Origin of the sequence: Bacillus badius NBRC 15713 (assembly GCF_001591605.1) — a bacterium.
Lineage (GTDB): Bacteria > Bacillota > Bacilli > Bacillales > Domibacillaceae > Pseudobacillus > Pseudobacillus badius.
The window spans coordinates 111,660-218,435 of sequence record NZ_BCVF01000001.1; the positions used below are offsets into that span (position 1 = coordinate 111,660).

At 45.3% G+C, this 106,776-nt stretch carries 112 protein-coding genes, 1 riboswitch and 1 other annotated feature; of the genes, 92 read left to right on the plus strand and 20 right to left on the minus strand.

Annotation, left to right across the window (positions count from 1 at the left end; genetic code table 11):
* Positions 1 to 36: 36 nt before the first annotated feature.
* The 11 genes from xseA to BBA02S_RS00660 all read left to right on the plus strand — a co-directional run bounded on the left by xseA (position 37) and on the right by BBA02S_RS00660 (position 11,901).
* Entirely contained in the window at positions 37 to 1,392 is a 1,356-nt protein-coding gene (gene xseA, locus BBA02S_RS00610; RefSeq protein WP_041098195.1) for an exodeoxyribonuclease VII large subunit, read from the plus strand.
* Positions 1,382 to 1,609 carry an exodeoxyribonuclease VII small subunit gene (gene xseB, locus BBA02S_RS00615; RefSeq protein WP_041097151.1) on the plus strand — a complete coding sequence of 76 codons (228 nt, stop codon included), beginning with the start codon at positions 1,382 to 1,384 and terminating at the stop codon, positions 1,607 to 1,609. Before xseA ends, xseB begins: the two co-directional genes overlap by 11 nt.
* Before the next feature lie 2 nt (positions 1,610 to 1,611).
* Positions 1,612 to 2,496, plus strand: coding sequence for a polyprenyl synthetase family protein (locus BBA02S_RS00620; RefSeq protein WP_041113294.1), 885 nt, complete (start codon positions 1,612 to 1,614; stop codon positions 2,494 to 2,496).
* 228 nt (positions 2,497 to 2,724) lie between these two features.
* Positions 2,725 to 4,617, plus strand: coding sequence for a 1-deoxy-D-xylulose-5-phosphate synthase (dxs, locus tag BBA02S_RS00625; RefSeq protein ID WP_041097147.1), 1,893 nt, complete (start codon positions 2,725 to 2,727; stop codon positions 4,615 to 4,617).
* A gap of 3 nt (positions 4,618 to 4,620) precedes the next feature.
* Positions 4,621 to 5,463, plus strand: a complete 843-nt coding sequence (locus tag BBA02S_RS00630; RefSeq protein WP_041097145.1) for a TlyA family RNA methyltransferase — start codon at positions 4,621 to 4,623, stop codon at positions 5,461 to 5,463.
* A 205-nt stretch (positions 5,464 to 5,668) separates the two neighbouring features.
* On the plus strand, positions 5,669 to 6,118 hold the full coding sequence (gene ahrC / locus BBA02S_RS00635; RefSeq protein ID WP_041097143.1) for a transcriptional regulator AhrC/ArgR: 450 nt from the start codon (positions 5,669 to 5,671) through the stop codon (positions 6,116 to 6,118).
* A gap of 17 nt (positions 6,119 to 6,135) precedes the next feature.
* Positions 6,136 to 7,845 (plus strand): DNA repair protein RecN, encoded by a 1,710-nt coding sequence (gene recN / locus BBA02S_RS00640; RefSeq protein WP_041113295.1) that lies wholly within the window; start codon positions 6,136 to 6,138, stop codon positions 7,843 to 7,845.
* 136 nt (positions 7,846 to 7,981) lie between these two features.
* A complete protein-coding gene (locus tag BBA02S_RS00645; protein ID WP_041097138.1) occupies positions 7,982 to 8,671 on the plus strand; it encodes an MgtC/SapB family protein in 690 nt (229 codons plus the stop codon).
* 195 nt (positions 8,672 to 8,866) lie between these two features.
* Positions 8,867 to 10,072 (plus strand): SpoIVB peptidase, encoded by a 1,206-nt coding sequence (gene spoIVB / locus BBA02S_RS00650; RefSeq protein WP_052475124.1) that lies wholly within the window; start codon positions 8,867 to 8,869, stop codon positions 10,070 to 10,072.
* 214 nt (positions 10,073 to 10,286) lie between these two features.
* Complete coding sequence (gene spo0A, locus BBA02S_RS00655) at positions 10,287 to 11,075, plus strand: sporulation transcription factor Spo0A (RefSeq protein WP_041113296.1); 789 nt, start codon at positions 10,287 to 10,289, stop codon at positions 11,073 to 11,075.
* 91 nt (positions 11,076 to 11,166) lie between these two features.
* On the plus strand, positions 11,167 to 11,901 hold the full coding sequence (locus BBA02S_RS00660) for a glycerophosphodiester phosphodiesterase (protein ID WP_041097134.1): 735 nt from the start codon (positions 11,167 to 11,169) through the stop codon (positions 11,899 to 11,901).
* A 50-nt stretch (positions 11,902 to 11,951) separates the two neighbouring features.
* On the opposite strand, the gene BBA02S_RS00665 is transcribed toward BBA02S_RS00660, so the two are convergent.
* Entirely contained in the window at positions 11,952 to 12,188 is a 237-nt protein-coding gene (locus BBA02S_RS00665; RefSeq protein ID WP_041097132.1) for a DUF2627 domain-containing protein, read from the minus strand.
* Positions 12,189 to 12,320: 132 nt separating this feature from the next.
* Here BBA02S_RS00665 and BBA02S_RS00670 point away from each other — a divergent pair, with 132 nt between their 5' ends.
* The 7 genes from BBA02S_RS00670 to BBA02S_RS00700 all read left to right on the plus strand — a co-directional run bounded on the left by BBA02S_RS00670 (position 12,321) and on the right by BBA02S_RS00700 (position 20,816).
* Positions 12,321 to 14,375 (plus strand): sigma-54 interaction domain-containing protein, encoded by a 2,055-nt coding sequence (locus BBA02S_RS00670; RefSeq protein ID WP_041097130.1) that lies wholly within the window; start codon positions 12,321 to 12,323, stop codon positions 14,373 to 14,375.
* 150 nt (positions 14,376 to 14,525) lie between these two features.
* Positions 14,526 to 15,626 carry a branched-chain amino acid dehydrogenase gene (bcd, locus tag BBA02S_RS00675; protein ID WP_041097128.1) on the plus strand — a complete coding sequence of 367 codons (1,101 nt, stop codon included), beginning with the start codon at positions 14,526 to 14,528 and terminating at the stop codon, positions 15,624 to 15,626.
* Positions 15,627 to 15,647: 21 nt separating this feature from the next.
* Entirely contained in the window at positions 15,648 to 16,043 is a 396-nt protein-coding gene (locus BBA02S_RS00680) for a hypothetical protein (RefSeq protein ID WP_041097126.1), read from the plus strand.
* Positions 16,044 to 16,085: 42 nt separating this feature from the next.
* A complete protein-coding gene (lpdA, locus tag BBA02S_RS00685) occupies positions 16,086 to 17,510 on the plus strand; it encodes a dihydrolipoyl dehydrogenase (protein WP_041097124.1) in 1,425 nt (474 codons plus the stop codon).
* Positions 17,511 to 17,537: 27 nt separating this feature from the next.
* Positions 17,538 to 18,536, plus strand: coding sequence for a thiamine pyrophosphate-dependent dehydrogenase E1 component subunit alpha (locus tag BBA02S_RS00690; RefSeq protein ID WP_041097121.1), 999 nt, complete (start codon positions 17,538 to 17,540; stop codon positions 18,534 to 18,536).
* Positions 18,537 to 18,549: 13 nt separating this feature from the next.
* Positions 18,550 to 19,533 (plus strand): alpha-ketoacid dehydrogenase subunit beta, encoded by a 984-nt coding sequence (locus tag BBA02S_RS00695; protein WP_041097119.1) that lies wholly within the window; start codon positions 18,550 to 18,552, stop codon positions 19,531 to 19,533.
* A gap of 23 nt (positions 19,534 to 19,556) precedes the next feature.
* Positions 19,557 to 20,816 (plus strand): dihydrolipoamide acetyltransferase family protein, encoded by a 1,260-nt coding sequence (locus BBA02S_RS00700; protein WP_041113297.1) that lies wholly within the window; start codon positions 19,557 to 19,559, stop codon positions 20,814 to 20,816.
* Positions 20,817 to 20,869: 53 nt separating this feature from the next.
* On the opposite strand, the gene BBA02S_RS00705 is transcribed toward BBA02S_RS00700, so the two are convergent.
* The 3 genes from BBA02S_RS00705 to BBA02S_RS00715 all read right to left on the minus strand — a co-directional run bounded on the left by BBA02S_RS00705 (position 20,870) and on the right by BBA02S_RS00715 (position 23,006).
* On the minus strand, positions 20,870 to 21,079 hold the full coding sequence (locus tag BBA02S_RS00705) for a hypothetical protein (protein ID WP_041097115.1): 210 nt from the start codon (positions 21,077 to 21,079) through the stop codon (positions 20,870 to 20,872).
* Positions 21,076 to 21,981, minus strand: a complete 906-nt coding sequence (locus tag BBA02S_RS00710; protein WP_041113298.1) for a helix-turn-helix domain-containing protein — start codon at positions 21,979 to 21,981, stop codon at positions 21,076 to 21,078. Before BBA02S_RS00710 ends, BBA02S_RS00705 begins: the two co-directional genes overlap by 4 nt.
* A gap of 164 nt (positions 21,982 to 22,145) precedes the next feature.
* Positions 22,146 to 23,006: a DUF1002 domain-containing protein gene (locus BBA02S_RS00715; RefSeq protein ID WP_041097111.1), complete on the minus strand. Its 861-nt coding sequence runs from the start codon at positions 23,004 to 23,006 to the stop codon at positions 22,146 to 22,148.
* Between the two features lie 275 nt (positions 23,007 to 23,281).
* Between BBA02S_RS00715 and BBA02S_RS00720 the strand changes: the two genes are divergently transcribed.
* The 5 genes from BBA02S_RS00720 (at position 23,282) to BBA02S_RS00740 (ending at position 30,209) form a co-directional block, all read left to right on the plus strand.
* A complete protein-coding gene (locus BBA02S_RS00720) occupies positions 23,282 to 25,201 on the plus strand; it encodes a methylmalonyl-CoA mutase family protein (RefSeq protein WP_041113299.1) in 1,920 nt (639 codons plus the stop codon).
* Positions 25,194 to 27,386 (plus strand): methylmalonyl-CoA mutase, encoded by a 2,193-nt coding sequence (gene scpA, locus BBA02S_RS00725; RefSeq protein WP_041113300.1) that lies wholly within the window; start codon positions 25,194 to 25,196, stop codon positions 27,384 to 27,386. Before BBA02S_RS00720 ends, scpA begins: the two co-directional genes overlap by 8 nt.
* On the plus strand, positions 27,386 to 28,492 hold the full coding sequence (gene meaB / locus BBA02S_RS00730; protein ID WP_041113301.1) for a methylmalonyl Co-A mutase-associated GTPase MeaB: 1,107 nt from the start codon (positions 27,386 to 27,388) through the stop codon (positions 28,490 to 28,492). Before scpA ends, meaB begins: the two co-directional genes overlap by 1 nt.
* Before the next feature lie 202 nt (positions 28,493 to 28,694).
* The gene (locus BBA02S_RS00735; RefSeq protein ID WP_041097104.1) at positions 28,695 to 29,132 is read left to right on the plus strand and encodes a BrxA/BrxB family bacilliredoxin; all 438 of its coding nucleotides are present in this window, start codon (positions 28,695 to 28,697) and stop codon (positions 29,130 to 29,132) included.
* A 78-nt stretch (positions 29,133 to 29,210) separates the two neighbouring features.
* Positions 29,211 to 30,209, plus strand: a complete 999-nt coding sequence (locus tag BBA02S_RS00740) for an aromatic acid exporter family protein (protein WP_041113302.1) — start codon at positions 29,211 to 29,213, stop codon at positions 30,207 to 30,209.
* A 19-nt stretch (positions 30,210 to 30,228) separates the two neighbouring features.
* Here the strand turns inward: BBA02S_RS00740 and prli42 are convergent, their stop codons facing one another.
* Positions 30,229 to 30,324 (minus strand): stressosome-associated protein Prli42, encoded by a 96-nt coding sequence (gene prli42 / locus BBA02S_RS20485; protein WP_156136600.1) that lies wholly within the window; start codon positions 30,322 to 30,324, stop codon positions 30,229 to 30,231.
* A gap of 182 nt (positions 30,325 to 30,506) precedes the next feature.
* Between prli42 and mce the strand changes: the two genes are divergently transcribed.
* The 4 genes from mce to BBA02S_RS00760 all read left to right on the plus strand — a co-directional run bounded on the left by mce (position 30,507) and on the right by BBA02S_RS00760 (position 34,236).
* Positions 30,507 to 30,932 (plus strand): methylmalonyl-CoA epimerase, encoded by a 426-nt coding sequence (mce, locus tag BBA02S_RS00745; protein WP_087903739.1) that lies wholly within the window; start codon positions 30,507 to 30,509, stop codon positions 30,930 to 30,932.
* Entirely contained in the window at positions 30,929 to 32,485 is a 1,557-nt protein-coding gene (locus BBA02S_RS00750) for an acyl-CoA carboxylase subunit beta (protein ID WP_041097100.1), read from the plus strand. Before mce ends, BBA02S_RS00750 begins: the two co-directional genes overlap by 4 nt.
* A 121-nt stretch (positions 32,486 to 32,606) precedes the next feature.
* On the plus strand, positions 32,607 to 33,731 hold the full coding sequence (locus BBA02S_RS00755; RefSeq protein WP_041113408.1) for a M20/M25/M40 family metallo-hydrolase: 1,125 nt from the start codon (positions 32,607 to 32,609) through the stop codon (positions 33,729 to 33,731).
* Between the two features lie 25 nt (positions 33,732 to 33,756).
* Positions 33,757 to 34,236 (plus strand): chemotaxis protein CheW, encoded by a 480-nt coding sequence (locus BBA02S_RS00760; RefSeq protein WP_041097098.1) that lies wholly within the window; start codon positions 33,757 to 33,759, stop codon positions 34,234 to 34,236.
* Positions 34,237 to 34,567: 331 nt separating this feature from the next.
* On the opposite strand, the gene BBA02S_RS00765 is transcribed toward BBA02S_RS00760, so the two are convergent.
* Together BBA02S_RS00765 and BBA02S_RS00770 are read right to left on the minus strand one after the other, a co-directional pair.
* On the minus strand, positions 34,568 to 35,896 hold the full coding sequence (locus tag BBA02S_RS00765; RefSeq protein WP_041113303.1) for an aminotransferase family protein: 1,329 nt from the start codon (positions 35,894 to 35,896) through the stop codon (positions 34,568 to 34,570).
* Entirely contained in the window at positions 35,871 to 37,286 is a 1,416-nt protein-coding gene (locus BBA02S_RS00770; RefSeq protein WP_052475123.1) for an APC family permease, read from the minus strand. Before BBA02S_RS00770 ends, BBA02S_RS00765 begins: the two co-directional genes overlap by 26 nt.
* Before the next feature lie 419 nt (positions 37,287 to 37,705).
* Between BBA02S_RS00770 and BBA02S_RS00775 the strand changes: the two genes are divergently transcribed.
* Entirely contained in the window at positions 37,706 to 38,944 is a 1,239-nt protein-coding gene (locus BBA02S_RS00775; RefSeq protein WP_041113409.1) for a DNA polymerase IV, read from the plus strand.
* A 27-nt stretch (positions 38,945 to 38,971) separates the two neighbouring features.
* Here the strand turns inward: BBA02S_RS00775 and BBA02S_RS20925 are convergent, their stop codons facing one another.
* Positions 38,972 to 39,352 (minus strand): DUF1694 domain-containing protein, encoded by a 381-nt coding sequence (locus BBA02S_RS20925; RefSeq protein WP_169799345.1) that lies wholly within the window; start codon positions 39,350 to 39,352, stop codon positions 38,972 to 38,974.
* A gap of 163 nt (positions 39,353 to 39,515) precedes the next feature.
* Between BBA02S_RS20925 and rnz the strand changes: the two genes are divergently transcribed.
* Positions 39,516 to 40,430: a ribonuclease Z gene (gene rnz, locus BBA02S_RS00785; RefSeq protein ID WP_041113304.1), complete on the plus strand. Its 915-nt coding sequence runs from the start codon at positions 39,516 to 39,518 to the stop codon at positions 40,428 to 40,430.
* Between the two features lie 138 nt (positions 40,431 to 40,568).
* Here the strand turns inward: rnz and namA are convergent, their stop codons facing one another.
* Together namA and proC are read right to left on the minus strand one after the other, a co-directional pair.
* A complete protein-coding gene (namA, locus tag BBA02S_RS00790; RefSeq protein ID WP_041097092.1) occupies positions 40,569 to 41,582 on the minus strand; it encodes an NADPH dehydrogenase NamA in 1,014 nt (337 codons plus the stop codon).
* Positions 41,583 to 41,651: 69 nt separating this feature from the next.
* Positions 41,652 to 42,479: a pyrroline-5-carboxylate reductase gene (gene proC, locus BBA02S_RS00795; protein ID WP_041097090.1), complete on the minus strand. Its 828-nt coding sequence runs from the start codon at positions 42,477 to 42,479 to the stop codon at positions 41,652 to 41,654.
* Positions 42,480 to 42,539: 60 nt separating this feature from the next.
* Positions 42,540 to 42,756: a binding site (T-box leader), on the minus strand.
* Positions 42,757 to 43,042: 286 nt separating this feature from the next.
* Here proC and BBA02S_RS00800 point away from each other — a divergent pair.
* Positions 43,043 to 44,014 (plus strand): MBL fold metallo-hydrolase, encoded by a 972-nt coding sequence (locus BBA02S_RS00800; protein WP_041097088.1) that lies wholly within the window; start codon positions 43,043 to 43,045, stop codon positions 44,012 to 44,014.
* A gap of 14 nt (positions 44,015 to 44,028) precedes the next feature.
* A complete protein-coding gene (locus tag BBA02S_RS00805; protein ID WP_041113305.1) occupies positions 44,029 to 44,820 on the plus strand; it encodes an SDR family NAD(P)-dependent oxidoreductase in 792 nt (263 codons plus the stop codon).
* Between the two features lie 39 nt (positions 44,821 to 44,859).
* Here the strand turns inward: BBA02S_RS00805 and BBA02S_RS00810 are convergent, their stop codons facing one another.
* Together BBA02S_RS00810 and BBA02S_RS00815 are read right to left on the minus strand one after the other, a co-directional pair.
* Positions 44,860 to 45,051: a YqzH family protein gene (locus BBA02S_RS00810; protein WP_125474386.1), complete on the minus strand. Its 192-nt coding sequence runs from the start codon at positions 45,049 to 45,051 to the stop codon at positions 44,860 to 44,862.
* An 86-nt stretch (positions 45,052 to 45,137) separates the two neighbouring features.
* Positions 45,138 to 45,359, minus strand: coding sequence for a CDGSH iron-sulfur domain-containing protein (locus tag BBA02S_RS00815; protein WP_041097081.1), 222 nt, complete (start codon positions 45,357 to 45,359; stop codon positions 45,138 to 45,140).
* A gap of 87 nt (positions 45,360 to 45,446) precedes the next feature.
* On the opposite strand from BBA02S_RS00815, the gene BBA02S_RS00820 reads away from it, so the two are divergent.
* Positions 45,447 to 45,767 carry an iron-sulfur cluster biosynthesis family protein gene (locus BBA02S_RS00820; protein WP_041097079.1) on the plus strand — a complete coding sequence of 107 codons (321 nt, stop codon included), beginning with the start codon at positions 45,447 to 45,449 and terminating at the stop codon, positions 45,765 to 45,767.
* Between the two features lie 73 nt (positions 45,768 to 45,840).
* On the opposite strand, the gene BBA02S_RS00825 is transcribed toward BBA02S_RS00820, so the two are convergent.
* Positions 45,841 to 46,752, minus strand: coding sequence for an alpha/beta hydrolase (locus tag BBA02S_RS00825; RefSeq protein ID WP_041097077.1), 912 nt, complete (start codon positions 46,750 to 46,752; stop codon positions 45,841 to 45,843).
* A gap of 122 nt (positions 46,753 to 46,874) precedes the next feature.
* Here BBA02S_RS00825 and BBA02S_RS00830 point away from each other — a divergent pair, with 122 nt between their 5' ends.
* Positions 46,875 to 47,120, plus strand: coding sequence for a DUF3886 domain-containing protein (locus BBA02S_RS00830; protein ID WP_041097075.1), 246 nt, complete (start codon positions 46,875 to 46,877; stop codon positions 47,118 to 47,120).
* A 201-nt stretch (positions 47,121 to 47,321) separates the two neighbouring features.
* Here the strand turns inward: BBA02S_RS00830 and BBA02S_RS00835 are convergent, their stop codons facing one another.
* Entirely contained in the window at positions 47,322 to 48,242 is a 921-nt protein-coding gene (locus BBA02S_RS00835; RefSeq protein ID WP_041097073.1) for an aldo/keto reductase, read from the minus strand.
* Between the two features lie 166 nt (positions 48,243 to 48,408).
* Here BBA02S_RS00835 and BBA02S_RS00840 point away from each other — a divergent pair, with 166 nt between their 5' ends.
* From BBA02S_RS00840 to BBA02S_RS00920, 17 genes are all read left to right on the plus strand, one after another.
* Positions 48,409 to 48,960 carry an NUDIX hydrolase gene (locus tag BBA02S_RS00840; protein WP_041097071.1) on the plus strand — a complete coding sequence of 184 codons (552 nt, stop codon included), beginning with the start codon at positions 48,409 to 48,411 and terminating at the stop codon, positions 48,958 to 48,960.
* 109 nt (positions 48,961 to 49,069) lie between these two features.
* On the plus strand, positions 49,070 to 49,705 hold the full coding sequence (spoIIM, locus tag BBA02S_RS00845) for a stage II sporulation protein M (protein WP_041097069.1): 636 nt from the start codon (positions 49,070 to 49,072) through the stop codon (positions 49,703 to 49,705).
* A 109-nt stretch (positions 49,706 to 49,814) separates the two neighbouring features.
* Positions 49,815 to 50,306, plus strand: a complete 492-nt coding sequence (gene fur, locus BBA02S_RS00850; protein ID WP_041097067.1) for a ferric iron uptake transcriptional regulator — start codon at positions 49,815 to 49,817, stop codon at positions 50,304 to 50,306.
* A gap of 116 nt (positions 50,307 to 50,422) precedes the next feature.
* On the plus strand, positions 50,423 to 50,653 hold the full coding sequence (locus BBA02S_RS00855) for a YqzK family protein (RefSeq protein WP_223661663.1): 231 nt from the start codon (positions 50,423 to 50,425) through the stop codon (positions 50,651 to 50,653).
* Positions 50,654 to 50,658: 5 nt separating this feature from the next.
* Positions 50,659 to 51,552, plus strand: a complete 894-nt coding sequence (gene xerD / locus BBA02S_RS00860) for a site-specific tyrosine recombinase XerD (RefSeq protein WP_041097064.1) — start codon at positions 50,659 to 50,661, stop codon at positions 51,550 to 51,552.
* A 235-nt stretch (positions 51,553 to 51,787) separates the two neighbouring features.
* Positions 51,788 to 52,972: a phosphopentomutase gene (gene deoB, locus BBA02S_RS00865; protein WP_041113307.1), complete on the plus strand. Its 1,185-nt coding sequence runs from the start codon at positions 51,788 to 51,790 to the stop codon at positions 52,970 to 52,972.
* Positions 52,973 to 52,985: 13 nt separating this feature from the next.
* Positions 52,986 to 53,801: a purine-nucleoside phosphorylase gene (locus BBA02S_RS00870; RefSeq protein ID WP_041113308.1), complete on the plus strand. Its 816-nt coding sequence runs from the start codon at positions 52,986 to 52,988 to the stop codon at positions 53,799 to 53,801.
* An 11-nt stretch (positions 53,802 to 53,812) separates the two neighbouring features.
* A complete protein-coding gene (locus BBA02S_RS00875; protein ID WP_041097058.1) occupies positions 53,813 to 55,117 on the plus strand; it encodes a pyrimidine-nucleoside phosphorylase in 1,305 nt (434 codons plus the stop codon).
* A 193-nt stretch (positions 55,118 to 55,310) separates the two neighbouring features.
* A complete protein-coding gene (locus BBA02S_RS00880; protein ID WP_041113410.1) occupies positions 55,311 to 56,486 on the plus strand; it encodes a D-alanyl-D-alanine carboxypeptidase family protein in 1,176 nt (391 codons plus the stop codon).
* Positions 56,487 to 56,597: 111 nt separating this feature from the next.
* Positions 56,598 to 56,960: an anti-sigma F factor antagonist gene (gene spoIIAA / locus BBA02S_RS00885; RefSeq protein ID WP_041097056.1), complete on the plus strand. Its 363-nt coding sequence runs from the start codon at positions 56,598 to 56,600 to the stop codon at positions 56,958 to 56,960.
* Positions 56,950 to 57,390: an anti-sigma F factor gene (spoIIAB, locus tag BBA02S_RS00890; RefSeq protein ID WP_041097054.1), complete on the plus strand. Its 441-nt coding sequence runs from the start codon at positions 56,950 to 56,952 to the stop codon at positions 57,388 to 57,390. The genes spoIIAA and spoIIAB overlap by 11 nt, the downstream gene beginning before the upstream one ends.
* 11 nt (positions 57,391 to 57,401) lie before the next feature.
* Positions 57,402 to 58,160, plus strand: coding sequence for an RNA polymerase sporulation sigma factor SigF (gene sigF, locus BBA02S_RS00895; RefSeq protein ID WP_041097052.1), 759 nt, complete (start codon positions 57,402 to 57,404; stop codon positions 58,158 to 58,160).
* Between the two features lie 117 nt (positions 58,161 to 58,277).
* A complete protein-coding gene (locus BBA02S_RS00900) occupies positions 58,278 to 58,901 on the plus strand; it encodes a stage V sporulation protein AA (protein WP_041113309.1) in 624 nt (207 codons plus the stop codon).
* Entirely contained in the window at positions 58,885 to 59,319 is a 435-nt protein-coding gene (locus BBA02S_RS00905) for a stage V sporulation protein AB (protein WP_041113411.1), read from the plus strand. Before BBA02S_RS00900 ends, BBA02S_RS00905 begins: the two co-directional genes overlap by 17 nt.
* A 24-nt stretch (positions 59,320 to 59,343) precedes the next feature.
* On the plus strand, positions 59,344 to 60,810 hold the full coding sequence (locus tag BBA02S_RS00910; RefSeq protein ID WP_052475120.1) for a spore germination protein: 1,467 nt from the start codon (positions 59,344 to 59,346) through the stop codon (positions 60,808 to 60,810).
* 161 nt (positions 60,811 to 60,971) lie between these two features.
* Entirely contained in the window at positions 60,972 to 62,291 is a 1,320-nt protein-coding gene (lysA, locus tag BBA02S_RS00915) for a diaminopimelate decarboxylase (RefSeq protein ID WP_041097048.1), read from the plus strand.
* 217 nt (positions 62,292 to 62,508) lie between these two features.
* On the plus strand, positions 62,509 to 62,868 hold the full coding sequence (locus tag BBA02S_RS00920; RefSeq protein ID WP_041097046.1) for a GNAT family N-acetyltransferase: 360 nt from the start codon (positions 62,509 to 62,511) through the stop codon (positions 62,866 to 62,868).
* Between the two features lie 33 nt (positions 62,869 to 62,901).
* Here the strand turns inward: BBA02S_RS00920 and BBA02S_RS00925 are convergent, their stop codons facing one another.
* On the minus strand, positions 62,902 to 63,441 hold the full coding sequence (locus BBA02S_RS00925; protein WP_041097043.1) for a DUF309 domain-containing protein: 540 nt from the start codon (positions 63,439 to 63,441) through the stop codon (positions 62,902 to 62,904).
* A 143-nt stretch (positions 63,442 to 63,584) separates the two neighbouring features.
* On the opposite strand from BBA02S_RS00925, the gene BBA02S_RS00930 reads away from it, so the two are divergent.
* The 14 genes from BBA02S_RS00930 to BBA02S_RS21715 all read left to right on the plus strand — a co-directional run bounded on the left by BBA02S_RS00930 (position 63,585) and on the right by BBA02S_RS21715 (position 77,727).
* On the plus strand, positions 63,585 to 64,334 hold the full coding sequence (locus BBA02S_RS00930; RefSeq protein ID WP_041097041.1) for a segregation/condensation protein A: 750 nt from the start codon (positions 63,585 to 63,587) through the stop codon (positions 64,332 to 64,334).
* Entirely contained in the window at positions 64,321 to 64,911 is a 591-nt protein-coding gene (gene scpB / locus BBA02S_RS00935; RefSeq protein ID WP_041097039.1) for an SMC-Scp complex subunit ScpB, read from the plus strand. The genes BBA02S_RS00930 and scpB overlap by 14 nt, the downstream gene beginning before the upstream one ends.
* 95 nt (positions 64,912 to 65,006) lie before the next feature.
* The gene (locus BBA02S_RS00940; RefSeq protein ID WP_041097037.1) at positions 65,007 to 66,119 is read left to right on the plus strand and encodes a D-alanyl-D-alanine carboxypeptidase family protein; all 1,113 of its coding nucleotides are present in this window, start codon (positions 65,007 to 65,009) and stop codon (positions 66,117 to 66,119) included.
* An 18-nt stretch (positions 66,120 to 66,137) separates the two neighbouring features.
* On the plus strand, positions 66,138 to 66,731 hold the full coding sequence (locus BBA02S_RS00945; RefSeq protein WP_041097035.1) for a nucleoside recognition domain-containing protein: 594 nt from the start codon (positions 66,138 to 66,140) through the stop codon (positions 66,729 to 66,731).
* A complete protein-coding gene (locus tag BBA02S_RS00950; protein WP_087903727.1) occupies positions 66,732 to 67,259 on the plus strand; it encodes a spore maturation protein in 528 nt (175 codons plus the stop codon).
* Positions 67,260 to 67,422: 163 nt separating this feature from the next.
* The gene (locus tag BBA02S_RS00955) at positions 67,423 to 68,154 is read left to right on the plus strand and encodes a pseudouridine synthase (RefSeq protein WP_041097034.1); all 732 of its coding nucleotides are present in this window, start codon (positions 67,423 to 67,425) and stop codon (positions 68,152 to 68,154) included.
* Positions 68,155 to 68,331: 177 nt separating this feature from the next.
* Complete coding sequence (gene resA / locus BBA02S_RS00960) at positions 68,332 to 68,865, plus strand: thiol-disulfide oxidoreductase ResA (protein ID WP_041097031.1); 534 nt, start codon at positions 68,332 to 68,334, stop codon at positions 68,863 to 68,865.
* A 16-nt stretch (positions 68,866 to 68,881) separates the two neighbouring features.
* A complete protein-coding gene (gene resB, locus BBA02S_RS00965; RefSeq protein WP_041097029.1) occupies positions 68,882 to 70,495 on the plus strand; it encodes a cytochrome c biogenesis protein ResB in 1,614 nt (537 codons plus the stop codon).
* A 112-nt stretch (positions 70,496 to 70,607) separates the two neighbouring features.
* The gene (gene ccsB, locus BBA02S_RS00970) at positions 70,608 to 71,795 is read left to right on the plus strand and encodes a c-type cytochrome biogenesis protein CcsB (protein ID WP_041097027.1); all 1,188 of its coding nucleotides are present in this window, start codon (positions 70,608 to 70,610) and stop codon (positions 71,793 to 71,795) included.
* 132 nt (positions 71,796 to 71,927) lie between these two features.
* Complete coding sequence (locus BBA02S_RS00975) at positions 71,928 to 72,644, plus strand: response regulator transcription factor (RefSeq protein ID WP_041097025.1); 717 nt, start codon at positions 71,928 to 71,930, stop codon at positions 72,642 to 72,644.
* The gene (locus BBA02S_RS00980) at positions 72,641 to 74,413 is read left to right on the plus strand and encodes an ATP-binding protein (RefSeq protein ID WP_041113310.1); all 1,773 of its coding nucleotides are present in this window, start codon (positions 72,641 to 72,643) and stop codon (positions 74,411 to 74,413) included. Before BBA02S_RS00975 ends, BBA02S_RS00980 begins: the two co-directional genes overlap by 4 nt.
* A gap of 107 nt (positions 74,414 to 74,520) precedes the next feature.
* A complete protein-coding gene (locus BBA02S_RS00985) occupies positions 74,521 to 74,709 on the plus strand; it encodes a hypothetical protein (protein WP_041097020.1) in 189 nt (62 codons plus the stop codon).
* 310 nt (positions 74,710 to 75,019) lie between these two features.
* Positions 75,020 to 75,150, plus strand: a riboswitch (FMN riboswitch).
* A 151-nt stretch (positions 75,151 to 75,301) separates the two neighbouring features.
* Positions 75,302 to 75,877: an ECF transporter S component gene (locus tag BBA02S_RS00990; RefSeq protein WP_041097018.1), complete on the plus strand. Its 576-nt coding sequence runs from the start codon at positions 75,302 to 75,304 to the stop codon at positions 75,875 to 75,877.
* A gap of 161 nt (positions 75,878 to 76,038) precedes the next feature.
* Positions 76,039 to 77,727 (plus strand): methyl-accepting chemotaxis protein, encoded by a 1,689-nt coding sequence (locus BBA02S_RS21715; protein WP_052475119.1) that lies wholly within the window; start codon positions 76,039 to 76,041, stop codon positions 77,725 to 77,727.
* 53 nt (positions 77,728 to 77,780) lie between these two features.
* Here BBA02S_RS21715 and BBA02S_RS01000 read toward each other — a convergent pair whose 3' ends face one another.
* Positions 77,781 to 78,029 carry a ferredoxin gene (locus BBA02S_RS01000; RefSeq protein ID WP_041097016.1) on the minus strand — a complete coding sequence of 83 codons (249 nt, stop codon included), beginning with the start codon at positions 78,027 to 78,029 and terminating at the stop codon, positions 77,781 to 77,783.
* A 217-nt stretch (positions 78,030 to 78,246) separates the two neighbouring features.
* On the opposite strand from BBA02S_RS01000, the gene BBA02S_RS01005 reads away from it, so the two are divergent.
* The 5 genes from BBA02S_RS01005 to BBA02S_RS01025 all read left to right on the plus strand — a co-directional run bounded on the left by BBA02S_RS01005 (position 78,247) and on the right by BBA02S_RS01025 (position 83,600).
* On the plus strand, positions 78,247 to 79,293 hold the full coding sequence (locus BBA02S_RS01005) for a YpbB family protein (RefSeq protein ID WP_041097014.1): 1,047 nt from the start codon (positions 78,247 to 78,249) through the stop codon (positions 79,291 to 79,293).
* Between the two features lie 6 nt (positions 79,294 to 79,299).
* Positions 79,300 to 80,760: a RecQ family ATP-dependent DNA helicase gene (locus tag BBA02S_RS01010; RefSeq protein ID WP_041097012.1), complete on the plus strand. Its 1,461-nt coding sequence runs from the start codon at positions 79,300 to 79,302 to the stop codon at positions 80,758 to 80,760.
* A 13-nt stretch (positions 80,761 to 80,773) separates the two neighbouring features.
* Positions 80,774 to 81,361 carry a CPBP family intramembrane glutamic endopeptidase gene (locus tag BBA02S_RS01015; RefSeq protein WP_041097010.1) on the plus strand — a complete coding sequence of 196 codons (588 nt, stop codon included), beginning with the start codon at positions 80,774 to 80,776 and terminating at the stop codon, positions 81,359 to 81,361.
* Positions 81,362 to 81,379: 18 nt separating this feature from the next.
* A complete protein-coding gene (locus BBA02S_RS21435) occupies positions 81,380 to 82,087 on the plus strand; it encodes a LysM peptidoglycan-binding domain-containing protein (protein WP_041097008.1) in 708 nt (235 codons plus the stop codon).
* A 148-nt stretch (positions 82,088 to 82,235) separates the two neighbouring features.
* The gene (locus tag BBA02S_RS01025) at positions 82,236 to 83,600 is read left to right on the plus strand and encodes an amino acid permease (RefSeq protein WP_041097006.1); all 1,365 of its coding nucleotides are present in this window, start codon (positions 82,236 to 82,238) and stop codon (positions 83,598 to 83,600) included.
* Positions 83,601 to 83,642: 42 nt separating this feature from the next.
* On the opposite strand, the gene BBA02S_RS01030 is transcribed toward BBA02S_RS01025, so the two are convergent.
* The 3 genes from BBA02S_RS01030 to BBA02S_RS01040 are packed head-to-tail and all read right to left on the minus strand — an operon-like array spanning position 83,643 to position 84,730.
* Positions 83,643 to 84,212: a manganese catalase family protein gene (locus BBA02S_RS01030; RefSeq protein WP_041097004.1), complete on the minus strand. Its 570-nt coding sequence runs from the start codon at positions 84,210 to 84,212 to the stop codon at positions 83,643 to 83,645.
* A 27-nt stretch (positions 84,213 to 84,239) separates the two neighbouring features.
* The gene (locus BBA02S_RS01035) at positions 84,240 to 84,500 is read right to left on the minus strand and encodes a spore coat protein CotJB (protein WP_041097002.1); all 261 of its coding nucleotides are present in this window, start codon (positions 84,498 to 84,500) and stop codon (positions 84,240 to 84,242) included.
* Positions 84,497 to 84,730, minus strand: a complete 234-nt coding sequence (locus BBA02S_RS01040; protein WP_041097000.1) for a spore coat associated protein CotJA — start codon at positions 84,728 to 84,730, stop codon at positions 84,497 to 84,499. Before BBA02S_RS01040 ends, BBA02S_RS01035 begins: the two co-directional genes overlap by 4 nt.
* A gap of 135 nt (positions 84,731 to 84,865) precedes the next feature.
* Between BBA02S_RS01040 and BBA02S_RS01045 the strand changes: the two genes are divergently transcribed.
* From BBA02S_RS01045 to BBA02S_RS01055, 3 genes are all read left to right on the plus strand, one after another.
* Complete coding sequence (locus BBA02S_RS01045) at positions 84,866 to 85,681, plus strand: metallophosphoesterase (RefSeq protein ID WP_052475118.1); 816 nt, start codon at positions 84,866 to 84,868, stop codon at positions 85,679 to 85,681.
* Positions 85,682 to 85,727: 46 nt separating this feature from the next.
* Positions 85,728 to 86,309 carry an adaptor protein MecA gene (locus BBA02S_RS01050; protein ID WP_041096998.1) on the plus strand — a complete coding sequence of 194 codons (582 nt, stop codon included), beginning with the start codon at positions 85,728 to 85,730 and terminating at the stop codon, positions 86,307 to 86,309.
* Positions 86,310 to 86,405: 96 nt separating this feature from the next.
* Positions 86,406 to 87,377, plus strand: a complete 972-nt coding sequence (locus tag BBA02S_RS01055) for a YpdA family putative bacillithiol disulfide reductase (RefSeq protein WP_041096996.1) — start codon at positions 86,406 to 86,408, stop codon at positions 87,375 to 87,377.
* Between the two features lie 33 nt (positions 87,378 to 87,410).
* On the opposite strand, the gene BBA02S_RS01060 is transcribed toward BBA02S_RS01055, so the two are convergent.
* A complete protein-coding gene (locus BBA02S_RS01060) occupies positions 87,411 to 88,382 on the minus strand; it encodes an asparaginase (protein WP_041113311.1) in 972 nt (323 codons plus the stop codon).
* A 98-nt stretch (positions 88,383 to 88,480) separates the two neighbouring features.
* On the opposite strand from BBA02S_RS01060, the gene prsW reads away from it, so the two are divergent.
* The 20 genes from prsW (at position 88,481) to ndk (ending at position 106,102) form a co-directional block, all read left to right on the plus strand.
* A complete protein-coding gene (gene prsW / locus BBA02S_RS01065; RefSeq protein WP_041096991.1) occupies positions 88,481 to 89,164 on the plus strand; it encodes a glutamic-type intramembrane protease PrsW in 684 nt (227 codons plus the stop codon).
* Between the two features lie 381 nt (positions 89,165 to 89,545).
* Positions 89,546 to 90,247, plus strand: a complete 702-nt coding sequence (gene sleB, locus BBA02S_RS01070; protein ID WP_231557156.1) for a spore cortex-lytic enzyme — start codon at positions 89,546 to 89,548, stop codon at positions 90,245 to 90,247.
* 16 nt (positions 90,248 to 90,263) lie between these two features.
* Positions 90,264 to 91,613 (plus strand): germination protein YpeB, encoded by a 1,350-nt coding sequence (gene ypeB, locus BBA02S_RS01075; protein WP_041096989.1) that lies wholly within the window; start codon positions 90,264 to 90,266, stop codon positions 91,611 to 91,613.
* Positions 91,614 to 91,724: 111 nt separating this feature from the next.
* Positions 91,725 to 92,381 (plus strand): flagellar brake protein, encoded by a 657-nt coding sequence (locus BBA02S_RS01080; RefSeq protein ID WP_041096987.1) that lies wholly within the window; start codon positions 91,725 to 91,727, stop codon positions 92,379 to 92,381.
* A gap of 93 nt (positions 92,382 to 92,474) precedes the next feature.
* Complete coding sequence (cmk, locus tag BBA02S_RS01085) at positions 92,475 to 93,155, plus strand: (d)CMP kinase (RefSeq protein WP_041096985.1); 681 nt, start codon at positions 92,475 to 92,477, stop codon at positions 93,153 to 93,155.
* Positions 93,149 to 93,733: a lysophospholipid acyltransferase family protein gene (locus tag BBA02S_RS01090; RefSeq protein WP_041096983.1), complete on the plus strand. Its 585-nt coding sequence runs from the start codon at positions 93,149 to 93,151 to the stop codon at positions 93,731 to 93,733. The genes cmk and BBA02S_RS01090 overlap by 7 nt, the downstream gene beginning before the upstream one ends.
* A 100-nt stretch (positions 93,734 to 93,833) precedes the next feature.
* A complete protein-coding gene (gene rpsA, locus BBA02S_RS01095; protein ID WP_041096981.1) occupies positions 93,834 to 94,982 on the plus strand; it encodes a 30S ribosomal protein S1 in 1,149 nt (382 codons plus the stop codon).
* Between the two features lie 126 nt (positions 94,983 to 95,108).
* Positions 95,109 to 96,158, plus strand: coding sequence for a type 2 isopentenyl-diphosphate Delta-isomerase (gene fni, locus BBA02S_RS01100; protein WP_041096979.1), 1,050 nt, complete (start codon positions 95,109 to 95,111; stop codon positions 96,156 to 96,158).
* Between the two features lie 166 nt (positions 96,159 to 96,324).
* Positions 96,325 to 97,635: a ribosome biogenesis GTPase Der gene (gene der, locus BBA02S_RS01105; protein ID WP_041098166.1), complete on the plus strand. Its 1,311-nt coding sequence runs from the start codon at positions 96,325 to 96,327 to the stop codon at positions 97,633 to 97,635.
* A 20-nt stretch (positions 97,636 to 97,655) separates the two neighbouring features.
* The gene (locus BBA02S_RS01110; RefSeq protein ID WP_041096977.1) at positions 97,656 to 98,705 is read left to right on the plus strand and encodes an NAD(P)H-dependent glycerol-3-phosphate dehydrogenase; all 1,050 of its coding nucleotides are present in this window, start codon (positions 97,656 to 97,658) and stop codon (positions 98,703 to 98,705) included.
* 228 nt (positions 98,706 to 98,933) lie between these two features.
* On the plus strand, positions 98,934 to 99,131 hold the full coding sequence (locus tag BBA02S_RS01115) for a DUF2768 domain-containing protein (RefSeq protein ID WP_041096975.1): 198 nt from the start codon (positions 98,934 to 98,936) through the stop codon (positions 99,129 to 99,131).
* A gap of 23 nt (positions 99,132 to 99,154) precedes the next feature.
* Entirely contained in the window at positions 99,155 to 99,862 is a 708-nt protein-coding gene (locus tag BBA02S_RS01120) for a hypothetical protein (protein ID WP_041096973.1), read from the plus strand.
* 146 nt (positions 99,863 to 100,008) lie between these two features.
* A complete protein-coding gene (spoIVA, locus tag BBA02S_RS01125; RefSeq protein WP_041096971.1) occupies positions 100,009 to 101,487 on the plus strand; it encodes a stage IV sporulation protein A in 1,479 nt (492 codons plus the stop codon).
* 269 nt (positions 101,488 to 101,756) lie between these two features.
* Entirely contained in the window at positions 101,757 to 102,029 is a 273-nt protein-coding gene (locus BBA02S_RS01130; protein WP_041096968.1) for an HU family DNA-binding protein, read from the plus strand.
* Positions 102,030 to 102,236: 207 nt separating this feature from the next.
* The gene (folE, locus tag BBA02S_RS01135) at positions 102,237 to 102,803 is read left to right on the plus strand and encodes a GTP cyclohydrolase I FolE (protein ID WP_041096966.1); all 567 of its coding nucleotides are present in this window, start codon (positions 102,237 to 102,239) and stop codon (positions 102,801 to 102,803) included.
* A 22-nt stretch (positions 102,804 to 102,825) separates the two neighbouring features.
* The gene (mtrB, locus tag BBA02S_RS01140) at positions 102,826 to 103,053 is read left to right on the plus strand and encodes a trp RNA-binding attenuation protein MtrB (protein WP_041096964.1); all 228 of its coding nucleotides are present in this window, start codon (positions 102,826 to 102,828) and stop codon (positions 103,051 to 103,053) included.
* A gap of 12 nt (positions 103,054 to 103,065) precedes the next feature.
* Complete coding sequence (locus BBA02S_RS01145) at positions 103,066 to 103,866, plus strand: heptaprenyl diphosphate synthase component 1 (RefSeq protein WP_041113312.1); 801 nt, start codon at positions 103,066 to 103,068, stop codon at positions 103,864 to 103,866.
* Between the two features lie 3 nt (positions 103,867 to 103,869).
* Positions 103,870 to 104,577 (plus strand): demethylmenaquinone methyltransferase, encoded by a 708-nt coding sequence (locus tag BBA02S_RS01150; RefSeq protein ID WP_041096960.1) that lies wholly within the window; start codon positions 103,870 to 103,872, stop codon positions 104,575 to 104,577.
* Positions 104,578 to 104,595: 18 nt separating this feature from the next.
* Positions 104,596 to 105,558, plus strand: coding sequence for a heptaprenyl diphosphate synthase component II (gene hepT / locus BBA02S_RS01155; protein WP_041096958.1), 963 nt, complete (start codon positions 104,596 to 104,598; stop codon positions 105,556 to 105,558).
* Positions 105,559 to 105,655: 97 nt separating this feature from the next.
* Positions 105,656 to 106,102: a nucleoside-diphosphate kinase gene (gene ndk / locus BBA02S_RS01160; protein WP_041096956.1), complete on the plus strand. Its 447-nt coding sequence runs from the start codon at positions 105,656 to 105,658 to the stop codon at positions 106,100 to 106,102.
* Positions 106,103 to 106,776 lie beyond the last annotated feature (674 nt).

Consider the following 106,776-nt stretch of genomic DNA (forward strand, 5'->3'; position numbering starts at 1 on the left):
CAGCTTTTTAGCTTGACCGGAAAAGGTGGAATGAAAATGGAAGCCGAACGCTATTTAACCGTTAAAGCATTAACTAAATATATAAAAAGAAAATTTGATGCCGATCCCCATTTAACGAATGTATATGTTAGGGGAGAGATTTCCAACTTTAAACGCCACTCCAGCGGGCATATGTATTTCACGTTAAAAGATGAAAAAGCCCGGATTTTGGCTGTTATGTTTTCTTCAGCCAACCGCTCCTTGAAATTTCAGCCGGAAAATGGCATGCAGGTGCTTGTGGCCGGTGAGATCACCGTCTATGAAGCAGGCGGACAATATCAAATTTATGTGAAGTCCATGCAGCCTGATGGCATCGGCAGCTTATATTTGGCTTTTGAACAGCTGAAAACGAAGCTTGCGAAAGAAGGGCTTTTTGACGAAAATAGAAAAAGGCCGCTGCCTGTTTATCCGAAAACGGTCGGTGTCGTGACTTCACCGACGGGAGCAGCCGTCAGAGACATCATTACAACCATTAAACGGCGTTACCCGATAGCGGAAATACTAATTTATCCTGCTCTTGTGCAAGGAGACAACGCGGCTCCGTCCGTTGCAGCTGCAATTCAGCGGGCTAACGGCGACGAACGCGCCGATGTGCTGATTGTCGGCCGCGGAGGAGGATCTATTGAAGAGCTGTGGGCCTTCAATGAAGAAATAGTCGCACGCGCGATCAACCTCTCAGCTATTCCGGTTATTTCAGCTGTCGGACATGAAACCGATGTGACCATTGCCGATTTTGCCGCTGATAAAAGAGCGCCGACGCCGACAGCCGGCGCTGAAATGGCAGTTCCTCATCTTGAAGAGGTGCTGGAGAGGGTAGCTGTCCGCAAAACGAGACTGATCCGGTCGATATCGGAGAAAGTGAGGCGGGAGAGAAAGCGGCTGGAAAGCGCCAGGAACGCTTATATTCTCCGCAATCCGCAGACGCTGTACAGACAGCAGCAAGAACGTCTGGACCGCTTGACAGAGATGCTGGCCAAAGGACAATCCATATATATAAAGAACACAACAGCAAAAATCAGCGACTTGACGGAAAGGCTGCGCCGGAACCACCCGCAACGCAAGATTACTGAAGCCAAGCAGCAAATCAGCCGCCTGGATGCGTCTCTTTCCAGAGAGATCGGCATGCTTTTGCGGAGCAAGAAAGAGGGTTTAGGCCGCAATATTTCCATGCTGGATGCTTTAAGTCCCCTAAAGATTATGGAGCGCGGCTACAGTCTCGCTTATGATGAAGGAGACAATCTCATCAAGTCAAGCACCGGAGTGCAGGCAGGAGACCGGGTGAAGGTGGAACTTATGGATGGCCATCTTATGTGCCAAGTTCAGTCAATTGAGGTGAAAAAGAATGGAAAATAAAGAAGTGACATTTGAGGAAGCAATGGAGGAATTAGAGTCAATTATTGTAAAGCTGGAAGAGGGGGATGTGCCGCTGGAAAAAGCTTTAAGCCTTTATCAAAAAGGAATGGAGCTTTCCGGTTTTTGCCACACCTTGTTAAGTCAGGCAGAGGAGCAGTTGGCAAAGTTAATAACAGATGACGGAGAAAAAGAGTTTTCTATTGACGAGGGGGAGTAAAGATGGCTGGTACATTATCTGCTTTTATGCAGGAATATAAGGATGTTTTAGAGAGAGAAATGAAAGAGTTAATTACCAACTTACAGGCACCGTCCGTATTAAAAAAAGCGATGGATTATTCGCTGCAAGCGGGAGGAAAACGCATCCGCCCAATGTTGCTGTTTGCCACGCTGGCTTCGTTTGGAAAGAATCCAAGGACTGGTCTGGCGGCAGCCGCTGCACTGGAAATGATTCATACATATTCGCTTATCCATGATGATCTGCCAAGTATGGATGACGATGATTTAAGACGGGGACAGCCGACTAATCATAAAGTGTTTGGAGAAGCAGCCGCTATTCTGGCTGGAGACGCCTTGCTGACCTATGCCTTTCAAGTGATTGCCCAATCAAACAGTTATTCAAGCGAGCACAAAGTAACGTTAATTGAATGGCTCGCTGAAGCGGCTGGACCTGAAGGAATGGTAGGCGGCCAAATGGCTGACATCGAAGGAGAAACGAAAAAGTTAACGCTCGATGAATTAGAGTACATTCATAAAAACAAAACAGGATGCTTGCTTGCTTATAGTGTCATGGCAGGTGCTTTGCTAGCCGGCGCGAATGAAGAGCAATTGGCTCATTTCCGTCAGTACGCTTTCCACATCGGCCTTGCTTTCCAAATTCAGGATGATATTTTAGATGTAGAAGGCTCAGAAGAAAAGCTTGGCAAGCGGGTGGGCAGCGACTCGGCCAATCATAAAAGCACTTATCCGGCCTTGCTGACGATGGAAGGTGCCAAAAAACAACTGGCCAAGCATGCAGAGGCAGCACAGGCGGCTCTTCTTCAAACACACACCGATTCCGCCCTGCTGCTTGAACTTGTGGATTTAATTGCTACGCGCGATCAGTAAGAAAATTGACTAAAATTGTTGTGATTTGTTCTATGTGGTATAATGATAGTGCTATTTTCAGTAAATTGCCGTTATCACACTCTGTGTTAGCGGCTATTTTTTCAAAGTCTTTCTCCATAAGGACATAAACAAAGTTGTCGATTTTTTCGGGTAAAAAGTTGTGGAAAATAAGGATCGCGTTATAATAAGGAAAGTGAAATGACACAGTTATGAAAGTGAGTGATCCGATTGGATCTTTTATCTATTGAAAGTCCCGCCTTTTTAAAAGGCCTGACGATTGATGAATTAAATGAATTAAGTAAAGACGTTCGCCAATTTTTGATTGAGAACTTGTCAAGAACAGGAGGGCATATCGGCCCTAACCTTGGCGTTGTTGAATTGACTATTGCCTTGCACCGCTGCTTTAACAGTCCGCAGGATAAGATTTTATGGGATGTTGGCCATCAATCCTACGTTCATAAAATACTGACTGGCCGCGCCGATCAGTTTGAAACACTGCGCCAGTATAAAGGTCTCTGCGGCTTCCCTAAAACGGCTGAGAGCGAACATGATGTATGGGAGACCGGTCATAGCTCCACTTCGTTATCGGCAGCCATGGGCATGGCGATTGCACGGGATTTAAAGAAGGAGCAGTCCTACATCGTCCCGGTTATTGGCGATGGGGCATTAACTGGCGGAATGGCGCTGGAGGCACTGAATCATATCGGCCATGAGAAAAAGAATATGATCGTCATCCTGAATGATAATGAAATGTCTATTGCTCCGAACGTTGGTGCGCTTCACAGTATTCTCGGGCGTCTGCGGACAGCCGGCAAGTACAACTGGGTGAAAGACGAACTCGAGGCTTTATTGAAAAAAATTCCGGCCGTTGGCGGAAAGATGGCACAAACAGCCGAACGCTTAAAAGACAGTTTGAAATACTTGCTCGTCTCCGGCATGTTTTTTGAAGAGCTTGGATTTACTTATTTAGGGCCGATCGATGGTCACAGTTATGAAGAGCTTCTGGAAAATCTGCAGTATGCCAAGAAGACAGAAGGTCCTGTTCTCCTGCATGTGCTAACGAAAAAAGGAAAGGGATTTGGACCGGCCGAACTCGATAAAAAAGGGACTTGGCACGGGACAGGCCCTTATAAAATGGACACAGGCGACTTAATTAAGCCTGTCGGACAGCCTCCCGCATGGAGCGCTCTCGTTAGTGAAACAGTTAGAAAGATCGCCCGGACAGATGACCGAGTTGTGGCGATTACGCCGGCTATGCCGGTGGGATCTAAATTGTTAGGATTTGCGGAAGAATTCCCTGACCGGATGTTTGATGTCGGAATTGCTGAACAGCACGCTGCCACTGTTGCTGCCGGCCTGGCTACACAGGGCATGAAGCCGTTTTTGGCGATCTACTCGACGTTCCTGCAACGAGCCTATGATCAGGTCGTTCACGATATTTGCCGTCCTAATTTAAACGTATTTATCGGCATTGACCGGGCAGGGCTTGTCGGCGCTGATGGAGAGACCCATCAAGGCGTGTTCGATATTGCCTTTTTGCGGCATATACCGAATATGGTTCTAATGATGCCGAAAGATGAAAATGAAGGCCAGCATATGGTCAATACGGCTGTCCAGTATGACAATGGACCGATTGCTATGCGTTTCCCGCGCGGCAACGGACTTGGAGTAGCGATGGATGAAAAGCTGAAAGAAATTCCGATCGGTTCATGGGAAGTGCTGCGGGAAGGTACGGACGTTGCGATTCTAACATTTGGCACAACAATTCCGATGGCCCTGAAAGCAGCAGAGGTAGCGAACAAACAAGGGGTATCAGTGAAAGTGATCAATGCCCGCTTCATCAAACCGCTCGATGAAGCGCTGCTGCTGGATCTGCTTAAAGACAACATGCCGATTTTAACGATTGAAGAAGCTGTTTTGCAGGGCGGCTTTGGCAGTGCTGTGCTTGAATTTGCGCATGATCAGGGCTTTTACGGGCATGCAATCGACCGCATGGGTATCCCAGACTGCTTTATTGAGCATGGAAGCGTCAATGCATTGCTTGAGGAGATCGGCCTGACTGAAGAGACAGCTGTTCGGAAACTGTTGGCAATGACACCAAAAAAACAGAAAAGAGCATAAGTAATGAAAGCGAAGAAAGAACGTATTGATGTACTGCTCGTGGAAAGAGGGCTTATCGAAACGAGGGAAAAGGCGAAACGGGCGGTTATGGCAGGCTTGGTCTATTCTAATGAAGAACGGCTTGACAAGCCTGGCGAAAAAATCCCGTCTGATGCCCCTCTCCAAATAAAAGGGAATGTGCTTCCTTATGTAAGCCGCGGCGGATTGAAATTAGAGAAAGCATTAAAGGTATTTGCCCTGGATATTAAAGACAAAATCATGATCGACATCGGTTCATCGACGGGAGGATTTACAGATTGTGCCCTGCAAAATGGAGTGCGGCTGTCTTACGCTTTGGATGTAGGGTACAATCAACTGGCATGGAAACTGCGCCAAGACGAGCGGGTGGTTGTGATGGAGCGGACAAATTTCCGCTATGTTACTCTAGAGGACTTGAAGGAAGGGGCGCCAGAGTTTGCTACGATTGATGTGTCCTTTATCTCGCTTTCGCTGATCCTTCCTGTTTTAAAAACGCTGCTCGTTCCGGGAAGCGACACAGTAGCCTTGATTAAACCCCAGTTTGAAGCCGGGAAAGAACAGGTTGGCAAAAAAGGCATTGTCAGAGATCCTGCCATTCATATAGAAGTAATTGAAAAAATTATCAATCTTGCCCTCGGTCTGGGTTATGATGTAAAGGATCTTTCTTTTTCCCCAATTACTGGAGGGGACGGCAATATCGAATTTTTGATTCATCTCAACTGGCCCCACGCAGAGTCGGTAACAGGAGAGAATTTGTTTCAAGAAACAGTTGATTCCGTTGTCCGAGCTGCACATTCAGAATTAAAGCAGCTCAAAAAAACAAATTAATCGCAAGACAAAACTGGCCAGGAGCTTCTGGCCAGTTTTCTTGTTTGAAATAGAATGATTTTTCCCTTAGTTCATCAACCTAAGGACAGAGAATCAAAGCAGGTTCGATTGTTTGAAAAAAGTTTCTACGCTATACATTGGAAGTTAAATAAGATAAAATGTTGTATATTCAGGTATATTTATGCGACTTATGAGGTGATGAGCGATGAATAAAGGGCAACGCCATATTAAAATCAGAGAAATTATTGCCAATAATGAAATAGAAACGCAAGACGAGCTAGTGGATTATTTGAAAGAACTTGGCTATAACGTGACACAAGCCACGGTTTCCCGTGATATCAAAGAACTTCATTTAGTGAAGGTGCCTTTAATGGATGGGCGCTACAAGTACAGTTTGCCTGCAGATCAGCGCTTTAACCCGCTGCAAAAACTAAAGCGTTCACTCGTTGATGCGTTTGTGAGCATTGACTCTGCAGGCCACTTTGTTGTTATGAAAACGCTCCCGGGCAATGCTCAGGCAGTTGGCGCCCTAATTGATAATCTGGATTGGGAAGAAATCATGGGCACGATTTGCGGAGATGATACCTGCTTGCTCATTTGCCGGGCGCCTGAACATACATCTACTGTTTCCCAGCGCTTTTTAGAAATGCTTTAATTTGAGGTGAACTGATTTTGCTACAGGAACTGTCCATACGCAACTTTGCGATCATAGAAGAACTCCATGTCTCGCTGGAAAAAGGGCTGACGGTGCTTACCGGTGAAACCGGGGCAGGGAAGTCGATTATTATTGATGCTGTTCATCTGCTTGTCGGCGGCCGCGGATCGTCTGAGTTTGTCCGCCACGGAGAGAAGAAGGCTGAAATTGAAGGGATGTTTCAAATTGACAGCCCGAACCATGCTTGCCTCCAAAAAGCGCAGGAATTCGGCATTGAGGCGGAGGAGGAAACCATTATCATTCGCCGGGAGATTTCCGTCAGCGGCAAGAGCGTCTGCCGCATCAACGGCAAGCTCGTTACTATTGCTATTTTGCGCGAAATTGGCTCTACTCTCGTAGATATTCATGGCCAGCATGAGCATCAAGAGCTAATGGACGCGAGCCAGCATTTGCGTCTGCTTGATCATTTTGGCGGAACAGAAGTATTGGCGGCAAAGGAAAGCTATGCTGACGTTTATAAACGATATGAACAAACGGCTAAAGCGCTCAGCCAGCTAAGCGAAAACGAACAACAAATGGCCCATCGGCTCGATTTGCTGCAGTTTCAGCTGTCTGAAATTCAAAAGGCTGACCTGCAGCTTCACGAAGATGAGGAGCTGATGGAGGAAAAGAGAAAGCTGAGCAACTTTGAGAAGCTGTACGAATCTGTTCAAAATGCGGCCAATGCATTGCAGGGAGAAGGGCGAGGGCTGGATTGGATCGGGCTGGCCATGGCTCAGCTGGAAGCGGCAGCTGAAATTGACGAGTCGTATAAAGCAGCTTATGAAGCTGTATCTGAAAGCTTCTATGTGCTTGAGGATGCAGCCCGCCATGCAGGCTCAGCGTTAGATAGCCTGGAGTTTGATCCGAATCGCCTCAATATCATTGAAGCAAGGTTAAATGAGATTAACCAGCTGAAAAGAAAGTATGGCAGCTCAATTGAAGAGATTTTAGAGTATGGGGCAAAAATTGAAGAAGAAATTGATACATTGACCAATCGGGAAACGCATATCGAGAAATTATCTAATGAACTTTCTGCTTATGAAAAAGATTTGCTGCTTGAAGGCCAGCAGCTCAGCCAGTTAAGACGAAAAACAGCGGAGAAGCTGACAGATGCTATCCATCAAGAGCTCAAGCAGCTTTATATGGATAAAACGGTCTTTCGGATACAGTTTGAAGCCTTCACCGAGAAAGAGGGCTTGCGGTCAAAGCCATTTAAACGGGATGGGCTTGATGAGGTCGAGTTTTATATTTCAACGAACCCCGGCGAGCCCGTTAAACCTCTGTCGAAAGTGGCTTCTGGCGGAGAACTGTCGCGAATCATGCTGGCCATGAAGACCATTTTTTCTGAACATCAAGGCATCACTTCAATCATCTTTGACGAGGTAGACACAGGAGTCAGCGGCCGGGTGGCGCAGGCAATCGGCGAGAAGATTTATGAGGTGGCTGTTCATTCGCAGGTGCTTTGTATCTCCCACTTGCCGCAGGTAGCCGCCATGGCTGATACTCATTTGTACATTTCAAAAATGATGAAGGCCGGCCGGACGAAAACAGTGGTCGAACCGCTGGAAAATCAGGAGAAGATCCGGGAAATTGGCCGGATGATTTCTGGCGTGGAAATGACGGATTTAACGAAGCAGCATGCGAAGGAACTGCTTGATCTCGCTGCTTCGCTAAAGAAAAAATAAAAACAAAGAGAAGCGGCAACATGCAGACATCAAGTGTTTACAATCAGCCCGGTAACTTTTTCTAAATAGATAACTGCCGAATAAGAAGGGAAAGCAGCTGAAGACGTGATGCTGCGGTCAAAGGAGAAGGGGAGATATGCTCATAGAGGTCAGTGATTTTATTTTTAATCTTGGTGTAGCGACCATTTTGTCAATGGTGATGGGGTTAGAACGGGAAATTAAGAAAAAGCCAATCGGCTTAAAAACATGTGTGGTTATTGGAATTACCAGCTGTTTGCTGACGGATGTCTCGATTGAGGCCGCCAATCATTTTGCGATTCCTTATGAAAAGCCAATGGATCCGCTCAGGCTGGCGGCCCAGATTGTATCAGGGATTGGTTTTTTAGGAGCCGGTGTAATTCTAAGGCGAAACAATGATATTATTTCCGGACTGACTACAGCTGCTATCGTATGGGGAGCAGGGGCAATCGGTATTGCTTGCGGGGCCGGTTTTTGGATGGAAGCGATTATTTCTACTTGTTTAATTATTATCAGCGTTGAAATCTTTCCAATTATATTTAAATGGATTGGCCCTAAATCTTTAACAGAAAAGCAGTTGAAAGTGCGGATTATCGTGGATAACGATGAGAAAATGACAGACGTCTTAAAACAAATGAAGCATAAAGGCATGAAAGCAAGCAAAGTCCGTATTAAAGATGTCCAAGAAGGACATCTTCAGCAATTAGACTTAATCATTTTAGTGAACGAAAAGTTATATGCAACAGATGTATATCATGAATTAAAACAAATCACACATGTGACCAGTGTGGAGATGGAAGCCTTGTAAACGAGCTGGTCCGCAAAAATTTGTTGTTGCTTTCCATATTTAACAGCCTGTCCCAGACAGGCTTTTTTTTATTTTCTGCTGTCAGCCCCATCCAACTGTGGGCAGCTTTTTACGTAATAATTGAGCCCCTTCAAGGAGAAAGTATAGATACAGCCGGCAAGAGGGGCTTGACTAGAAGCGAGGAGAGTGAACGGTTTGAACAAGTATCGATCCCATACAATCACTGGTGGAATTCTCCTTGTTTCTTTTGTAGTATGTTTAATTATTTCTTCTTTTATGAATAGCGCCCATGCTGCAGGCATGAGCCATTTGCAAAAAGAAAATGAGCCTTCGGCCGCTAACCTTACGCTGAATGAGAAAACGAAGCTTTTGCAGCTGGCGGGTTTTCCGGAGGACAATGAAAAAGCAGCGGCGATTCGCAAAATCCGTGTTATTCCGGGCGGCCAATCCATAGGGATCAAGCTGAATACATTTGGTGTCCTCGTAGTTGGTCACCATCTTATTGATGCCTCTGGAGGCAAGCTATCCCCGGGAGAGAAAGCAGGCATCAGGGTTGGCGATATGATTGTGGAAATTAACGGGAAGAAAATTGAAAAGATGCAGGATATTAGTCAATTTGTCCAACAGGCAGGCAAGGAAGCCGAGCCGCTTCAGGTGACTATACGCAGAAATGAAAAAATGGTCCGCACAGAGCTACAACCGCTAAAGGATGAAAAGGAGCAATCATATAAGATTGGCCTTTATATCCGGGATTCTGCTTCAGGCATAGGAACGCTGACATTTGTGGAACCTGAGTCAGGAAAATATGGAGCTTTGGGTCATGTGATTGCGGATGCTGATACGAAAAAACCGATTATCGTTCAAGGCGGAGAAATCGTCAAATCGAAGGTTACTTCCATTGAGAAGGGACGGAATGGGAATCCAGGCGAAAAGCTTGCCCAATTTTCAGCCGGCCAGAAAAAACTTGGGGATATAAAGAGGAACAGTCCTTACGGGATATTCGGACAATTGAACGAACCGATTTCTGGCAATATGAAGAAAGAGTCTTATCCGGTTGCCTTGTCTCACGAGGTGAAAGAAGGTCCTGCCAAAATTTTAACCGTGATTGATGGAGAAAAAGTGGAATCGTATGATGTGGAAATTGTCAGTACCATCCCGCAAAAGTATCCGGCTACAAAGGGAATGGTTTTAAAAGTAACAGATAAACGGCTGCTTGATAAAACAGGGGGAATTGTTCAAGGGATGAGCGGCAGCCCGATTATTCAGAACGGAAAAGTCATTGGAGCGGTTACGCATGTATTTGTTAATGACCCGACATCAGGTTATGGCGTTCACATTGAGTGGATGTTAAATGAGGCGGGCGTTTCGTTAACGGAAACAGAGCAAAGGGAAGCAAGTTGAACAAGCGGAGAAATCCGCTTGTTTTTTATATAAACCATTATTAGGAAAAAACTCTCCGTAATGAAAATGGAAGAAATTCGTCGAAAATAAAAGAAAACCAACGAAAAAAATATATATTATTAAAATTTAAAGGAAATCATTTCCCTTTGTCGAAAAAACTATTAGAATAAATGTACAGTTATAAGAGAGCAAACGGATGGGGAGGAATTTAACGATGACTAAAATAAAGGTAGCAATCGTAGATGATAATCGGGATCTGGTAAAAATGCTGGAAGAATATATCTCTTCACAAGAGGACATGGAAGTGACAGGCAGTGCCAACAATGGCCAGGATTGTTTAGACATGCTCCCGGACGCAAAGCCTGATGTGCTTATTCTTGATATTATTATGCCTCACGTTGATGGGCTGGCGGTTCTGGAAAGAATGCGCGAGCTTGATCTTGAAACCTTTCCCAATGTTATTATGCTTACAGCTTTTGGCCAGGAGGATGTCACGAAAAAGGCAGTGGAACTCGGCGCTTCTTATTTCATGTTAAAGCCTTTCGATATGGAAAGCCTTTTCAGCCACATTCGCCAGGTGAGCGGAAAAGAAAATTCCATGATGCGGCGTTCATCGCAGGAAACGTTGAAGCAGCCGGCAAAGAAAACCGTCAATCTCGATGCCAGCATTACAAGCATTATTCATGAGATCGGTGTTCCCGCTCATATTAAAGGATATATGTACTTGCGAGAGGCCATATCGATGGTTTATAACGATATTGAATTGCTCGGTTCCATTACGAAAGTTCTTTATCCAGACATTGCTAAAAAATACAACACTACTGCCAGCCGTGTAGAACGGGCCATTCGTCATGCAATTGAAGTGGCATGGAGCCGCGGCAATATCGACTCTATTTCCAGCTTATTCGGCTACACGGTCTCCATGACAAAAGCCAAGCCAACGAACTCTGAGTTCATTGCGATGGTTGCTGATAAGCTGAGACTTGAACATAAAGCTTCTTGAAAGGGCAAGGATACGGGCAAATAATACCGGCAAATGAAGCTGTCTGCTCTGTTTTTGTACATAACAGCAGGCAGAAAAAGGATGTGTTGCTATGACCGCTATCTTTGCTCATCGCGGTTTTTCTGCCATCGCTCCTGAAAACACAATGGCTGCTTTTCGGGCGGCAGAAACAGCAGGAGCTGACGGCATTGAACTAGACGTTCAGTTGACAAGAGATGGGCGTCTGGCGGTAATTCATGATGAAAAGCTGAATCGGACAACCAATGGCCAGGGGTATGTCAAAGATTGGGACTGGAAGGATTTATCCCGGCTAGAGGCCAAATATAAATTTACAGAAGCTGATCAAGATATTGGCATCCCGCTTTTGGAAGACGTATTTGAGTGGATGCGGGAAAACGAAATTATTTGCAACGTTGAATTAAAAAATAATGAGTTTGCTTATGAAGGCATGGAAGAGAAAGTTATTCGGCTCATTCGGCAATTTAACTATGAAGGCCGCGTCATCCTTTCCTCGTTCAATCATTACTCGTTAACGTATGTATACCGGCTTGCCCCGGATTTAGAGACCGCTGCTCTTTACTCATCTCATCTTTACATGCCGTGGAAATATGCAGAGGCAATTCGGGCTGGAGCGATCCATCCAAATATCCGCACAGTAAAAAGTGAGATCATCCGTTCATCAGTCGAGAATGGCATTCATATTCGCCCATATACGGTAAATAAGGAAAAGCACATTCGCTGGCTTATAGAAGAAGGCTGTACCGGCCTGATTACCGATGATCCTAAAGCGGCTTTGGCCATTCGTGACCAAGTACTGGATACGTAAAAAACTCCTTATGCGCAGTCTGTCAAAAAGCAGAAGCGCATAAGGAGTTTTCATTTGTCTTTAAACTTGTTTTGCACCTTATTATTTTTGCGGTCCCTATGAAAAATGAAGCCGGCGACAAACCCCAGACCCCCGATGAACAAAATGAGACCCACAAGGAACTGCAGCCATAAAAACGGGAAAGGCGACTGCAATATGCCGAATAGCATATCTCTCATTAACTTTATGCCAAGTCCCGCCAGAAAGCCGGGAATAACTAAAACCAATAACGCCAGTAGTCGGATCATTTCAAGTTTACTCCTCCAATTATTACTCACAAAAATCATATCCTACCTGTAAAATTTGTCAAGCGAGATTCACAGGTATACAATAAAAGCATGCAAGAATTTGCAGGCTGAAAGAAAGCGGGGGATGGCTTTATGCAAACAGCTTTAATTATTGGCGGTGGACAAGGCGGCCTTTCAGTTTTAAAAATATTAAAGAATAGTCAAATGATGAAGGTTGCAGCGGTGACAGATGTTGACGAGGGAGCGCCGGCTCTTCAGTTAGCGCGGGAAATGGGGATCCCGACAGGCAAGGACTGGAGAATATTTATGGGGGAACAGCCGGATGTCATTATTGAGGTAACCGGCGACAGCAAGGTGCTGGAAGCGGTTCGCCAATACGCCCCCCGGGCTATCGTTATTCCCGGCAGCGTTGCCTATTTGCTCGCACAACTGCTCAAGCAAAAAGAAGAATTAATTATGCAGCTGAAAAATCAGTCCTACCAATATGATGTTATTTTTGAATCGATTGATGAGGGCATGATCGTCATTGGCGATACAGAAAAAATTATTTTATTTAATAAAAGTGCGGAACGGATATTAGGCATTCGCAAGCAAGAAGCGATAGGGCGCCATATTCAGGACATCGTGCCCAACAGCCGCTTGCCGGAAGTCCTAAAAACGAAACGGGCAGAAATTAATCAGGCGCAGCAGCTCGCCGATAATGAGAAAATCATTACTTCGAGGATTCCCATGATTACTGCCGAGGGGAAAGTGATTGGGGCTTTTTCTATTTTTAAAGATATTACCGAGGTAGTTAACCTGGCTGAGGAAATCACGAATTTGAAGGAAATTCAAACGATGCTTAAAGCCATTATTTTTTCCAGCGATGATGCTATTTCAGTCGTGGACGAAAAAGGGCGGGGGCTGCTCATCAATCCGGCCTATACGAGGTTAACGGGCCTTAGCGAGAAAGAGGTCATCGGAAAGCCGGCAACCATCGATATTTCAGAAGGGGACAGCGTGCACTTGCAGGTGCTGGCGAAGAAACAGCCTGTGCGCGGGGTTAAGATGTATGTCGGTCCTAAAAAGAAGGAAGTCGTTGTGAATGTAGCCCCTATTCTTGTGGATGGCCATTTAAAGGGCAGCGTCGGTGTCATTCATGATTTGACAGAAATTCAATCCTTAACGAAAGAGCTTGACCGCGCAAGGCAAATTATCCGTACGTTAGAAGCCAAGTACACATTCGAGGAAATTATCGGTTGCTCTGAGGAAATGAAAATTGCGGTAGAACAGGCGAAAGCAGGTGCAAACACGCCGGCTACAGTTCTCTTAAGAGGAGAGTCGGGAACCGGAAAAGAGTTGTTTGCCCATGCCATTCATAACGCCAGCGATCGCCGTTATAACAAATTCATCCGTGTCAACTGCGCCGCCTTGACGGAATCACTGCTGGAAAGCGAACTTTTCGGCTATGAAGACGGAGCTTTTTCAGGGGCCCGCCGCGGCGGCAAAAGGGGACTGTTTGAAGAAGCAAATAATGGAAGCATTTTTCTCGACGAAATCGGCGAATTAAGTGCTAATATGCAGGCGAAATTGCTGCGTGTGCTGCAAGAGCAGGAAATTGTCCGCGTCGGCGGGGCAAAAGCGATCGCTGTGAATGTTCGTGTGATTGCTGCTACGAACGTTAATTTGGAAAGGGCCATGGTTGAGGGAACTTTCCGGGAGGACTTATATTACCGCCTGAACCGGATGCCTATACATATTCCGCCGCTTCGCCATCGGAAAGCGGATATTCCGCTTTTGTGTGAACGGCTGATTGCCAAGATTAACCAAGACTATGGAAGAAGCGTGAAAGGCGTGACTTCTCAAGCTATGCAAAAGCTAATGGCCTATTCATGGCCCGGTAATGTGCGCGAATTAGAGAACGTTCTCGGCAGAGCGATGATTTTTCTGAATTACAGTGATTATCTTATTGATGCATCGGCCCTTCCGCCGCTGATAGAAGATAAAGTAGCATCAGCAGAGAAGTCGGCTGAATGGCCAGCCATTGCAAAGGGGCGTTCATTGCAGGAAATGCTTGATCTGTATGAAAAAGAAATTTTGCAATCCCGCCTTGCTGCTAATAAAGGCAATAAAACCGCAGCGGCCAAGGATTTGAACATTTCCATTAGAAATTTATATTACAAGCTGGAAAAGTATCAATTGCATTGAATTGCCTGCAAAAAATTGCGTCCTCTGCAAAAAACTGCAGGGTGAAAAAATGGAAAATAAAGCGTTTTCATGATTCTTGAATTGGCATAGTAATTGCATTATTAAGAGAGACACATAAAAGGTTAACGACCGACATAAGGAGGATCGACAATGGAAATTTTTAAATATATGAAAACCTACGATTACGAGCAGCTGGTCTTTTGTCAGGATGAGGTATCAGGCTTAAAGGCCATTATTGCGATTCATGATACGACGCTGGGACCGGCGCTTGGCGGAACACGGATGTGGACATACGAATCAGAGGAGGCCGCAATTGAGGATGCCCTTCGCCTGGCTCGGGGCATGACTTACAAAAATGCAGCAGCCGGCTTGAATTTAGGCGGAGGAAAAGCTGTTATCATCGGGGATCCCCGCAAGGACAAAAATGAACAGATGTTCCGTGCATTTGGGCGTTATATTCAAGGCTTGAACGGCCGGTACATTACGGCGGAAGATGTAGGAACAACGGTAGAAGATATGGACATTATCCATGAGGAAACGGATTATGTGACAGGAATTTCACCTGCTTTCGGTTCTTCAGGCAATCCGTCACCAGTCACTGCTTATGGCTGTTTTGTCGGCATGAAGGCGGCAGCCAAGGAGGCGTTCGGCACGGATTCTCTTGAAGGGCGTACCGTTTCTGTTCAAGGGGTAGGAAACGTTGCTTACCATTTGTGCCGTCATTTGCATGAAGCAGGAGCCAAATTAATTGTAACGGATATTAACAAAGATGCCGTCAAACGAGCGGTGGATGATTTTGGAGCAATGGCTGTTAATACCGATGAAATTTACGGGGTCGATGCTGACATCTTTGCTCCTTGTGCTCTCGGCGCTGTCATCAATTCACAAACAATCCCGCAGCTAAAAGTTAAAGTAGTTGCCGGCTCTGCAAACAACCAATTGAAAGAGGACAAAGACGGTGACGAGCTTCACGAGCGCGGAATTATTTATGCCCCTGATTATGTCATTAATGCTGGCGGCGTGATTAACGTAGCGGATGAATTGAACGGCTATAATTACGAGCGGGCGATGAAGAAAGTGGAATTGATTTACCATAATATTGAAAGAACGTTCAGCATTTCTAAACGCGATCACATTCCAACGTACCAGGCAGCTGACCGTATGGCTGAGGAGCGAATTCAAAAAATGGGCAAGGCCAGAAACAAGTTTTTGGTGGACGGACACCATATTTTATCAAGACGCAAACATTAATTAAAAAGCGGGGGGATGCTTTTGCAGGCGACAGCATTCCGCATGCTCGTTATATATGTGTCGGGGGAAAAAGTGATAGCGGGCGTGTTCGATAATCAAATGGCCGTATTCGAGCAAATTTTTCTGTGTGAAGAAAAGTCACTGGCGAAACGAAGTATTCATTTGCTTGCTTCACTTGATAAAGAAGGCATCAATCTTTCGAAGCTGCAAGCTGTTTGCGCACCTGAGGGCAAAAATGAGGGGGATGCTGGGGCCGGCATGGCCTGCTATATAGCAGGCCGTCTAAATATTCCTGCCTATTTTGTGTTTTCCGGCTATCTTCCGCAAATGGAACTGGGACATTCCGTTTATCCGGGTGACCGCTATTTGCTGTTTTTAGCCAAACAAGCCCTTTTCATGTTGGCGGGAGAGGATTAATATACTAGGTATGTATTCAGAGAGAAAAGAGGAGGAAAAGAGTTGGCTGAGGAATATGATTTAGTCATTTTAGGCGGAGGAACAGGCGGATACGTTGCTGCGATCCGTGCATCGCAACTCGGTTTAAAAACGGCAATTGTAGAAAAAGGCAAGCTTGGCGGGACATGCCTTCATAAAGGATGCATACCGTCTAAAGCGTTATTAAGAAGCGCAGAGGTATTAAGAACGGCTAAGAACAGTGAGGAGTTTGGCGTAACTGCCGGCGATGTAGCATTTAACTTTGCAAAGGTTCAAAAGCGAAAGCAGGGAATTATAGATACGCTTTACAGCGGCGTGCAAGGGTTAATGAAGAAAAACAAAATTGATATATACGAAGGGTTTGGCCGGATTTTAGGTCCATCTATTTTCTCTCCTATGCCTGGCACAGTGTCTGTTGAAATGAATGATGGCACTGATAACGCTATGTTGATTCCCAAAAATGTAATAATCGCAACTGGCTCCCGTCCTCGTGCTTTACCGGATCTGCCGTTTGACGGAGAGGCTATTCTATCTTCCGATGACGCACTCGAACTGGAAAGCCTCCCTGAATCAATCATTATCGTCGGCGGCGGTGTAATTGGCATTGAATGGGCATCCATGCTAACCGATTTTGGCGTCAGTGTAACGGTTTTAGAATATGCCAGCCGGATTTTGCCGACCGAAGATGAAGAGGTTTCTAAAGAGATGGAACGTCTTCTTAAAAAGCGTGGAGTCAAGATTATAACAGGAGCAAAAGTCCTTGCCGGGACAGCGGAAAAGCAAGATGGCTCTGTTCTGATTCAGGCGGAGGTTAACGGAGGACAAGAGGCTTACAAGGCGGAAAAACTCCTTGTTTCCATCGGCCGCCAGGCAAATGTAGAAGGCATGGGCCTTGAAAATACGGATATCGTTGTTGAAAAAGGAATGATTACCGTAAACGAATTTTATCAAACAAAAGAATCTCATATTTACGCGATTGGAGATGTAATTGGCGGTTTGCAGCTGGCACATGTTGCTTCCCATGAAGGGATCACGGCGGTGAATCATATAGCCGGAGAAGAGGCAGACCCCATCGATTATACGATGGTGCCCAAGTGTATTTATTCCAGTCCGGAAGCCGCAAGCGTCGGCTTGACAGAGCGGGAAGCAAAAGAGCAGGGATATGAAGTGAAAACCGGCAAGTTTTCATTTCGCGCGATCGGCAAAGCTCTCGTTTATGGAGAGAGCGATGGATTTGTTAAAATAGTAGCGGACAAAAAAACAGATGATCTGCTCGGCGTCCATATGATCGGCCCGCATGTGACAGATATGATTTCAGAAGCAGGGCTTGCCCGCGTGCTTGATGCAGCTGCTTGGGAAGTGGGGCACACGATTCATCCGCACCCAACCTTGAGCGAAGCCATCGGGGAAGCGGCACTTGCTGTGGACGGAAAAGCAATTCATTCGTAAGGATAGAAAGAAGGGAGAGGAATATTTATGGCTGAAAATCGTCATTCTGTGCTTGGATTAAGTGATGAAACCGTGCTGAAGATGTATGAAACCATGCTGCTTGCCCGCAGGTTGGATGAACGGATGTGGCTGCTGAACCGATCCGGGAAGATTCCTTTTGTTATTTCGTGCCAGGGACAAGAAGCGGCGCAAGTGGGGGCCGCGTTTGCTCTTGACAAGGAGAAGGATTATGTTCTGCCCTATTACAGGGATATGGGGGTTGTCCTCACGTTTGGAATGACAGCTGCAGACTTAATGCTGTCCGGATTTGCCAAGGCGGAAGACCCAAATTCAGGCGGCCGGCAAATGCCGGGACATTTCGGTCAAAAGAAAAACCGGATTGTTACCGGTTCTTCGCCTGTAACGACACAGGTGCCGCATGCTGTTGGGATTGCTCTGGGCGGCAAAATGGCCAAAGAAGACGTGGTGGCTTTTGTGACCTTTGGAGAAGGCTCATCCAATCAGGGAGACTTTCATGAAGGAGCCAACTTTGCAGGTGTTCATAAGCTGCCTGTTATTTTTATGTGCGAAAATAATAAATATGCGATTTCCGTTCCGGTAGAAAAGCAGCTGGCTTGTGAAAATGTTGCCGATCGGGCGCAAGGCTACGGCATGCCGGGTTTCACTGTTGATGGCAATGATCCAATAGAAGTATACAAGTATGTGAAAGAGGCAGCGGACCGGGCTAGGCGCGGGGAAGGGCCAACATTAATTGAAACAGTTTCCTACCGCCTGACAGCTCATTCGTCTGACGATGATGACCGTACGTACCGTTCACCGGATGAAGTGCAAAAAGCTAAAACTAATGATCCGATTATCACGTTCGGCCAGTACTTAAAAGAGACAGGTGTGCTGAATGATGAACTTGAAAAAGAAATGAATGACCGTGTAATGAAAGAAGTCAATGAAGCAACCGAGTATGCTGAAAATGCGCCATATGCCAAGGCGGAAGACGCGTTGACTTACGTGTATGCAGAGAAGCAGTAAGGAGGAGAAAAAGATGCCGGTAATTTCTTATATAGATGCTGTCACAATGGCCATGCGAGAAGAAATGGAGCGGGATTCGAGAGTATTCGTTCTCGGTGAAGATGTAGGAAAAAAGGGCGGTGTCTTCAAGGCAACCGCCGGCTTATATGACCGATTTGGGGAAGAGCGCGTCATGGATACTCCACTCGCAGAATCAGCCATTGCCGGAGTCGGCATCGGTGCAGCAATGTACGGCATGCGCCCAATTGCTGAAATGCAGTTTGCTGATTTCATCATGCCTGCTGTGAACCAGATTATTTCAGAGGCAGCCCGCATTCGCTATCGTTCAAACAATGACTGGAGCTGTCCGATTGTCATACGGGCCCCATATGGCGGAGGGGTGCATGGAGCTCTGTATCATTCTCAGTCCGTAGAGGCCGTGTTTGCCAATCAGCCGGGCTTAAAAATTGTGATGCCGTCTACTCCATATGATGCAAAAGGATTATTAAAAGCCGCGATTCGCGATGAAGACCCTGTTCTGTTTTTTGAACATAAGCGGGCCTATCGCTTAATTAAAGGAGAAGTGCCTTCTGAAGACTATGTGCTTCCGATCGGCAAAGCTGATACAAAGCGTAAAGGGGAGGACCTTACAGTCATTACATATGGGCTGTGCGTCCATTTTGCTTTGCAAGCAGCAGAACGGCTAGCGAAAGATGGAATTGAAGCGGAAATTCTTGATTTGCGGACTGTTTATCCTCTTGATAAAGAGGCTATTTGTGAAGCAGCTAAGAAAACAGGGAAGGTTCTTCTTGTCACAGAGGATAACAAGGAGGGCAGCATTATGAGTGAAGTGGCAGCCATCATTGCTGAAAATTGTTTGTTTGATCTCGATGCTCCCATTCAAAGACTGGCAGGTCCGGATGTGCCGGCTATGCCTTATGCGCCGACAATGGAGAAGTTTTTTATGATTAATCCGGATAAAGTAGAAAAAGCCATGCGTGAATTAGCAGAGTTTTAAGGCAGATAGAGAGGAGGGTCTTTATGGCAACAAAACAAGTAACAATGCCCCAGTTAGGAGAAAGTGTCACTGAAGGGACGATTAGCAAATGGCTGATCCAGGCGGGAGATCATGTGAATAAATATGATCCGATCGCTGAAGTGATGACGGATAAGGTCAATGCAGAAGTGCCTTCTTCTTTTACAGGAACGATTAAAGAGCTTGTAGCGGCCGAAGGAGATACGCTGGAGGTCGGAGCAGTGATGTGTTTGATGGAGGTAGAAGAGGCAGGCGGGGAGAAAGAAACGGTTCCGGCAGAGGAAACTGACTCTGCTGCCGTAGAGACAGTCCAGGCATCGGGAGAGAAAAACGAAAGCAAGGCCCGTTATTCACCGGCCGTATTAAAGCTTTCCCAAGAGCATAATATCGATTTGACACAAGTAAGCGGATCTGGCAAAGGCGGAAGAATTACACGCAAGGATTTGCTAAAGCTCATTGAGTCCGGTGAAACCCTGCAGCCTCAGCCGCCGAAAGACGAACCGCGCACTGAAGTTCAAGAAAAGCCGATGAGGCAGGCGCCGCCAGTACCGGCAGCTTCTATGCCAGGCGATATCAGCATTCCGGTAAGCGGCGTCAGAAAGGCGATCGCTGCTAACATGGTGCGCTCTAAACAGGAAGTTCCGCATGCCTGGACCATGATGGAAGTAGATGTAACAAATTTAGTAGCCCGCCGCGATGCTTTAAAGGAGGAATTTAAGAAAAGGGAAGGATTTAACTTAACTTACTTCGCCTTCTTTGTGAAAGCCGTCGCCCAAGCGTTAAAAGAGTTTCCGCAAGTCAACTCCATGTGGGCCGGGGATGCGATCGTTCAAAAGAAAGAGATTAATCTTTCCATTGCTGTTGCGACAGACGATGCTTTGTTTGTACCCGTAATCAAACAGGCTGATGAGAAAACGATTAAAGGTATTGCCCGGGAAATTCATGAGCTCGCCGGCAAAGTCCGTTCTGGCACACTGAAAGCGGAGGATATGCAAGGCGGAACATTCACGGTGAATAACACCGGTTCCTTTGGCTCTGTTCAATCCATGGGAATCATTAATTATCCGCAGGCGGCGATTTTGCAGGTAGAGTCTATTGTGAAGCGTCCGGTTGTTATGCCAGGCGGCATGATTGCTGTGCGCGACATGGTAAACCTTTGTTTGTCATTGGATCACCGTGTGCTTGACGGGCTTATTTGCGGCCGCTTCTTGCAGCGGGTAAAAGAAATTTTAGAGAGCATTTCTGAGGATACATCTGTATATTAAGCAAGCGAATAAAACGGGTCTGCTTCGGTTATATACCGAGGCAGACCCGTTTGTTATTTGTAACTTTTTTCAATAAAAAAAGTAAAGCTGAACAAGAAAGCAATAATGAAAGTCATCCCTGTCCCGATAGAAAACAGCTGGCGGCTTTCTGCTCCGGTTAATAGATGGGCGCCTTGATTAATCAGTATATTAATAGCTGAAATCACAGCTGCAATGATGGCGCTGCTCATGCCCGCTTTCATGCAGAAAAGAAAATGTTTCATGCCTCCTCCTTTGTAAATAAGCCATCTTCAAAAGATAAGTTAACAGGCTCTTCTAACAGCTGGGCTGTTACCTCTAAGTTTGTGGTCGGTACATTGCGATCGACTTCTGCAAATTTAAAGCTGTCCATCCATACATGTCCTGTATTGGAGAGAATGACTCCAAAAGAAATGACTGAGCTTGTTTCCGGCACATCGAGCACAATGGAGTATAAATTCCAATTTGTGTTCCCGGTAATCGGCCGGTTGCTCATATTATCAAATTGCAGCACATCCCCTGCGGCATTATCTATCCTCATCCAAAGCCCGGCAAAGTGCTCGACCCTTTCTGTTTTCATATAGGCGGATAGCTTCACACGCTTCCCGAGGAATTTATCAGCTTTAAATTGCTGCATCATCGTAGCGAATTCCTCTCCGCTTTGAACAGTTGTTGATTTTAAATAGCCAGAGCGGTTTCCTTGGTGAACAACGTTTGTATCTACCCCAATTTTATAATTAAAAGGATGGCTGCCGCTTAAAAACCAACCTTTCACCTCTTGCTGATTCTCCATTTGTTCTCCTCCCTTTTCAGTTAAAATGGTGCCTATCAATTTGCGGTATTGTCCTGGAGGCAGCTGATACTGTTTCTTAAAAGCCCTCGTAAACGATTCTTGCGTGCCAAATTGGAAGTCAAGCGCAATATTGATGATTGGCTCGTCTGTACAGCGCAGCATGGCTGCCGCCCGGGCAAGCCTTCGATTCCGGATATATTCAGCAGCAGTCATCCCGGTTCCTGTTTGAAACACGCGATGAAAATGATAAAGGGAAAACCCGGCATAATCGGCGATCTGGGCGGCTGTTAGTTCATCTGTTAAGTGATCTTCAATAAAACGAATGGTTTCCTGCAGAACAGGCTGATAATTCATTGGGCTGTCCTCCTTTCATCAAAAGCATAACTAACTTTAGGGAAGGATTCTTGACTTTTTTTGCTGTTTTTGGAGAAGTGAGGCCATATTTTGGATTTTTTGGCCGTATATGAGTCCATATAAAAAGCCGCCGGCATGCACCGGCAGCTTTCGTGCGGAATAGTTTATTTAAACAATCCGGCAATCCAGTCAACGATCGATTGTAAAAAATCGAGAATAGACTGCAGAATGCCTTTTCCTTCTTCGGAGTTTTTAAATTCATTCCATTTTTCTTTTGCTTTGTCGATTTGTTGATTCACTTGATCCCAATTAATATCAAGGTTTTTCATTTTATCGAACAGAGCAGCCAGCTGGTTGATTTGATCTTGTGTCAGCTGGATGTTGAGTTCATTTGAGACATTGTTAATGATAACTTTAATTTCTTGAATCGTCTGCGGATTTTCTTTAGCCACTTCTTCTTTAATGCGCTGAATTAATTCTGTTGCCTGCTGTTCTCCAATTTTATCGCCCAGCTTGGCTGTCGTCACCATTTCCTCATTCGCTACTTGTTTTTGTTCTTCCGGGATTTTTTCTCCGGTGGACGTTTCATACGCTTTAATCAGACCAGTCAATGCTGCTGTACCAGAGACTTCAAATGGTGCCGTAATGTAAATATCTGCGTCTTTGATGCCTGCTGTCGATAGCGCATTCGCATACATTTCTTTAGATACCCAAGAAATGTTGTTCGTTTGAACATTGATTCCGTATCCTTTTTCTTTCATTGTAATTTTGCTGGATGAAATCGCTTTTGAACCAATTTGTGCTTTCGGTATATACTCACCTAAATATTTATGTTCTTCTGCATTTGAGACGGTGACCGTTGTCACATCATTCGGAACGTCCATCTCTGCTAAAAGCTGCTCTTTTTGAGCCGGTGATAAATTTTCGCCGAGAGTTACGATTACATCGCCGACAGCGCTGTCAGCTTGAGCCATCGTAGCAAAGCTTAAGAACAATACTCCCAACCACGCGAAGATTTTTCTCATTTTTTTCTCTCCTAATCCAATTTCCTTCTAAATGATGAAGGTAAGGATAGCATAGCACGTTATAAAAAAAATTTCACGGCTTAACCGTAAGAAAAGGAAGAAGAAGGAAAATATCTGGCTTTCACAGGCACAATTCTTTTGGGGAATCTTTCTGTTTTTCTTTTTAGCTGCTCCTCATTGATTGCTTAGGGGGGTTCCGATAAAATAATACTAGAGAAAGATTTAGAATTTTTTAAGAAGTGCAATTTGAAACGAGACGAAGGGGAGGAAATTGCATGGACATTCAAGAAATGAAAGCCCAACGTTTTCCAAAAGTAACAGAACAGGATTGGGAAAAGGCGGCTGAAGCTTCATTGAAGGGAAAACCGCTGGCTGCTCTTTATACTGGCACGTATGAAGAGATTACGTTAAAGCCTTTATACGGGCCCGCGGACAGGAGTCCGAATGTAGAGCAATATCCAGGCCTGTCCTTGTATACACGGGGTTTTTATAGCGGGGGATATATGGAAGTGCCATGGAAAAATGCCAACGTCATCAGGGCTGAAAACGGTGCAGACTTAAAGGGGAAATTGACGGCTGCTCTCCATGCAGGCCAAGATGCCATAGCATTTGAGGCAGAAGAAGCGGCTGCGCTGTCCTTTGCGGAATTTTCATCTCTGCCTTTAGAAGAGCATCCATTGTACATAGACGCTAAAGACCACTTTCTGGCGATCGCTTCCTTCTTGTTAAAGCAAAAACCAGACAAGCTGACTGGCGCAGTAGGAACAGATCTAATTTCCTTCTATGCGAAGCAAGGGCTGGTTCTGACTGAGCAAACGCTCGCTCTGCAAGCGGAAACAATGACAGAGCTGAAGAAAGCGTTCCCCGAATTAAAGACCATCCGCATTGATACGGTTCCTTATCATGAAGCTGGAGCTAATGCTTTTCAAGAAATCTCACTCGCGTTAGCTGAAGCGGTGTTTTATATTGAATGGCTCAAGGAAGAAGGGTGGTCCCCGGAGGAAATAGCAGAGAGGATATGCGTACATTTCGCAATGGGTTCGCAGTTTTTTATGGAAACGGCGAAGCTGCGGGCCTTTCGTCAATGCTGGGCAACCTTGTGCGAAGCGTACGGCATCACAGGCAGCGCTGTGAAAGTGTCTATTGGCGCAGAAACATCTTCTTTCACGTTGTCGAAGCTGGATAGTCATGTGAATATTCTGCGCACAGGAAGTGAAGCGTTTTCAGCTGTGCTTGGAGGAGTGGAGTATTTACAAGTAAGACCATTCGATGAGTTAAGCGGGATGCCCTCTTCTCTCGGACAGCGAGTGGCCAAAAATATTCCGCTGATTTTAAAAAGTGAAGCCCATCTTGGAAAAGTGACGGACCCGGCAGGAGGGTCGTATTATTTAGAATCTTTAACCGCCGAACTGAGCCGTTTGGCCTGGGAGCACTTCACAGCCCTGGAAGAAGCGGGTGGAGTTATGTCATGCTTGAGATCCGGAAAGATTCAAAAAGAGCTGGCTGCTCTGCTGGAAAAGAGAAGCAGCGACTTGGCTGTCCGAAAAAAATCAATGGTTGGCACGAATATTTATGCCGACCTTACTGAACAAAAGCTAATTGAAAAGCCGGCGTTCTCCTTGCTCCCGGCTGAAAATGAAGCTGATGTATTACAAGATCGAATCAGCAAGATCAGCGAGACAGCAACAATTGCTGAATTGCATGTCAAGAAGAGCGGCGACGGAATTATTCCGGTTAAATCCCAAAGACTGGCCGAGCCTTTCGAAAGATTAAGAGAAAAAGCAGAAAGAATCGGGGCAAAGGCAGGGATTATTTGTTTAGGAACGTTAAAAGAGTTTAAGCAACGGGCTGATTTTGTGACTGGCATGTTAGCTGCCGGCGGTCTTGCCGTCCAGTGGAGTGAAGGCTGCAAGACAGTTGAAGAAGCAGTTGAATTTGTGAAGGAAAGCGGCCTGTCCTATTATTGCATTTGCGGAAGAGATGAATCATACAATCAATTTGGCCCGCAGCTTGTCTCAACAATCAAGCAGAGTCATCCTAGCGTTCGACTAGACTTGGCAGGAAGGCTTCCAGAAGAAGAGAAGACACAATGGCAGCAGGCCGGGCTGGATGGCTGGATTTACAGCGGCCAGAATCTGATTGAAAAAGCAATAGAACTGCTCGATCATTTGGAAGGAGTGTCAGCACATGAGTAAACCCGATTTTCAGCGATTTAGTCCAGCGGGCAAAGAGGCGTCCTTATCGTTTGCAGAATGGAAGGCGGCTTTCGAGCGCGAAATAAAGCAATCTTTTGATGAGCTGGCATTTGAAACAAATGAGCATATTCAGCTTCAGCTGCTTTATACGCAAGAGGAGCTCGCTAATATGGAGCATTTAGAGGATTTGCCCGGCGTGGCTCCTTACACACGAGGTCCTTACCCGACGATGTATGTCAACCGGCCATGGACGATCCGGCAATATGCCGGCTTTTCTACAGCTGAGGAAAGCAATGCTTTTTACCGCCGCAACTTGGCGATGGGACAAAAAGGGCTGTCTGTCGCTTTTGACTTGCCGACTCATAGAGGGTATGATTCCGATCACCCGCGGGTAGTTGGAGATGTAGGCAAGGCGGGGGTCGCTATTGATTCCGTTGAAGATATGAACATCTTATTTGATGGTATCCCGCTCGATCAGATGTCTGTATCGATGACAATGAACGGGGCTGTACTTCCGGTCATGGCATTCTACATTGTCGCTGCAGAAGAGCAGGGCGTTCCTTGTGAAAAGCTGTCAGGGACCATTCAAAATGATATTTTAAAAGAATATATGGTGAGAAATACTTATATTTACCCGCCGGAAGTTTCCATGCGGATCATTGCTGATATCTTCAAGTACACATCTGAACACATGCCGAAATTTAACAGCATCAGCATCTCCGGTTACCATATGCAGGAGGCGGGAGCGCCGGCAGATATTGAACTGGCTTACACGCTTGCTGACGGGCTTGAGTACGTCCGGACAGGACTGCAAGCCGGGATTGACATTGACTCTTTTGCTCCGCGCCTGTCGTTTTTTTGGGCGATTGGCATGAATTACTTTATGGAAGTGGCTAAAATGCGGGCTGCCCGCCGGATGTGGGCACAGCTCATGAAACCGTTTGACCCGAAAAACACTAAGTCCATGGCCTTGCGCACTCATTCGCAAACCTCCGGGTGGAGCTTGACGGAGCAGGATCCGTTTAATAATGTGACGCGTACACTAATTGAAGCGCATGCCGCGGCTATGGGGCACACGCAATCGCTGCATACAAATGCTCTTGATGAAGCCATCGCCTTGCCGACAGATTTTTCTGCCCGTATTGCCCGCAATACCCAGTTGTATTTGCAGGAAGAAACGGGAATAACGAACGTAATCGATCCGTGGGCAGGGTCTTACTACGTAGAAGCGCTGACTCATGAGTTGATGGAACGAGCGTGGCAGCATATAGAAGAAGTGGAAGAACTCGGGGGCATGACGAAAGCGATTGAAACAGGCTTGCCGAAGATGCGGATTGAGGAAGCGGCTGCGAGAAGGCAAGCGCAAATCGATTCTGGCAAAGAGACGATCATCGGGGTTAATCGCCACCGGCTGGTGAAAGAAGAGCCGATTGATATTCTTGACATTGATAATACGGCCGTTCGCCTCAAGCAAATTGAGCGATTGGAGCGTGTAAAAGCAGAGCGCGACAATGGTCAGGTGGAGGAAGCGTTAAAGGCGCTTACGCGAGCAGCTGAGACAGGAGAAGGGAATTTGCTGGCGCTCGCCGTAGCTGCTGCCAGAGCCAGGGCGACACTTGGAGAAATTTCAGATGCTATTGAACAAGTAAGCGGAAGGCATCAGGCCATTATCCGGTCGGTAAGCGGCATTTACAGCTCCCATTTCTCAGATGAAGAACAGATTGCTGAAGTAAAGCAAATGACGGAAGAGTTCAGTGAACAGGAGGGACGCCGTCCGCGTCTTTTGATTGCGAAAATGGGACAAGACGGCCATGATCGGGGAGCGAAAGTTGTTGCGACTGCTTATGCCGACTTAGGGTTTGATGTTGATATTGGCCCGCTGTTCCAAACGCCGGAGGAGACCGCCTTGCAAGCAGTAGAAAACGATGTTCATGCGATTGGGGTCAGTTCGCTGGCAGCCGGGCATAAAACCCTGCTTCCCGCTTTAATTGCTGAGCTGAAGAAGCTGGGCCGGGAGGATATTATCGTTTTTATCGGCGGAGTTATTCCTGCCCAGGATTATGAATTTCTCCGCGCCAACGGAGCAGCTGGCATTTTCGGGCCTGGAACGGTGATTCCGGTTTCTGCTAAAAAGATTCTGGAGGAAATTTACCGCCGGCTCGGTTATGAGGAAGTGGAAGATTGATGGGAAAAGACGAGCAGCTGCCGAACAACGAGTCTTCTCTTCATGTGAGAAAAGGAGTGGCTTCTTCCCATGACGGCTTCGCTTCTGCAAGGAAAAAAAAGTTTCGGAAAAAAGAGGAACAGCTGCCAGCTGCTAAAGAACTTGCTGAGAAGGTAAGGGCGGGCGAGCGAAAAGACCTGGCTAGAGCCATTACATTTATCGAAAGCAATTCGAAAAGCCATTATACTTATGGCCAGGAGCTTCTCCAGCAGCTGCTGCCTCATACGGGCCGAGCCATTCGTATTGGCATTACTGGTGTTCCAGGGGCTGGCAAGAGTACATTTATTGAAGCGTTTGGCCATATGCTGTGCGAGAGTGGGCTGAAAACAGCTGTTCTTGCTATTGACCCCAGCTCCTCCATCTCCGGCGGAAGCATTCTCGGCGACAAGACAAGGATGGAATCGTTGGCGAAGCATCCGAATGGATTTATTCGCCCGTCTCCTTCCGGCGGCACGCTCGGAGGAGTGCATCGAAAAACGAGAGAAACGATGCTGCTCTGCGAGGCAGCCGGCTTCGAGGTGATTCTAGTTGAAACGGTCGGCGTCGGCCAAAGTGAATTCATTGTACGCAGCATGGTTGATTTTTTTCTGCTGATTGTACTGACCGGAGCGGGCGATGAACTGCAGGGAATGAAGAAGGGAATCATGGAGCTGGCTGATGCTATCGCTGTCAACAAAGCGGATGGCAATAACAAACCGTTGGCGGAAAAAACAAAACGGGAATTTAATCAGATTCTCCATATGCTGCAGCCGGCCACAAAAGGCTGGGAATCAAAGGCTTATACATGCTCGGCAATCAGGCGTGAAGGGATCAGTGAATTGTGGACAGTCATTCAGGAGTTCGAGAAAAAAACGAAAGCGGCGGGAATATTTGAAGAACGGCGCCGGCTGCAAACGAAAGAATGGCTCCATGCCCTTATAGTGGAACAGCTGAAAGCGGATTTCTATCAGCATCCTTATGTGGCCAGCCATCTGGCGAAAGCAGAAAAACAAGCAATGACCGGCGATATAACGCCAGCTCAAGCGGTGGCTGATTTATTCTCCCACGTTTATGCGCATGATCAGTAAGCTAAATTAAAAAAAGGCTGATACTCTAAGAGTATCAGCTTCAAGGTAGGGAGTTTAGGGGTATGGATCTAGTTGCTTTATTCATTTTCCCCGGCTGAGCATTTTTAAACCACTATAGGAAAAAATTGAATAGATTATTTGAAAACCTTGCGCTATTAGCTTATCATAAGGATACACGAAAGTGGATAAAGGAGTGGTATAAATGAATATGGACTTTAATTTTCTAATGAATGATGTCGTTCGCCAAGCACGTGAGGAAATCACGGCGGCTGGATATACACAGCTTCAAACACCCGAAGAAGTGGAAGAAGCATTTGCCAAAAAGGGAACAACGCTCGTCATGATTAACTCTGTGTGCGGCTGTGCCGGCGGCATTGCCCGTCCAGCGGCTGCCCATTCAATTCACAACGATAAGCGGCCGGATCATCTTGTCACCGTTTTTGCCGGCCAGGATAAAGAAGCCACAGCTAAAGCACGCAGCTATTTTGTTGGCTACCCGCCATCTTCCCCATCTTTTGCGCTTCTCAAAGATGGAGAGCTATGTACAATGGTAGAACGCCATGAAATTGAAGGGCATGATCCAATGTCTGTTGTGCAAAAACTGCAAGAGGCTTTTGACAAATACTGCGAAGAAGTGTAAATATATAATGAAACCTTGTCATTGAGATGGCAAGGTTTTCTTTCACTACAAATTGATTTTTCAATTCAGGAGACTCGTATGTTCAAAATAGGATATCGGACAGCAAAAACAGCTGTCGGCACAACTGCGGCTATTATCATTTCCCAATGGATCGGCCTTGAAAATTTTGTATCCGCCGGTATTATTACGATCCTATGCATTCAAAACACGAAGAAAAAGTCCTTGCATGCGGCACGGAGCCGTTTTTTGGCATGTGCCGTGGCGATGATTTTTTCCTTTGTCTTTTTTGAGGGCATCGGCTATTATGCACCAGTCGTGGGGCTGTTGCTTTTATTTTTCATCCCGACACTTGTGGCTATTCAGCTGAAGGAAGGCGTCGTTACGAGCAGTGTCATCATCCTCCATATTTTTTCGGCCGGCCAAGTAACGAAAGAGCTGATTCTCAATGAATTTTATATTATTACGATCGGTATTGGCGTGGCCTTGCTGATGAACCTTTATATGCCCAGTGTAGAGAAGAGACTCTATACCCTGCAAGAAGAAATTGAGAAGAACTTTACAGCCATTTTTCATGAAATAGCCTTGTATTTGCGAAACAAGGACCATATGTGGGATGGAAAAGAGATTGTTCAGACGGAAAAGCTGCTTAAAGAAGGAAAAATGTTGGCTTTCCAAAATGTAGAAAACCACCTGCTAAGGGATGATAAAGTATTTTACAGTTATTTCGTCATGAGAGAAAAGCAATTTAATATCATTGAGCGGATTTTAGGGATTGTGACATCGATTTCCCATCAAGTAAAGGCCGCGCTGGTGCTTGCTGATTTTATGGATATCTTAAGCACTCGCATTCACCCGGGCAATACGGCGCTGGTTCATTTAAAAAAGCTATATGATTTAAAGGCGGAAATTGATCAGATGGGCTTGCCCGATACACGGGAAGAGTTTGAAGCAAGAGCGGCCCTTTTTCAATTTATTAAGGAAATGGAAGAGTATTTGCTGATTAAAAGCTCTTTTAAAGGCTTGAAAAAAGAGAAGACGGCCGGACAAAAAAAGCAGCCAGCACACGGCATAGAGTGAGCTGGCTGCTTTTTTGATGCTACAAAAACATAGATAACCCGAAAAATAAGGTGGAAACGAGCATTGTTAGCAACATAATGTAAATGATTGTCTTCTGAAATGCTTTATTTCTCATAAAGGCGTATACGCTCCTTTTGCTATTCCGAACAGGACACTTTATTTATATCTATCATAGCGGTTTTTTCTTTAAATCTCAAGTTGAATGGCCGGGACAAAAGCAGTGAAAAAGAAGGGATTTTCGAACTTTTAGCGAATTTTACACATGATTTAGTTCTTTTCGAAAAGGAGGCCATTACAGTGAACAGTGTGGATCATATTGGCATTGCAGTCCGTTCACTTGAGGAAACGCTGCCTTTTTATACCGAGCAGCTGGGACTTGCATTCATCAAGATGGAAGAAGTAGCTTCAGAGCAGGTGAAAGTCGCATTTATTGATGGAGGAAATGTAAAGTTTGAATTACTTGAACCGATGAGCAATGAAAGCGCTATAGCGAAGTTTATTGAAAAACGAGGACAAGGGATTCATCACGTGGCCTTTAAAGTAACAGACATTAACAAGCGCATCCAGGAGATCAAGGAGAACGGCATCCGCATGATCAATGAAACACCAAAGCTAGGTGCCGGGGGAGCAGAAGTTGCTTTTATGCATCCTAAATCAGCGCATGGCGTACTATTTGAGCTTTGTGACAAGAGCAAGACGGAAGGGGACAAGCATTCACTATGACAACTCCAGATATCTTCACAAGTATTAATGAATTATATGACAGACGCAGAGAGGTTGAGCTTGGCGGCGGTGATGAACGAATCGAAAAGCAGCATGAAAAGGGAAAGCTGACCGCCCGGGAGCGGATTAACCTGCTGTTGGACTCGGACACTTTTGTGGAAATCAATCCGTTTATTGAGCACCGCAGTACATATTTTGGGTTAGAGGATGTAAAAGGACCGGGTGATGGCGTAGTAACAGGCTACGGGAAGGTAAACGGCCGGCCTGTTTATTTATTCTCCCAGGACTTTACCGTTTTTGGCGGCGCATTAGGGGAAATGCATGCCAAAAAAATAGCCAACGTCATGGATCTTGCTGCTAAAAATGGCGCACCATTTATCGGACTGAACGATTCCGGAGGAGCCCGCATTCAAGAAGGTGTGGTTTCACTTGATGGCTACGGACATATCTTTTATCGCAATGCTATTTATTCAGGGGTAATCCCGCAAATTTCCGTCATTATGGGGCCATGTGCCGGCGGCGCCGTTTATTCGCCGGCGATTACCGATTTTGTGTTCATGGTGGATCAGACGAGCCAAATGTTTATTACTGGGCCGAAAGTGATTGAAACAGTCACAGGAGAAAAAATTTCTTCTGAAGACCTCGGCGGATCGAAAGTGCATAATGCCATTAGCGGAAATGCGCATTTTCGCGGCAGTTCTGAAGAAGAAGTGCTGAAAATGGTTCGTGATTTACTTGCTTATTTGCCCCAAAACAATGAAGAAAAGCCGCCGGCAGCCACTTATTCTACAGAAGACGATTACCGCAAGGACATAACCGACATTGTTCCTTTTGACGGGCTTCGTCCTTATGATGTAAGAAAGGTGATCGAACAGGTAGTAGATGAGAATTCATTTATGGAAGTGCAAGCGGAGTTTGCCAAAAATATCGTCGTTGGCTTTGCCCGTTTAAAAGGGGAGACGGTAGGCCTTGTCTGCAACCAGCCAAAGTTTATGGCTGGAGGGCTTGATATTGATTCATCCGATAAAGCTGCCCGGTTTATCCGTTTTTGCGATTCTTTTAATATCCCTTTAATCACCTTTGAAGATGTATCCGGCTTTTTTCCAGGCATCAAGCAGGAGCATGGGGGAATCATCCGTCATGGGGCGAAAATTTTATACGCTTATTCCGAAGCAACCGTTCCGAAGATGACAGTGATTTTGCGGAAAGCCTACGGAGGGGCCTATGTCGCGTTAAATAGCAAGTCGATTGGCGCAGACCTGGTGTTTTCTTGGCCGAACGCGGAAATTGCTGTTATGGGTCCGCAGGGAGCGGCCAATATTATTTTCGCCAAAGAGATTGCCAACAGCGAGAATCCGGAAGAAACAAGAGCGAAGAAAATTGAAGAATACCGAGAGAAATTTGCTAATCCTTATGTAGCGGCCGCACACGGTATGGTGGATGATGTCATTGATCCGCGGGAAACAAGAATCAAGCTCATCCAGGCACTGGAAATGATGAGGACGAAAAAAGAAGAGCGGCCAAAGAAAAAACACGGCAACATCCCGCTTTGATTGGATTCCCCATCTGGAAGCTTTTAGCACCAGGTGGGGATTTTGCCATGTGAAAGATTTGGAATTGGCCGGTGGAAGGAGTATACTGAAAATGGATAAAAGCAGGGAGGTACATAATGAAATGATTAATAAAGAACGATTGTTAAATGAATTTCTTGAGCTTGTTCAAATTGATTCAGAAACGAAAAATGAAGCAGCCATCGCTAAAGTGCTGACGAGTAAGTTTGAAGCGCTAGGTGTACAGGTGTATGAAGACGATTCTGCCGCTGTTACCGGTCACGGAGCGGGAAATTTAATTTGCACGCTAGAAGCAACAAAAGACGGAGTAGATCCTATTTATTTCACTTCGCATATGGATACAGTCGTACCTGGTGCAGGCGTAAAACCAAGCATTGAAAACGGCTATGTGGTTACTGATGGAACGACGATTCTTGGGGCAGACGACAAAGCAGGGCTTGCTGTCATACTTGAGCTGGTGAAAGTATTAAAAGAGCAAAAGTACAAACATGGCATGATTCAATTTATTATCACAGCAGGAGAAGAATCAGGGCTTGTCGGGGCAAAAGCGATGGACCCTTCTCTCGTAAAAGCAAAATTCGGCTATGCGCTAGACAGTGATGGCACAGTGGGCAATATTATTGTAGCCGCGCCGACACAAGCAAAAATCAAAGCAGAAATTTTTGGGAAAACCGCCCATGCCGGCGTTGCTCCTGAAAAGGGAGTGTCTGCTATTACTATGGCAGCCAAAGCGATTGCCAAAATGCCGCTTGGCCGGATTGATGAAGAAACGACAGCCAATATCGGCCGTTTCGAGGGCGGACAGGCAACAAATATCGTCTGTGATTACGCCTCTGTTTTAGCGGAAGCGCGCTCACTGGTTCCAGAGAAAATGGAAGTGCAAGTAAACAAAATGAAGGAAGCATTTGAACAGACTGCAGCAGAAATGAACGGACGGGCAGAAGTGCAAGTACAAGTGATGTATCCGGGATTTAAATTTGGCGAGGGAGACCACGTGGTGGAAGTGGCCAAAAAAGCAGCCGAGCGAATTGGCCGTCCAAGCCAATTATTAACAAGCGGCGGAGGAAGCGATGCCAATGTGATTGCCGGCTTCGGCATTCCAACAGTGAATTTGGCTGTTGGCTATGAGGAGATACACACCAAAAATGAAAGAATGCCAATTGAAGAGCTGATTAAGCTGGCTGAAATGGCTACTGCCATTGTAGCGATTGCTGCAGAAGAAGAATGAGAGAAGAGCAAAAGAAGGTGTTTGTATGCAGCTAATAGATAAAGTGGTCATCTTTGAAAGCGGCCGGGAAGAATATGCTATTTCGATACAATCTATTATTTCTATAGAAAAGGTGGAATTTGTCAATCCAATTCCTCTTATGCCTGCTTATATGAGAGGAGTAACTAAAGCGAGGGGAGAGCTTATTCCAGTCATTGATTTTGAAGCGGTTCTCTACCGCCGGCCTCTTAAGGAATCAGAGAATGCGCGCCTGCTTGTCGTCCAAACAGAAGCGATGCCGCTCGGCTTTTTAGTAAAGGAAGCCAAGGAAATTATCGATATTCCGCCGGATTCCCTGAAGCAGCTCGGAATTGCCGCTTATGAGAAAACAAGGTACTTCACAGGAATTGCGGCTTTTTCCGAACGGCTGATAACAATGATTGACCCGGATATCCTCGTCTCCTCGCTTGAAGGAATGAAAGATATTCAGGAATATATGAAAAGCAACCGGGCTCCCTCTGCTTAACTAGCATGCTCAGGTAATAATTTTCTTTATTTGTACAGGTTATGCCGCGCCTTTTCACATGCAGATGATGGATTTGCAGAAAGCATGCCGGTGAATGCAAGGCAAATAAGGGGCCGTCCAATCAGTCTCTAAAATCAAAAAAGGCGGAGAAAAAACCTCATTTTTCTCCGCCTTTTTTGATTGATAAGTTCTTTGATATGGCCGAATGCACTTTCTTCTTTGCTTGCAGATAGTGGTCTAGACTCCTTCCGGTCCGTCTGTTTTTGAGAAGAAAAAAGAGGCTGTTCCAAAAAGTCATTGTTCATGACCTTGTGGGACAGCCCTTTGTTTGTTAATTCATTGTTTTTTCAACTTCTAAAATGGCTTCTTTCAAGATGCCTACAAGTTCATTCACTTCTTGCTCATTAATGACGAGCGGCGGAGCAAATACAATTGTATCTGACTCACCGAAAGTGACTGTGCGCAAAATGAGTCCGCGCTTTCTTGCTTCAGTAATAATATAAGGAGCAAGCTTTTCTGAAAAACGTTCGTTTGTTTCCTGATCTTTAACAATTTCCAAGGCGCCGATTAAGCCGAGAAAGCGAACTTCGCCGACAATCTTCGTTTCTGATTGAAGGGCTTTCAACTTTTCGTGAAGCAGTGCCCCCATCTCCTTGGAATTTTGGACAAGATTTTCTCTTTCCATGATTTCAATGTTCTTTAAGCCGACCGCACAAGCCGTTGGATGGCCGCTATACGTAAATCCATGCAAGAGGGTGCCCTCAGAGAATTTGATAAAATCCTGATGGATATGATCGCGGACAACGACGGCGCCGAGCGGAATATAGCCGCTGGAAATGCCTTTTGCAAGCAGCATCACATCAGGAACGATTCCCCAATGCTCACAAGCAAACATTTTTCCCGTCCGGCCAAATCCGGTAATTACTTCATCGGCAATTAATAAAATGTTGTACTCATCACAAATTTGACGAATCTCCTGGAAGTAACCGTCCGGCGGAATATTTACCCCTCCGGCTCCTTGAACAGGTTCAGCGATAAAGGCGGCGATAGTATCGGCTCCTTCTGCTTCAATCGTTTTTCGTAGCGCCTCCGGCGAGAACGATTCTGTATGAACAAATCCAGCAGCGAGAGACGTAGTCATATGGTGAAAGTCTTTAATGCCGGTGGCGCTTGTAGAACCGACCGCCACACCATGATAAGCACGTTCGCGCGAGATAATTTTTGTTTTGTTCGGCTGGCCTTTGATTTTCCAGTAATGACGCACAAGCTTGTAGGATGTATCGTTTGATTCAGAGCCGCCGGAAGTAAAGAAGACAGCATTTAAATCACCCGGTGTCATTTCTGCTACTTTTGCAGCTAAGCGGATCGCCGGCTCATTGCTGAAAGTGGCGAAGCTTGAAGCAAATGCAAGGGTTTCCAATTGTTCTTTTGCTGCTTCCGCCAGTTCTGTCCGTCCGTAACCAACGTTTACGTTCCAAAGGGAAGCCATGCCTTCAATATATTTTTTGCCGTTAATGTCTGTTAAGTAAACACCTTTTCCTTCTTTAAAGATAATCGCCGGGCCATTTTCCTGCTGCTCTTTAATAGAAGACGTCGGATGGATAAAGTGTTTTTTATCAAGCTCTGCTAATTCATTAGTTAACGTTTCGTGCACCGACATTTTCATTCACCCCACTGTTTGATAATTCCGGTTTTGCCGGAGAAGTCTTTTTAAACAAGAAATAAAAGCCGACCGCCCACCAAGCAAGTGTAATGATCCATTCGTAAGGCCAGATGAGTGCCGATGGCATGCCAGGCATGTACAAGATGATAAAGCCAATCGTTAAAACAAAGGAAGACCAGCCGATGACATTGCTTTTTCCTGCCCGGAATGGACGCTCTAACTCCGGTTTATTCTTGCGAAGCCATAAGAAGGAAACAGATACCATAAAGTAAGCAAGTACGATAGCCAGGCCTCCAGCATCAACAAACCAGACAAGTGCCGGACGTCCAAGCAATGGGCTAAGCGTAGATAGAAGCCCGATAACTAAGATAGCGTTTGAAGGTGTTTTGTATTTTGGATGGATTTTGCCAAACCATGCCGGAAGTGCCCCATCTTGTGCCATCGCATACATGATCCGGCTCCCGCCAATAATAAACGCATTCCAGCTTGTAAGAATACCAGCGATTCCGCCAAGGATTAAGATTTTGGCAAACAGCGGAGAGCCAAAAGCCGCGCCCATTGCATCTGCTGTCGCAAGAGATGAAACCTTCAATTCATTTGGTCCAAGACTTAGAGAGACACCGTAAATAATTAATACATACCATAAAACAGCGAAACTGACAGATAGGATAATAATTTTGCCAATCGCTTTCATCGGAATGTTCATCTCTTCGGCCACTTGCGGGATAACGTCAAATCCGACAAAAAGGAAAGGAGTCATAATCATAACGCCCATGACACCCGCCATGCCGCCAACGAACAGCGGATCCATGTTTTGAATTTCGCCGCCTCCGAATGTAGAGCCGAATACTAGCATTAAGCCGATGGCTGTCAAAAGCAACGTCAATACAATTTGCAAAAAGGCAGCTTGTTTGACGCCAATCCAGTTGATAATTGTGACAATAATAGAGCCGGCCATTCCGATGGCTGCCCAAGAAAAGTAAACGTCCCAGCCGCCGAGTGTCCATAAGTAACCGGCTTGGTAATTAGGAAATATATATTCCACTACTGTAGGCAAAGCAACTGCTTCAAATGCTACAACCGAAATATATCCAAGCAGAAGCGCCCAAGCAACAATAAAGGCGGCTTTCATGCCGAGCGTTTCTTTAAGAAAGTGATAAGCACCGCCTGTCTTCGGGAAAACCGTTGTCATTTCTGCATAAGTCAAACCTACACAAATAACGAGAATTCCCCCGAGAAGAAAGGCGATAATCGAGCCGATTGACCCAGCTTTCAAGATCCAGTCGCCTGATAAGACGACCCAGCCCCAGCCGATCATCGCGCCAAAAGCCAGCACGAGTACATCGACCCTGGACAATACTTTGTTAAAATCTTGTTGTTTTTCCATTGCGAACAACCTCCTGTTGAATACCTAAACCTCCCCAATCCCCATTTGTTGCTGTTTAATTTAGAATTTTTAGTTTTTTTAGTATAATAAAAGCCAGCAGTAATCAGCCTGACAAAATACAGACTGGTACGCACTGGCTTCTTGACTGCTGGAACAATTCTGGCAGGAAAAGTGAGCAGACTAAACAGTTTTTTCATGGAATTGACTAAAAATTATTTATAAGGAGAGGCTTGTTTAATGACAGTTTATAATATTGAAAAAAATTTGTAAATAAATTTTCGAAATTATTTAATGAATAATAATTTTTAATCAAATGTCTTGACAACACTTTCGGGAGAATACATGTTCTTTTTTTTGTTTCGTTGTATAATAAAAAAGAAGAATCAGAGATCGAAACTAAAAGCAGGAAGTGGATCAACTTGGAAAGCTTTTATCCGAAAAACGGCCGTGTTGTCCTGCACGTTGACATGAATAGTTTTTATGCTTCAGTGGAGATAGCTCATAACCCTTCTTTACGGGGCCGGCCGCTTGCTATCGCCGGAAAACCAGAGGAGCGGAAAGGGATTATCGTTACTTGCAGCTATGAAGCAAGAACCTTTGGCGTAAAAACAACTATGACTGTTTGGGAGGCAAAAAAGCTTTGTCCGAACTTAATTATTTTGCCCCCGAACTTTGAGCGTTATCGGGGGGCTTCGCGAGAAATATTCCATATTCTCCGCCGGTATACTCCGCTTGTGGAGCCTGTATCGATAGATGAAGGTTATTTAGATATAACGAGCAGTTATGCGCTTGGCACACCGCTTGCTATTTCCGAACTGATTCAGCAAGAGCTTCTTGAGCGGCTGATGCTGCCGTGCAGTATAGGAATAGCTCCAAATAAGTTTTTGGCTAAAATGGCTTCAAATATGAAAAAGCCGCTCGGGATTACCGTGCTGAGAAAGCGGGAGGTGCCAGCTGTTTTATGGCCGCTTCCCGCAGTTGCCATGCATGGTGTCGGTGAGAAAACAGCCGATAAACTCGCCGGCTTGGGGATTATGACGATTGGGGATTTGGCGCAGGCGAGTGATCATGTGCTCAAAAACCGGTTAGGGGTCAGGGGAATCCAGTTAAAAGAACGTGCCAACGGCATAGACAGACGCAAAGTTGATCCTGAAGCTGCTAACGATTTTAAAAGCGTTGGCCAGTCGATTACCTTGCCAAAGGACGAGACGAAGCAGCAGGAACTTCTGCGGGTGCTCCTCCAGCTTTCTGAGAGGGTCGCTGTCCGTTTGCAAAGAAAAAAAGTGCTTGGCGAATCGCTCAGTGTTATGATTCGCTATAAAGACTGGAAGACGATTACGCGCAGCAAAAAGCTGTCTGGACCAATAGAAAAGGCAGAGGACATTTTTGCGGAAGCGAAACAGCTATTTTTGAAGAACTGGAGTGGAAACGGCATTCGTCTGCTTGGTGTCACCTTATCGGACCTTACCGAAAAGGAACAGGCTGATGTGCAGCTTGATTTATTTTCGTATGAGCAGGAAGCTAACAAAGCTTCATTAGCGGAAGCGTTGGACAAATTGGATAAAAAGTACGGAGAGGGCGTTATTCAGCCGGCAAGCAAAAAGAAACCGGCTGGCAAAGAAGCCGCGCCGGATATGGATGGCAAAAAGAGCGAATAGTTGCCGGTGAAGCGGAGCAACGGTTCATCAAGGCTGCTCGCCTTCAAGCGTGAAGATCTGCTTAATTTGCCGTTTAAGGGTCAAGAGAGGGCTGTCCTTCTCCATTCGCTCTTCATCTTTCAGCCAAATGCCGTCTTTATCAATTGCAGATGAATGGGCGATCACTAGGCCGATGTTTGTTTCGGAGTCATTGCTTTCGACAACAACATAGGGAATTTTGTATTGAATGGCCAGTTGAATATAGGGGACTAAGTACAGGTAGTCGAGGTCGCTGTTTAAGCGCATTTCTCCTTCGCGAATAAGCGAGACCCACTTCTCCACTTCTTCTTTTCCCTGCCTTTTATAAATCTGTTTGGCTGTAAGTGCTCCTTCAATCCGCCCTCTTTCTGTCCCTAAGTACTTTTTCATTCCGTCAGAAAGGGGATGTGCCGATGTTGTGAAAGCGGATGTTAGTTTTTTCAGAATCCCAACCTCCCTTTTGTATAGACAGCATGTTACTTTTAATACCCTTAAATGCTGCAGGATAACGTTTTTTTGATGGGTTGCTAATTTTTTTAAGGAAGTGAATTGCATGGATATTTTATTTTTAGGAACCGGGGCAGGAGTGCCAGGAAAGTTGAGAAATGTCAGCTCGCTGGCGCTTCGGATGCTAAATGAAAGAGGGGCCATCTGGCTGTTCGACTGTGGGGAAGCGACACAGCATCAAATTTTACATACATCTTTAAAGCCGAGGCGAATTGAAAAGATCTTTATCACCCATTTGCATGGGGACCATATCTTTGGCTTGCCGGGCCTTTTGGGCAGCCGGTCGTTTCAGGGAGGGGAACTGCCGCTTACAGTATACGGCCCTAAAGGAATAGAAGAATTCTTGCGTACTGCACTCCGTGTCAGCGGCACGAGGCTGCGATATGAGCTTAATATAGTAGAAATGGATGAAGGACTTGTTTTTGAAGACCATCACATGGCAGTGGAAGCCCGCCGGCTCGATCATGGGATAGATTCATACGGGTATCGCCTTCAGGAAAAAGATAAGCCAGGCATTCTGCTCGTTGATGAGCTGAAAAAAGATGGAGTGCCCCCAGGCCCTTTATACAAGGAGATTAAAGAAGGGCGTCCGGTCACTTTAGAGGACGGCCGCTTGATTGATCCGAAGAAGTACACTGGAGCGCCGCAAAAAGGGAAGACTATTGCGATTCTTGGCGACACAAGACCTTGTGAGGCTGCTGTGGCACTTGCAAAGGAAGCGGATTTGCTGATTCATGAAGCGACTTTTTCAGCAGAAACTCCGAAAATGGCCCATGACTACTTTCATTCTACGACGGTTCAGGCCGCTGAAATTGCTAAACAAGCTAGGGCTAAAGCGCTTATTCTTAATCATATCAGTTCCCGGTATACGAAAGAAGAAGAGGGGATGTTAAAGCAGGAAGCTGAAGCCGTTTTTGGCCCAGTTGTTCTTGCTCATGATTTAATGGAGTTTTTTATTTGATGTTTTGATCACCGATTGCCAGGCGGGAGAATTCTTTTTAGCTCTACATGTAAGAGCGTCAACTTTTTTCCCGGAACACCGAAAGTGAAAAAGTCTGTTTTCATTAAGCATGCGGCTTAATGAAAACAGACTTTTTAGTCACCAGCCTCGTTCGTACTGAACAGGCGGTTCAATTTCTGTTTTTAATTCGATGGCTGCCCGGCGCGGCCAGTGCGGATCACGCAGCAGCTCACGGCCGAGAAAAATCAAATCTGCCCGGTCATTTCGCAAAATCTCCTCCGCCTGCAGAGGGGAAGAAATCATGCCGACAGCACCGACAGGAATATCTGCTCCGTGTTTAATTGTTTCAGCAAATGGGACCTGATAGCCTGGAAAAACAGGAATCTTCGCAGGAACGACGGCCCCGGAGCTGACATCAATTAAATCGACATCCCATTCTTTCAGCTGCTTGGCTATTTCGCTGTAGTCTTCCGCTTGAAGGCCATTTTCATGGTAATCACTCGCGGAGATACGAACAAACAGCGGACCGTTCCACACATTTCGAACAGACTGAATAATTTCTTTTAAAAAGCGGAGCCGGTTTTCTGGACTGTCTCCATATTCATCTTCCCGGTGATTCGTTAGCGGGGAAAGAAATTCATTAATTAAATATCCATGTGCTCCGTGAAGCTCAATCACATCAAAGCCGGCTTCTTTTGCCCGTCTTGCTCCTTCGGCAAACGCTTCAATTGTTCTCTTAATATCTGCTGTTGTCATTTCTTTAGGCATTTTCATTGTCTCATCGAATGCCAATGCTGTAGGGGCAAGGATATCTCCGCGGACCTCGGATTTGCGCCCGGCATGAGCCAGCTGAATACCAATTTTTGCCCCGTGGGCGTGAACGAGGGAAACGAGTCTTTGAAGCCCCGTTAAGTGCTCATCGCTCCATATTCCGAGGTCTTGCTCGGAAATGCGCCCTTCAGGAGTAACAGCGGTCGCCTCTACGATAATCAAGCCGACTTGGCCGACAGCCCGCGCCGGGTAGTGGACAAGGTGCCAATCGTTGACTTTTCCGTCTTCTGCGGCTGAGTACATGCACATCGGTGACATAACAATCCGGTTCTTTAAAGTGACATCTTTGATTGTATAGGGTTCGAATAATTTTCTTGCCATTGGAATCCTCCTTCAATGTCTGCCAAATTCCATTATAGCAAGGCTGTTTCGGGAGCCAAAATAATTGGCTTATTGTTTGATCGGGTTTTGATAAGGAAGGCCAAGACGCTTAGACTGGGCGGTTGCTTCCACAATACAGTCGACAAAGGCCTGCTTGACTTTTTCCGCTTCTAAAATCCGAATGCCGGCTTCTGTCGTGCCGCCTGGGCTTGTTACACCCTTGCGCAGCTGTTCGGCTTTTCCTTCAGAAGCAGATAGCATCTCTGCAGCTCCGAGGAGTGTTTGGATAATAAGCGGCTTTGCTGTTTCTTTCTCCAGGCCGATTGCTTCGGCCGCCTGCTCCATCGCTTCAGCTACATAGTAAATATAGGCAGGCCCGCTTCCGGAAAGCCCTGTTACCGCATCGAGCTGTTCTTCCTTCACGATTTTTGTCAGTCCGATCGAAGAAAACAGTGCAAGGGCGGCAAGCTTCTGCTCCTCTGTGACATATTTATTAAGAGCAATAGCGGTCGCTGATTTTCCGACAGCTGCCGATGTATTTGGCATGGCTCGGACAACGGCAAAAGACCGTCCCGCTTCTTGTTCAATAAAACGGGTAGTTACTCCTGCCATCAGCGTAATAATCAAAGAGGAAGGGGAGAGGTGAGCATTAATTTTCTTTAAGGCTTCCCGGGCATCCTTTGGTTTCACGGCTAATACGACGATATGGCTGTCTGAAAGGATGGCTTCCGTTTCGTAGCTGGTGTGAATGCCATATCGGGCTTTAAGTTCTTGAAGTCTGCCTTCATCCGCTCGGTTGGTTGCATAAATATCGCCGGCAGCCAAAGCGCCGCTTGAAATAGCGCCCGAAATCATTGCTTCCGCCATGGAGCCAGCACCGATAAATGTTGTTTTCATCTGAACATCCTCCTTTAATGAAATAAATCGATAAAATAAAAAACACCCTTCCGCCCTCAAATAAAGGACGAAAGGGTGTTTGCTTCCGTGGTACCACCTTTGTTTGCGAAAATAACTTTCCGCACACTCTGACCCGATAACGCGGGGTTTGCGTTAGGTTTTCCTAAAGGCTCAAAAGGCAGGTTCAATAAAAAAGCGGGTGATGGAGCTTTTCAGCCGGCGGGCTCCATTCTCTGGCACCATTTTTTATTTACTGATCCTTTTTCATCGCGCATATATTTTTAGCATGTTCTTTTTATTATTTATAGTTTGAATTATATGTGATTATGCATAAAAACACCTTATCTGTCAAGCGTCCGCAAGTGCAAATAAAAGAACATTTCTCGGCTATGTTGTGTGAAAATAATGACAAATCTGTGTCAAACAGCTAAAATGAATAAAAGATTATTTTTTTGGAATAAAGATCTATTAAGTGAAAATTGCTCAAGAGGTTCCGAGCTGTGTGAAAAGATGTACAGTTCACCAGCTTAATGTTTATTATTATGCAGGCAGGTGTTTATTTTATGAATGTGGAAAGTTTTGGCGATATTATAAAAATTACGCTGCCGACGCCTTTTCCGGTCGGCGATGTGAATGTTTTTCTAGTAAAAGGCGATCGTTTAACATTAATAGATGCTGGAGTAAAGACGGCTGCTTCCTTTGAAGCGTTTACGTCGGGGCTGTCTGAGATCGGCTATACGGTTGGTGATATTGAACAAGTCGTCTTAACTCATCATCACCCTGATCATATTGGGCTCTTAGATTTTCTTCCGGAGGGCATCGAGATCATCGGCCATCGTTACTGCAGCGGTTGGCTGACAAAAGATGAACAATTATTGCAGAAAAACTCCGTGTTTTTCCGTGATCTTTTTTTGCAATGCGGGTTGCCTCCGGAAGCAGAAGGAATGCTCAGCAAGATACAAGCGCCTCTGAAATTCAGCTGCGAAAACAGCACTCTGACGACAGCTGTCCAAGAGGGGGAAGAGCTGCCAGGGCTGCCGGGCTGGCGCGTTTTTGAAACACCAGGTCATGCTCAAAGCCACCTTGCCTTTTTTCGGGAACAAGACGGTTCTTTACTTGCAGGCGACCATATTTTGGCAACGATTTCTTCTAACCCGCTGCTTGAACCGCCGCTTATCCCGGGGACCGACCGTCCGCGGCCGCAGCTTCAGTATAATGATTCACTGAGGAAGATGATGGAGCTTCCGGTTGATACGGTTTATACGGGGCATGGGAAGGAAGTGAGGAATATCGTTCCGCTCATTACCCGCCGCCTGGAACGCCAGCATGAACGGGCGCTTTCTGTTAAAGAAATGCTGAAAGAAAAGCCGCTCACTGCTTTTGAAGTATGCCAGCGCCTCTTTCCGGCTGTTTATAAAAAAGAGCTGGGTTTAACGATGTCAGAAACGGTAGGCCAGCTGGATTATCTGCTTCATATTGGCGAAGCCGGCGCAGAGCAGAATGAGCAAGGTGTATCGTTGTATTTTCCTCTATGAAAGGGAGAGGTAGCATGAGCCGTTTACAAGGAAAAACAGTTGTCATTACCGGAGCATCCGGCGGTTTGGGAATGGAAATGGCCAAGCAGGCAGCGGCAGAAGGAGCCCGGCTTATTTTACTTGCCCGCCGCCTTGACCGTCTGGAAGAGGTAAAGGAAATGCTCCATCGCACCTTTGCCGCTGAGGTTCATATTTTTGCAGTCGATATCAGCCAAAAAGAAGCGGTTGAAGAAGTGTTTTCGAAAATTTATGAAGAAGTTTCCCGCATTGATATTCTTGTCAATAATGCTGGGTTTGGCATTTTCAAAGAAGCGCGTGAAGCAAAGTGGGAAGAGACGCAAGCCATGTTTAATGTCAATGTTCTCGGGCTGATTTTGTGTACGCAAATGGTGATTCCCCATATGCAAGCCCGCAGAAGCGGCCATATTATTAACATTGCTTCGCAAGCCGGAAAACTCGCTACACCTAAATCAAGCGTATATGCGGCAACAAAGCATGCTGTTCTAGGGTATACGAACAGTTTAAGAATGGAGATGGCACGCGCTGGCGTATACGTAACAGCCGTAAACCCAGGCCCGATTGCCACAGATTTTTTTGCTGTGGCTGATCCATCAGGTTCATATGCCAAAAATGTCGCCCGCTGGATGCTGAAGCCCGAGCAAGTAGCCAAGGAAGTGGTGAAGGCAATGGGGACAAACAAAAGGGAGATTAATTTGCCGAGGTGGATGAACGCTGGCAGCATCATTTATATGTTGTTTCCGCGCCTAGTAGAACGAGTGGGCCGCCAAGCGTTTTTTAAAAAGTAAGTGAAGGGACTCCAGGTGATCGAGAGATGATCCGGAGTCTTATGCATTCGTAATAAATGAGTAGACCTCATCCTCAATCATTTCATACAATTCGCTGTCATCTGTTTCCCGCCGTTGCTGGACACGGTCCATAAGCATGCGATAAATGCTTTCCGCTTCCGGCTCCTCCGGCGTAAAATGGTATTGGGAAAGATGTTGCTTAATCATTTTTTTAATAAAAATTTCTTCCAAACCAAACTGCTCCTCTCCGCTTATGGCTGCAAAAAATGAGCCGCCAATAAAGGCAGCTCTATCTGACCTTCTCAAGAAAGCCGGCTTTATTTTTCTTCTTCGTCTAATACCTTTTCGGCGCGGACGCAGGAAGCGAATTTTCCTTTGTGGGAAGCATCGCAAAACGGCATTTTTTGCGACTGGCCGCAGCGGCAAAGTGAAAACACCGGTTTTGTTTCAAAAACGTTTCCATCCATGTCAATCAATTCTACATCGCCCGATACTTTAAAGGACCCGTTATCCATCACTTTAATTTGTGCTTTTGCCATCTCCTTACCCCCTCTCTTATCGTTGACTCCATTTGATAGTATAAAGAAAAAAGATAAAAAGCAATAACCTCTCTGAAAGGAATGATAATGATGGACATCTATATTACAGAAGAAGCGGCAGAAAAGCTTGGAAATAAACTGACAGATGGAAAGCATATAAAGCTTTATTATGATACAGAAGGATGCGGCTGCGGAGTAAATGGTATTCCTCTTCTATGGATTACAGGTGAGGTGGCACCGGATGACGTGAAAATAGAGACAAATGCTATGCCCGTATATGTGGAAAAGTCGCACATGCTGTTTTATGCCGATAAGCTGACGATTAGCGCTTCCGGTGCGAACTATTACCGGTTAAGCAGTCCGGGAGAAATTTTAAACGGACGGATGAATGTAGTCATCCGTCCGTAGTTCACTAGCTGCTGCCAATCAGCCCGGCCGGACCAACACATCATCGTACTTGTCTTGAACAAGAAGACGGGAGTCAGCGTGTCTGATAATACGTATGTAAAAAGCGGTCGATTGCCTCAGCGTAGGCTTCAGGATTTTCATTGTACGATTGGGCATGAGCCCCCTTGGGAGCAAGGTAAATTGCTTTTGGGTCTCTCTTCTCTTTATATAATGTTTTTGTCATGTCAGGAAGAATAAACGTATCTTCTTCGCTATGAATGAAAAGGACGGGCTTCTTGATGTTTTTAACCGCTTGCAGCGGCGAAATGTCAGACAGGCGGAAGCGGCCGCGCAGCAGGACGGACCAGCTGGCGAGATGAACGAGAAGCTGCGGCGCAGCTTTAATCTCACGCTTCATTTGATGAGTCAGCTGAGCTTGAAAATCAGAAAATGGACAGTCAGCAATGTAAAAATCGGCGCGGTCTTCCATCAAGCCGGCATACAGAAGCAAGGTGGCTGCCCCCATCGATTCTCCATGAATACCGAAAGAAACGTCAGTGCCCTCCCGACGGATCAATTCATTGACCACGGCCTGCAAGTCTTCTTTTTCATAATAGCCGTAGCTTGTTGTATCACCGCCCGATTCTCCGTGCCGGCGGTGATCGTAAATAACGCCGTTAAAACCGCGTTCCAAAAATAAATTCATATATTTAATCGAATTGATTTTTGTTTCCGTTACGCCATGGCAGAAGATAACATAGGGACGGCCGGGGTGAGGAGTTACAAATACGGCTTTGAGCCGGTAGCCGAAAGGCGAGGCAATCCAAACCTCTTCCTTTGGCAGCTGGTTGTAGTGATGGATGTCGAGCCGTTTGGCTTCTACTTCCCGTCGGTAAATCAGGTCTTCATTCTTCTTTCTCATGTGCAGTACGCGGCTTGATAAATAAAAGCCGGCCGCAGCTGTCAGCATAGCTCCGGATCCGAGTGCTGTGATCCATCTTTTCATTCGTCGTCACCTCAGAACATGTAATATAAGTAGTGTATCATGTCTGCAAAGAAAGATCATTTGTACTCGCTGCCAACTCCCGTGTAAAATAAGGGCAATAAGATGAGGGGGAAGACGGAAACATGAAAAAGAAAAAGCAAGGAAAGAGCAACAACCAAGCAGAAGAGAAGGCGACTTTGAAGGATGCGTTGAACGCCAGTGTGCTCGAACAGCTTAAGAAAAAACAGCAGCAGCTGAAAACAGAAGAAGAAGAGAAAAAAGCGGCTGCGGAGCAGCGGAAGCGGGAAGAGCGGCGCCAGCGCGAAAAAAATAAAAGCTTCGAAGAATTGTTAAATGAAAGCAGCATGGACTGGAAGAAATTCAAATAAATGAGACATGTTCGGCCTTTTTTCAGGAAGGCTGAAAAAGGACGCGGAAATTCAGAGGATCAGGGCATTGAAGCAGATTCAGTGCCCTGATCCTTTGTGGTTGTTGATAAGTGGAGCTAGTCTTTATTCTGTCTGCCTTGCATTTCCGCGCTGAACGGCGGCTAAATGGCCTTGTTTTTGCTGATAGCACGCCCTGTTTATTTATCGGTGCTGTGCGTATCGGTTCGGCTTTGTCAACTCCCTGATCAGATGAAGCTCCTCTTCCGACAGGTCCGTTTCTTTGACCGCACGGATGTTTTCCTTCAACTGACTGACAGAGCTTGCGCCGGCTACAACGGCAGCTACAGCCGGATGATGCAAGGTGTAGCGAAGGGCGAGGGCATTGAGCGAGCGCTGATTGGATAATTTATTTTCAATTTCACTTAGCAGTTCTGTGAGTGCAGCCTGGGAATAATCAAGAAAACCTTTCTCCTGAAATTTATCAATTTTTTCCCGCCAGCTTGCACTGAGCAGGCCTTTAGCGAGCGGTCCGCGGGCAACCGCGCTAATACGCTGCTCCTCGAGAAGCGGCAAAGCCTTTTCTTCAGGACGGCGGTCCAGCGGGCTGTATTGCATCATCACTGTGTCGATGGAAGAGCGGGCAGCAAACTGGCGAATGACATTCGGGCGGATGGAAGAGAGGCCATAAGCGCGGATCAGTCCTTCTTTTTTCAGCTCTTCAAATGCCTCGATCGTTTCTTCGATGGGATCATCTAATGTGCCGCCGTGCAGCTGATAAAGATCAATATAATCTGTTTGCAGCCGCTTGAGGCTGTTTTTAACCGCTTCTTTTATGTATGTTTTCGACGGGTCCCACGTCCACCCTTCTTTTCCTTCCTGCCAGCGGTTTCCAACCTTTGTGGCAAGGATTACTTGTTCCCGTACCGGCTTTAAGGCAGCGCCGACTACGGCTTCATTCAATCCGTAATCATACAAATCAGCCGTGTCGAAATAATTCACACCTTCTTCAAGGGCTGTTTCTATAATGTTGCGTGCTTCTCTTTCCTCTTTTCCGAGCGACATACAGCCTAATGCCAATTCGCTTGCAAGCAAGTCTGATTTTCCCAGCAGGTTTTTTTTCATTTCGCTCCTCTCCTTTCTTTTGTTATGATAGCGGAAGCGCTATTGTTCGCCAAATGATCTGTTCGGTTCATGCCGGAAAGGACGTATGGTAAACTGGGAAAGAGAACGGCTGAAATGTGAAGAAACATAGGTATATACAAAGCCAATAGATAGAGGAGTGGTACGGGTGAAGAAGTTTGAAGAAAAGACGCTGGAGACAACAGCAATCTTTGAAGGAAAAGTGATCCGCCTGCAAGTCGATGATGTGGAACTGCCGGATGGAAAGCAGGCAAAAAGAGAGATTGTGAAGCATCCTGGTGCTGTAGCGATACTGGCCTTGACCAATGAAGGGAAAATTGTCCTTGTAGAACAGTACCGAAAAGCTTTGGAGCGTGCGATTGTAGAAATTCCGGCAGGGAAGCTGGAGAAGGGAGAAGGACCTGAGGAAACAGCCCGCCGCGAGCTGGAAGAAGAGACGGGGTATGTCTGTCAAAGCTTGAAGCTGCTTCAGTCTTTTTATACGTCACCGGGATTCGCTGATGAACTCGTATATTTATATGTGGCCGAAGGGCTTTCCCAAAAGGAAGAGAGGCTGCAGCCGGATGAAGACGAGTTTGTAGAATTAATGGAAGTCACGCTGGAGGAAGCTGAACAGCTGATGGAAGAACAGCGGATTTGGGATGCAAAAACAGCTTACGCCATTCAATATTTACAACTGCAAAAGGCCTTGACAGAGTAAAGGTGGAAGCCGGCGGGCAGGTGAAATTTCAAGTTAATGAATTCCAGGTATAAGCATATTCCCCCTTTTTCATACATAAATTGGATTAACGATAAAAGGGGGAGCTTATATGCAGAAAAAGTTATCGTCGATTAAAATTGGCCGCCATATCCAGGCCCACGCCTCAATTTATTTATTTGTCAGCGTCTTGTTCTTTATGGGAGTCGTATTTGGAGCGATTGTTGTAAACAGCCTGTCTCTCGCGCAAAAAGAGGATTTGGCGTATTACTTAGAGCAATTTTTTGGACAAGTATCGACCGGACAAATGGCTGACTCTGAGGACTTGTTCCGTCAGAGCTTGATGCATAATTTGAAATACTTAGGCTGCATGTGGCTGTTCGGTATTTCAATCATCGGCTTGCCGCTTATTTTTGTTTTCTTATTTATGAAAGGGATTGTCGTCGGTTTTTCCGTGGGTTTCCTCGTACAGCAAATGGACTGGAAAGGCTTCTTTTTGGCGATGGCGACCATCCTGCCGCAAAATTTGATTATCATCCCTGCCTTTATTTTTATCGCCTCTACGTCCATCGCTTTTTCATTGCAGCTTATCAAGAAGATTTTTATGAGACAAGCGGGTAATTTTCATATGGCCGCTTTCCTTTCAAGGTATATTCTTTTCTTTCTGCTGGCAGCTGTCCTGGCAGCTGTGGCTGCAGGAATTGAAGCCTACATATCTCCTGCTTTCATGTCGTTTGTCATAAAATAATAGTTCTTATGTAATAACTAATATAGGGAATATATTGTAATGATTTTATTTTGCAACTTCCTCCCAGTTTGATATAATGAAACTACATCGGCGAGGGAGGGCTAAATAAATGGAAAGCCGGATCGAACGCATAAAGAAACAATTGCATTCTGCGAGTTATAAATTGACACCCCAGCGAGAAGCCACTGTCCGGGTGCTGCTTGAACATGAAGAAGATCATCTCAGCGCAGAAGATGTCTACCTCCTCGTTAAAGAAAAAGCACCTGAAATCGGGTTGGCGACCGTCTACCGGACGCTGGAATTGCTGAATGAATTAAAAGTGGTTGATAAAATAAATTTTGGAGATGGCGTCTCCCGCTACGATTTGCGTCAAGAAGGAGCAGCCCACTTTCATCATCATCTCGTGTGTATCGAGTGCGGGGCTGTGGATGAAATTCAGGAGGATTTGCTTGAAGACGTAGAGAAGGTCGTTGAACGGGATTGGAAGTTTCAGGTTAAAGACCATCGGTTGACGTTCCATGGGATTTGCTGGCGCTGTCAAGAGAAAAACGGAACAGAAGAAACGAAAGAAGAATCGCTGGAAAAGCAGCATGTTGAATAAAAAGCCTTTCGCCTGCCGGAAGGCTTTTTATTTTAACTGAAAACCTGTTTGTTCTAATCTTCCGCTGTGCGCATAAGCTTGTGTATAAAAAGCGAATGAGCGGAGGGGGCATCTAGGTGAAACGGGACTTGGCGAAGACATTGTGGCAGACGGGGAAAGTATTCATTTTGTTCACTGGCTGTACAGTGCTGTTTTACAGTGCCATTTTGTGGGTGCAGCATGAATATGAAAAAAAGCACCGTTACAAAGAGCCTGAGGGGGAAGCCATGAAGGTGGCAACTCAATTGGAAGAAAGCGCTGATCGCTGGCTCGAGCGGCTGCTGCTTTTCTATTTAGATGGGGAGTAGTGAAAATGAGAGATCACTTACAAGACTTTATACATTATATGGTTGTTGAAAAAGGACTGGCAAAAAACACAGTTGCCGCCTATGAACGTGATTTAAAGCATTATTTGCTGTTTTTGGACAAGGTGGAACAACTCGCCTCATTAAATGAAGTCACGCGCGCGCATATTGTTCAATTTCTCAGTCACCTAAAGTCGGAAGGGAAATCAGCAAAAACAATTGCCCGCCATGTGGCTTCTGTTCGCTCTTTTCACCAGTTTTTGCTGCGTGACAAAGCGGTTGAGCATGATCCTTCTGTTCATATTGAGCCGCCTAAAATGGAAAAGACGCTGCCGAAGGTTTTGAACTTGGCGGAGGTGGAAGCGCTTCTTGCAGCTCCGGATACTTCCACTCCTTTCGGGAAGCGTGATCAAGCCATGCTGGAGCTTTTATATGCGACTGGCATGAGGGTGAGTGAATTGATCTCCTTGAATCTGGATGATGTTCATTTAACAATGGGCTTCGTCCGCTGTACAGGAAAAGGAAACAAGGAACGGATTATCCCGATCGGAAAAACAGCGATTCGGGTGCTGGAAACCTATCTGCAGGCCGGGCGCCCGCAGTTAAAGTCCGCCAAGCATGCAGAAGAGGCGCTATTTTTGAATCACCATGGCAAACGCTTGTCTAGGCAGGGGTTCTGGAAGCTGTTAAAGGCGCTCTCTAAAAAGGCAAACATTGAAAAAGAATTGACCCCGCACACGTTAAGGCATTCATTTGCTACTCACTTACTTGAAAATGGAGCCGATTTACGCGCTGTCCAGGAAATGCTCGGACATGCCGATATCTCCACCACACAAATTTACACTCATGTGACGAAAACAAGAATGAAGGATGTATACTCCCAGTTTCATCCGAGAGCGTAAAGACAAGAAAACAGCAACTGCTGCTCGATCAGCGGCCAGCTTCTTCAGGGGAATGTGCCATTGGAAGAAGATCATCCGCTGCAGAGCAGTTTCTTTTTGCTTGTCAAAAAACCTGTGATTTCATAAACTAAAATAAGCAACCAGTTGTCAGACATCTGACAGATACCTATTGGATTATTCAAATCAGAATAGGGTATCATGGCAGTAAAAGCAATCTTAAGAAGGAGGAATCGAAGTGACGGCATCTACATATAAACGCATCCATTTGATTGTCATGGATTCAGTAGGGATTGGAGAGGCACCCGATGCTGAGAAATTTAATGATTTGGGAGCGGATACAATCGGGCACATTGCCGAAAAAATGAATGGATTAACTCTGCCCCATATGGAAAAGCTCGGACTCGCCAACATTCGGGAGATCCGCGGATTGAAACAGGCTGAGAATCCGCTGGCTTATTTTACAAAAATGCAGGAGGCCTCCAACGGAAAAGATACAATGACAGGGCATTGGGAGATGATGGGCCTGCGTATCGATACTCCATTCCAGGTATTCCCAGAAGGATTTCCGCAAGAGTTAATAAAAGAACTGGAAGAAAAAACGGGAAGAAAGGTAATTGGCAACAAGCCGGCTAGCGGAACGGCTATTTTAGATGAACTTGGTCCTGAGCATATGGAAACCGGAGCGATGATTGTCTATACATCCGCTGATTCTGTACTGCAAATAGCGGCACATGAGGAAGTCATTCCACTGGATGAACTTTATCGCATTTGTGAAATTGCCAGGGAACTGACGTTAGATGAAAAATATATGGTGGGCCGCGTGATTGCCCGGCCGTTCGTTGGACAGCCCGGTGCGTTTGCCCGTACATCCAACCGCCATGATTACGCGCTTAAGCCGTTTGGACGCACAGTCATGAATGAATTGAAAGATGGCGGATACGATGTGGTTGCCATCGGCAAGATTTCTGATATTTTCGATGGCGAAGGCGTTACAGAAGCGATTCGGACAACATCCAATATGGATGGCATGGATCAGCTTGTTCGTGTATTGGCTAAAGACTTTACAGGTCTCAGCTTTCTTAATCTGGTTGATTTTGACGCGATGTTTGGCCATCGCCGGGACCCGGAAGGATACGGACGGGCTCTCGAAGAATTTGACGCGCGGCTCCCTGAGGTGCTGGACCAAATGACTGAAGATGATTTATTGATTATCACCGCTGACCATGGCAACGATCCTGTTCATCATGGAACGGACCATACAAGAGAGTATGTGCCGCTGTTAGTGTACTCAAAGCGAATAAAGCAAGGAAGAGAATTGCCTGTGCGCAAGACCTTTGCTGATGTGGGTGCCACTGTTGCTGATAACTTCAAGGTAAATAAGCCAGCTCATGGAAATAGCTTTTTGCAAGAGTTGTCATAAGGAGAGAGAAAAAATGATAAGAGAAAAAATAGACCAAGCTTCCGAGTTTTTGAAAAAAGAAAGCAATAAACAGCCTGCAATCGGCCTGATTTTGGGTTCAGGGCTCGGTGTGCTTGCTGATGAAATTGAAAACCCTGTGAAAATTGCTTACAACCGCATCCCTGATTTTCCGGTTTCAACGGTTGAAGGGCATGCCGGGCAGCTCGTTTTCGGAACGCTTTCCGGAAAAGAAGTAGTGGCCATGCAAGGTCGTTTTCATTATTATGAGGGATATTCATTTGAGCAGGTTACTTTCCCTGTGCGCGTGATGAAGGCACTTGGGGTCGAAACAATTATTGTGACAAATGCAGCGGGCGGGATTAATGAATCATTCCATCCGGGAGATTTGATGATTATTGAGGATCACATTAATAATATGGGAGGCAATCCGCTCATTGGTCCTAATGATAACGAGCTGGGTGTCCGCTTTCCTGATATGTCAGAAGCCTACAGCAGGAAGCTGCGAAAGCTTGCAAAGGAGACGGCTGAAAAAATTAATTTATCTGTGCAAGAAGGCGTGTATGTCGGCAACACAGGTCCTGTATATGAAACACCGGCAGAGGTCCGAATGGCTCGGATAATGGGCGGAGATGCTGTTGGAATGTCAACGGTGCCGGAAGTCATTGTTGCCCGCCACGGCGGCATGGAAGTGCTTGGCATCTCCTGCATCTCTAACATGGCTGCCGGGATTCTCGATCAGCCGCTCACACACGACGAAGTGATGGAAACGACTGAACGAGTCCGGGCTGATTTTCTTCGTTATGTAAAAGAAATCGTAAAATCAATGTAAGGGGTGATTGGATGAGAATGGTCGATCTTATTCAGAAAAAGCGCGATGGAGAGCAGTTAACCACGGAAGAGATTCAATTCATCGTGGAAGGATATACGAATGGCACAATTCCTGACTATCAAGTAAGTGCCTGGCTGATGGCCGTTTATTTTCAAAATATGACGGAAAAAGAGCGTGCTGACTTAACGATGGCTATGGTAGCCTCAGGTGATCAAATCGACCTGCGGGCGATTGAAGGCGTAAAGGTAGATAAGCATTCGACTGGAGGAGTAGGCGATACGACAACGCTTGTGCTTGGTCCTCTTGTAGCTGCTGCAGGTGTGCCGGTTGCGAAAATGAGCGGCCGCGGTCTGGGCCATACAGGCGGCACGATTGACAAGCTGGAAGCCATTGAGGGCTTTCATGTAGAAATTACAAACGAACAGTTTATTGAGCTCGTCAATAAAAATAAGATTGCCATTATCGGTCAAAGCGGCAATTTAACTCCGGCCGACAAAAAGCTTTATTCACTCAGGGATGTGACGGCTACAGTAAACAGCATCCCATTGATTGCCAGCTCCATTATGAGCAAAAAGATTGCTGCTGGAGCGGATGCGATCGTTCTGGATGTAAAGACCGGAGCGGGCGCTTTTATGAAAACATTGGAAGATTCAAGAGAACTGGCTAAAGCGATGGTGAATATTGGGAATAATGTAGGCCGGAAAACCATGGCTGTTATTTCCGATATGAGCCAGCCGTTGGGCTTTGCTATCGGTAATGCGCTTGAAGTAAAGGAAGCGATTGATACGCTCAAGGGCGAAGGCCCTGAAGATTTAACAGAGCTGTGTCTGGTCCTTGGAAGCCATATGGTTTATGCTGCCGGAAAAGCCGATACGCTTGAAGAAGCCCGCCAAACGCTTCTTAAGCTAATCAATAACGGAGAGGCTTTGGCGAAATTCAAGCTCTTTATTGAAGCGCAAGGAGGAGACGGATCAGTTGTCGACCATCCGGAGCGGCTGCCGCAGGCGAAATACCAAATCGAACTGCCAGCAAAAAACGATGGCTGGGTAGCTGAAATTATTGCCGATCATGTCGGTACCGCAGCCATGTGGCTTGGCGCTGGCCGGGCGACGAAAGAGTCGGAAATTGACCTTGCTGTAGGAATGATGCTGAACAAAAAGATCGGTGCAAGTGTAAAAGCCGGCGAGTCACTTGCTACTATCTACAGCAACGACAAAGAAATTGAACACGTTAAAGAAGAACTGTATAGAAGCATCATTCTTTCTGAGGAAAAAGTAGAATCACCTCGCTTGATTCATGAGGAGATCACAGACTAGTCCTTTTGCTGCCTGTCTCGCTATGTTCGGTGATTGAAAGAGAAGCGGCATCAGAAAGCAAGTGAATGATCAACACCTGAAAGAAGCATCTTTTTTAGAGGATGCTTCTTTTTTTGTATAAAAATAGCCAATGTGGAAAAAATGGGTGTATATCAAATGGGAATTTTACCACTACACTGGAGGTCATTACATGATGAAGCGAATATTTCTATCAATAGTTGCCATTTTATTCATTTTTTCTGCTATTTCACCTTCTTTTGCCGTTCACGCTGCAGAAGAAAAAGTGAAACTGGCTGAGCAATCTAAATCTGCTGTTTTATTGGAACGGGATACAGGTGCCGTTTTGTTTGATAAAAATAGCCACAAACCGCTCCCGCCGGCTTCAATGACAAAGATTATGACGATGCTTCTTATTATGGAAGCCATTGAAGATAAAAAACTGACATGGGACGAAAAAGTCCGTACAAGTGAATACGCAGCATCAATGGGCGGTTCGCAAATTTTTCTGGAGCCCGGCGAAGAGATGACGGTCCGTGAAATGATGAAAGGCATCGCTATTGGTTCTGCTAACGATGCTTCTGTTGCCATGGCTGAACGGGTGGCAGGCAGTGAAGAAATGTTCGTAAAAAAAATGAATCAAAAAGCGAAAGAGCTCGGTTTAAAACAAACAAAATTTAAAAATGCCACCGGTCTGCCGAAAAAAGGGCATTACAGTTCCGCATACGACATGGCCATGATGGCAAAGGAGCTGCTGAGGTATGAGAATATTACAAAATATACCGGTAAATATGAGGATTTTCTGCGCGAGGATAGCGATAAAAAATTCTGGCTTGTGAACACGAATCGGCTGATTAAATTTTATCCAGGTGTAGATGGATTAAAAACAGGTTTTACAAATGAAGCCAAATATTGTTTGACGGCTACCGCTTCAAAAGGAAATATGAGAGTAATCGCTGTCGTATTTGGGGCGCCGACACCAAAGGAAAGAAACGCTCAAATTACCGAGATGCTTGATTATGGCTTTCATCAATATGAAGTAACTCCTTTATATGGAAAAGGAAAGACCATTAGTTCTGTCCCGGTATCTAAAGGGGACAAAGCGGCAGTCCGCCTGGAAACAGCTGATAAAATTTCCGTGCTAATGAAAAAAGGAGAGAAGAAGGGAAAATTTTCAAAAAGGGTAGAGATAAAGAAAGAATTGCAGGCACCGATTAAGAAAGGCGAGGTGCTTGGGGAGCTGACGATTAAAGAAGATGGAAAAGTCGTATCCAAAACCCCGCTTATCGCAAAAGAAACAGTCAAACGGGCGAGCTGGTGGCAATTTTACAAAAAAGTATTTCACTCTTTCTCAAAAACAAACGGCAGCTAATGGCGAAAGAAAGGCTCTTTTAGCGAATTCATTCTAGTTTTGTCACAGGGAAGGATTGCCTGGCGGCATCGTCGAATTGCTCTCTATCAAGAAAAAAGGGGGAGAATGCTAATGAGTTTAACAATGGAGCTTGAAGTGATCGATCAAGTGCTCTGCCTGCGGCTGGCGGGTGAATTGGATCATCATACAGCTGAATCACTGCGCGAACAGGCGAGTGAAGCGATTGAACGGGAAGGTGTGCGGCACATTATTTTAAATATAGGCGATCTAACATTTATGGACAGCTCAGGTCTTGGGGTGATTTTAGGCCGTTATAAGCATATCAAGCAAAAGGATGGAGAAATGGTTGTATGTTCGATTTCTCCGGCAGTCCGCAGGCTGTTTGAAATGTCCGGCCTCTTTAAGATTGTCCGCATGGAGGCGTCAGAACAAGCGGCGCTGGAGCGATTGGGGGCGGCTTGTTATGAGAAATGAAATGACTATCCAATTCAGTGCGCTCAGCGAAAATGAATCATTCGCAAGAATCACTGTTGCTGCTTTCGTTGCTCAGCTAGATCCGACACTGGATGAATTGACAGAAATTAAGACAGTGGTTTCAGAGGCAGTCACCAATGCCATCATTCATGGGTACGAAGGAAATCCCGCAGGAATCGTTTATATTTCTGCCGTTTTGGAGGATGGCATTGTCGATCTTGTGATCCGTGACGAAGGGATCGGTATGGAGAATGTCGAGGAAGCCAGGGAGCCGCTGTTTACAACGAAGCCTGAACTAGAACGGTCGGGCATGGGATTTACCATTATGGAAAATTTCATGGATGAAATCGAAGTCATTTCGCACAAAGGAACAGGAACAGTGATCCGTTTAAAAAAGCAGCTTGCAAATAAAAAAGCCATGTGCAATTAAGGGGCCCGGCCATGGATGTCGAAACGAAAAAACAAAAGACGGAAATTTTATCAGATGCCCAGCTGAAGCAGCTCATAAAAGAGAGCCAGGAAGGGAATCAGGAAGCGCGGGATACGATCGTTGAACGCAACATGAGACTTGTTTGGTCTGTTGTCCAGCGCTTTATGAACCGGGGGTATGATCCGGATGATTTATTCCAAATTGGCTGCATCGGCTTATTGAAGTCAGTGGACAAATTTAATTTAAGCTATGATGTGAAATTTTCAACGTACGCCGTACCGATGATCATCGGTGAAATTCAGCGGTTTATCCGTGACGACGGAACTGTCAAGGTTAGCCGGTCTTTAAAGGAAATGAGCAATAAAATCCGCCGGGCGCGCGAGGAATTGCTGAAGCTGAATAGTCGGACGCCAACCATTCAGGAAATAGCAAGCTATCTTGATATTTCTCCAGAGGAAGCCATTATGGCCCAAGAAGCAGCCCGTTCTCCATCTTCTATTCATGAAACAGTGTATGAAAATGATGGCGACCCGATTACATTGCTTGATCAGATGGCTGATAAAAGCAGTGAACACCCTTTTGATCAGGTCATACTAAAAGAGGCAATCAGGGAGCTGGAAGAACGGGAACGGCTGATTGTGTATTTGCGCTATTATAAAGATCAAACCCAATCCGAAGTAGCTGTCCGGCTCGGGATATCGCAAGTACAAGTGTCCAGGCTGGAGAAGAAAATTCTTTCCCAGATGAAAGAGCGAATGAACGCCCCATAATAAAGCCAGTCAGGTATTTTGCCTGACTGGCTTTATTTCGTCTGGAAAGCGGTGCATGATTCTTCCTGTTCCGCCCATACTAACTATTAACAATTTATTTAACAGGGTGGGAGAATGATGGAAGTTCCGATTTACATCCGGCTTCACCACCGCATCCGGCACCGGGCGGACCTGCCAGTGCAGCTTAGGGACATTGCCGAAGTGAGTGCGCCGGAAAACATATTGTCCGATTTATTAGCTACAGTCATTCATGAGATCAGGCAGAGAGACGGAAAGGTTGTCATCATTGATGCCATGACCGTAGTAGAAAAGCTAAACCGGCATTGGCCGGGTGTTGACATTCAGTTTATCGGGCCGCCCCAGACGATTGTTGAAACACCGCCGCCAAAGAAGAAGCTGCCCTTGCTGATTTTTTCATTCGTCTGGTGTCTATTATTTGTTGGTGCAGCCCTTACAATTATGAATTTCCATGAAGATGTCAGTATGCGCGAGGTACACATTCAACTGTATGAAATTGTGACTGGAAAAAAAACACAGTACCCGCTGATCTTTCAAATCCCTTATTCCATTGGATTGGGAACAGGAATGGTGCTGTTTTTCAATCATTTGTTCAAAAAGAGACTGAACGAAGAGCCAAGCCCGCTTGAGGTAGAAATGTTTAATTACCAGCAAAATCTTGATCAGTACATGATTTTGCATGAAAGGAAAGAAAATAAGAAAAATGATGAATCTTCTTCATGATCTCCTCCTTGCATGTGCAGGCTTTGCCGGAGGCTTGGCGGTAGGGGCTGGCTATGTTGGTTTTATTACGGTTTTAGGCATTATTCCCCGCTTGATGCAGATCACGGCTACATGGGAGAAAATCAGAAGCTATGAATGGGCGGTGATTGCGGGGGTACTGGCGGGAACACTTGTCAGCTTTATCCCATTTACTCTGGGGCTGCCGCCCTTTGTACTTATCCCTGTTGGGTTATTGAGCGGAATTTTTATTGGCCTGCTGGCGGCTGCTTTAACGGAAGTATTGAACGTTTTCCCGATTTTAGCCAAAAGAATTGGCATTCATGCCCATATTATCGCGCTTATGATGGCCATCGCACTCGGAAAAGTGGCCGGCTCATTGTTTCATTGGCTTTATCTTGTTTATCAGCAAAGGGTTTGATTCAGACAGCAAGGAGGAGTGTATATGATAGATCAAAGGGTTCCAAAAGATCCGGAAAAGATGGACAGGATTATGAAAGAGGAAATGGGCCTCGGAAAAAGCTTTGATACCGGGGTGCGAAAGTTTACCATACTTGGGAAGCAGGTTCATATTTATTATATTAATGGCTTGGCGGATTCCGATGCGATTATTAAGCTGCTCACCGTGCTGACACGCCTTGAAGGAAAAGAGAAACGAAGCTTGCATGCTGCCGAGACGATTGAGAATCATCTTGCCCATGAATCTGTCCAGCCTGTGGAGAAAATCGAAGATGTCATTGTTCAAGTGATGTCGGGGCTGATGGCCGTTGTTATTGAAGGAAGCGATAAAGCGCTGATCGTAGACGTGCGCAGCTATCCGGGCCGCCAGCCAGAGGAGCCGGATACAGAAAAAGTCGTTCGCGGTTCGCGGGACGGCTATGTGGAGAATATTATTGTTAACACGGCGCTGACGAGAAGAAGGATCAGAGATGGCCGCCTCCGGTTTGAAATAACAAAAGTCGGAAAACGTTCAAAAACGGATATCGCGATCGGCTATATTGAAGGGGTGGCAGATCCCCATCTTGTTGAGATCGTTAAGAAGGAGCTGGACTCCATTAACATTGATGGAATCCCGATGACTGATAAAACGATCGAGGAATTTATCGTCAAGCAAGGGTACAACCCGTATCCAATCGTCCGCTACACAGAAAGGGCTGATATCGGCGCCGTTCATTTGCTGGAGGGGCATGTTCTGCTGTTCGTGGATACATCTCCAAGTGTTATTATTTTGCCGGCTACTTTCTTTCATCATATGCAGCATGCAGAAGAATATCGCCAATCTCCGGCTGTGGGCACCTTTGTCCGCTGGGTGCGCTTTATTGGTGTGATGCTTTCTTTGTTTTTGCTGCCGTTCTGGCTGCTCGTTTCCAAGGAGCCGGAGCTGCTTCCGAAGGCAATGGAGTTTATTGGACCCAATAAAGAAACCAATATTCCGCTTGTTTTGCAGCTGTTTATTGCGGATATCGGGATTGAGTTTTTAAGAATCGCTGCCATTCACACCCCTACCCCGTTGTCAACGGCCATGGGGTTAATCGCAGCTGTGCTTATCGGACAAATTGCGATAGATGTTGGGTTATTTGTACCTGAGGTCATTTTATATGTCGCTATTGCCGGGATCGGCACATTCGCTACGCCAAGTTATGAAGTCAGTATTGCCAATAAGCTCTTCCGGATGTTTTTATTGGCTATCGTTGCCCTGTTTAAGGTGCCGGGCTTTATGATCGGCAGTACACTGATTATTATTTATCTGGCCCGCATGCGCGCCTTGAATACCCCATACTTGTGGCCGCTGCTTCCATTTGATCCAAAAGCATTTTCCCAAGTGTTTATCCGGCGGGCAATTCCGGGCTCCAGGCTTCGGCCAAGCATTGTTCACCCTGAAGACCCTTATCGGCAGCCGTCAGAAAAATAACGATGTTGAGGCGAGAAGCAATGTATGGTATATTACTTTTAATCTAAAGTTTGTTTGCTGATAGACAGCCTGCCGGAGAGCAGCTGTCTATTTCTTCTAAGGTATATTGGTGATAAGTCAATAAGACCGGCAGACAAAACTCCAAGAATCGAGGTGAGGGCATGCATACATATGGGACGGCCTGCATAAATAAAGAAGGCCATTTAGAAGTCGGAGGAATTGATGTTGTCAGCCTGGCTGAACATTATGGAACCCCCTTGTACATCTATGATGTCGCACTGATCCGGCAAAGAGCCCGGGGGTTTAAAGACACATTCGAACAGCTCGGCATCACTGCTCAGGTTGCTTATGCAAGCAAAGCATTTGCAGCGATCGGCATGATGCAGCTGGCGAACCAAGAAGGCCTGTCTCTTGATGTGGTTTCTGGCGGGGAGCTTTATACCGCGATGAAAGCGGGATTTCCTGCTGAACGCATTCATTTTCATGGGAACAATAAGAGCCGGGAAGAATTGATTATGGCTCTTGAGTACGGCATCGGCTGCATTGTTGTGGACAACTTTTATGAACTGGAACTCCTGGAGTCCCTTTGCAATGAAAAAGGAGAGAAGGTAAATATTTTACTTCGTGTAACGCCGGGTATTGAGGCTCACACGCATGACTACATTTTAACTGGCCAGGAAGACTCAAAGTTTGGGTTTGACTTAAACAACGGACAAGCGGAAGAAGCGCTGAGCCAAGCATTGGAGATGAAAGGGCTGGAAGTGCTTGGGCTCCATTGCCATATTGGCTCCCAAATTTTTGAAACGACAGGCTTTAAACTTGCTGCTGAAAAAATTATTCAAAAACTGTCCGAATGGAAACACTCTTGTCAATTTGAATCCAAAGTGTTAAATCTTGGCGGGGGATTTGGCATTCGGTATACAGAAGAAGATGAGCCATTAGCGCCATCCAAGTATGTGGAAGAGATTATTAAAGAAGTGCAAAAGAAAACGGAAGAGCTTGGTCTTGCTATGCCTGAAATCTGGATTGAGCCGGGCCGTTCACTCGTTGGCGATGCCGGAATTACTTTATATCGCATTGGCTCGGAAAAGTCGGTGCCTGAGGTAAGGAAATATTTAGCTGTAGATGGCGGGATGAATGATAATATCCGTCCAGCCCTTTATGATGCAAAATATGAAGCGGTTCTTGCTAACCGGGCAAACGATCCAGTGGAAGAAACGGTGTCGATTGCAGGGAAATGCTGCGAATCCGGTGATATGCTTATCTGGGATTTGCCGCTTCCTAAGGCCTCGCACGATGACTTGCTCGCTGTGTTTTGCACCGGTGCTTATGGATATTCAATGGCAAATAATTACAACCGTATTCCGCGGCCGCCAGTGGTATTTGTAGAGAACAGCCAGGCGGAATTAGTCATTAAACGGGAAAGCTACGACGATTTGGTAAAGCTGGATTTACCTTTAAACGTAACAGTAAAACAGTAGCTTGCCGCCTTCAATTAGAGGTGAAACATGTTGGATAAGAAAAATATCATGCTCTTTATTATATTGCTATTATTCTCTATCGGTTGGGGACTGTACTACGTATTTTTTATTGTACAGTAACCAAGGGGAAGTTGATTAATAGGAAGAGTTTTAGTAAGATGGTAAATGACCAATAAATAAGGAAAAAATAGTAATTTAAACTGAAGAGGGACTTGGGATGCTCATTCGTTATAAGAAAGCTTTTGAAAAGATAGCTATGGGTTTACTGTCGTTCATGCCTGAAGAAAAAGATATTAAAAAGCTGCAAGAGACGATGAAATTATACGATGAAGCAGAGGATTGGCAGCTGTATTTATGGAAAGAAGAAGATATCGTTGGCGCGATAGGAGCCAGAATTACAGCAGATGAAGTGAAGATTCAGCATATTAGTGTCAATCCTTCTTTCAGACAGGAAGGGATTGGCAAGAAGATGTTAAGAGCATTGAAAGACATTTATTCAGATAAGCGACTCGTACCTAATTCGTCTATATCTGCTTTCTTTTACAAATGTGAACAAGAAGAAGACCCGGTACAATGATACCCGGGTCTTCTTCTTTGTGAAAAAGTATTTCTAAAGATTCGCAGATTGGTCTGCCGTTTGGCCATGCCGCTGTTTTAATGCCTGCTCGCGGGCGTTGAGAATAGGCGAACGGTCCCTCAGCAAATGTTTGTTGCGCAAATAAGCTGCATCTTTTTCTAAGATAGAAGGTGTGCAGCTTTGATGGAAGCTGCGGTATTGAAGAACTACTTCTTTGTCCAAAAATGGGATAGCCATCTCGGCAAAGGCTTTTCCTTCAGTTATTTCTTGCAGGCGGCAGGAAAGCTGGCGAAGGAAAGCTTCGCTGTCAATTCCAAGCCCCGCTAATTCGCCTGTTCGGCTTTGAAGGATTTTCAGCGCTTTAGCTGCCATTTTTTGAGCGCCGGCAAAATTGCCTCGCCGGTGGTGATATAAAGAAACGGCTGTTTGAATCAGCCCGACCCAAACAGAATCCCGGGATTGATCAGTTTTTTCTTTCCAATATTCCTCAAGCACCTCGTGGCATTCAAAATAATCATGACTTTCATGAAAGTGAGCCAAAAAACTTAAATACGGCAACGGAAAAGAATACATGAACATCCTCCCAAATTGATGTGCGTACTTTCTCTACTTTACCACGTCCCTGACCTTTCAATCAAATTGAAAAAATGGCTGGACACCGAACAGTATTCCTCTATACTAAAAAAGGAGACAGTGAAAAGAACTGGTGATGATAAATGCAATATAATGTAAAAACAGAAGTGTTTGAAGGGCCGCTTGATTTGCTGCTTCATTTAATTCAGCGGCTGGAGATAGATATATATGACATCCCGATGACGGAAATTACCGAGCAATATCTTTTATTCATCCACGCGATGAAGGAACTGGAGCTGGATGTTGCCAGTGAGTATTTGGTGATGGCAGCCACACTTTTAGCGATTAAAAGCAAAACCTTGCTGCCTGTGCATGAGGAGGAATCAGCAGAGGAAGTGTGGGAAGAAGATCCTCGTGAAGAATTGGTCGGACAGCTGGTTGAATACAGAAAGTTTAAAGAGGCAGCTAAAAAGCTACAGGACAAAGAGCTGGAACGGGGACAATTTTTTACGAAAGCGCCAAGCGACTTAACGGCTTTCAGCAGTGAAGAGACAGCTCCTGCTGACTTGAATGTTACAGTATATGATATGCTTGGAGCCTTCCATAAGCTTCTCCGGCGCAAAAAATTAAAGCGCCCGTATGTGGCAAAGGTGTCACGGCAGGAAATTCCGATTGAAAAACGAATGCAGGATATTTTATTGAAGCTGAAGCAAACCCGGAAGCTGTTCACATTTAATGAACTGTTTCATGAGGGAGATAGAGAAGTATTAGTGGTGAGTTTTTTGGCAGTATTAGAGTTAATGAAACAAAATGAGATTATCGTAGAACAGCAGGGGAACTTTGCAGAGTTGTTTATCCAGGCGAAAGGAGAGGCGGAAGATGGCAATCGTTAACTGGCTGGGTATAACAGAGAGCCTGCTCTTTGCTGCAGGAGATGGCGGCTTAACGTTAAAGCAGCTGGCACAAGTACTGGAAGTGGAAGAGTTCGAGGCTGCGGGAATTATAGAAGAGCTAAAAGAAAAATATGAAAAAGAAGAAGAGCGGGGCATTGGCCTGATTGAACTGGCGGGTACTTACCAGCTTGCTACAAAAAGAGAGCACGCCCCTTACTTAAAAAAATTAGTGGAAAGCAGCCAGCCGCAAACACTTTCTCAAGCCGCGCTGGAAACTTTAGCCATCATCGCTTATAAACAGCCGATCACTCGAGCGGAAATTGAAGAAATTCGCGGCGTGAAAACAGAGAGCGCTCTCCATACACTGACGGCCAAAGGACTGGTTAAAGAAACCGGACGAAGTGAGGGACCGGGCCGGCCGATTTTATATGGCACCACAAAAGAGTTCCTTGATTGCTTTGGCTTAAAAGATTTAGCAGAGCTTCCTCCACTTTCTGAGGAGTCAATCTCTTCAGATCCGGAAGAAGCTGATTTGTTTTTTGAACAGTTTGAGCAAGTATTTGCGAACGAATCTTAAAAAGCGGCAACCGCCGCTTTTTTTATTTGTCTATTCATTCTAAATGTGCTCATTTGGCATATATTTGTACAAATGAGCAAGGGAGAGAAGAGTGAATGAGAAAAAAGCTGCCAATTGCTATCCTGGCTTTTCTGCTGATTCTAACATCCGGCACCTCCGCAGCAGCAGCCGGACCAAGTGCAGCGAGTGCTGTATTAATAGAACAGCAAAGCGGACGGGTCCTTTATGCGAAGAATCCGCATGCTGTTATGCGGATTGCCAGCATTACAAAAATTATGACGGCTATTCTAGCTATCGAATCGGACAAGCTGGATGAAAAGGTGAAGGTGAGTGAACGGGCTGTACACACAGAGGGCTCCTCTATTTATTTAAAAAAAGGGGAAAAAATCCCGCTGGAGGATTTAGTGTATGGCTTAATGCTCCGCTCGGGAAATGATGCAGCAGTGGCGATTGCTGAGCACGTCGGCGGAAGCCTGGACGGGTTCGTTTACTTAATGAATGAAAAAGCAAAAGAAATCGGTATGAAAGACACATACTTTGCTAATCCGCACGGACTTGATGACAGCGAGAAGCATCGTTCTACCGCTTATGATATGGCTATTTTGACCAGGTATGCGATGAAAAATGCCACATACCGGAAAATTTCTGGAACTGAAGTTTATCGTTCTCCTGATCCGGAAGGCGATTGGGATCGGATTTGGTACAACAAAAACCGTTTGCTGACTGAGAAGTACAAGTATTGCACTGGAGGGAAAACGGGTTATACAAAAAAAGCGAAAAGGACACTTGTTACAACAGCAACAAAAGGCGACCTTGACTTGATTGCTGTCACACTGAATGCCCCTGACGATTGGAACGATCATATTTATCTTTATGACCAAGGATTTTCAAAGTACGATCCTAAAGTTATTTTGGAAAAAGGCGAAGTACAAGCAGGCAATCACCCCTTTTACAAAGGTCATCTTTATGTAAAGCGTGAGGTTCTCTATCCGTTGACGAAGAAAGAGGAGCAGCAGGTAACCGTTCGCTATCGCATGCTGAAGCCGAAAAAGCAGTGGGAGGAAGATGGACAAGTACCGGATGTGGTTGGCGAGGCAGACATTTACTTGAAGAAGAAGAAGCTGGATTCATTGCCCGTGTACTACAAAGGAGAGAAGCAGAAAAAAGAGCAATCAATTTGGCAAAAGTGGAAGGAATGGTTGTCTTGAAGAACGGCGGGATAAAGAATGGTTAACTTTATATGGGTAGGACTGACAATCATCGGTCTCATCTTCGCAGCCGTTAACGGAAAGATGGACGAGGTGAACGAAGCGGTATTTAAATCAGCGGGGGAAGCCGTAACGATTTGTATCGGGCTGGTCAGCGTCCTTGTGTTTTGGCTTGGCTTGATGAGAATAGCGGAAGAGGCTGGCTTGCTTAAACAGCTGGCCCGGCTGTTTGAACCATTTGCTAGAAGGCTTTTTCCTGATGTCCCCTCCGGCCATCCGGCAATGGGGTATATCCTTTCCAATATGACCGCTAATTTTTTCGGTCTCGGAAATGCAGCTACGCCGCTCGGCATTAAAGCGATGGAGGAGCTGAAGAGGCTCAATGGCGGAAAAGCAGAAGCAAGCCGCTCCATGATCACGTTTCTTGCTATTAATACCTCAAGTATTACTCTTATTCCAACGACCGTGCTCGCCATCCGCTTCTCCTATCATTCTGCTTCACCAGCTGAAATTATCGCCCCGACGATTTGTGCGACCGCTTGCTCAACGGTCGCTGCTATTGCCATTGACCGCTTTTTTTATAGAAGAAGGAAAAAGAGGGAGGAGAAGTAATTGGCATGGCTTTCTCTCATATCAATGTGGCTAATTCCGGGAATGATCGCATTTATTCTCCTATACGGGACATTTAAAAAGGTGCCCACCTATGAGAGTTTTGTAGAAGGGGGAAAAGAAGGCATTCACATAGCTGTGTCTATTGTTCCTTATTTAATTGGAATGATGGTGGCCATCGGGATATTTCGGGCTTCAGGCGCGCTGGATAGTTTAGTAGAATGGGTGCGCCCGCTGCTGCTCTGGATTGGTTTGCCGCCGGAGGTATTTCCGCTGGCGATCATCCGGCCAATCTCGGGAAATGCAGCCCTTGGAATGGTCAGTGATCTTATTGCTGTTCACGGGCCCGATTCTTTTATCGGCCGTCTGGCATCGGTTATGCAAGGCAGCACGGACACGACCTTTTATGTTTTAACCGTTTATTTTGGAGCGGTCGGCATCAAAAGAATGGGAGATGCCTTAAAGGTCGGATTATGGGCAGATGTGGCTGGATTTATTGCAGCACTTGTGATCGTTTCTTGGATGTTTTAAAGACTGGATATAGTTGCAAGACACCCCTGCGGAGAAGCTTGTTGCTTTTCGCAGGGGGTTTTTTTGTTCTTCTGCATTTTCTGGAGAGGTCTCTTTCTTTTCTTATTTGAATGGATGTGTAATAATGCATAAGGACACATAATGAAACGTTGAGGTGAAGAAAATGGAACGGCTGCAAAAGGTAATTGCCCAAGCCGGTATAGCTTCCAGGCGAAAAGCGGAAGAGCTGATCGTAGAAGGAAAAGTAAAGGTAAATGGCAAAATAGTGAAAGAACTTGGCACGAAGGTAGGAGCTTCTGACCGGGTGGAAGTCGGCGGAGTGCCGATCGAGCGAGAAAGAAAGGTTTATTATTTATTTTATAAGCCGCGCGGCGTCATTTCGGCTGTATCGGATGACAAGCAGCGCAAAGTAGTGACCGATTTTTTCCCTTTTGTAGAACAGCGGATTTTCCCGATCGGCCGCTTGGACTATGATACATCCGGTTTGCTGCTTTTGACCAATGATGGAGAGTTCGCCAATCTGCTCACACACCCCCGCTACCAAATTGATAAAACATACGTAGCCCGTCTAAACGGAATCCCGCAGCGCTATTTGCTTAAAAGGCTCGCGGATGGCATCCAGCTTGAAGACGGGAAGACAGCTCCTGCAAAAGTGAAGGAATTGTCTATCGATAAAAGAAAGCAGCGGGCGCTCATAGAGATCACGATCCATGAAGGCAGAAACCGTCAAGTGCGGCGGATGTTTGAAGCCATCGGTTTTGAAGTGCAAAAGCTGAAAAGAGAACGCTATGCCTTTTTAAATTTAAATGGATTAAATGCCGGGGAATTCCGGGAGTTGACGACACATGAAGTGAAACGCCTGCGCACGATGGCAGAGACAGGCTCTTTGCGGTAGGAAATGAAACTGTCACATATCCTTCAAATCCCTTAACTACAGGCCAAAAAACAAAATGATATAATAGGGATGGTTTTGGATTTTTTTGTCGAAGTAAGAAAGACAGGGAATCCTTCCGTTAGTTGAAGGGTAAGTAGAAAATTGCATGTCGATACTTCATAAGGAGGGCCTAGGGGTTTGAACAAAAAGAAAAAAAGGCTGATCGTCCGCTCCATTATTTTAGCTGTATTGGCGCTGGCGGTTGGCTATACATTTTATTCAAATTTGACAAAAGAAGAGCGCCATAACCTGCGAAAAGGTGATGAAGCACCTGATTTTGTATTAACGGATTTGGCAGGAGAAACACGCCAATTGTCAGATTATAAAGGCAAAGGTGTTTTCTTGAACTTTTGGGGCAGCTGGTGCGATCCGTGCAAAAAAGAAATGCCGCACATGGAAAAACTGGCAAAAGAGTATAAATCCCAAGGAGTAGAAGTTCTTGCTGTTAATGTCGGCGACTCCGAACTGCAGACTAAAAAATTCGCTAAGCAATATGGATTAACGTTTCCTATTGCTATTGATTCGACGAAAGAAGTTCAAGATGCTTACAATATTACTCCGCTTCCGGCTACTTTTATGATCAGTCCTGATGGAAAGATTGAAGAGATTGTTATTGGTGGATTAGTGAAAGAAGAACAGGTGAGAACTTTGTTTGACAAAGTAAAACCTTAACTTAAGGAGTTTTAGTATGGCGAAAGTAAAGTGTGAATGTGGCCACGTCAATCCACATGGAACCATTTTGTGCGAGTCATGCGGCAGGGCGCTGACAGAAGAGGCTCAGAAAGAAAAGCTTCATGATATGCGCTACGAAGGCAGTGCCCGCCGCTCGCAAACGTATAACAAAACGATTATTGATAAGATTTGGAATTTCTTCTCCTCTGTTAAAGTGGGCATTTGGCTGATTGTGTTAACCTTGATCGCTTCCTCTATTGGGACGATTTTTCCGCAAAAGCTGTTTATACCGAACAACGTATCACCGGAGACATACTATGAAGAGACTTACGGAACAGCCGGCAAAATCTATTACACGCTTGGATTCCATGATTTATATAATTCTATTTGGTTTATTGGCTTAATTGCAGCGATCGGCGTGTCACTTGTGATTTGCAGTCTTGACCGTGTTATTCCTTTATACCGGGCGTTGAAAAATCAGCGTGTGGCACGCCATGGTTCTTTTATGAAAAAACAGCGCTTATTTGCTTTGAAAGAAGAGAAGCTTCAACCTGAAGAAATTGAAAAAGTAAAAGAAAAATTAAAAAGCAAACGTTATCATATCCGTGAAGAAGATGGAAGTCTGCTGGCGGAAAAGGGACGTTTTTCCCGCTGGGGACCTTATGTCAATCATATCGGATTAATCATCTTTTTAATTGGCGCCATGCTCCGTTCGTCTGAAGGAATGTATACCGATGAAATGCTATGGATTCGCGAGGGAGAGACTCTGGAAATCCCCGGGACGCAGGGTGAGTTTTACTTAAAAAACGAAAAGTTTACCATTGAAAATTACGATAAAGAAAAGGATCCGGAAGTCTTTAAAGAGGCGCTTGAACGAACAGGCGGCGTTGTAAAGAATTATCAAACGGATGCTGTTCTTTACCGGGATGAAAACCGCGATCTTCCAGGAGCGAAGCCAAAGCTTGTCAAAGTGAAAGAAGAGAAGATCCGGGTAAACGAGCCGTTGAAATTTGACAAGTTTGCTCTCTATCAAGACAGCTACAGCAAAGATGAAATGAAAGCGATGGAGTTTGCGCTTGCAAACAAGGAAACACAAAAAGAAGCCGGCAGAGTCAAAGTGGATCTGTTCAATCCGAAAGATACATATGATCTTGGCAACGGATATAAGGTAGAAATTGTCGGCTACTATCCGGACTATGATGGAATAGGGTCAGACGGAGAACCGAAAACAAAGTCTCCGCTTCCAAACAATCCGGCTTTCTTGTTCAAAATGTTTTCACCGGAGCATCCAAAGGGAGAAATCAGCTTTACAGCGATTCGCCAAACGCTTGAGCCTGTAGGGGAAACCGATTATAAAATGGAATTCCGGGGAATTGAAACACGGAATATTTCAGCTTTAACCGTGCGTAAAGATTTAACTTTATGGATTCTTGGTATTGGCGGAGCGATCTTTATGATCGGAGTCATCCAGGGAGCTTATTGGAACCATCGCCGTTTATGGATTCGTCAAATAGATGGCGAAGTGTATGTCGCTGCCCATACGAATAAAAACTGGCACGGGTTAAAGCGGGAAATCAATTCGGTATTGGAGGGCACAGCTATTCCGGTGCCTGAAGACCAGCAAGGCTAAGGAAAGAATAGCGAAGGGAACTTTGCTTGATGCGAGCATCGTTTTATTCTTAAATCAATGAATCATCGACCGCCGTGTGGCCGCAGATTAATTTAAAAGGAGGAATCGCCCGATGTCCGATTTAGTCCAATGGAGCGGAAACTTGCTTTATGCTTCATTTATTATGTATTTAATCGCTACATTTTTCTTCGGCGGAGCTATCCGTCCGAAGAAAAATGGGCAAAAACAGGAAGAAAACCGCTGGGGAAAAATAGGGATTACCGTAGCGGTTATCGGCTTTATCGCTCAGCTTGGCTACTTTTTTACCCGCTGGGCCGCCTCAGGTCATGCGCCTGTAAGTAATTTATTTGAATTTATCACGTTCTTCTCCATGATGTTAGTGGGCGCATTTATTATTATTTATTTTATGTACCGTTTGCCGGTGCTGGGTGTATTTGCGCTTCCGGTCGCGCTTGTCATTATTGCCTATGCAAGCATGTTTCCGCGCGATATCAGTCCGCTGATTCCGGCGCTGCAAAGTCAGTGGCTGCATATTCATGTCACAACTGTTGCCGCTGGTGAAGGAATTCTGGCGATCAGCTTTATTGCCGGCTTGATTTATTTAGTGAAAACGATTGATCAGTCCAAGCGCAGCAAACAGACCATTTGGCTTGAGCTGATTATGTACAGTCTGGTTGCTGTGGTTGGCTTCGTCGCCGTCACTACGACATTCACCCTATCTGGTTATGAAGCGAAATTTGAATATGTAAATAAAGATGGAAAAGCTGCTGAGGAGACATTCCATATTCCTGCGATTGTCGGTCCAAATGAGGGGAAACTGGTGACAGAGGATAAGTTTGAACCAATCGTGGACATGCCTGCCTTCATTAATGCAAAAAAACTAAATACGACGCTGTGGTCGCTGGCTGCAGGCGCGTTATTGTATGGCTTGATTCGTTTGCTTACAAGAAAACGAATGGGCGCTCTTGTTCAGCCGCTCGTTAAAAACGTTAATACCGACTTAATGGATGAAGTCAGTTACCGGGCGATTTTAATCGGATTTCCGGTTTTCACGCTTGGCGGTTTGATTTTCGCCATGATTTGGGCGCAAATTGCTTGGACAAGATTTTGGGGATGGGATCCAAAAGAGGTATGGGCTCTCATCACTTGGCTTTTCTATGCAGCCTTTTTACATTTGCGTTTATCAAAGGGCTGGCATGGCGAAAAGTCTGCTTGGCTGGCCGTCGTCGGGTTTGTCATCATTATGTTTAACCTTATTGCGGTCAATCTTGTTATTGCAGGTCTCCATTCTTACGCTTAACTGTCTCCGCCTCGGGCGGAGACTTTTTTGTGGAATAGGAATGAATTGAAAAACAACTTTGATTAGTTGATAATATAAACAGACAAGCTAGTTATAGAATGAATTTTATTGTGCAAACAGGGAGGAATTTAGGTGGATAACGAACTGAAAATTTTAGTCGTTGATGATGAAGAGAGAATACGTCGCTTGCTGCGCATGTACCTGGAAAGAGAGAATTATGAAGTGGATGAAGCGGAAGACGGCGAAGCAGCCCTTGAGCTCGCATTAAATAAAGAATATGATTGCATTTTACTTGATATTATGATGCCTGGTAAAGACGGCATCGAAGTGTGCAAGGAACTCCGTGAAAAAAAATCAACTCCTGTTATCATGCTGACAGCAAAAGGAGAAGAAGCAAACCGTGTACAAGGCTTTGAGGTAGGGACAGATGATTATATCGTCAAGCCGTTCAGTCCGCGGGAAGTTGTACTGCGAGTAAAAGCGCTGTTAAGAAGATCATCGCCGACGTCTTATTTACAAACAGATACGAAGTCTAAAGATCTAATCGTCTATCCGCATTTAACGATTGATAACGATGCCCACCGGGTCACTGCTGACGGGGAAGAAGTGAATTTAACCCCTAAGGAATATGAATTGCTATATTTTCTGGCGAAGTCCCCGGACAAAGTATTCGATCGGGAGCATTTATTGAAAGAAGTATGGCATTATGAGTTTTTTGGGGATTTGCGAACAGTTGATACACACGTAAAGCGCCTGCGCGAAAAGTTGAATAAAGTATCTGAAAAAGCTTCTAAGATGATTGTTACCGTTTGGGGCGTAGGCTATAAGTTCGAGGTAGTGAGTGAATGAAGCTTTGGAGGAGCGTAGTAGGGAAACTATGGATGACCATTTTGCTGCTTGTTTCCTTCGTCCTCTTTTTTCTTACGATCTTGTTGCTGGAGTTCTTTGAAAATTATCATACAAATGAAGTTGAAAGAGGATTATCTGAAACAGCCGTAAAGATCTCCAAGATCCTATCTGATCATGAAAACAAAAAGACAGGCATGGAGGTAGCGTGGGAGCTCGTTGATGAACCGGTTCATGTCATTATCGCAGAAAACAAGAAGACGTTTCATTATTCGCCGAATGATCCGGAGGCAGACAGGCTCAAGCGAAGTGAGGTTGTGAACAATCCGGTGCTTTCCAGTGTATTTACAGATAAAAAGCGGGTGAAAGCTGAGTTGGAGGTAGATGAATCCGGCCGTGGAAACCGTCATGAAAATTCCATTGCCATCGCCGTGCCTTTAGAGATGAACAAAGGGGAAGCCGGAGCTGTTATCATTTACCAATCACTGGAGGTAATTAAAGAAACATCTCATCAAACAACCAAGCTGATTCTGCTCGCTGCCGGCATTGCGATTTTCTTGACGACTATCTTTGCTTTTTTCTTGTCGACACGGATCACGGCTCCGCTGCGTAAAATGCGGGAAGCAGCCAATGAACTGACCAAGGGGAACTTTGATACGACTGTTCCTATTTTAACCACAGATGAAATCGGTGCGCTTGCTACTTCATTTAATCAAATGGCGAGGCAGCTCAATCATAATATTCATGCACTCAACCAGGAAAAAGAGCAGCTGGCGAGTATTCTAAGCAGTATGGCGGATGGGGTTATTACGTTTAATCGTGACGGCACCATTCTGATCACGAATCCGCCGGCGGAACGCTTTTTGCAAAACTGGTACTATGAAGTGGGCAAGGACCATCCACAGCAAATGATGCCATTGCTTGTTGAAGAGCTTTTGAAAGCGGCGGTTCAAACAGAGACAGAAAAGATTGGTGAGTTTTCTGTGCAGGGCCGTTCTTATGTCATTATCGTCAGCCCGCTTTACAATGGAAAAACAGTTCGCGGGGCAGTAGCGGTCGTTCGTGACATGACGGAAGAACGCCGTCTTGATAAGCTGCGAAAAGATTTCCTGGCGAACGTATCGCATGAGCTGCGGACGCCTATTTCGATGCTTCAGGGATATAGCGAAGCAATCATTGATGACATTGCGGCGACAGAGGATGAAAAAAGGGAAATGGCCCGAATTATTTATGATGAATCGCTTCGGATCGGGCGGCTGGTGAACGAGCTTTTGGATTTGGCTCGCATGGAAGCGGGACACATTTCCTTGAATATGGAGGAGGTAGATTTTCCTTCATTTATTCGCCGGGTGACCGATAAGTTCCAAGGTGTAGCGAAAGAGAAGGATATTGATTTAACATGGCAGATTCCAGATGAGAAAATCGTGACGAAGCTTGATCCCGACCGCATCGAACAAGTGTTGACCAACTTAATTGATAATGCTTTGCGCCATACGCCGGAGCACGGATTTGTCAAAGTAAGCTATGAGCTGAAAACAGATGGGCATCATGTATCGGTGCAAGACTCCGGGGCAGGCATTAGTGAGGAAGACTTGCCCTTTGTGTTCGAACGTTTTTATAAAGGAGATAAGGCTCGGACAAGAGGCCGTTCCGGCACTGGGCTAGGGCTTTCTATCGCGAAAAATATTATCTCTGCCCATAGCGGCAGCATTAAAGTGCAAAGCAAACTTGGAGAAGGAACGATTTTCTCCTTCCGCTTGCCGGCAGAATGATCGAATAGGCGTTCAGATAAGGAGTTTCGAAAAAGTAGTCATACTGGAAACGCTTTCCGTCATACAACTAAAAGGGCGATAAAAAAGCAAGTTGGAGGCGGTACATCATGAAAGACTACTTGAAGCGTTTTATGATTGCTTTACTTATGGCTCTATGTGTAAGCTTGTTAATGATCGGCGGAGGACTCGCTCAGTCCAAAAGCGAGAAAAAACAGTCGCTGGCTGAAAGAAGCTATCTGCAGGAAATGACAGAAGCGCTACATACAGGGAAAGCGGTCTCGCAACAATCGTTCTGAAGAGAAAAAACCTCTTGTGTCAGACTGCAGACAAACTGGGTGAAACTCCAGCTTGAACTGCAGTCTCTTTTATATTGTCTGTAGATAGGAACGGTTAATGGCTATTCTAAGCGGTTTGTTTTCCGCTGTCCGGCTGGTAATAGGGCAGCCGGACAACTAGGCTCGTTCAAATAGATGGCTCTGTTAAAGAAGTCTGAAGCAAGAGAATGCCCCTCTTGCTTTTTTTTTGGATGGTTGCTATTATTTAAGTACACCTATTGTTATTCACTTGTTGGTTTAACAGGGCAATAGCAGTAGAAAAAAACTTTATATTCATCTTCGGGGCAGGGTGAAATTCCCGACCGGCGGTATGGAAGCAATCGTTTCTGAGCCCGCGAGCCGAAAGGCTGATTTGGTGTGAAGCCAAAGCCGACAGTATAGTCTGGATGGGAGAAGATGAAGGTCTGCCGGCGTTCAAAATGTGCAGATTTGAACGTTTATTTGAGTATGACTTTTCTCCCTCAAGCCACCCGCTTGAGGGTTTGTCGTTTCTCGAGGTTTTTGGCAGCCTTTCTTCTTGTGAATGATGAATGAGAAGAAGGAGAGAATCATTGTGAAAAAAATGAATATCCGTACGTTAACGTCTGTGGGATTATTAAGCACGCTAGCTTATTTATTAATGCTGCTGAACTTTCCAATCCCGCCATTTCCGAGCTTTTTAATGATTGACTTTAGCGATATTCCTGCACTAATCGCTGCGATCATTTTTGGACCTCTTGCCGGTATCATGGTCGAGCTAGTAAAGAATGTGCTGGACTTCTTTATGACCGGAAGCCCAACAGGAGTGCCTGTCGGCCATTTAGCTAACTTCGTAGCGGGCATTACTTTTATTCTTCCTGTTTACTATGTATACAAAAAGTTTGAGTCAAAAAAAGGCTTGACTGTTGCTTTGGCAGCCGGAGCAGTCTTTATGGCTGTAATGATGAGTGTGTTGAACTACTATGTTATTTTGCCCGCATATACACTGTTCTTAAATGCACCTGCCATGAGCGCTCCCGAAACGAAGGAAATGGTCGTTTCCGCTATTTTGCCGTTTAATATGATTAAAGGAATAGTAATGGCTGTTGTATTTCTGCTCATTTACTCACGAATTTACGTGTGGATGCGCAAGCAAGCGGCCGTTTCATAACATACAGCTCACAAGGAAAGCCCTAAAAGTCCCTGAAAGACTTTTAGGGCTTTTGGTTTGTTTTTACAGGAATAAAGAACTTGAATGTAAGAGGTCATCGGGTATAATTATCCATGGAGAAAACTTGTTTTTATAGAAAATACAGATAAGGTGGGTTGAAATTGAGGTTTTCTGTAGGTAAAAAGTTGTATTTGGGTTTTATAGCTGTTTTATCCGCTTTAATCCTAGTAGGAGCTGTCGGCTATTTATCGGCAATGAGGTTGGACAAAGAATATACTTTCTTGCTGGATGATCGCGTCAAGAAAGTAGAAATGATTGATGAGCTGATTAGTATAGAAAAGGATGTATCGATCTATTCTCTTACATATTTTACTTTTGCTGAACAGAACAGCTTAGATGAAATCGAGAAAAAACAGCAAGAATTTGCGGATGTACATCGCCGTCTTGAACAAATGATTCAGCAGCCCAAAAATAAACAGCTGCTAAATGAAGTAAACGAAGCAGGTAGCCGCTATAATGAATTGGTCTCCAAAGCGCTTGAAAGCCATAAGCAAGGACTGGCGTCTCAAGCAGCGGCCTATAGCACCGAGGCTAGCGAGCAGGAAAAGAAGATGAAAGAGAAAGCGCTGGAATTGAGAAAAGCGCAGTCTGCTGAGTTAAGCAAAACGCGAGCTGATTTAGAAGCGTTTATTCAGGCAATGAAAATATTTCTTATTGCAGTCATTGCCGGTGGAACGGTCTTAAGCGGAGTCATCGCTTATTTCATTGCCCGCTCGATTACAGGGCCGGTAGGACGAGTAACAAGTGCTTTGCAGGAAGTGGCAGCCGGCAATTTACAAATAGAAGATTTGCATATAAAAAATAAGGACGAGATTGGTGAAATGGGCACCGCCTTTAACCGGATGATTCAAGATTTGCGGCGTATCTTAGGGAAGGTGAATCAGACAGCTCTTCAACTATCCGCTCAATCCCAGGAATTATCGGCTAGTGCTGAACAAAGTGCGGCTTCTTCACAATTAATGGCGCGTACAGCGGAAGAAAATATGAACGGCAGCAACAGTCAGAGAGAACTGATCGGCAAAGCAGTGATCTCTATGGATGAAATGTCTGCAGGCATTAAGCAAATCGCCGGCAGCAATGAAGAGATGCTTTATTCTGCAGAAACCGTAGGAGCTCTTGTGAACAAGGGAGAAAAAGTAACCGAAAATGTATCCAATCAAATTCACGATATTCACCAGTCCATTAAAGAAACTGAACGTTACATGGGGGTGCTGGAAAAACATGCATCCGACATTCAAAAAGTCACAAGCTTAATTACAGCTATTTCCGAGCAGACCAACTTGCTGGCTTTAAATGCAGCTATTGAAGCAGCACGCGCCGGAGAAGCAGGAAAAGGCTTCGCTGTAGTGGCCGAAGAGGTGCGAAAGCTGGCTGAACAATCAAAGGCTTCCGCCGGGGAAATTGCCAGCATGGTGAAAGAAATTCAAAAAGATACAGATTTGGCCGTCCTGTCTATTCAAGCGGGAAGCAGCAAAATTGAGCAGGGGTTGTCCGCCTCAAGCACTTCACGGAATGTGTTTCAGAATATAAAATCTTCGGTAGCTGATGTAGGGGAAAAGGTTGCAACGGTTTCAGCGGCTATCGAAGAATTAGAAGCGATGACGGAAGCTGTTGCCCAAAGTGCCCATCAAGTACGAGAGATCGCTGATAAGACGGCAGTGACAGCACACGATTCAAGTGCGGCAACGGAAGAGCAGCTGGCAGCTGTTGAACAAATAGCTGCGAGCACCCAAGCTCTATCCTCGCTGGCTGCAGAAATGCAATCAGAAGCGGGCAAGTTTAAAGTTTAATGCTGCACAACATCATAAAAAAACCCGGCGGGATTTTCCTCCCGCCGGATTTATTATTCATGTTTTAATGCGTCGCCTTCAAATGGCTCGTCTGCCACTTTAATGGAATCTGTTGGACAACCTTCAAATGCATCCTGCATATCTTCTTCCAACACTTCCGGTACAGGTGTATTTCCTTCGTTGTCATCTAAAATGACGAAGGCTAGTCCTTCATCATCATAATCGTAGATATCAGGCGCTGCTGCACCGCAAGCACCGCAAGCAATGCAAGTATCCTGATCGACAATTGTATATTTTGGCATGTCAAAACCTCCTAAGATCTATCCAAGCTATGTGGTGATATGTATCCACACTTGTGTGAAAACTCCTTCCCTCATTGTATATCCGATTAGTTTTCTTTTCAATCATAATTTCTTAATAAAAAAATGATAAGGCTTTCATTAGCAATTCCTCCACATACGAGGAATTTTGACAATTTTCATGGTAAAATAAATAAAAGTACAGAAAGGGAGGCAAGTGATGCCTTTTCTGCAAGTAATCTTATTAGTGATGATTAATCAAATAAACGGGCAAAGAACGGCTTCCTCTGTTTTTCACTTATTAAAGGGGAAGAAGTCGTCACAGACGATACAGGATGCTCAATTATATCAATTAGACAAATGGTTTCAAACGGCTTCCTTCCTTGAGAGAGTCTCATTTGAGCAAATGGTTGCCGACCTGTCTGCCCAGCAGCTGATTGAAATGGATGAATTCAATCATGTCCGGATGACGGCTCTTGGAAGGAAAAAGCTTGAGAGCCTTTCGGAAACTTTGCCAGCGCTTGAATTTTTGCATGGCTGGAGCCTGCAGGATTGTGCGGCTCTCTTTTGGAAACGGCTCTCATTAACTGTCCAGGTGGCTTCTCACTTAATTTATCGTGATAGCGCCTATCTCCCAGTAACAAAGGACGAGCAAGTTCAAGCATGGCTGAAATCGTTTTTGGCAGGCCAGCGATTGTCCAAGGAGAAGTTGGCAGCGTCTCTTTATGAGGAACTGCTGGTCCTCCTTAACGAGCAGCAGGCTGAAGATCCGCTTATTTTAGTGCTCCGCCTCTCAGGCAAGCACCGAACCGGCAAAACGACTGCTCAGGCAGCAGAGATTCTTACAGCGGAAAGCACCGAATATTGGTATCGCTTTTTGAACTTGCTGCACTTCGCCATTCAGCATATTATTCAGCATGCCGCACGCTTCCCACTCTTATTCGCGATGATAGAGGATATATACGAACCGGTTGTGTTAACACAATCGACGAAAAAAACAGCGGATATGCTTCAAAAGGGGTTTACTCTTGAAAGAATTATCGATCAAAGGCGCTTAAAGAGGAGCACAGTCGAAGATCATATTGTGGAACTGGCCTTTCATTCCCCCGGCTTTTCCATCAGGCCTTTTGTCAGTGAGGAAATCGAGGAGCAAGTCCTGCAAGCTGCTGCTGTCCTTTCTAATAAAAGAATGAAACCGATCAAAGAGCAGCTCCCGGATGTTTCTTATTTTCAAATCCGGCTCGTGCTGGCTAAATACAGCAAGTAAAGGAAGATGGACATGGATCAAATTTTGTTCAAACGGTTTGGTTACTCCACTTTTAGAACCGGCCAGAGGGAAACAATTGAATCCTTGCTTTCCGGACAGCATACATTAGCAATGCTCCCCACGGGAACTGGAAAATCCCTCTGCTATCAACTGCCCGCTTATTTGCTTCCTGGAAGTGTACTTGTTGTTTCGCCGCTGCTGTCACTTATGCAGGATCAAGTAGAGCAATTAAAAATGCGCGGCGAAAAAAGTGTGGCTGCCTTGAATTCTTTTTTATCTTTCGAAGAGCGCCAGCAGGTCATTCGCCGTTTAGCCAGCTATCGTTTTATCTTTTTATCGCCCGAAATGCTGATGAGCGAGCAGGTGATTCAGGCGTTAGGCAAAGTAAGGCTTTCTCTATTTGTTGTAGACGAAGCCCACTGCATTTCACAATGGGGACATGATTTCCGCCCGGACTACCGCCTTTTAGGTGAAGTGCGGAAGAGACTCGGAAATCCTTTGACATTGGCTTTAACTGCCACAGCCACTGCTGAAGTCCGCCGGGATATTATTCGATATTTAAGGATCGGACAAGTGCAAGAATGGATCTTCTCTGTTGACCGGCCAAATATTGCGATGTCCGTGGAACATCTTTCTTCCTATGATGATAAGCAAAAGCGGCTGCTAAGCCTCGCCAGGCAGCTTGAAAAGCCTGGGATTGTTTATTTTTCGAGCAAGCGTGCGACAGAAGAAGGGGCTAATTGGCTTAGGCAGCACGGAGGGGGAAGGGTTGCTTTTTACCATGGGGGAATGGAGCAGGAGGATCGAATATTAATTCAGCAGCAGTTTTTGCGCGATGAATTAGACATTATTTGCGCAACTAGTGCTTTTGGAATGGGTGTTAATAAAGAGAACATTCGATTTGTTATCCATTATCACCTTCCGGCTCAGCTTGAATCATATTTGCAAGAGATTGGAAGGGCCGGGAGAGATGGAGGAAGAGCGCTTTCTATACTTTTGTATACACCAGGGGATGAAGGGCTTCATTCTATGATTGCCCAAGCGGAATTTCCTTCTGACAGCCAAGTTTCCGGCTACTTGTCCTTTTCCGACAGCCAGTCTGAAGAGACGCAGGCCGCCGCATTGCAGCTTACTGATGTGCAGCTTCGTTTTCTCCGCCACTATGTCCAAGAAGCCAAACGCTTGGGACTCACTAACCTGGCAGAATATGTAGCCGCCAAACGCGAGGAGCGGCTGGCACAAAAAGAAGAAAAGCGGCTGGCTATGCTGCGCTGGGTATGGACGAAAAAGTGCCGGCGAGAAACTGCCCTCAGCTATTTTGATGAACAACTAGAGAGCCGGCCGGGCAACTGTTGCGATATATGTGGCTTGGAATGGACGGAGTACAAGCAGCAGCATTTGCAGAAGACTGCTGAAGAGCTCAATTGGCAAGCCGTGTTAAGCTCTTTACTGCAGATTGAGAGGTGACAAAGAAGGGAATATGAATAAAAACAAACAAGCTGACCTCATCCGGGACATGAGCAGCAAGGAAGTGCTTCAAGCTCTTTATGTCACGCAATTGCTGCTGTTGCTGCTCTCGCTTATTATTGGCAGTTTTATATTTAAAGAGGCCGCCGAATTCACCCGCCTATTCAAATGGTCTTTGACAGATATTTTTCTGTTGGGCGGGGGAGCTGGCCTATTAGTTGTGATGCTTGATTTGTATTTAATGAGCAAGCTGCCTAAAAAGTATTATGATGACGGCGGCATTAACGAGAAGCTGTTTGGCGGCCGATCTGCTGCAGACATTTTTTTGATCGCCTTGTTAGTTGCGGTCGCCGAAGAAATCCTTTTCAGGGGAATTATTCAAACCACGTTTGGCTTTATTCCGGCGAGCATTCTTTTTGCCATCATTCATGTAAGATATTTATCGCAATGGTATTTAACGATGAATGTAATTCTTCTAAGCTTTGGAATCGGCTGGCTATTTGAATGGACAGGCAATCTGGCAGCTGTCATGGCTATGCACTTTGTAATTGACTTTTTGCTTGGTCTGGCTATTCGCCGTAAACAAAACAAGAATGAATGAGTAAAGAAGGGATGAACTATGACGAAAGACCCTTATCGGGAGTTAGCGCAAAAAACCCGTGTGGAAATCCAAAGAGTAAAGCGTGAAGCAACAGAGCAGCCAACAGAGCAGCCTATTGAGGAATCACCGTCACGCATGGAGCGAAAAGAAGAAAAAAAACAAAAACAATATCCATTATTAAAAGTGCTTCTTGTCTTTTTCATTACCCTGCCTTTTATTACCCTGTTCTGGTACAGCTATACGAAGGATCGTGATGATTCTTCCACGACTGTTGTAACAGAAGAGGCAAATCCATCTACCCCTCTTTATGAGACAGAGGAAGATAAAAAAGAAACTGAACAACAAGCGGGCGAGAACAAAGAGACAGACAGCGGCAGTGAAGAGAAAGAGAAGTCAGCTGAACCTGCCCGTGAAGCGATCGCTTCAACGGTAGAGACTGCTCCAGAAAAGGTGAGTGAGCGCCCTGAAGAGAAGCCGGAGCCAAAACTGGAACCAAAACCGGTGCCAAAGCCAGAACCAGTGCCGAAACCCAAATCAGAACCCAAACAGGAACCAAAGCCAGAAGGAAAAGTTGTTTATCATACAGTAAAACCCCAGGAAACAGTTTTTCGCATTTCGATGACCTATTATAACTCTCAGTCCGGCATTGAAAAGATCAGACAGGCTAACAATTTAAATGGAAATGATATCAAGGTTGGACAAGTATTGAAAATTCCTCTTCCTTAATTTGGAGGAGGAATTTTTTTCGTTAGGGCCGTGATGTTAGAATAAAATGAATAGTTGAAAGAATGAAAAAAAGAATGAGCTTTGTCGAAGTGTGCTATACTAGGCTTCTGTAAACGCTTTATTTTTTAATTGAGGGGGATCGCGCATCATGGAGAATCAGGAACTCAAAAGAGGCTTGGAGGAGAGACACATTACGTTAATGTCCCTCGGAGCTTGTATCGGGGTAGGTTTGTTTCTAGGTTCAGCAACCACAATAAAAATGGCTGGTCCAGCGATTTTATTGGCGTATATGGCTGCTGGAGCCGTTATGTTTGTGATTATGAGGGCGCTTGGGGAAATGGCTATCGAAAATCCGGTTGCAGGCTCTTTCAGCCGTTACGCACAGGATTACCTAGGGCCGATTTATGGTTATATTACGGGATGGAACTATTGGTTTTTATGGATTGTTACATGCATGGCGGAAATCACGGCTGTAGGGGTATATATGCATTTGTGGTACCCGAATGTGCCGAATTGGATATGGGCTTTAGCAGCACTGGTCATTATGGCCGCTGTGAACTTAATTACAGTAAAGGCTTACGGGGAATTTGAGTTTTGGTTTGCTTTAATTAAAATTGTCGCAATTATTTTAATGATTGTCGTAGGGTTTGGCATTATTTTATTTGGAATCGGCAATGGCGGAGTAGCTACCGGCATTAGTAACTTGTGGGAGCACGGCGGATTTGCTCCAAACGGCTTAAAAGGGATTTTAATGTCTATGACGATGGTGATGTTTGCCTATCTCGGAATTGAAATGCTAGGTGTAACGGCCGGAGAAGTAAAGAATCCGGAAAAAGCGATTTCACGAGCCGTCAACACGGTGTTCTGGCGAATTCTTGTCTTTTATGTAGGGGCTTTATTCGTTATTATGTCTATTTATCCATGGAACGAAATTGGAACGACGGGAAGCCCATTTGTTATGACTTTTGAAAAAATTGGTATTCCTAGCGCAGCTGGCATCATTAACTTTGTTGTTTTGACAGCCGCTCTTTCCAGTTGCAACAGCGGAATCTTCAGTACTGGCCGGATGCTGTTCAACTTGGCAGACCAAGGGCAAGCGTCACCCGCTTTTAAAAGAATATCTAAAACAGGTGTTCCTTCCTTGGCGATTCTTATGTCAGCCGGTGCTTTGCTGATTGGAGTTGTGCTGAATTATTTTGTGCCGGAAAAAGTATTTGTATGGGTAACAAGCATTTCGACGTTTGGCGCGATTTGGACGTGGGCGATGATTTTGCTGGCCCAGCTGAAATTTAGAAAGAATTTGCCGGCAAAAGAGCGGAAAGCATTAAAGTTTGCAGCGCCATTTTGGCCGATCGGCTCTTATCTTTCTCTAGCTTTTCTGGCAATGGTTGTCGTTTTGATGGCTTTCTCGCCGGATACGCGAATTGCTTTGTATGTCGGTCCGTTATGGCTGTTATTCTTAGTAGGAATGTATTACGGCAAAGGCTTGCAAAAGCAAAGCCAGCGCTCTTAACAATAACCCCCAAGGGCTTTCAGGCTCTTGGGGGTCGTCTTGTTAAAATACTTTCTTTTTGCCGCGATCTTCCTTCAGAATTTCCACTGCTTCCCGGAAGCGCTGTGAGTGAATCACTTCCCGTTCCCGCAAATAACGGAGGCCGTCATTTAAATCAGGATCATCACTTAAATCAATCAACCACTGGTAAGTCGCCCGCGCTTTCTCTTCGGCTGCAATATCTTCGTATAAATCAGCAATCGGGTCGCCTTTTGCCTGTATATAGGTAGCTGTCCATGGAACGCCGGCTGCATTATGATAGAATAGCGCTTTATCATGATCTGCAAAATGACCGGCGAGCCCCGCTGCTTTCATTTGATCCGGTGTTGCATCCTTTGTCAATTTATAGACCATTGTAGCGATCATTTCCAAATGGGCAAATTCTTCTGTCCCGATATCGGTGAGCAGGCCGACTACTTTATCGGGAATGGTGTAACGCTGATTTAAATAGCGCAGAGCGGCGGCTAATTCTCCATCCGCCCCGCCGTATTGTTCGATTAAGTATTTAGCAAGCCGCGGGTTGCACGTGCTTACTCTTACTGGATATTGCAATTTTTTTTCATATACCCACATAGTAGTCTCCTTTCAGCCATCACTTTCTTATACTTGCCAAGGCCACGGGGCTTCTTTGTAATCAAACGGGTAGCGGGCATAGCTGTATCCGAAGCTTGTTAAGGCGCCGTATTTTTTTTCAAACTCTTTTTTGAGGCCTTTGCTTAATTTTACATATTCGTTATACTGTTTCACCGCTTCGAGATCATCCGGGTGGGTATGAAGATAAAGGACTAATTCGACGATGACAAAATCGACAGCTTGAATTTCTTCTAGTTCAGTGTAATATTCAGGGGGCAGCTGCTTCATTCCCTAACCCCCTTCTTCATTTCCTTCACCGAATAATAGGGATCGTAAAAGCATTTCCAAAGTGTCCCGGCCTTTAGAGCCTCATATGCCGGAAATTGCGCAAGGCCCGGCGGCTGGTACCCGACGTATAACTCAGGCGGGGTGGAATATCTTTTTACTGTTATGGGCGGACAGGGGTCCATCGGGCTTATATATGGACGGTATGTTTTGTACCAGGTGTGTTTGCTCATTCCCTTCCTCCTTTTTTATAGTTCAATCTATATGTATGGGGAGAGGGGAAATATTATATCTTTTTTTGGTTCAATCTGTTATTCTGATTATTATTTTGCAATTCATCATTACTCAAGGAACGAAGGGAAATTATCATGTGGTATTTATTACTGGCTTGTCTAATCCTGCTGCCTGGCTTGGCGGTTTTTATGTGGAGAGAGGCCCAGCGAAATGAAGTGAAGACAGATAGGCGTGTATTCCCGGATTATCCGTGGAAGAGGCCGCTGACACTCTTTTTTATTTCTGATATTCATCGGCGGGTCATCCACCCGTCGCTTATTGAAAAGGTTAAAGGGAAAGCGGATGTTGTGATTATTGGCGGTGACCTGGCGGAGAAGGGGGTGCCTCTAAGCAGGGTGTCCAATAACTTGAAACGCTTAAGGCAGATAGCACCTGTTTTTTTTGTATGGGGAAATAATGATTATGAAATCCCGGAGGCTGACTTGGAGAGGCTGTTCAAAGAGCATAGCGTCCATGTTTTGCGCAATGAATCCGTTTGCTTGCCGGGAAGTGAAGGAGAATCGGCCGTATATCTGCTTGGCGTAGACGATTTCAGCAAGGGCCACAGCAGCAAAGCAGCCGCTTTTCAAGGGGTGCCAGACCAAGCATTTAAAATCCTGGTCAGTCATAACCCTGTTTTTCAAAGAAAGCTTACTGCCGCTGATGGGATCGCTCTTTTTTTAAGCGGGCATACACACGGCGGACAAATTCGTCTGTTTGGCATCGGTCCTTATAAAGAAGGCGGTTGGGAAAAGCACGGAGACATGGATATGCTCATCTCTAATGGTTATGGAACAAGTGCGGTACCGCTCCGGCTCGGTGCCAAAGCAGAGACCCATTTAATTACACTTACCAGGGAGGAGCGGGCGTCTTCATTAAAATCACATAACAACTCACCATCTGCGTTCTGATTCATAGTATGTCGTAAAGAGGTCCTTAAGCAGGGGGCAGCAAACTATGAGGATAGAGCGTTTATCAGATAATAAGGTAATGCTTTCCGTTACTTATGAAGAGTTAAGAAAAAAAGGCTGTTTGAAAAAGCATATTCTCGAGGACTCCTATATTTGGCATGAGATCTTTGATGAGATGCTGGATGTGATTGAAGAACAGCTGGATATTGACACAGAAGGAATGATTGCTATTGAAGTTCATTCTATGTCAGGTGATGAGCTAGTTTTAATTTTAACGATTGACCACTTCGACTTTTTAAATAAAGTGGAGGAGGCGCCGGCAGAGATAGAAGATGAATATGGCTGTGAGTTAACATTTAAGTTTGCTGATATTGAAGATGTGATTGGGTTAGTTCACGATGAGAAAAAAGTGAGGGCTATACAAAGTTCCCTTTTCTATTTCAAAGATGCTTATTATCTTTGTTTCTCTTTTGACTTTGATAGCCAGTTTGATGACCTTGAATCCGCTTTGCTTGAGTATGGCTGGATGTCCAGCCTTTCTGAGGAGTTGTTGAAAGAATACGCGATTCAAGTCATCCCCGAAGAGGCGACAGCAAAGATTTACGAATACTTCGTGAAGAAAGCATAATTCCCGCAAGACCTATCCGTTGAAAGTCCGGTGATTTTCTCCTATCATCAAAATAGAGCAGGAAATTTTGTTGTACGGAGAATAGGGAGTGGAATTATGCAAAAGGAAGATTGTATTATTGTCGGCGGCGGACCATGCGGGTTATCTGCTGCGATTGCTCTGCAAGGGATTGGCAAAGACCCGCTTGTCATTGAGAAAGGAAACATTGTCCATTCGATTTATAATTATCCGACACACCAGACGTTTTTCAGCTCAAGTGAAAAGCTGGCTATCGGTGATGTGCCTTTTATTATTGAAGAACGCAAGCCAAAGCGCAATCAAGCCCTTACGTATTATCGGGAAGTAGTGAAAATGAAACAGCTTCGCATTCACCGGTTTGAAACAGTTGAAAAGGTAAAAAAGCTGTCTGATGATTCATTCTGTGTATACACATCAGCTGGAACGTACGAAGCCAAATATGTAATCATTGCAACAGGCTATTATGATCATCCGAATTATATGCACATTCCGGGGGAAGGGCTCGATAAAGTGTTTCATTACTTTAAAGAGGCCCACCCTTATTTTGATACGGATGTCGTTGTCATCGGCGGCAAAAACTCGGCAGTGGATGCGGCGTTAGAGCTTCATAAAGCTGGAGCGCGCGTGACTGTTCTTTATCGTGGCAGCGAGTATTCAAAAAGTATCAAGCCGTGGATTCTTCCTGAATTTGACGCGCTCGTCCGAAACGGAGACATTCATATGGAATTTCAGGCAGAGGTAACAGAGATTACAAAAGATACTGTCGTATATAACCGGAAAGGCAAAGAAAAGCGCTTGAAAAATGATTTTGTGTTTGCGATGACGGGCTATCATCCTGACCATAGCTTTCTCGAAGCAATGGGCATTGGCATTGATCGGGAGACCGGGCGGCCAATTTACGATGAGGAAACGAAAGAAACGAATGTCGAAGGGGTTTTTATTGCCGGAGTCATTGCGGCCGGAAATAACGCCAACGAGATTTTTATCGAAAATGGCCGCTTTCATGGCGGAGAGATTGCGGCCGCTATTGCTGAGAGGGAAAGAGAATAACAAAAAAGCGGGTGAATGTCGCCCGCTTTTTTGTTATTCAAATAGCTTTTCAAGATTGATCGGCTGCTCAGCCCCCAGGGCAATCAGCAGCTTCAGCCGGGCTTTTTGTCCGTTCAAACCGTTGGAGAAGATGGCCCCGAGCTCTTTTAATTGTTTGCCTCCGCCTTCATAGCCGTATATATCCTGGACAATGCCGTTAAAGCATCTTGATACAAGCACAACAGGAATGTTCTCAGCGATCAGATCTTTCACAGCCGAGACAGCTTCTGGCGGAAGATTGCCTTGTCCAAGCGCTTCAATGACAACCCCATCATAGCGAAGCTCCTTTAGGGCGGACAGCAAGTAAGAATCCATGCCAGCATATGCTTTGATTAACGCAACGCGCTTATCGACAGCAGATACAGGGATCTTCTGGCGGCGGGCAGGCTCATGGTGGAAAAGAGTTTTCCTTTTTGTAATAATCCCGACCGGTCCGTACTGTGGACTTTGAAAAGTGGAGATATTGCTTGTGTGCGTCTTAGTAACGTTATCTGCTGAGTGGATCTCATCATTTAAGACGACGAGCACCCCTTTTCCTTTGGCTTCACTGCAGGCAGCGACCCGGATGGATGAAAGTAAGTTATACAGTCCGTCGGCGCCGATTTCGTTGCTTGAACGCATCGCACCTGTTACGACAACCGGAATGTCCGTTGCCAGCGTTAGATCGAGAAAATAAGCTGTTTCCTCTAGTGTATCTGTTCCATGTGTAATAACGATGCCATCAAATGGCTCTTTCGCCAATGTGCCATCAATTAAATTCTTCAGCGCCAGCATCTCTTTCGGAGTGATATGAGGCGAAGGAAGGTGGAAAGGAGCAGAAGAAACAATTTCAGCTTCCTCATCCATTAAATGGTTGAATGAAAATAACGGGTTCGTCTCAGCCGGCTTCACGGCACCTGATTGTTTGTCTTCCTCCATCGAAATGGTCCCGCCTGTATGAATAACAAATATTCGTTTTTTTGACAAAAGAAAAAACCCCCATTGGACAAATTTGGATTATCTATGTTCAATCCTTTTTAATAATGATACGATGAAGAAAACCGAAAGAAAAGAGGATAAGATTAATGCTGGCGGTTTTTTCAGCAGGCGTGGCTCCCGGGCTGGCGCTTCTATGCTATTTCTACTTAAGAGATCAATATGAAACAGAACCGGTGACTACTGTCGCCAAAGCTTTCATTTATGGCGTGCTGCTTACTTTTCCGGTGATGTTTATCCAATATGTGCTTACAGAGGAGAAGATTGTTCTTTCCAATGTTGTTTCAGCTTTTTTGATGAGCGGACTGCTTGAGGAGTTTGTGAAATGGTTCATACTCTTTTATCTGATTTATCAGCATATGGACTTCGATGAACCGTACGATGGCATTGTATATGGAACGAGTGTGTCGCTCGGATTTGCTACGGCAGAAAATATTCTCTATCTGCTTGCCTACGGAGTCGAGCACGCTTTTCTCCGGGCGCTGCTGCCGGTCTCAAGTCACGCGCTCTTTGGCGTGCTGATGGGATTTTATTTTGGGAAAGCCAAATTCAGCAGGGATGGGAAGAAAAAAAGAAGGCTGTGGATCTCCCTGGCCATTCCGTTTTTCTTGCACGGATTGTACGACTACATTTTGTTTATTGAGTCTGCCTGGTTATATTATATGGTTCCGTTTATGCTATTTCTCTGGTGGCTGGCGCTTAAAAAAGTGAAGCAAGCCCATAAACTATCTGATCAGCATTATTTGCGGATTGTACAGGATAAAAGCTCGTAAGGAAAGAAACAGCAAAGAAGACTATCTGAAGAGGCTCTTAATGGAAAAGGCTTCTCAAGCTGCATGCAACCTTGATGAACATCAAAGGCTGCATGCAGCTTTTTTTATGTTGCTTGTAGATGAAACTGGCTGATTTCCATTCCGAGCGCTTTGCTTTTCGCGGAGCGGAAAGCGAGTTTCCTCGGCGCCAGCGCCTCTGCAGGAAGCGGATTTGCATCATTCTTTCACAAAGCCGTATAAAAATATGTACCTTGCAAAAAATATCCGTACACATCATCTATCAGATGGAGGATAAAAAAGATGAGAATTCGCCCCAATATGAAACAAACAGCTCTTGTTCTGTCGTTTGCTATCAGTCTCTTCACCTGCAGTCTGCTTGTTATGCCGGAAACATCGCGGGCATTTTCAGGGCAGGTTATCCAAAAGGGAGCTTCTGGCGACGATGTCATAGAGCTTCAGGCAAGGCTCCAATACATCGGCTATTACAAAGGGAAGATTGATGGCGTATATGGCTGGGGAACTTACTGGGCTGTACGGAACTTTCAGGAAGCCTTTGGATTGCCGATTGACGGCCTTGTAGGAGCTACAACAAAGAACAAACTAGTGAAAGCCTCGAAGTATGATAAAAGTTATGTTAAGTCACAAATAGCCAAAGGCCGATCTTTTACTCATTACGGAAAAGGGTCTTCTGGGAAAAAGCAGACCGCTCAAAATGTGCCGCCCGGCTTTTCGCAAAATGATATTCAATTGATGGCTAATGCCGTGCACGGCGAAGCGCGCGGTGAGCCGTATGAAGGGCAGGTAGCCGTCGCGGCAGTTATCTTAAACCGTGTAGAAAGCCAAAGCTTTCCTAATACAGTTTCAGGAGTGATTTTTGAACCTAGAGCTTTTACAGCTGTGGCAGATGGGCAAATTTGGCTGACACCGAATCAAACGGCAAAGAAAGCGGTGCTGGATGCTATTAACGGATGGGATCCAACGAGCAATGCCCTATATTATTTCAACCCTGATACCGCAACAAGTGCATGGATTTGGACAAGGCCGCAAATTAAAAAAATCGGAAAGCATATTTTCTGCCAATAAAAAAGGGGGGACTGCAATGCTGCGTACGTTAGCTGTTGTTGTATTATCGCTGGCCGCTGTAGGAGTTGGTTTCTGGGGCTACCAGGAACATAAGGAAAAAAATGCAATTTTAATTAATGCGGAAAACAACTATCAGCGTGCCTTTCATAATTTAACCTTTGGCATAGACCGCATCCATGATCAAATTGGAGCCACTTTGGCAATGAATTCCCGTAAGTCCCTTTCACCAGCCCTTGCGGATGTATGGCGCTTGACCTCCCAGGCACAAAGTGATGTGGGGCAGCTGCCATTAACACTGCTGCCATTTAACAAAACGGAAGAACTGCTTGGCAGTATCGGAGAATTCAGCTATAAGGCAGCTGTTCGGGACTTAGATAAGGAGCCGCTTACGGATAAAGAATATGCCCGTTTGAAAAGCTTATATAAGCAATCGGGCAATATTCAAAATGAATTAAGAAAAGTTCAGCATATGACGCTAAAAAATAATTTAAGATGGATGGATGTTGAACTGGCTTTAGCTACCGAAAAAGAAGGGGAAGACAATACCATTATTGACGGATTTAAAACTGTTGAGAAGAAAGCGGAGGGCTACAGCGAAACAAATACGGACCCGCTTCCAGGCAATACCAATCAGTTGAGCGCCAATTACTTAAAAGATAATAAAGGCGCGCCGATCTCTAAAAAGGAAGCACAGACCAAAGCACTAAATTACATTCAGATGAAACAGGTGAATGATATAAAAGTAACAAAGAGCGGAAAAGGTTCGGATTTTTCTTTTTACAGTGTTTACATGAAAAATAAATATGGCGAAGAAGCGAACATCGATATAACGAGAAGGGGCGGTTATCCGCTTTGGTATATCGTAGACAGGGAAATAGGAAAGCAGAACATTAGTTTAAATGAAGCCAGTGATAAGGCGGTTGCTTTTTTAAATCGTCACCAAATGAAAGGGCTGGTGCTAGATGACAGTACCCAATATGATAATGTTGGCGTATTCGCTTTCGTAGGCCAGCAGAGCGGTATTCGTATCTATCCTGATGCAGTGAAAGTGAAGGTAGCCCTTGATAACGGACAGGTGATCGGGGTAACGGCAAATGAATATTTCGAAAATCACCATAATAGAAAGCTAAGCAAGCCGGTGTTGACCGAGAAGGAAGCGGAAGCGTTTATTAACCCGCGAGTGAACATTCAAGAGAAGAGGCTGGCGATTATTCAAAATGAGCTTAACCAAGAAGTGCTCTGTTACGAGTTTTTAGGCACCCTTGGAGAAGAAACGTATCGGATTCTCATCAATGCCAAAGACGGCACCGAGGAGCAAGTTGAAAAGCTGCGCCAAGTGGAACCAGTTTATGACAACCTTTTATAAAAATTCCAATTCAGGCGTTATTCTATTGCCTTTTCACTAATCACCCTCTATAATTCGAAGAAAGAATGGGTGTAATTACCCATCGGGGAAGGAATTAGGTGGGTGATAAAGATGATTGAAACAGGAATGCAGCTGCTGCTGTTTTCTACAGAGCAGGAACAGGAAGAGCAATATCGCTGCCGGGTGGCGGATACTGACGAGGGAATGATCCTCATTGATTATCCGGTGAATATGAGCACAAACCGTTCCACTTTTTTTGTGGATGGAACGAGACTGTCGGCTGAGTTTGTTGACCCGAAATATTCCTCGGCCGTTTATGCCTTTACAACCGAAGTAGCAGGACGGACGAAGAGGGATATTCCGCTGTTAATTCTTCGCGATCCTGGACCGGAAAAGTATGTCCGCATTCAGAGACGTAAATTTGTCCGTGTGCAAATCCCGGTTGATGCAGCCGTTCACTTCGAGAACTCGGCTGCCTTTACGGCTGCAACAGAGGATATTAGCGCTGGCGGAATCGCCGTTTCTTTACCGGAGGGCATAGAAGTGAGCCATGGAGACCAGGGCAGGATTTATCTTTCCTTGCCGATGCAATCAGGCGAGCACCATTATTTTGAAATAATGGGCCGGGCTGTCCGGGTGCGCACAGACGATAAAGGACGTAAATTTGTTTCTGTGGAATTTGTCAATCTTGAGGAGGCAGAGCAGCAAATTCTGCTTCGCTTCTGCTTTGAGCGTCAGTTGATTATGAAAAGAAAAGGATTAATTTAATGACCTCCTGCCAGCCGGCAGGCTTTTTTTTGGAGAAATAATCTCACTCCTTATGATAGAATAAGGAGAAAAAATGTTTAGAAGGTGAACGCCATGAAAAAACAAATGCAAATCGCCATTGATGGCCCAGCTGCTGCGGGGAAGAGCACAGTAGCAAAAATCATTGCTGAAAAACTATCCTATATTTACATCGATACTGGGGCTATGTACCGTGCGCTAACGTATAAAGCCCTCCAAGCCCAGGCCGATTTGGAAGATGCGGACGAGCTGCTGCAGCTGCTCCGGGAGTCCATTATTGATTTAAAACCGGGAGAAGCCGGTCAACTCGTATTAATAAATGGCAAAGATGTGACAGATGAAATCAGAACGAGCGAAGTGACAAATTCAGTTTCTTTCGTTGCCAAGCACGCGCCCGTGCGCGAAGAGATGGTGAAACGCCAGCAGCTGTTCGCTGAAAAGGGCGGGGTCGTCATGGATGGGCGCGATATTGGCACTCATGTTCTTCCTAATGCAGACGTGAAAATTTTTCTGAAAGCAAGTGTCGAAGAACGGGCAAAAAGAAGGCATTTGGAGAATATTTCTAAAGGATTTTCCTCAGATATAGAGAAATTAAAAGAAGAGATTATTCTCCGGGACAAAAGGGACTCGGAGCGTGAAGCTGCACCGCTGAAAAAAGCGGAAGATGCGATAGAGCTGGATACAACTTCCTTGTCCATTGCGGACGTAGTTGACCAAATCATCTCAATTGCGAAAGAAAGGGAACAAGCATGGTAACATTTTATACAATCGCCAGATCAGTCGTGAAATCGGTGCTGATGCCTCTCTACCGCATAGAAGTTCGCGGTATCGAGCATTTTCCGAAAGAAGGCGGCGTGCTTTTGTGCAGCAATCATATCGATAATCTCGATCCACCGGTTGTAGGGATCACAGCCCCGCGGCCTATCCTATTTATGGCAAAGGAAGAATTGTTTAAAGTTCCTGTTTTCGGGAAAATGTTAGCTAACTTAAATGCCTTTCCCGTAAAAAGAGGAGCGAGTGACCGAGAAGCTTTGCGTAAGGGTCTGAAGTTTTTAAAAGAAGGAAAGGTATTAGGACTTTTTCCTGAGGGCACCCGTTCAAAAACAGGGGAAATCGGTGAAGGGATGGCAGGAGCAGGCTTCTTTGCTTTGCGCACAGACGCGCAGGTGGTGCCGTGCGCCATCATTGGCCCTTATAAAATGTTCCGCAAGGTGAAAGTGATTTACGGTCCTCCGATTGATATGGAGGAATTGCGCAGCCGCAAAGCAAGCGCCGAAGAAACAACCGCCGTGATTATGTCTCATATCCGCCGTCTAAAAGAGGAAGCCTATTAAAAGCATACTGCTTGACAAATGTCGGCAATTGTTAGAAGTTAGTAGAAAGAATATTTTATCAAATAAATGTAAAGCAGTTCTGTATTAAGGAGGAGTACATATGACAGAGGACATGAATCAAGTAGAAGTGAACAATTACGCAGTGGGCGATAAAGTGCAAGCAACTGTAGTAAAGGTGGAAGAAAAACAAGTTCAGGTCGAAATTGAAGGAAGCAAAAAAGACGGTATCATCCCAATCAGCGAACTGTCCAGCCTTCATGTTGAAAAAGCTACTGACGTAGTAAAAGAAGGCGACAAGCTTGAGCTCCAAGTAACAAAGGAAGAGGATGACCTCTATGTTCTTTCCAAGCGAAAAGCAGATGCCGAAAAGGCCTGGGAAGAAATGCAAAAACGCTTTGAAAACGGAGATGTATTTGAAGCGGAAGTCAAAGAAGTGGTAAAAGGCGGTCTTGTGGTTGATCTCGGGATTCGCGGCTTCATCCCTGCCTCTTTAGTTGAAGATCATTACGTAGAGGATTTTGAGGATTACAAAGGAAAAACAATGAACTTTAAGATTGTTGAGCTTGACCAGGAGAAAAACCGCTTAATTCTGTCTCACCGTGCTGTAATTGACCTGCAAAAGTCAGCAAACAAAAAGAAAGTCCTTTCCGAAATTCAAGCAGGCGACGTTCTTGAAGGGAAAGTTCAACGCCTTACTGATTTTGGCGCGTTCGTTGACATTGGCGGCGTAGATGGTCTTGTTCACATTTCTCAATTGTCACATGAGCATGTAGAAAAGCCGTCTGACGTAATCCAGGAAGGCCAGGAAGTCAAAGTGAAAGTCTTATCTGTAGACCGTGACAGTGAAAGAATTTCCTTGTCCATTAAAGAGACGCTTCCGGGACCTTGGGCAGATATTGCTGAGAAAGCTCCAGTGGGCGCTGAGTTAACTGGCACAGTGAAACGTCTTGTATCTTACGGAGCATTTGTGGAAGTTTTCCCGGGAGTAGAAGGGCTAGTTCACATCTCGCAAATTTCTAACCGCCACATCGGTACTCCTCATGAGGTTCTGAAAGAAGGAGAGGAAGTAAAGGTGAAAGTGCTTGATGTTAATGAGGAAGAAAACCGCCTTTCATTGACAATGAAGCCATTTGACGAAGAGCCGGCAGTAGAGGAAAACGAATCTTACAGCATGCCTGAAGAAAATACCGGCTTTCAGCTTGGTGAAATGATTGGCGATAAGCTGAAAGGATTAAAGCGGGGCGAATAAAAAGAGCATATAGGCAGTCTGCTCTTTTTAACAGGGTCAATATAGAAGAAGCTAAGTTCGGATCTGTTTAAATAGATCCGTTCTTCTGCTTTTTGAACCTATAGTATAAGAAAACGGTGATGAATAGTGACGAGGGCACAAAGAAAACGGGATCATATTAAGTATGCGCTTTCAACCGGCCAAAGCAGGCGGACCGGCTTTGATGATATCGAATTTGTCCATCAGAGCCTTCCGGACACATCGCTAGCAGAAGTATCGATTCAAACAAAGATTGGCGGACTTTCATTAAGTTCGCCGATTTTTATCAATGCGATGACGGGCGGCGGGGGAAAAGACACGGAGAGGATCAATGGTCAGCTGGCTGTGGCGGCAAGAGAGGCAGGAGTAGCGATGGCGGTCGGTTCTCAAATGTCCGCCTTGAAAAACCCCGAGGAAAGACAGTCGTTTATAATCGTTCGCAAGCTGTATAAGGAAGGAATCATTTTTGCCAATCTTGGCAGCGAAGCAACGGTGGAACAAGCGGAGGCAGCGGTGCACATGATTGAAGCCGATGCGCTGCAAATCCATTTAAATGTTATTCAGGAATTAACTATGCCGGAAGGGGATAGGAGCTTTAAAGGGGCGCTTGAACGAATTGAACGGATTGCCGAGAGGCTGCCTGTACCCGTGTTTGTGAAAGAAACCGGCTTTGGCTTAGGAAGAGAAGCGGCAGAAAAGCTCGCAAAGTTGCCCGTTGCTGCAATGGACGTGAGCGGATTCGGCGGCACTAATTTTGCTGCTGTGGAAAACAAGCGCCGGGCAAATAAGCTGGACTATTTTAGTCACTGGGGGATTCCAACTGCTGCAGCTATTATAGAATGCGCCGCAGTGGACGGCGGGCCGGATGTGATTGCTTCCGGCGGACTTCAACACAGCTTGGACGCCGCCAAGTCGCTCGCCCTTGGAGCGGCAGCGGCGGGAATGGCCGGTACCTTTCTCAAGGTGTTGATGGACGAAGGGCCAGAAGCTTTAAGAGATGAATTGTTTGCTGTACATAATGACCTCAAGCTGATTATGTGTGCGGTTGGCGCCAGGCGCGTGACGGATTTGCGACAAGCTCCTCTTATTATTAAGGGAGAAACTTTTCACCGCCTGCATGTTCGCGGATATGAGCCGGCAGCCTTTAGCCAAAGATAGAAAAGCAGCGGTTATTTTCAAAAACACAGGATTATAGTTGCTTGCCATCTGGAATATTGATAAAATGAACGAGTTCAGAAAAGCCCTTCTCCTGCTAGAAGGGTTTTATTTGTACGGATGGAGAAGCTAGAACAGAGAGAATGTATGCATGGAAAGGGTGAACCAAATGGTGAAACCAGTTGTCGCGATTGTCGGCCGTCCGAACGTCGGAAAATCAACCATTTTTAACCGGATTGTCGGTGAAAGAATTTCAATTGTTGAAGATGTTCCAGGGGTTACGAGAGATCGCATATATAGTACAGGTGAGTGGCTCAATAATGAATTTAATATTATTGACACTGGCGGAATTGACCTTGGAGACGAACCGTTTCTAGAGCAAATTCGCCAGCAAGCAGAAATTGCTATTGACGAAGCAGATGTCATTGTTTTTTTAACAAGCGGCCGCGAAGGAGTCACAACAGCGGATGAGGAAGTGGCGAAAATACTATACCGCTCGAAGAAGCCCGTAGTATTAGCCGTTAATAAAGTGGATAATCCCGAAATGAAAAGCCAAATTTATGATTTTTACGCCTTGGGCTTTGGCGAGCCGTTTCCGATTTCTGGTGCGCATGGGATCGGGCTTGGAGATATGCTTGACGCTGTAGTCGGTCATTTTCCGGATGCCGAATCAGAAGAATACGATGAGGATGTCATTAAGTTTTCCTTGATCGGCCGTCCAAATGTCGGGAAATCCTCCCTGGTAAATGCTTTGCTCGGGGAAGACCGGGTCATTGTTAGCGATATTGCAGGAACGACAAGGGATGCCATTGACTCGCCTTATGAGTATGAAGACCAGGAATATGTCATTATTGACACGGCCGGTATGCGCAAAAAAGGAAAAGTCTACGAAACGACGGAGAAATACAGTGTGCTTCGTGCGCTTCGTGCCATTGAACGTTCAGACGTGGTTCTTGTTGTATTGAATGCCGAAGAAGGCATTCGGGAACAGGATAAACATATTGCCGGCTACGCCCATGAAGCTGGACGGGCTGTGATTATTGTCGTCAATAAATGGGACGCAATTGAAAAAGACGAAAAAACGATGAAGGAATTTGAGGAAAAAATCAGAAGCCATTTCTTATTCCTTAGTTATGCACCAGTCGTCTTTCTTTCAGCTAAAACGAAGAAGCGGGTACATACGCTCCTTCCAGTGATTAACCAGGTCAGCGAGAATCACAGCATGCGCGTTCAATCGAGCGTCTTGAATGATGTGATCATGGATGCGGTAGCCATGAACCCGACACCTACGGATAAAGGCAAGCGCTTGAGAATTTATTATGCAACCCAGGTAGCGGTCAAGCCGCCGACCTTTGTTGTCTTTGTGAATGAACCAGAATTGATGCACTTCTCTTATGAGCGCTTTTTGGAAAATCGCATTCGTGAAGCGTTCGATTTTGAAGGAACGCCGATACGTATCCTTTCACGGGCCCGAAAATAAAGAAAAGCTGGTGAATATTCATGAGAAATAAAGAGAACATTGCAATGCTTGGCGCAGGCAGCTGGGGAACCGCACTCGCTATTGTCCTTGCTGATAACGGCCATGAGGTTTGTCTGTGGACAAAAAATGAAAACCGTGTAGAAGAAATCAATGAAAAGCATACGAATCTGCAGTACTTGCCGGAGATTCAGCTGCCTGAAACTATACGGGCTTCGAGCTCAATAGAAACGGCATTAAGAGGGACAGATCTAGTGGTGCTCGCTGTTCCAACGAAAGCGATCCGTGAAGTGCTTCAGTTAATCAAAAGCGTCCGGAAAGAGCCGTTTACAGCTGTTCATGTAAGCAAAGGAATCGAACCGGACACACTGATGCGGATATCAGAAATGATCAGAGAAGAACTGCCGGAGGAGCTCTGCAAGGACATCGTCGTACTTTCAGGTCCGAGCCATGCCGAAGAAGTGAGCTTGCGCCATCCGACGACAGTAACCGTATCTTCAGATAATATTGATGCTGCGGAAAAGGTTCAGGACATTTTTATGAATCAGCATTTTCGGGTGTATACCAACCCGGATGTGATCGGCGTTGAAATTGGAGGGGCATTGAAGAATATTATTGCCCTCGCAGCCGGTATTTCTGATGGTCTTGGATATGGGGATAATGCAAAGGCCGCTTTAATTACGAGGGGACTGGCAGAAATTGCTCGGCTTGGCACTAAAATGGGGGCTGATCCGCTTACTTTCTCCGGCTTGACGGGGATCGGTGATTTAATTGTGACATGTACAAGCGTCCACTCACGGAATTGGCGTGCTGGGAATATGCTTGGAAAAGGGCAGAAGCTTCAAGACGTTCTTGACAATATGGGAATGGTGGTAGAAGGTGTGCGAACCACAAGAGCTGCCCGGCAGCTTTCACTGAAATATGGAGTGGAGATGCCTCTCACCGAAGCCCTGTATCAAGTTTTATTTGAAGGGAAAGATCCTAAAACAGCGGTGGACGAGTTAATGGCCCGGATGAAAACCAATGAAATGGAAAGTTTGGTTGACATCATTGACCGCAATCAAGAGAACTAGCTAACGGGCGTTTGTATAATCACCGTTTAGACTGCAGTCATATAATGAAATGAATAAGCCAGCACTTAATAAATTGGCGGCCGTTACAGCTAAAGCAGCTTTTGCTGCTTTGGCTCTTTTTATGCGGCTGGATGGTCTGTGTTATGTTATAATCATGACGAAAAGAAGAGAGGCTTCGGCGGGAGCTTCCAAGGTAGAATGATCGATCAAGGAAAGGGGCAATAGAAGATGTCAGCATCCATGATGAATATGTGGATCTCTTTTATAGGAATGGGTTTAATGATCCTATCGGTTTTTGCCATCTATGTAAGCCGTTATAAATTAAAAAATGGTTTTTTGAAAGCCATCTCTGCTCTTATAGCTTATGCTTGTATGATTATTGGCGGATTGATTATGGTGTATATTGTATTCAGCGGTCCAGCTTGAAGATTGAAGGAGAGAGTCAGCGAATGAAGAAACTAGCAATTGTGCTTATCGTCACCCTTGTATCTGCTTTTATGAGCGGCTGTATGTTCCCGGATGACCAGCGCGCAGAAAATAAAGTGCCTTATGAGGATCAAATTCGGACGGTTCAATCGGCAGTTGATCAATTCAAAGAGGCAAATGGCGGAATCTTGCCGATTAAAACAAAAGAGGCGGATACTCCGCTTTATGAAAAGTATCCAATAGATTTTAAGAAAATTGCACCGCAGTATATGGCTGAACCTCCGGGGAATGCCTTTGAGTCAGGAGGCGTTTTCCAATATACGCTCGTGGATGTTGAGAAAAATCCAACGGTTAAACTAATTGATTTGCGCATGGCTGAGCAAATCAGAGACGTTCAATTGCGCATTCGGTCGCAAGGGTATCCCCCTTTTAAAGATAAAATCGCCAATAATGTATTTTCATTAGACTTCAAAAAGATTGGCTTTAAAGAAGAGCCTTATGTTGTCAGCCCGTATACCCAGCAAAATTTGCCGCTTGTCATCTCAGGTGATGGCCGGATTTATGTAGATTACAGCAGCGATTTATATGCAGCGCTAAAAAAATCCAAAGCAGAGGCAAAGCAAGGGGAAGATATCCGGACATTGCTCTTGGAGGATTCGCCGTTTGCCCCTGGATTTTCCCTTCCTTATACGGTAAATGACAAAAATGAGCCGATTTTTATGGTTAAGTAAAGAGAAGCCGTCCATTTATTGGATGGCTTCTTTTATTTTGTAGGAATATTTTTCAGTCATATAAAAGCAGGACAACATCATACAATTTACTGTAGGAACGATACCGCTAATAAAAAAAGCAAACAATAAAGTCGGGAGGGAATTTCTTGGAAAAAGCAGATATTTTTAAAGATATAGCTGAACGGACGGGTGGAGATATCTATTTAGGAGTTGTCGGGGCGGTCCGTACGGGGAAATCCACGTTCATAAAAAAATTTATGGAACTGCTAGTTCTTCCTAATATAGACAACGAAGCGGAAAAAGCGAGAGCGCTTGATGAATTGCCGCAGAGCGCAGCAGGCAAACAAATTATGACAACTGAGCCTAAATTTGTGCCCAATCAGGCCATTTCTATAAATGTGGATGAAGGACTTTCAGTAAATGTGAGGCTTGTTGATTGCGTTGGTTATGTCATTGAGGGCGCCAAAGGGTATGAAGATGAGAATGGACCGCGAATGATTCATACGCCTTGGTTTGAAGAACCGATTCCTTTTCATGAAGCGGCGGAAATCGGGACGCGCAAAGTGATTCAGGAACATTCCACCATCGGCGTACTGATCACGACTGACGGAACGGTTGGGGAAATTCCAAGAGCTAATTATTTAGAAGCGGAAGAGCGGCTTGTAGAGGAATTGAAAGAAGTCGGGAAACCGTTCATTATGATTGTGAACTCGGCGCGTCCTCATCATGCCGAGACAGAAAGTCTTCGAGAAAGCCTTGCTGAGAAATATGATATTCCAGTAGTTGCCATGTCAGTTGAGAGTATGAGAGAAACAGATGTTATGAGTGTCCTGCGTGAAGCTTTATTTGAATTTCCGGTGCATGAGGTGAACGTGAACCTGCCGGGATGGGTCATGGTGCTGAAAGAAAATCACTGGCTGCGCGGCCATTATCAAGAGGCTATTAAAGAAACCGTGCAGGATATTAAACGCCTTCGGGATGTTGACCGGGTGATCGGACAGTTTGATCAATATGAATTTATTGAGAATGCCGGCTTGGCAGGAATGGATATGGGGCAAGGTGTGGCAGAAATCGATTTGTTCGCCCCGGATGAGCTGTATGACCGGGTGTTGAAGGAGATTGTTGGGGTGGAAATCCGCGGGAAGGACCACTTGCTTGAATTAATGCAGGAATTTGCCAATGCTAAAACGGAATATGACCAAATTGCCGACGCCTTGCGCATGGTGAAACAGACAGGGTACGGCGTGGCAGCCCCATCGCTGACGGATATGAGCCTGGATGAGCCGGAAATCATCAGGCAAGGCTCACGCTTTGGAGTAAGATTAAAAGCGGTCGCTCCGTCTATCCATATGATTAAAGTGGATGTAGAATCTGAATTTGCTCCAATTATCGGAACAGAAAAGCAAAGCGAGGAGCTTGTTCGCTACTTAATGCAGGACTTTGAAGAAGATCCGCTTTCGATCTGGAATTCCGATATCTTCGGACGGAACTTGAGCTCTATTGTAAGAGAGGGGATTCAGGGCAAGCTTTCGCTTATGCCGGAAAATGCAAGATATAAGCTGAAAGAAACATTAGAGAGAATTATCAACGAAGGATCAGGTGGCATGATTGCCATTATTTTATAAGTATTTATTTGCGGACTTCCTTTAATGGCAGGGGAGTCTTTTTTGTTTTTTTGCCCCAAACCTAGAAAGAATGAGAATTATTAAGGGATTCTGCTTGATATGGCATTTCTTATGTGATAATCTTTTAACAGAATTAATGTGTGAAAACATTGATTTAAAAGCTTTTCTCATTTTCTATGTATAAAAAATGAGAAAAAAGCTCAGGAATGAAAGTAATGGTAGATGATACAGACTTTCGTTGAAACCCCCTTTGGGAGGAGGTGAATGGCATGAACAAAACAGATTTAATTAATCAAGTTGCAGAAACAGCAGAATTATCCAAAAAAGATGCTACTAAAGCGGTTGAAGCCGTCTTTGATGCCATCCAAAACTCATTAGCAAGCGGAGACAAAGTTCAACTGATTGGTTTCGGAAACTTTGAAGTACGTGAGCGTTCTGCACGCAAAGGGCGTAACCCGCAAACTGGAGCAGAAATCGAAATCGCAGCGAGCAAAGTACCTGCATTTAAACCAGGGAAAGCTTTGAAAGATGCGGTTAAATAACTACATAGCCTAACGGCTACAAGAGAGGCCTTTTTGGCCTCTCTTTTTTATATGGCGAGGCTTGCGCCGGCGGATGTTTCTTGACAGATTCAGAAAAGGAAGCGTAAATCTGCCGTCATGCTGAACAGGCGCTTCCGCTTTTCGTTCAGTTATGCTACTATTTAGTGAGTGTTTTAATTTTACGATGGATAGAGAGGATTGTAGAGGATGGCTGAAGTGAATCGTGCTCAAATTGAAGAAGCAGTTCGTATGATTTTGGAGGCAGTCGGAGAAGATCCAAACCGTGAAGGATTAATTGATACACCTAAGCGGGTAGCTAAGATGTATGAAGAAGTTTTCTCCGGTTTAAATAAAGATCCAAGAGAGTATTTTGAAACGATTTTTGGAGAAGATTACGAAGAACTCGTGTTGGTGAAAGACATTCCTTTTTACTCTTTGTGTGAACATCATCTAGTTCCTTTCTTTGGGCATGCCCATGTGGCATATCTTCCGAAGAATGGCAAAGTAACGGGACTAAGTAAATTGGCAAGAGCAGTGGAGACAGTAGCCAGACGTCCTCAATTGCAGGAACGGATTACGGCTGAGGTGGCCGATGCCATCATGGAGAAGCTCCAGCCGCATGGTGTAATGGTAGTGGTGGAAGCAGAACATATGTGCATGGCTATGCGCGGAGTGAAAAAGCCAGGGGCTAAAACGGTGACAACGGCGGCGCGCGGCAAGTTTGCTAACGATGTTCATTCACGCTCAGAGCTATTAAATTTAATTAAAGGCTGACGGAAGAGAGGTTGAGGGTCGAATGAAGAATAATCAGAATGACTTTATTATGATCCGTGCAGTTGAAGACGGAGTGAATGTGATTGGTTTAACAAGAGGATCCGATACCCGCTTTCACCATTCGGAAAAGCTGGATAAAGGAGAAGTCATGATCGCTCAATTCACGGAGCATACTTCGGCCATTAAAATTCGCGGCCGCGCTAAAATTGTTACAAGTTTCGGTGAAATGGAAAGCGGAAATGAAGCGTAAGGGGTATACGAGATGAATGAATGGCTTGAAAAAAAAACAATGATCAAAAAAGAAGTGCAGCAGTGGCTTTCTTATCCGTATTTAAGAAAGTTTATTGAAAAGCCGGAGATAGATGAAGTGCGGCTGCTCGCTTTAATGCTGCCTTTTACGAAAGAACAGCTGTCGTTGAACGAAACGGTAAAATATATTACAACAGCCACCTTAATTCAAATCGCCCTTGATACCCATGAAAAAGTAACGGCTTCATCGAATGAGATTGCAATTGATCAACAGCTGACTGTGCTTGCCGGTGATTATTTTAGCGGACTATATTATCAAATCCTGGCGGAATTAAAGGATATTCGAATGATTCGTGCGCTTTCCGATGCGGTGAAAAGCATTAATGAAAATAAAATTGTCCTTTATCAGCAGGAGCACCAATCTATAGAGTCATTAATGGCCAGCGTCTGTAAAATTGAAACGGAAATTGTCGAACGCTTTTACACAGCTTTCCGTTTTCAATCGGCTTTCCCGCTTGTTTCCCGCTTGCTTTTTGCCAAACGCCTGTTGCGGGAAAAGCAGAGCTTTCTCGAGAGTGGACACGCCTTGACTGCTCAAGCGATCGCAAGCTTAGTGCACCGGCAAGAGGGTCCTGCTGTATTGCTGGATAACGGTTCGAGAATTGTGCAAGTGTACGACCGGTATATCGATCAAGCCAAAGAAGAAGCAGAGAAGATGTTAGACTACCGGAGTCCGGCTCATTTCGGGGAGCAGTTATATGGCAGGCTGTATAATGAGGTCTTTAGAAACAAAACATATGCGGAAGAAGGTTAAAGAATGCAACAAACGAAAGAAGAAAAAGTCCATGGCGTGTTCGAAAAAATTTCCTCTAATTACGATCATATGAATTCTTTAATCAGCTTTCAACAGCATAAGCGATGGAGAACGAACACGATGAAAAAAATGAATGTCCCTAAGAAGGCTTCCGCCTTGGATGTATGCTGCGGAACAGGGGACTGGACGATCGCTCTGGCCGAGGCTGTCGGGCCGGAAGGACGAGTAGTCGGACTCGATTTCAGTCAAAATATGCTGAATGTTGGCAAACAGAAAATAGAGGAAGCTGATTTAGAACAGGTGAAGATGCTCCAGGGAAATGCCATGGAACTTCCATTCGATGATCATACGTTTGACTATGTGACCATTGGTTTCGGGCTTCGCAACGTTCCGGATTACATGCAGGTACTTCAGGAAATGCATCGTGTGTTGAAACCGGGAGGGATGGCTGTGTGCTTGGAAACTTCCCAGCCGACCATGCTCGGCTTCCGGCAACTATATTTCTTATATTTTCGTTTTATCATGCCGCTGTTTGGAAAATTGTTTGCGAAAAGTTATAAAGAATATTCCTGGCTTCAGGAATCTGCCCGCGATTTCCCCGGAATGAAAGAATTAAAGCAAATGTTTGAACAGGCAGGGTTTGTCGATGTCAGCTATATATCGCATACCGGCGGTGTAGCAGCAACCCATATTGGTTTTAAACAAAAGTAAATAAGCTGGGTGGAAAACATGAAGTTAACTATGCTGTATTCGTTTCTAAAAGCGGATATTGACTTAATCGAAAAAGAATTAGAACGGGCGATCTCCTCTGCTTCTCCTTCATTGCGGGATGCATCGCTTCATTTGCTGCAGGCAGGCGGGAAACGGATTCGGCCGATTTTTGTCCTGCTTGCTGCTAAATTTGGCGAATACAACATTGAGCGGGTAAAGAATATAGCGGTGGCCCTCGAGTTAATTCACATGGCTTCACTTGTTCATGATGATGTAATTGACAATGCGGAACTCCGGCGCGGCCAGCCGACGGTTAAAGCAGAATGGGATAACCGGGTGGCGATGTACACGGGCGACTATATTTTTGCCAGGGCACTTGAGTATATGACAGACATTGAGAGTGTCGAGGCTCACCAGATTTTGTCGAATACGATGGTGGAGCTATGCATTGGTGAAATTAATCAAATTAAAGACAAATATTGCTTCGATCAAAATTTGCGGGACTACTTGCGGAGAATTAAACGCAAGACAGCGATCCTGATTGCCGCGAGCTGTCAAATAGGTGCCATCTCTGCCAATGTCCCGAAAGCCGTTCACGAAAAGCTGTTTCAATTCGGCTACAATGTCGGCATGGCTTTTCAAATCACGGACGATATACTTGATCTGACAGCTACAGAAGAAGAGCTAGGCAAACCAGCGGGGAGCGATCTTTGGCAAGGGAATGTGACGCTGCCTGTTCTGTATGCGTTGGAGAATGAAGAGATGCGTGAAAAGATCATCCGAGTGAATAAAGATACGGTCAAAGCGGATATAGATGAAATTATCGGCTGGATCAAGCAAAGTGATGCGATCGACCGTTCACATGCGCTCAGTCAGCGTTATTTAAGCCGGGCATTGGATATACTGGATGATCTGCCGGCTAATCGCACGAAAAAATCACTTCGGGATATTGCCAGATTCATCGGCAAACGAAAATATTAGTTTTTTTAGTGGAAACGTTGTCAACTTGTCCAATCAATGGTACTATTTTTAAGGATTGTTATTAAAAAATTTAATACATATCATAGGAGTGACTACAATGGAAAAAACATATTTAATGGTTAAACCTGACGGTGTGCAAAGAGGCCTAGTCGGCGAAATCGTTGCCCGTTTTGAAAAGAAAGGTTTTCAATTAGTTGGCGCTAAACTGATGAGCGTTTCCAAAGAAACAGCTGAACAGCATTACGCAGAGCACAAGGAGCGCCCTTTCTTCGGGGAGTTAGTAGACTTCATCACTTCCAGCCCTGTATTTGCTATGGTATGGGAAGGCGAAAATGTGATTGCTACAGCCCGCCAAATGATGGGAGCAACAAACCCTAAAGATGCAGCGCCTGGCACAATCCGCGGCGACTTCGGCGTAACTGTCGGCAAAAACATCATTCATGGCTCTGACTCTCCTGAGAGTGCAGAAAGAGAAATCGCGATTTTCTTCAAAGAAGAAGAGTTAACAACTTACAACAAACAAATCAACGAGTGGGTTTACTAAGAAAAACAAAAGTGTCTGTTTGGCCTTTAGGGGCTGGGCTTTACACCTAGATAATGAAGAAAAGCTGCTGTCGGAGGACAGCAGCTTTTAGTTTGCCGGCAAAAGGGGTTCGGAAGGAATGTCCGTTTAATTAACCTCACTGGATTAACGCTTAGGCGGCCTGCTTCCGGCTACAACTCTTCTACTAAGTCATCAATAAAAGCGATATCCATCATTGCTGCCACTTGACGAACCAGATGATTTTTTGGCACAAGCTGGTCTAGAGCGATCCGATCTATTTGGTCCTTTGGATGGAATCGTGTTTCGAAAGCCTCTTCCTCACCTCAAGCATTTTGTACAGCTGCCCGACCTTTGCAACCTCTGTTGATTGAAATGGAAGGTGCGCAGACTCCTTCGGGATCAGCGGGATAGGTGAGACCCCGCAGGCGCTTTGGCGGCGAGAAGGCTCATTGCCCGCCCCGCGGAAAGCGAAGCGCCTGGGATGGAAATCAACAGTCCTCATCTGCAAGCAAAATAAAAAGTACGGCTGGCTTTTCATTCAGCCGCTTGATTGGTCATGAGGATCTCATTTTCAAACAGACAGGGCTATACGGCTAAATTCTTTTAGTGCACTTTGTTGATTGAAATGGAAGGCGCAAAGACTCCTTCGGGATCAGCGGGACAGGTGAGACCCC

Excerpts from the sequence above, each read along its gene's own strand:
- xseA (WP_041098195.1), top strand. The coding sequence starts at position 37 with ATGGAAGCCGAACGCTATTTAACCGTTAAAGCATTAACTAAATATATA.
- xseB (WP_041097151.1), top strand. The coding sequence starts at position 1,382 with ATGGAAAATAAAGAAGTGACATTTGAGGAAGCAATGGAGGAATTAGAG.
- BBA02S_RS00620 (WP_041113294.1), top strand. The coding sequence starts at position 1,612 with ATGGCTGGTACATTATCTGCTTTTATGCAGGAATATAAGGATGTTTTA.
- BBA02S_RS00630 (WP_041097145.1), top strand. The coding sequence starts at position 4,621 with ATGAAAGCGAAGAAAGAACGTATTGATGTACTGCTCGTGGAAAGAGGG.
- ahrC (WP_041097143.1), top strand. The coding sequence starts at position 5,669 with ATGAATAAAGGGCAACGCCATATTAAAATCAGAGAAATTATTGCCAAT.
- BBA02S_RS00645 (WP_041097138.1), top strand. The coding sequence starts at position 7,982 with ATGCTCATAGAGGTCAGTGATTTTATTTTTAATCTTGGTGTAGCGACC.
- spo0A (WP_041113296.1), top strand. The coding sequence starts at position 10,287 with ATGACTAAAATAAAGGTAGCAATCGTAGATGATAATCGGGATCTGGTA.
- BBA02S_RS00660 (WP_041097134.1), top strand. The coding sequence starts at position 11,167 with ATGACCGCTATCTTTGCTCATCGCGGTTTTTCTGCCATCGCTCCTGAA.
- BBA02S_RS00665 (WP_041097132.1), bottom strand. The coding sequence starts at position 12,188 with ATGATCCGACTACTGGCGTTATTGGTTTTAGTTATTCCCGGCTTTCTG.
- BBA02S_RS00670 (WP_041097130.1), top strand. The coding sequence starts at position 12,321 with ATGCAAACAGCTTTAATTATTGGCGGTGGACAAGGCGGCCTTTCAGTT.
- bcd (WP_041097128.1), top strand. The coding sequence starts at position 14,526 with ATGGAAATTTTTAAATATATGAAAACCTACGATTACGAGCAGCTGGTC.
- BBA02S_RS00690 (WP_041097121.1), top strand. The coding sequence starts at position 17,538 with ATGGCTGAAAATCGTCATTCTGTGCTTGGATTAAGTGATGAAACCGTG.
- BBA02S_RS00695 (WP_041097119.1), top strand. The coding sequence starts at position 18,550 with ATGCCGGTAATTTCTTATATAGATGCTGTCACAATGGCCATGCGAGAA.
- BBA02S_RS00700 (WP_041113297.1), top strand. The coding sequence starts at position 19,557 with ATGGCAACAAAACAAGTAACAATGCCCCAGTTAGGAGAAAGTGTCACT.
- BBA02S_RS00705 (WP_041097115.1), bottom strand. The coding sequence starts at position 21,079 with ATGAAACATTTTCTTTTCTGCATGAAAGCGGGCATGAGCAGCGCCATC.
- BBA02S_RS00710 (WP_041113298.1), bottom strand. The coding sequence starts at position 21,981 with ATGAATTATCAGCCTGTTCTGCAGGAAACCATTCGTTTTATTGAAGAT.
- BBA02S_RS00715 (WP_041097111.1), bottom strand. The coding sequence starts at position 23,006 with ATGAGAAAAATCTTCGCGTGGTTGGGAGTATTGTTCTTAAGCTTTGCT.
- BBA02S_RS00720 (WP_041113299.1), top strand. The coding sequence starts at position 23,282 with ATGGACATTCAAGAAATGAAAGCCCAACGTTTTCCAAAAGTAACAGAA.
- scpA (WP_041113300.1), top strand. The coding sequence starts at position 25,194 with ATGAGTAAACCCGATTTTCAGCGATTTAGTCCAGCGGGCAAAGAGGCG.
- meaB (WP_041113301.1), top strand. The coding sequence starts at position 27,386 with ATGGGAAAAGACGAGCAGCTGCCGAACAACGAGTCTTCTCTTCATGTG.
- BBA02S_RS00735 (WP_041097104.1), top strand. The coding sequence starts at position 28,695 with ATGAATATGGACTTTAATTTTCTAATGAATGATGTCGTTCGCCAAGCA.
- BBA02S_RS00740 (WP_041113302.1), top strand. The coding sequence starts at position 29,211 with ATGTTCAAAATAGGATATCGGACAGCAAAAACAGCTGTCGGCACAACT.
- prli42 (WP_156136600.1), bottom strand. The coding sequence starts at position 30,324 with ATGAGAAATAAAGCATTTCAGAAGACAATCATTTACATTATGTTGCTA.
- BBA02S_RS00750 (WP_041097100.1), top strand. The coding sequence starts at position 30,929 with ATGACAACTCCAGATATCTTCACAAGTATTAATGAATTATATGACAGA.
- BBA02S_RS00755 (WP_041113408.1), top strand. The coding sequence starts at position 32,607 with ATGATTAATAAAGAACGATTGTTAAATGAATTTCTTGAGCTTGTTCAA.
- BBA02S_RS00760 (WP_041097098.1), top strand. The coding sequence starts at position 33,757 with ATGCAGCTAATAGATAAAGTGGTCATCTTTGAAAGCGGCCGGGAAGAA.
- BBA02S_RS00765 (WP_041113303.1), bottom strand. The coding sequence starts at position 35,896 with ATGTCGGTGCACGAAACGTTAACTAATGAATTAGCAGAGCTTGATAAA.
- BBA02S_RS00770 (WP_052475123.1), bottom strand. The coding sequence starts at position 37,286 with ATGGAAAAACAACAAGATTTTAACAAAGTATTGTCCAGGGTCGATGTA.
- BBA02S_RS20925 (WP_169799345.1), bottom strand. The coding sequence starts at position 39,352 with ATGAAAAAGTACTTAGGGACAGAAAGAGGGCGGATTGAAGGAGCACTT.
- rnz (WP_041113304.1), top strand. The coding sequence starts at position 39,516 with ATGGATATTTTATTTTTAGGAACCGGGGCAGGAGTGCCAGGAAAGTTG.
- namA (WP_041097092.1), bottom strand. The coding sequence starts at position 41,582 with ATGGCAAGAAAATTATTCGAACCCTATACAATCAAAGATGTCACTTTA.
- proC (WP_041097090.1), bottom strand. The coding sequence starts at position 42,479 with ATGAAAACAACATTTATCGGTGCTGGCTCCATGGCGGAAGCAATGATT.
- BBA02S_RS00800 (WP_041097088.1), top strand. The coding sequence starts at position 43,043 with ATGAATGTGGAAAGTTTTGGCGATATTATAAAAATTACGCTGCCGACG.
- BBA02S_RS00805 (WP_041113305.1), top strand. The coding sequence starts at position 44,029 with ATGAGCCGTTTACAAGGAAAAACAGTTGTCATTACCGGAGCATCCGGC.
- BBA02S_RS00815 (WP_041097081.1), bottom strand. The coding sequence starts at position 45,359 with ATGGCAAAAGCACAAATTAAAGTGATGGATAACGGGTCCTTTAAAGTA.
- BBA02S_RS00820 (WP_041097079.1), top strand. The coding sequence starts at position 45,447 with ATGATGGACATCTATATTACAGAAGAAGCGGCAGAAAAGCTTGGAAAT.
- BBA02S_RS00825 (WP_041097077.1), bottom strand. The coding sequence starts at position 46,752 with ATGAAAAGATGGATCACAGCACTCGGATCCGGAGCTATGCTGACAGCT.
- BBA02S_RS00830 (WP_041097075.1), top strand. The coding sequence starts at position 46,875 with ATGAAAAAGAAAAAGCAAGGAAAGAGCAACAACCAAGCAGAAGAGAAG.
- BBA02S_RS00835 (WP_041097073.1), bottom strand. The coding sequence starts at position 48,242 with ATGAAAAAAAACCTGCTGGGAAAATCAGACTTGCTTGCAAGCGAATTG.
- spoIIM (WP_041097069.1), top strand. The coding sequence starts at position 49,070 with ATGCAGAAAAAGTTATCGTCGATTAAAATTGGCCGCCATATCCAGGCC.
- fur (WP_041097067.1), top strand. The coding sequence starts at position 49,815 with ATGGAAAGCCGGATCGAACGCATAAAGAAACAATTGCATTCTGCGAGT.
- xerD (WP_041097064.1), top strand. The coding sequence starts at position 50,659 with ATGAGAGATCACTTACAAGACTTTATACATTATATGGTTGTTGAAAAA.
- BBA02S_RS00870 (WP_041113308.1), top strand. The coding sequence starts at position 52,986 with ATGATAAGAGAAAAAATAGACCAAGCTTCCGAGTTTTTGAAAAAAGAA.
- BBA02S_RS00875 (WP_041097058.1), top strand. The coding sequence starts at position 53,813 with ATGAGAATGGTCGATCTTATTCAGAAAAAGCGCGATGGAGAGCAGTTA.
- BBA02S_RS00880 (WP_041113410.1), top strand. The coding sequence starts at position 55,311 with ATGAAGCGAATATTTCTATCAATAGTTGCCATTTTATTCATTTTTTCT.
- spoIIAA (WP_041097056.1), top strand. The coding sequence starts at position 56,598 with ATGAGTTTAACAATGGAGCTTGAAGTGATCGATCAAGTGCTCTGCCTG.
- spoIIAB (WP_041097054.1), top strand. The coding sequence starts at position 56,950 with ATGAGAAATGAAATGACTATCCAATTCAGTGCGCTCAGCGAAAATGAA.
- sigF (WP_041097052.1), top strand. The coding sequence starts at position 57,402 with ATGGATGTCGAAACGAAAAAACAAAAGACGGAAATTTTATCAGATGCC.
- BBA02S_RS00900 (WP_041113309.1), top strand. The coding sequence starts at position 58,278 with ATGGAAGTTCCGATTTACATCCGGCTTCACCACCGCATCCGGCACCGG.
- BBA02S_RS00905 (WP_041113411.1), top strand. The coding sequence starts at position 58,885 with ATGAATCTTCTTCATGATCTCCTCCTTGCATGTGCAGGCTTTGCCGGA.
- BBA02S_RS00910 (WP_052475120.1), top strand. The coding sequence starts at position 59,344 with ATGATAGATCAAAGGGTTCCAAAAGATCCGGAAAAGATGGACAGGATT.
- lysA (WP_041097048.1), top strand. The coding sequence starts at position 60,972 with ATGCATACATATGGGACGGCCTGCATAAATAAAGAAGGCCATTTAGAA.
- BBA02S_RS00920 (WP_041097046.1), top strand. The coding sequence starts at position 62,509 with ATGCTCATTCGTTATAAGAAAGCTTTTGAAAAGATAGCTATGGGTTTA.
- BBA02S_RS00925 (WP_041097043.1), bottom strand. The coding sequence starts at position 63,441 with ATGTATTCTTTTCCGTTGCCGTATTTAAGTTTTTTGGCTCACTTTCAT.
- BBA02S_RS00930 (WP_041097041.1), top strand. The coding sequence starts at position 63,585 with ATGCAATATAATGTAAAAACAGAAGTGTTTGAAGGGCCGCTTGATTTG.
- scpB (WP_041097039.1), top strand. The coding sequence starts at position 64,321 with ATGGCAATCGTTAACTGGCTGGGTATAACAGAGAGCCTGCTCTTTGCT.
- BBA02S_RS00940 (WP_041097037.1), top strand. The coding sequence starts at position 65,007 with ATGAGAAAAAAGCTGCCAATTGCTATCCTGGCTTTTCTGCTGATTCTA.
- BBA02S_RS00945 (WP_041097035.1), top strand. The coding sequence starts at position 66,138 with ATGGTTAACTTTATATGGGTAGGACTGACAATCATCGGTCTCATCTTC.
- BBA02S_RS00955 (WP_041097034.1), top strand. The coding sequence starts at position 67,423 with ATGGAACGGCTGCAAAAGGTAATTGCCCAAGCCGGTATAGCTTCCAGG.
- resB (WP_041097029.1), top strand. The coding sequence starts at position 68,882 with ATGGCGAAAGTAAAGTGTGAATGTGGCCACGTCAATCCACATGGAACC.
- ccsB (WP_041097027.1), top strand. The coding sequence starts at position 70,608 with ATGTCCGATTTAGTCCAATGGAGCGGAAACTTGCTTTATGCTTCATTT.
- BBA02S_RS00980 (WP_041113310.1), top strand. The coding sequence starts at position 72,641 with ATGAAGCTTTGGAGGAGCGTAGTAGGGAAACTATGGATGACCATTTTG.
- BBA02S_RS00985 (WP_041097020.1), top strand. The coding sequence starts at position 74,521 with ATGAAAGACTACTTGAAGCGTTTTATGATTGCTTTACTTATGGCTCTA.
- BBA02S_RS01000 (WP_041097016.1), bottom strand. The coding sequence starts at position 78,029 with ATGCCAAAATATACAATTGTCGATCAGGATACTTGCATTGCTTGCGGT.
- BBA02S_RS01005 (WP_041097014.1), top strand. The coding sequence starts at position 78,247 with ATGCCTTTTCTGCAAGTAATCTTATTAGTGATGATTAATCAAATAAAC.
- BBA02S_RS01010 (WP_041097012.1), top strand. The coding sequence starts at position 79,300 with ATGGACATGGATCAAATTTTGTTCAAACGGTTTGGTTACTCCACTTTT.
- BBA02S_RS01015 (WP_041097010.1), top strand. The coding sequence starts at position 80,774 with ATGAATAAAAACAAACAAGCTGACCTCATCCGGGACATGAGCAGCAAG.
- BBA02S_RS21435 (WP_041097008.1), top strand. The coding sequence starts at position 81,380 with ATGACGAAAGACCCTTATCGGGAGTTAGCGCAAAAAACCCGTGTGGAA.
- BBA02S_RS01025 (WP_041097006.1), top strand. The coding sequence starts at position 82,236 with ATGGAGAATCAGGAACTCAAAAGAGGCTTGGAGGAGAGACACATTACG.
- BBA02S_RS01030 (WP_041097004.1), bottom strand. The coding sequence starts at position 84,212 with ATGTGGGTATATGAAAAAAAATTGCAATATCCAGTAAGAGTAAGCACG.
- BBA02S_RS01035 (WP_041097002.1), bottom strand. The coding sequence starts at position 84,500 with ATGAAGCAGCTGCCCCCTGAATATTACACTGAACTAGAAGAAATTCAA.
- BBA02S_RS01040 (WP_041097000.1), bottom strand. The coding sequence starts at position 84,730 with ATGAGCAAACACACCTGGTACAAAACATACCGTCCATATATAAGCCCG.
- BBA02S_RS01045 (WP_052475118.1), top strand. The coding sequence starts at position 84,866 with ATGTGGTATTTATTACTGGCTTGTCTAATCCTGCTGCCTGGCTTGGCG.
- BBA02S_RS01050 (WP_041096998.1), top strand. The coding sequence starts at position 85,728 with ATGAGGATAGAGCGTTTATCAGATAATAAGGTAATGCTTTCCGTTACT.
- BBA02S_RS01055 (WP_041096996.1), top strand. The coding sequence starts at position 86,406 with ATGCAAAAGGAAGATTGTATTATTGTCGGCGGCGGACCATGCGGGTTA.
- prsW (WP_041096991.1), top strand. The coding sequence starts at position 88,481 with ATGCTGGCGGTTTTTTCAGCAGGCGTGGCTCCCGGGCTGGCGCTTCTA.
- sleB (WP_231557156.1), top strand. The coding sequence starts at position 89,546 with ATGCCGGAAACATCGCGGGCATTTTCAGGGCAGGTTATCCAAAAGGGA.
- ypeB (WP_041096989.1), top strand. The coding sequence starts at position 90,264 with ATGCTGCGTACGTTAGCTGTTGTTGTATTATCGCTGGCCGCTGTAGGA.
- BBA02S_RS01080 (WP_041096987.1), top strand. The coding sequence starts at position 91,725 with ATGATTGAAACAGGAATGCAGCTGCTGCTGTTTTCTACAGAGCAGGAA.
- cmk (WP_041096985.1), top strand. The coding sequence starts at position 92,475 with ATGAAAAAACAAATGCAAATCGCCATTGATGGCCCAGCTGCTGCGGGG.
- BBA02S_RS01090 (WP_041096983.1), top strand. The coding sequence starts at position 93,149 with ATGGTAACATTTTATACAATCGCCAGATCAGTCGTGAAATCGGTGCTG.
- rpsA (WP_041096981.1), top strand. The coding sequence starts at position 93,834 with ATGACAGAGGACATGAATCAAGTAGAAGTGAACAATTACGCAGTGGGC.
- der (WP_041098166.1), top strand. The coding sequence starts at position 96,325 with ATGGTGAAACCAGTTGTCGCGATTGTCGGCCGTCCGAACGTCGGAAAA.
- BBA02S_RS01110 (WP_041096977.1), top strand. The coding sequence starts at position 97,656 with ATGAGAAATAAAGAGAACATTGCAATGCTTGGCGCAGGCAGCTGGGGA.
- BBA02S_RS01115 (WP_041096975.1), top strand. The coding sequence starts at position 98,934 with ATGTCAGCATCCATGATGAATATGTGGATCTCTTTTATAGGAATGGGT.
- BBA02S_RS01120 (WP_041096973.1), top strand. The coding sequence starts at position 99,155 with ATGAAGAAACTAGCAATTGTGCTTATCGTCACCCTTGTATCTGCTTTT.
- BBA02S_RS01130 (WP_041096968.1), top strand. The coding sequence starts at position 101,757 with ATGAACAAAACAGATTTAATTAATCAAGTTGCAGAAACAGCAGAATTA.
- folE (WP_041096966.1), top strand. The coding sequence starts at position 102,237 with ATGGCTGAAGTGAATCGTGCTCAAATTGAAGAAGCAGTTCGTATGATT.
- mtrB (WP_041096964.1), top strand. The coding sequence starts at position 102,826 with ATGAAGAATAATCAGAATGACTTTATTATGATCCGTGCAGTTGAAGAC.
- BBA02S_RS01145 (WP_041113312.1), top strand. The coding sequence starts at position 103,066 with ATGAATGAATGGCTTGAAAAAAAAACAATGATCAAAAAAGAAGTGCAG.
- BBA02S_RS01150 (WP_041096960.1), top strand. The coding sequence starts at position 103,870 with ATGCAACAAACGAAAGAAGAAAAAGTCCATGGCGTGTTCGAAAAAATT.
- hepT (WP_041096958.1), top strand. The coding sequence starts at position 104,596 with ATGAAGTTAACTATGCTGTATTCGTTTCTAAAAGCGGATATTGACTTA.
- ndk (WP_041096956.1), top strand. The coding sequence starts at position 105,656 with ATGGAAAAAACATATTTAATGGTTAAACCTGACGGTGTGCAAAGAGGC.